Annotated in this window: 66 protein-coding genes, 4 tRNA genes and 1 pseudogene; 54 read left to right on the top strand and 17 right to left on the bottom strand. The window is 71.9% G+C overall.

Features of this window, described 5'->3' with window-relative positions; translation table 11 throughout:
- Positions 1 to 122: 122 nt before the first annotated feature.
- On the bottom strand, positions 123 to 1,151 hold the full coding sequence (locus tag ACFWUZ_RS16440; RefSeq protein WP_384372609.1) for an aspartate-semialdehyde dehydrogenase: 1,029 nt from the start codon (positions 1,149 to 1,151) through the stop codon (positions 123 to 125).
- A gap of 259 nt (positions 1,152 to 1,410) precedes the next feature.
- Here ACFWUZ_RS16440 and ACFWUZ_RS16435 point away from each other — a divergent pair, with 259 nt between their 5' ends.
- The gene (locus tag ACFWUZ_RS16435) at positions 1,411 to 2,901 is read left to right on the top strand and encodes a M28 family peptidase (protein ID WP_384372607.1); all 1,491 of its coding nucleotides are present in this window, start codon (positions 1,411 to 1,413) and stop codon (positions 2,899 to 2,901) included.
- Positions 2,902 to 3,007: 106 nt separating this feature from the next.
- On the opposite strand, the gene ACFWUZ_RS16430 is transcribed toward ACFWUZ_RS16435, so the two are convergent.
- Both ACFWUZ_RS16430 and ACFWUZ_RS16425 read right to left on the bottom strand, forming a co-directional pair.
- On the bottom strand, positions 3,008 to 6,331 hold the full coding sequence (locus ACFWUZ_RS16430) for a S8 family serine peptidase (protein ID WP_384372605.1): 3,324 nt from the start codon (positions 6,329 to 6,331) through the stop codon (positions 3,008 to 3,010).
- A gap of 273 nt (positions 6,332 to 6,604) precedes the next feature.
- On the bottom strand, positions 6,605 to 7,165 hold the full coding sequence (locus tag ACFWUZ_RS16425; protein WP_384372603.1) for a CGNR zinc finger domain-containing protein: 561 nt from the start codon (positions 7,163 to 7,165) through the stop codon (positions 6,605 to 6,607).
- 127 nt (positions 7,166 to 7,292) lie between these two features.
- Between ACFWUZ_RS16425 and ACFWUZ_RS16420 the strand changes: the two genes are divergently transcribed.
- Together ACFWUZ_RS16420 and ACFWUZ_RS16415 are read left to right on the top strand one after the other, a co-directional pair.
- Complete coding sequence (locus ACFWUZ_RS16420) at positions 7,293 to 7,751, top strand: VOC family protein (protein ID WP_384372601.1); 459 nt, start codon at positions 7,293 to 7,295, stop codon at positions 7,749 to 7,751.
- On the top strand, positions 7,751 to 8,653 hold the full coding sequence (locus ACFWUZ_RS16415; RefSeq protein ID WP_384372599.1) for a pyridoxamine 5'-phosphate oxidase family protein: 903 nt from the start codon (positions 7,751 to 7,753) through the stop codon (positions 8,651 to 8,653). The genes ACFWUZ_RS16420 and ACFWUZ_RS16415 overlap by 1 nt, the downstream gene beginning before the upstream one ends.
- Here ACFWUZ_RS16415 and ACFWUZ_RS16410 read toward each other — a convergent pair.
- On the bottom strand, positions 8,629 to 9,591 hold the full coding sequence (locus tag ACFWUZ_RS16410; RefSeq protein WP_384372597.1) for a hypothetical protein: 963 nt from the start codon (positions 9,589 to 9,591) through the stop codon (positions 8,629 to 8,631). The two genes, ACFWUZ_RS16415 and ACFWUZ_RS16410, sit on opposite strands and share 25 nt — an antisense overlap.
- 153 nt (positions 9,592 to 9,744) lie before the next feature.
- A complete protein-coding gene (gene pepN, locus ACFWUZ_RS16405; protein ID WP_384372595.1) occupies positions 9,745 to 12,303 on the bottom strand; it encodes an aminopeptidase N in 2,559 nt (852 codons plus the stop codon).
- A gap of 137 nt (positions 12,304 to 12,440) precedes the next feature.
- Here pepN and ACFWUZ_RS16400 point away from each other — a divergent pair, with 137 nt between their 5' ends.
- A complete protein-coding gene (locus ACFWUZ_RS16400) occupies positions 12,441 to 13,088 on the top strand; it encodes a DsbA family protein (RefSeq protein WP_384372593.1) in 648 nt (215 codons plus the stop codon).
- A gap of 131 nt (positions 13,089 to 13,219) precedes the next feature.
- Here ACFWUZ_RS16400 and ACFWUZ_RS16395 read toward each other — a convergent pair whose 3' ends face one another.
- The 3 genes from ACFWUZ_RS16395 to ACFWUZ_RS16385 all read right to left on the bottom strand — a co-directional run bounded on the left by ACFWUZ_RS16395 (position 13,220) and on the right by ACFWUZ_RS16385 (position 17,009).
- Positions 13,220 to 13,876 carry a superoxide dismutase gene (locus tag ACFWUZ_RS16395; protein WP_384372591.1) on the bottom strand — a complete coding sequence of 219 codons (657 nt, stop codon included), beginning with the start codon at positions 13,874 to 13,876 and terminating at the stop codon, positions 13,220 to 13,222.
- 185 nt (positions 13,877 to 14,061) lie between these two features.
- Positions 14,062 to 15,474 carry an amino acid permease gene (locus tag ACFWUZ_RS16390; protein ID WP_384372589.1) on the bottom strand — a complete coding sequence of 471 codons (1,413 nt, stop codon included), beginning with the start codon at positions 15,472 to 15,474 and terminating at the stop codon, positions 14,062 to 14,064.
- A gap of 119 nt (positions 15,475 to 15,593) precedes the next feature.
- Entirely contained in the window at positions 15,594 to 17,009 is a 1,416-nt protein-coding gene (locus tag ACFWUZ_RS16385) for an amino acid permease (protein ID WP_384372587.1), read from the bottom strand.
- Positions 17,010 to 17,292: 283 nt separating this feature from the next.
- Between ACFWUZ_RS16385 and ACFWUZ_RS16380 the strand changes: the two genes are divergently transcribed.
- The gene (locus ACFWUZ_RS16380) at positions 17,293 to 17,877 is read left to right on the top strand and encodes a biotin transporter BioY (RefSeq protein ID WP_384372585.1); all 585 of its coding nucleotides are present in this window, start codon (positions 17,293 to 17,295) and stop codon (positions 17,875 to 17,877) included.
- A gap of 75 nt (positions 17,878 to 17,952) precedes the next feature.
- Here ACFWUZ_RS16380 and ACFWUZ_RS16375 read toward each other — a convergent pair whose 3' ends face one another.
- Positions 17,953 to 19,386 carry an amino acid permease gene (locus tag ACFWUZ_RS16375; RefSeq protein ID WP_384372583.1) on the bottom strand — a complete coding sequence of 478 codons (1,434 nt, stop codon included), beginning with the start codon at positions 19,384 to 19,386 and terminating at the stop codon, positions 17,953 to 17,955.
- Positions 19,387 to 19,605: 219 nt separating this feature from the next.
- Here ACFWUZ_RS16375 and ACFWUZ_RS16370 point away from each other — a divergent pair, with 219 nt between their 5' ends.
- The gene (locus ACFWUZ_RS16370; RefSeq protein WP_384372581.1) at positions 19,606 to 20,091 is read left to right on the top strand and encodes a ribose-5-phosphate isomerase; all 486 of its coding nucleotides are present in this window, start codon (positions 19,606 to 19,608) and stop codon (positions 20,089 to 20,091) included.
- A gap of 77 nt (positions 20,092 to 20,168) precedes the next feature.
- Positions 20,169 to 20,975, top strand: coding sequence for an Fpg/Nei family DNA glycosylase (locus ACFWUZ_RS16365; RefSeq protein WP_384372579.1), 807 nt, complete (start codon positions 20,169 to 20,171; stop codon positions 20,973 to 20,975).
- Positions 20,976 to 20,981: 6 nt separating this feature from the next.
- Here the strand turns inward: ACFWUZ_RS16365 and ACFWUZ_RS16360 are convergent, their stop codons facing one another.
- Positions 20,982 to 22,235 (bottom strand): GNAT family N-acetyltransferase, encoded by a 1,254-nt coding sequence (locus ACFWUZ_RS16360; RefSeq protein ID WP_384372577.1) that lies wholly within the window; start codon positions 22,233 to 22,235, stop codon positions 20,982 to 20,984.
- Positions 22,236 to 22,352: 117 nt separating this feature from the next.
- Between ACFWUZ_RS16360 and ACFWUZ_RS16355 the strand changes: the two genes are divergently transcribed.
- The 3 genes from ACFWUZ_RS16355 to ACFWUZ_RS16345 all read left to right on the top strand — a co-directional run bounded on the left by ACFWUZ_RS16355 (position 22,353) and on the right by ACFWUZ_RS16345 (position 27,229).
- Positions 22,353 to 23,495 (top strand): PP2C family protein-serine/threonine phosphatase, encoded by a 1,143-nt coding sequence (locus ACFWUZ_RS16355; protein ID WP_384372575.1) that lies wholly within the window; start codon positions 22,353 to 22,355, stop codon positions 23,493 to 23,495.
- Between the two features lie 156 nt (positions 23,496 to 23,651).
- Complete coding sequence (locus tag ACFWUZ_RS16350) at positions 23,652 to 24,488, top strand: ABC transporter ATP-binding protein (RefSeq protein ID WP_384372573.1); 837 nt, start codon at positions 23,652 to 23,654, stop codon at positions 24,486 to 24,488.
- A complete protein-coding gene (locus tag ACFWUZ_RS16345; RefSeq protein ID WP_384372571.1) occupies positions 24,488 to 27,229 on the top strand; it encodes an FtsX-like permease family protein in 2,742 nt (913 codons plus the stop codon). The genes ACFWUZ_RS16350 and ACFWUZ_RS16345 overlap by 1 nt, the downstream gene beginning before the upstream one ends.
- 55 nt (positions 27,230 to 27,284) lie before the next feature.
- Here ACFWUZ_RS16345 and ACFWUZ_RS16340 read toward each other — a convergent pair whose 3' ends face one another.
- A complete protein-coding gene (locus ACFWUZ_RS16340) occupies positions 27,285 to 27,950 on the bottom strand; it encodes a DUF4232 domain-containing protein (protein ID WP_384372569.1) in 666 nt (221 codons plus the stop codon).
- A gap of 94 nt (positions 27,951 to 28,044) precedes the next feature.
- Between ACFWUZ_RS16340 and ACFWUZ_RS16335 the strand changes: the two genes are divergently transcribed.
- The 4 genes from ACFWUZ_RS16335 (at position 28,045) to ACFWUZ_RS16320 (ending at position 30,928) form a co-directional block, all read left to right on the top strand.
- A complete protein-coding gene (locus ACFWUZ_RS16335; protein WP_384372567.1) occupies positions 28,045 to 29,433 on the top strand; it encodes a pyridoxal phosphate-dependent decarboxylase family protein in 1,389 nt (462 codons plus the stop codon).
- Positions 29,430 to 29,885 (top strand): HD domain-containing protein, encoded by a 456-nt coding sequence (locus tag ACFWUZ_RS16330; RefSeq protein WP_384372565.1) that lies wholly within the window; start codon positions 29,430 to 29,432, stop codon positions 29,883 to 29,885. The genes ACFWUZ_RS16335 and ACFWUZ_RS16330 overlap by 4 nt, the downstream gene beginning before the upstream one ends.
- A gap of 176 nt (positions 29,886 to 30,061) precedes the next feature.
- Positions 30,062 to 30,256, top strand: coding sequence for a hypothetical protein (locus tag ACFWUZ_RS16325; RefSeq protein ID WP_384372563.1), 195 nt, complete (start codon positions 30,062 to 30,064; stop codon positions 30,254 to 30,256).
- Positions 30,257 to 30,319: 63 nt separating this feature from the next.
- Positions 30,320 to 30,928: a hypothetical protein gene (locus ACFWUZ_RS16320; RefSeq protein ID WP_384372560.1), complete on the top strand. Its 609-nt coding sequence runs from the start codon at positions 30,320 to 30,322 to the stop codon at positions 30,926 to 30,928.
- A 146-nt stretch (positions 30,929 to 31,074) separates the two neighbouring features.
- Here the strand turns inward: ACFWUZ_RS16320 and ACFWUZ_RS16315 are convergent.
- A tRNA-Gly gene (locus ACFWUZ_RS16315) sits at positions 31,075 to 31,145 on the bottom strand.
- Between the two features lie 190 nt (positions 31,146 to 31,335).
- Between ACFWUZ_RS16315 and ACFWUZ_RS16310 the strand changes: the two genes are divergently transcribed.
- The 5 genes from ACFWUZ_RS16310 (at position 31,336) to clpX (ending at position 36,047) form a co-directional block, all read left to right on the top strand.
- Positions 31,336 to 31,412: transfer RNA gene (locus ACFWUZ_RS16310), tRNA-Pro, on the top strand.
- A gap of 187 nt (positions 31,413 to 31,599) precedes the next feature.
- Positions 31,600 to 32,988: a trigger factor gene (gene tig / locus ACFWUZ_RS16305; protein ID WP_384372558.1), complete on the top strand. Its 1,389-nt coding sequence runs from the start codon at positions 31,600 to 31,602 to the stop codon at positions 32,986 to 32,988.
- Positions 32,989 to 33,263: 275 nt separating this feature from the next.
- A complete protein-coding gene (locus ACFWUZ_RS16300; RefSeq protein WP_030649990.1) occupies positions 33,264 to 33,881 on the top strand; it encodes an ATP-dependent Clp protease proteolytic subunit in 618 nt (205 codons plus the stop codon).
- Positions 33,882 to 33,935: 54 nt separating this feature from the next.
- The gene (locus tag ACFWUZ_RS16295; protein WP_384372555.1) at positions 33,936 to 34,607 is read left to right on the top strand and encodes an ATP-dependent Clp protease proteolytic subunit; all 672 of its coding nucleotides are present in this window, start codon (positions 33,936 to 33,938) and stop codon (positions 34,605 to 34,607) included.
- A gap of 153 nt (positions 34,608 to 34,760) precedes the next feature.
- Positions 34,761 to 36,047: an ATP-dependent Clp protease ATP-binding subunit ClpX gene (gene clpX / locus ACFWUZ_RS16290; protein ID WP_030026955.1), complete on the top strand. Its 1,287-nt coding sequence runs from the start codon at positions 34,761 to 34,763 to the stop codon at positions 36,045 to 36,047.
- Positions 36,048 to 36,115: 68 nt separating this feature from the next.
- On the opposite strand, the gene ACFWUZ_RS16285 is transcribed toward clpX, so the two are convergent.
- On the bottom strand, positions 36,116 to 37,048 hold the full coding sequence (locus tag ACFWUZ_RS16285) for a hypothetical protein (protein ID WP_384372553.1): 933 nt from the start codon (positions 37,046 to 37,048) through the stop codon (positions 36,116 to 36,118).
- 128 nt (positions 37,049 to 37,176) lie between these two features.
- On the opposite strand from ACFWUZ_RS16285, the gene ACFWUZ_RS16280 reads away from it, so the two are divergent.
- Together ACFWUZ_RS16280 and ACFWUZ_RS16275 are read left to right on the top strand one after the other, a co-directional pair.
- Positions 37,177 to 39,798 carry a valine--tRNA ligase gene (locus ACFWUZ_RS16280; RefSeq protein WP_384372551.1) on the top strand — a complete coding sequence of 874 codons (2,622 nt, stop codon included), beginning with the start codon at positions 37,177 to 37,179 and terminating at the stop codon, positions 39,796 to 39,798.
- A gap of 211 nt (positions 39,799 to 40,009) precedes the next feature.
- Positions 40,010 to 41,158: a sensor histidine kinase gene (locus tag ACFWUZ_RS16275; RefSeq protein ID WP_384372549.1), complete on the top strand. Its 1,149-nt coding sequence runs from the start codon at positions 40,010 to 40,012 to the stop codon at positions 41,156 to 41,158.
- A gap of 21 nt (positions 41,159 to 41,179) precedes the next feature.
- Here ACFWUZ_RS16275 and ACFWUZ_RS16270 read toward each other — a convergent pair.
- A pseudogene (locus ACFWUZ_RS16270) lies at positions 41,180 to 42,054 on the bottom strand (rod shape-determining protein).
- Positions 42,055 to 42,172: 118 nt separating this feature from the next.
- Between ACFWUZ_RS16270 and ACFWUZ_RS16265 the strand changes: the two are divergent.
- From ACFWUZ_RS16265 to galE, 18 genes are all read left to right on the top strand, one after another.
- Positions 42,173 to 43,714: a bifunctional folylpolyglutamate synthase/dihydrofolate synthase gene (locus ACFWUZ_RS16265; protein ID WP_384372547.1), complete on the top strand. Its 1,542-nt coding sequence runs from the start codon at positions 42,173 to 42,175 to the stop codon at positions 43,712 to 43,714.
- Between the two features lie 2 nt (positions 43,715 to 43,716).
- Positions 43,717 to 44,070, top strand: coding sequence for a DUF4233 domain-containing protein (locus ACFWUZ_RS16260; RefSeq protein WP_384372545.1), 354 nt, complete (start codon positions 43,717 to 43,719; stop codon positions 44,068 to 44,070).
- Positions 44,071 to 44,176: 106 nt separating this feature from the next.
- Positions 44,177 to 44,587, top strand: coding sequence for a nucleoside-diphosphate kinase (ndk, locus tag ACFWUZ_RS16255; protein ID WP_384372543.1), 411 nt, complete (start codon positions 44,177 to 44,179; stop codon positions 44,585 to 44,587).
- Between the two features lie 296 nt (positions 44,588 to 44,883).
- The gene (locus ACFWUZ_RS16250) at positions 44,884 to 45,903 is read left to right on the top strand and encodes a rod shape-determining protein (RefSeq protein WP_069923827.1); all 1,020 of its coding nucleotides are present in this window, start codon (positions 44,884 to 44,886) and stop codon (positions 45,901 to 45,903) included.
- Between the two features lie 182 nt (positions 45,904 to 46,085).
- Positions 46,086 to 47,033, top strand: coding sequence for a rod shape-determining protein MreC (gene mreC, locus ACFWUZ_RS16245; RefSeq protein ID WP_384372541.1), 948 nt, complete (start codon positions 46,086 to 46,088; stop codon positions 47,031 to 47,033).
- Between the two features lie 13 nt (positions 47,034 to 47,046).
- Positions 47,047 to 47,751 (top strand): rod shape-determining protein MreD, encoded by a 705-nt coding sequence (mreD, locus tag ACFWUZ_RS16240; RefSeq protein WP_384372539.1) that lies wholly within the window; start codon positions 47,047 to 47,049, stop codon positions 47,749 to 47,751.
- 13 nt (positions 47,752 to 47,764) lie between these two features.
- On the top strand, positions 47,765 to 49,936 hold the full coding sequence (gene mrdA, locus ACFWUZ_RS16235; RefSeq protein WP_384372537.1) for a penicillin-binding protein 2: 2,172 nt from the start codon (positions 47,765 to 47,767) through the stop codon (positions 49,934 to 49,936).
- Positions 49,937 to 49,941: 5 nt separating this feature from the next.
- Entirely contained in the window at positions 49,942 to 51,141 is a 1,200-nt protein-coding gene (gene rodA / locus ACFWUZ_RS16230) for a rod shape-determining protein RodA (protein ID WP_384372535.1), read from the top strand.
- A 48-nt stretch (positions 51,142 to 51,189) separates the two neighbouring features.
- A complete protein-coding gene (locus ACFWUZ_RS16225; protein ID WP_384372534.1) occupies positions 51,190 to 52,728 on the top strand; it encodes a CHAD domain-containing protein in 1,539 nt (512 codons plus the stop codon).
- 72 nt (positions 52,729 to 52,800) lie between these two features.
- Entirely contained in the window at positions 52,801 to 54,726 is a 1,926-nt protein-coding gene (locus ACFWUZ_RS16220; protein WP_384372532.1) for a TIGR03960 family B12-binding radical SAM protein, read from the top strand.
- A gap of 120 nt (positions 54,727 to 54,846) precedes the next feature.
- Positions 54,847 to 56,211 (top strand): hypothetical protein, encoded by a 1,365-nt coding sequence (locus ACFWUZ_RS16215; RefSeq protein ID WP_384372530.1) that lies wholly within the window; start codon positions 54,847 to 54,849, stop codon positions 56,209 to 56,211.
- 127 nt (positions 56,212 to 56,338) lie between these two features.
- Complete coding sequence (locus ACFWUZ_RS16210; RefSeq protein WP_384372628.1) at positions 56,339 to 57,118, top strand: TIGR03936 family radical SAM-associated protein; 780 nt, start codon at positions 56,339 to 56,341, stop codon at positions 57,116 to 57,118.
- 237 nt (positions 57,119 to 57,355) lie between these two features.
- Positions 57,356 to 61,432 (top strand): ribonuclease E/G, encoded by a 4,077-nt coding sequence (locus ACFWUZ_RS16205; RefSeq protein WP_384372528.1) that lies wholly within the window; start codon positions 57,356 to 57,358, stop codon positions 61,430 to 61,432.
- Positions 61,433 to 61,722: 290 nt separating this feature from the next.
- Positions 61,723 to 62,043, top strand: a complete 321-nt coding sequence (gene rplU, locus ACFWUZ_RS16200) for a 50S ribosomal protein L21 (protein ID WP_030013082.1) — start codon at positions 61,723 to 61,725, stop codon at positions 62,041 to 62,043.
- A 13-nt stretch (positions 62,044 to 62,056) separates the two neighbouring features.
- Positions 62,057 to 62,311 carry a 50S ribosomal protein L27 gene (rpmA, locus tag ACFWUZ_RS16195; protein WP_069920265.1) on the top strand — a complete coding sequence of 85 codons (255 nt, stop codon included), beginning with the start codon at positions 62,057 to 62,059 and terminating at the stop codon, positions 62,309 to 62,311.
- A 167-nt stretch (positions 62,312 to 62,478) separates the two neighbouring features.
- Complete coding sequence (gene obgE, locus ACFWUZ_RS16190) at positions 62,479 to 63,924, top strand: GTPase ObgE (RefSeq protein WP_384372525.1); 1,446 nt, start codon at positions 62,479 to 62,481, stop codon at positions 63,922 to 63,924.
- 51 nt (positions 63,925 to 63,975) lie between these two features.
- The gene (locus tag ACFWUZ_RS16185) at positions 63,976 to 65,589 is read left to right on the top strand and encodes a glycosyltransferase family 2 protein (protein ID WP_384372523.1); all 1,614 of its coding nucleotides are present in this window, start codon (positions 63,976 to 63,978) and stop codon (positions 65,587 to 65,589) included.
- Between the two features lie 42 nt (positions 65,590 to 65,631).
- A complete protein-coding gene (gene galE, locus ACFWUZ_RS16180; protein WP_384372521.1) occupies positions 65,632 to 66,645 on the top strand; it encodes a UDP-glucose 4-epimerase GalE in 1,014 nt (337 codons plus the stop codon).
- A 79-nt stretch (positions 66,646 to 66,724) separates the two neighbouring features.
- Here galE and ACFWUZ_RS16175 read toward each other — a convergent pair whose 3' ends face one another.
- Both ACFWUZ_RS16175 and ACFWUZ_RS16170 read right to left on the bottom strand, forming a co-directional pair.
- Complete coding sequence (locus ACFWUZ_RS16175; RefSeq protein WP_384372519.1) at positions 66,725 to 67,897, bottom strand: glycosyltransferase; 1,173 nt, start codon at positions 67,895 to 67,897, stop codon at positions 66,725 to 66,727.
- Entirely contained in the window at positions 67,894 to 70,779 is a 2,886-nt protein-coding gene (locus tag ACFWUZ_RS16170; protein ID WP_384372517.1) for a CDP-glycerol glycerophosphotransferase family protein, read from the bottom strand. Before ACFWUZ_RS16170 ends, ACFWUZ_RS16175 begins: the two co-directional genes overlap by 4 nt.
- 188 nt (positions 70,780 to 70,967) lie before the next feature.
- On the opposite strand from ACFWUZ_RS16170, the gene ACFWUZ_RS16165 reads away from it, so the two are divergent.
- From ACFWUZ_RS16165 to ACFWUZ_RS16135, 7 genes are all read left to right on the top strand, one after another.
- Entirely contained in the window at positions 70,968 to 71,993 is a 1,026-nt protein-coding gene (locus ACFWUZ_RS16165) for a glycosyltransferase family 2 protein (RefSeq protein WP_384372515.1), read from the top strand.
- Positions 71,990 to 72,421: a GtrA family protein gene (locus ACFWUZ_RS16160; protein WP_384372513.1), complete on the top strand. Its 432-nt coding sequence runs from the start codon at positions 71,990 to 71,992 to the stop codon at positions 72,419 to 72,421. The genes ACFWUZ_RS16165 and ACFWUZ_RS16160 overlap by 4 nt, the downstream gene beginning before the upstream one ends.
- Positions 72,422 to 72,497: 76 nt before the next feature.
- Positions 72,498 to 73,625: a glutamate 5-kinase gene (gene proB, locus ACFWUZ_RS16155; protein WP_384372511.1), complete on the top strand. Its 1,128-nt coding sequence runs from the start codon at positions 72,498 to 72,500 to the stop codon at positions 73,623 to 73,625.
- An 84-nt stretch (positions 73,626 to 73,709) separates the two neighbouring features.
- On the top strand, positions 73,710 to 74,138 hold the full coding sequence (locus ACFWUZ_RS16150; protein WP_384372509.1) for a hypothetical protein: 429 nt from the start codon (positions 73,710 to 73,712) through the stop codon (positions 74,136 to 74,138).
- 372 nt (positions 74,139 to 74,510) lie between these two features.
- Positions 74,511 to 75,800: a glutamate-5-semialdehyde dehydrogenase gene (locus tag ACFWUZ_RS16145; protein WP_384372507.1), complete on the top strand. Its 1,290-nt coding sequence runs from the start codon at positions 74,511 to 74,513 to the stop codon at positions 75,798 to 75,800.
- 76 nt (positions 75,801 to 75,876) lie between these two features.
- Positions 75,877 to 76,431 carry a hypothetical protein gene (locus tag ACFWUZ_RS16140; protein WP_384372505.1) on the top strand — a complete coding sequence of 185 codons (555 nt, stop codon included), beginning with the start codon at positions 75,877 to 75,879 and terminating at the stop codon, positions 76,429 to 76,431.
- Between the two features lie 68 nt (positions 76,432 to 76,499).
- A complete protein-coding gene (locus tag ACFWUZ_RS16135; RefSeq protein ID WP_384372503.1) occupies positions 76,500 to 77,666 on the top strand; it encodes a hypothetical protein in 1,167 nt (388 codons plus the stop codon).
- On the opposite strand, the gene ACFWUZ_RS16130 is transcribed toward ACFWUZ_RS16135, so the two are convergent.
- Positions 77,650 to 78,738: a M48 family metallopeptidase gene (locus ACFWUZ_RS16130; protein ID WP_384372501.1), complete on the bottom strand. Its 1,089-nt coding sequence runs from the start codon at positions 78,736 to 78,738 to the stop codon at positions 77,650 to 77,652. The genes ACFWUZ_RS16135 and ACFWUZ_RS16130 overlap by 17 nt on opposite strands.
- A 140-nt stretch (positions 78,739 to 78,878) precedes the next feature.
- On the opposite strand from ACFWUZ_RS16130, the gene ACFWUZ_RS16125 reads away from it, so the two are divergent.
- From ACFWUZ_RS16125 to ACFWUZ_RS16090, 8 genes are all read left to right on the top strand, one after another.
- A complete protein-coding gene (locus ACFWUZ_RS16125; protein ID WP_266936718.1) occupies positions 78,879 to 79,046 on the top strand; it encodes a hypothetical protein in 168 nt (55 codons plus the stop codon).
- Positions 79,047 to 79,111: 65 nt separating this feature from the next.
- Complete coding sequence (gene nadD, locus ACFWUZ_RS16120; protein ID WP_384372499.1) at positions 79,112 to 79,729, top strand: nicotinate-nucleotide adenylyltransferase; 618 nt, start codon at positions 79,112 to 79,114, stop codon at positions 79,727 to 79,729.
- Between the two features lie 24 nt (positions 79,730 to 79,753).
- Complete coding sequence (locus tag ACFWUZ_RS16115; RefSeq protein WP_384372497.1) at positions 79,754 to 81,484, top strand: LCP family protein; 1,731 nt, start codon at positions 79,754 to 79,756, stop codon at positions 81,482 to 81,484.
- 119 nt (positions 81,485 to 81,603) lie between these two features.
- A complete protein-coding gene (gene rsfS / locus ACFWUZ_RS16110; RefSeq protein WP_384372495.1) occupies positions 81,604 to 82,050 on the top strand; it encodes a ribosome silencing factor in 447 nt (148 codons plus the stop codon).
- 11 nt (positions 82,051 to 82,061) lie between these two features.
- Complete coding sequence (locus tag ACFWUZ_RS16105; protein WP_384372493.1) at positions 82,062 to 82,703, top strand: histidine phosphatase family protein; 642 nt, start codon at positions 82,062 to 82,064, stop codon at positions 82,701 to 82,703.
- Positions 82,704 to 82,827: 124 nt separating this feature from the next.
- Positions 82,828 to 82,900, top strand: a tRNA-Ala gene (locus ACFWUZ_RS16100).
- 144 nt (positions 82,901 to 83,044) lie between these two features.
- Entirely contained in the window at positions 83,045 to 83,278 is a 234-nt protein-coding gene (locus ACFWUZ_RS16095; protein ID WP_008738908.1) for a hypothetical protein, read from the top strand.
- Between the two features lie 131 nt (positions 83,279 to 83,409).
- Positions 83,410 to 83,482: transfer RNA gene (locus tag ACFWUZ_RS16090), tRNA-Ala, on the top strand.
- Positions 83,483 to 83,555: the final 73 nt, after the last annotated feature.

Below are 83,555 nucleotides of genomic sequence, written 5' to 3'. Positions count from 1 at the left end.
TTAAACCTGGGGCCACGGGGGCGTCGGGTTTCCACGGGTTGCCCCCGGGGGGGGCGGCCCCCCCCCGGGGGGGGGGGGGGGCCCCCCCGCCCCCCCCCCTCCCCGTCCGGGCCGCCGCGCGATCAGCCGCGCAGCTCCTCGGCCACCAGCTCCGCGATCTGGACCGCGTTCAGGGCCGCGCCCTTGCGGAGGTTGTCGTTCGACAGGAACAGCGCGAGACCGTTGTCCACCGTCTCGTCGGCGCGGATGCGGCCCACGTACGAGGCGTCCTTGCCCGCCGCCTGGAGGGGGGTCGGGATCTCCGAGAGCTCGACGCCGGGGGCGTCCTTCAGCAGCTCGTAGGCGCGCTCCACGCTGATGGGGCGGTCGAAGCGGGCGTTGATCTGGAGGGAGTGGCCGGAGAAGACCGGCACGCGCACGCAGGTGCCCGACACCTTGAGCCCCGGGATCTCCAGGATCTTGCGGGACTCGTTGCGGAGCTTCTGCTCCTCGTCGGTCTCGAAGGAGCCGTCGTCGACGACGGAGCCCGCGAGCGGGACCACGTTGAAGGCGATGGGGCGCTTGTAGACGGCCGGCTCCGGGAAGTCCACCGCGCCGCCGTCGAAGGTCAGCTGGTCGGCGGCCTCGGAGACCGCGCAGGCCTGCGTGCGCAGCTCGGCGACGCCCGCCAGGCCCGAGCCGGACACGGCCTGGTAGGTGGTGGCGATCAGCGCGGAAAGGCCTGCCTCCTCGTGCAGCGGACGCAGCACCGGCATCGCGGCCATGGTGGTGCAGTTCGGGTTCGCGATGATGCCCTTGGGGCGGTTCCTGATCGCGTGCGGGTTGACCTCGGAGACGACGAGGGGGACCTCGGGGTCCTTGCGCCAGGCGGAGGAGTTGTCGATCACGACGGCGCCCTGCGAGGCGACCTTCTCGGCGAGGGCCCTGGAGGTGGCGCCGCCCGCGGAGAAGAGCACGATGTCCAGGCCGGAGTAGTCGGCCGCGGAGGCGTCCTCGATGGTGATCTCCTGGCCCTCCCACTCGAGGGTGGAGCCCGCGGAACGGGCCGAGGCGAACAGCCGCAGCTCGTCCACCGGGAACTTCCGCTCGGCGAGGATGCCGCGCATGACTCCGCCGACCTGTCCGGTGGCTCCGACGATTCCGACCCTCACGGTGACTCCTTTGGTACGTACGACGCGGGCGCGCGTGAAGCCATCATGCGTTCGACCCCACGAGCCTTGTCCAATCCATTGTCCGAGGGTCGGACGGTGTCCTGGAGATGAACCCCTGTGACGACTCCGTGGCGGGAGTGTTGCAGGGCCGTCCGAGGTCCGTTTTGCCTGCTCGGAGCCGGTTGGCGTCCCGTCTGGGCGTCCGGGTTCCGGACACCGCGTCCCGCAGACCGACACATCCGCATCGGGGAGATCCACCGTGCGCGCCATCCGCCACCGCCGGTCCATACCGGCGCTCGCCGCCCTCGCGGCCGCCGCCGTCGCCGCACCCGTCCTGCTCACCGCCACTGCGGCCACGGCGCACCCGCGCGAGGGCAGGCCGGCCAAGGAGCTGGTGGAGGAGGTGACCGCGCGCGGGGCCTACCGCCACCTGGCGGAGTTCCAGAAGATCGCCGATGCCAACGGCGGCAACCGCGCCGCGGGCACCCCCGGCCACGCCGCGTCCGCCGCATACGTGCACGACACGCTGAAGAAGGCCGGGTACGACGTCTCGTACCAGGACTTCGACATCCACGAGGCGCGCACGAGGACCGAGCGGACCACCGTCCTCGGTGGCGCCGGGGGTGCGGACCGGGAGCTGGCCACCGCCGCGTTCACCTTCACCAGGTCCACCCCCGCGGGCGGCCTGACCGCGCCGCTCGCCCTCGCCCGGGCCGACGGGACCCCCGGCTGCACGGCCGACGACTACCCGGCCGGCGCCTTCGCCGGGAAGATCGCCCTGGTCAAGCGCAGCTCCTGCACCTTCGTGGAGAAGCAGAACGCCGCCGCCGCGGCGGGCGCGATCGGCGTCATCGTCTACAACCACAGCGGCACCACCCCGGTCCGCGGCGGATACTCCGCCCCCTCCGACGGGCTCGTCCCGAGCGCGGGGATCACCCTGGCCGACGGCGAGGCCCTGACCGCCGCGGCCGCGCAGGGCGAGGTCCGGGTGCGCCTGGACCTGGACCAGGAGCACGTGAGGAAGACCACCCGCAACGTGATCGCCGAGACCCGCGGCGGCCGCTCCGACCGGGTGGTGACGGTCGGCGCCCACCTGGACTCGGTCCCCGAGGGCCCGGGCATCAACGACAACGGCTCCGGTTCGGCCGGCCTGCTGGAGGTGGCGCTGAAGCTCGCGGACGAGGGCGCGAACAAGAAGGGCAAGGGGCCCGCCAACAAGGTCCGCTTCGGCTGGTGGTCGGCCGAGGAGCTGGGCCTGCTGGGCTCCGAGCACTACGTGGCCCAGCTGTCGGAGAAGCAGCGCAAGGACATCGCGCTGTATCTGAACTTCGACATGATCGCCTCGCCGAACCCGGTGCAGTTCGTCTACGACGGCGACGACTCGGACCGGACCGGGGCGGGCGCGGGCCCGGCCGGCTCGGCGCAGATCGAGGCGCTGATCAACGGCTTCCTCGACCGGCAGCACAAGCCGCACGAGGGCAGTGACTTCGACGGGCGCTCCGACTACGGCCCGTTCATCGCGAACGGCATCCGGGCCGGCGGCACCTTCACCGGGGCCGAGGGCGTCCAGACCGCCGAGCAGGCCGCGCGGTACGGGGGCACCGCCGGAGCCCCGTACGACCCCCACTACCACGGTGCGGGCGACGACCTGAAGAACCTGGACCTGAAGGCCTTCGACACCAACCTGGACGTGATCGCCCACACGGTCGGCACCTACGCCGAGTCGCTGCGCTCGCCCGGCAAGCAGTAAGGACCCGGGAACGGTACGGGGGGCCCGAAGGGGAACGGGCCGGGGGAAAGCCCGAGGGGGCGGTGCTCGTCTGAGCGCCGCCCCCTCGGTCTGCTGTCGCTGGGTGCTACGGCAGGACCTTCTCGATCTGCACGCTGCCGGTGCCCGCGGCGGTGCCGCGGGCGGTGAGCAGCTGGACCTGGCCGAAGAACTGACGGCCCTCGGGGGCCGCGCTGGTGACCAGGACGTTCGCCGAGACCTGCGCGGTGGCGCCGGTGGCGAGGTTCACCGCGGCGGCCTCGTCGACCTGGACGGAGCCCAGGGCGGCCGAGAAGAACACGTCGCGGTAGTCGTACGTGGTGGAGCCGGACGGGACGGCGTAGCCGATCACCTTGACGGTGTAGGTGCCCGCGGCCGGGTTCACCAGGCTCACGGCCTCCTCGGAGTCGCCGTCGGCGGCGGAGCCGACCTTGACGCCGTCCTTGTAGACCTCGAGGTCGAGGTCGGCGGCGGTGTCGGAGACCTTGCCGATCGAGACGTCGAGGCGCGAGGTGCCCGCGGCGACGGCGACCTCGGTGGTGTGGGTCTCACCGTTCGCGATGGTCGGCTTGGCGACCTTCGCGGAGCCGAGGGGACCGCCCTGGAGCTTGCCGCCGGTGATGGCCGCGGCCTCGTTCTTGACGCTCCACTGGACCGGGGCCGGGGTGCCCTGCTTCACCTCGGGCAGGACCTTGACCGCGGGGTCGAAGGCGGCGCCGAGCAGCGAGACGTCCAGCTTGTACGGGTTGTCGAGCAGCGGCGACGTACGGCGCGACTCGACCTCGATCTCCCACACGCCCGGCGTCGGCTCGGGGTACGAGCGCACGTCGGGGCGGCAGGTGTTGGCCGGGTTGTTGTAGTTCGGGTAGCAGTTGACCGTGGACGTCGGGTCGACGGGCACACCGTACGGGTGGATCGCGATGAAGCGGGTCTGGCTGTCCGCCCCGAGACCGCCGAGGGCGACCTCCAGGCTCTTCGCACCCGGCGGGACGGTCACGAAGTAGGACTTGTGGCTGTTGCGCTGCACGGAGGAGGTCTCCGACAGGGCGAACGCCGGCTTCGCCAGCGGGGCCGCGGCGACCACGGTCGTCAGGATCTGCTTGTCGATGCCCTCGGTGGTCTCGTCGTCCAGCTGCAGGATGCCGCTGTGGATGCCGGCCGTCTTGGCGTGGGCCTCGACCTTGATGGTGACGGGCTTGTTCAGCGGCAGGGTGACGTAGTCGTAGCCGCCGATGACCTTGAAGGTGCCGTCGTCGTTGCGCCAGCTCAGGTCGTGCCGGGTGCCGTGCTTGACGCCCGTGGTGCGGGTGACGACGACGTTGTAGACCTTCTTCTGGCCGACCTTGAGGCCGCCCTCGCGGTCGTACAGGCCGGTGCCGGAGCCGGGGGTCTTCAGGAACTGGTCGATCGCGGTGTCGACCGGCGCCTTGACGGTGAACTCGTTGGCCTTGGCGTCGCGCTGGATGGACTCCCACGCGCCGACGACGTCGATCAGACCCGCGCCCTGGGCGTGCGCCGGAACGTTGTCGATCTTCTTCGCGGTGCTGGTGAGCGCGATCCGCAGGGCGGCCGGGGTCAGCTTGATGCCCTGCTGCTTCGCGGCCGAGATCAGCAGCGCGCCGGCGCCCGCCGCCTGCGGCGAGGACATCGAGGTGCCCTGCAGCATGCCGTAACCGGCCGGCAGGCTGTAACCGGCCTCCTTCACGGGCGCGCCGGGCATCCAGGTCTGGATGGTGTTGATCGAGGCGCCGGGGGCGGTGATGGTCGGCGCGAAGCCGCCGTCCTCACGCGGACCGCGCGAGGAGAACGGGAACATGTTGTACTGCGTGGCCACGCCGGAGCCGTAGTTGGCGGCCCAGGTCTCCTTGGAGACCGCGGCGCCCACGGAGATGACCTTGTCCGCGAGGGCGGGGTCGCCGATGGTGTTGACGCCCGGGCCCGAGTTGCCGGCCGAGATGACCAGCTGGACGCCGTAGGTGTCGACGAGGTTCTTGTAGAGCTCGGCGCGGGCGTTGTTGCCGTCGTTCAGCGCCGGGAGGCCGCCGATGGACATGTTGACGATGTCCACGCCGCGGTTGACGACGAGGTCGATCATGCCCTCGGTCAGCGCGATGTTGGTGCAGCCGCCGCCCCAGGAGCAGGCGCGCGAGGAGACCAGCTTGGCGCCGGGCGCCTCGCCGTTCATCTTGCCGCCGAAGAGGCTGTTGGCGGCGGTGATGCCGGCGACGTGGGTGCCGTGCTCGGACTCGATGATGCCGACGTTGACGAAGTCGGCCTTCTTGCCCACCCAGTCACCGCCCAGCGGGTCCATCGGGACGTCCTTGCGGATCTCGATCACGAACGGGATGCGCTCGGCGACCTCGGTCGCCGGGTTGTCCGTGCCGAAGTAGCCGATCTGGTAACCGTCCTTGTACGGCTTCATCGGCTCGTTGTTCGTGAAGTCGCCGTCCTGGTCGGTGTCGACGCGGACGGTGCCGGCGGCGGCGTCGTAGAGCAGGCCGAACCGGTCGGTGGTGTCACCGTCGCGGTTGACGTCGCCCTGCATGTCGCCGGTGGCGGTGATCGACTCGCTGAAGCGGCTCCACTGGAAGCTGCCCTCGGGAGCCTTCCAGTTCTGCCCGCCCGCCGTGAAGGTGCCGCCCGAGGGGGTGACCGGGGTGATCTGGGCGCGCCAGGTCCCGTCGTTGTCCGTGATCGGGTCGGTCGCCGTGACCCAGTCGACGATCTTGCGCTCGCCGGTGGTGGTCGTCTGCAGGGCCGGGTGGCCGAGGTCGACGCCCGAGTCCATGATGCCGATGGTCACGCCGCGGCCGTCGGCCTGCGGGTTGTCCTGGACGAAGTCCACCGCGCCGGTCTCGAAGGACGGGTTGTACGGGTTCTTCGCCGGGGTGTTCTTGTCCGGCGCCGCGTACGCCTCGGCCGCGGTCTTCTTGACCGTGCCGGTCTCGCGGTCCGCGTCGGGGCGCGGGTCCGGCAGCTGGATCTCGTGCCGCAGGTCGATGCCGTGCACGGAGGACAGCTTGGCGGCCGCCTTGAGCGCGGCCTCGGCCTGGGCGGTCGGCAGGGTGGCGCGGACGTAACCGAGCTTGTCGTACGTCTGGCCCACCGAGGCGCCCTGGACGGCGTCGAGCTGGTCGGCCACCTGCTTGGTCTGCCCGGGCGCGGTCGCGACCATGACGGTCACGTGCGCGTCGCCCTTGGCCTTCGCCTCCTGGAGCAGCTCGGCGTCGGCCGAACCGAGCTTCTGCTCCGCGGACTTGACGGCCGGGTTGGTGCCCGGCTTGTCGGCTGCCGTCGCGGCGAAGGCGGGCACGGCGCCGGTGGCCGCGAGGGCGGCGACCAGACCTGCCGCTGCCGCGACGCGGGCGACGCGCCTGGCCCCGGGTATGGGGCTGGGGGATTCGAGGGTCATCAGCATCCCTGGTAAGTGAAAGAAACGGTCCGGATTTCGGTGCCGGATGACCGGTCAGCTTTGCGTAAGCGCCCGCTCTTTGGGGAGTGTTGTCATTGACCGAGACCTGTCATGGCGGACTCCCGCCAGCGCGGCACATCCGCCAGCACGGCCTTACCGGGGCAGACCGGTGTGAACCTCAGGGGCTGCGGAGTGGCTTTGTCGACTTAGCGGCTGCAAGAGAGCCCCGGGGCGCGATGGCGCCCCGGGGCAGGTGTGACGGATTTCGTGCGTTCAGCGCTCGCGCGTGCGCGCGTAGTGGCGTGCGGCTTTCGCCCGGTTTCCGCAGGCGGCCATCGAGCACCAGCGGCGGGTGCCGTTGCGCGAGACGTCGTGGAAGTACAGGGTGCAGTCCTCGGAGGCGCAGGCGCGGATGCGGCCGGGCGCGGAGTCCAGCAGGCCGAGGTAGTCCCGCGCCGCCGTCCAGGCGGGCCCCCATGCCGGATCGGCGAACTCGGTGCGTTCGCCGGGGCCTTCCGTGGTCAGGGTGGCGCGGATGCGCCCGTGCTCCAGGACGGCGTCGACCAGCGCGCGGGCCTTCTCGTCCGCCGGGTCCGCGACGGCCCGGGCGAGCGCCTCGCGGGCGGTCAGCAGGTGGACGAGGGTCGGGGCGTCGGCGCGGAAACGGCCGGCCAGGCCGGTGGTCTCCAGCCAGACCGCGAGCCCCTCGACCCGGGTCAGCCCGGCGGCGCCCGCGAAGAGGTCCTGCGGCTCGCCGTCCGCGTTCCAGCGGGTGTTGAGCAGGTCGAGGGCCACCGGTTCCCCGGTCAGGGGCCGTGGGTCCGCCGCCGTCATGTCCGCCTCCTCGCGCCGCCGACCCCTCAACAGTACGTGAGTGGTTGACGCGCCGATGTCTAACCTCTAATCTCGATTTAGAAGGTTAGATATCTCGGTACGGACGCTCAGGGGGAAGGAACCCGTCATGACGACTGCCATCAGCACGCTGCGCACCGGGCACGTGGGGCTCAACGTCACCGATCTCGACCGCTCGCTCGCCTTCTACCGGGACGCCCTCGGCTTCCAGGTCCTGGGCGAGGGCAAGGAGGAGGAACGCCGCTCCGCCTTCCTCGGCCAGGACGGCGAACTCGTCCTCACGCTCTGGCAGCAGGCGGCCGGCCGGTACGCGCCCGCCGCGGCCGGGCTGCACCACCTGGCGTTCTCCGCCGGTGCGATCGAGGAGGTGCGCGCGTACGAGGCACGGCTGCGCGGCCTGGGTGTCGCGTTCGCCTACGAGGGCGTCGTCGCCCACGGCGAGGGGACGGCGTCCGGCGGCATCTTCTTCCACGACCCCGACGGGACCCGCCTGGAGATCTCCGTACCCACCGGCGCCGAGGGCGCGCCTGCCCCGATCGCCTCCGCGCCGACCTGCGGCTTCTTCTGATGACGGGGCACGGGGTGCCCGAGGCGTACCACTGGGGTGCGCTGGCCGTGCAGGAGCGGGTCGGCGTACGCGAGCTCGCCGAGCACGTCGGCCGCTCGATCGGCACCGGCATCCGGGACGTCGCCGCGGCCTTCCTGGGGCTCCAGCCGCACCTGGTCGTGGGGGCGGCCGACGGCGCGGGGCGGATGTGGGCCTCGCTGCTCACCGGGCCGCCCGGTTTCGTACGGGCCACCGGCCCCGACCGGATCGCGGTCGCCGGCGCACTGCCCGCGGGCGACCCGCTGGCCGGGGCGCTGGCCGCGGCGGGGACCCGGGTCGGGACGATCGCGCTCGACCCGCGCACCCGGCGCCGGATGCGGCTGAACGGAACCCTCGCTCCGACGCCCCGGGGTTTCGCGGTCGAGGCCGAGCAGGTCTTCGCCAACTGCCCCAAGTACCTGCATCGGCGGCAGCCGCTGGAGGTGGTCGCGCAGGGGCCGGGCGTCGTCCGGCGCGGGGACGCGCTCACCCACGGCCAGCAGCGGGCCGTCCGCCGCGCCGACACCTTCTTCGTCGCCACCACGGCGGAGGCGGACGGGGCCGACGCCAGTCACCGGGGCGGGCTGCCGGGCTTCGTGGAGGTGCTCTCGCCGACCGAGCTGGCCTGGCCCGACTTCGCGGGCAACGGGATGTTCCTGACCCTGGGGAACCTGACGGCCGATCCGCGGGCCGGGCTGCTCTTCCCGGACTGGGAGAGCGGTGCGGTCCTCCAGCTCAGCGGCCGGGCCCGGACCGGGTTCGCGGCCGACGGGAGCCGCCGCACCCGCTTCCGGGTGGAGGCGGTGACGGAGAGCCTGCATCCGGGGCGGCTGATCTGGAGCACCCCGGAACTCTCGCCTCACCTGGGCAGCACCACCAGGTAGGCGGCGGGCTCCCGGCCGCCGGACGCGGTCAGTGCGGTCCGGACGACCGCGGCCTGCTGCTCGGGCCAGTCGCGGAGCTTGCGCGGGGTGATGTGGACGACGGTCACCCCGAGCCGCTCCAGGGTCTCCCGCTTCCGGACGCACTCCGACCACTCCTCGTCCTCCCCCTGGCGCGGGGCACGGGTGTCGATCTCCACGGCGACGGCGTGCTCGGGCCAGTACGCGTCCACCCCGCCGAGGTGCGGGCCGCCCGGCAGCCGCAGGTCCACGTTCCAGACGGGCTCGGGCAGCTCGTAGCCCCGCACGAGGTGGTACAGCCGGTCCTCGGCCATCGCCCGGCCCTCCGCGAGGAGGGACTCCACGGCATCGACCACGTGCGGCCGGTTCAGCAGCCGCGCCACCGTCAGCTCCCGTACGACGGCACCCGGTTCGCAGTGCCCGCCGCGCACGGACTCGCTGAGCAGGCGGCGCACCGTACCCGCGTCGGACAGCTGGGCGACGGCGTCGGCGACGGCCCGCGCGACCGGCGCCACCGGCACCCCGGTCACCTCCTGGGACCGGGGCGGGGTGTGGGCGCGCACGATCCGCACGTCCCCGGTGGACCGCAGGCGCCGGGTGCCGGGCACCAGCACGTCGATGTGCGGGAGGGCGAGCAGCGCGGGCGCGGAGGAGAAGCGGTACAGCGCCAGCGCAGCCAAACCGGTGATCATGGCCTCGCCCGCGCCGCGCCGCCCCGCGTACAGCAGCGCGGCGTGCAGCCGCTCCTCGCTGGTCGCGGGCCCGGAGTGGAGCAGGAACACCCCCGGCAGGATCTGCTGCCAGGGGCGTCCGGCGGCGTCCGAGGCGGTCACGCCGTGCTCGCGCAGCTGGGCCAGGGTCAGCACGCGGGGGCGGCTGCCGGTGAGGTGGGCGAGGGGGAGGGGTGCGTTGTGGTTCATGACGCGGTGATTCCCTCAGGCCATAGCCCTGCTAACCCCTGTTACACGCTCGTCGACAAATCCGGACAAGCCGGGGCTAAAGTACGGGCGTTCGAGTGCCGATAGGCTGCGCCGCGGGGTCCGGGGACGGACCCCGGGACCCCGCGGCGGGGCTCAGGCCGAGGCCGCCGCGTCGCAGCGCTGCGCGCGCAGCGCCCTGGCCAGGTCGTCACGGGACTCCAGCACCAGGCGGCGCAGGGCCGGCGGCGCGTCCTCGTGCGCGGCGAGCCACGCGTCGGTCGCCGCGACCGTGGCCGCGGAGTCCTGGAGCGACGGGTACAGCTCCTTCACCACGTCCATCGCGATCTGGATCGACCGCTCCTCCCAGACCCGCTCGATCACCTCGAAATAGCGCTCCGTGTACGGCGCCAGCAGGGCGCGCTGCGAGGACTGCTGCATGCCCGCGATCGTCGCCTCCACCAGCGCGTTCGACAGGCTGTCCGACTCGACCACGGCAGCCCAGGCCTGGTCCTTGACCGCGGCCGACGGACGTGCCGCGAGGCACCGCACCTGGTGCCGCTTGCCCGAAGCCGTGTCGTCGCGCGCGAGTTCGGCCTGGAGCACGGCCTCGTCCACCGCGCCGTGCGCGGCCAGCGGCAGCAGGAAGTCCCAGCGCAGCTCCTGGTCCACCTCCAGCCCGTCGACCCGGGCGGACCCCTCCAGCAGGCCCATCAGCAGCTGGAAGTCGCCCTCGGTGACCGCGCTCCCGGCGAAGAACCGGGCCCAGGTCAGCTGGTGCTCCGACCCCGGCTCCGCCAGCCGCAGCTCGTGCAGCGCGCCCGCCGCCAGCTCCCGGCCGCCCGGCTCGCGCCACTCCGCCGTGGCGTAACGGGTGACGGCCGTCAGCGCCTGGCCGTGCACCATCTGCAGGACGCCGACGTCCGTCTCGCGGCCCGCGTGCGCCAGGACCAGCGAGACGAAGTCGCGGGCCGGCATCAGCCCGTCCCGCGTCAGGTTCCACAGCGCCGACCAGCACAGCGCCCGGGCCAGCGGGTCCGTGACGTCGCCCAGGTGGGCCCGCAGCGTGGCGAGCGAGCCCTCGTCGAAGCGGATCTTGCAGTAGGTGAGGTCCTCGTCGTTGACCAGGATCAGGTCGGGCCGCTCCAGGCCCGCTAGCTCCGCGACCACGGTCCGCGCGCCCGCCACGTCCGCCCCGGCCCGCGCGTAGCGGACCAGGGTGCCGTCCGCCTCCAGCCGGTACAGGCCGACCGCGACCCGGTGCGGGCGCAGCTCGTCGCCCTCCTGGACCACCGCCAGCTCGGTCACGCGGCCGCCCGCGTCGTAGGTGACCACCGGGGTCAGCACGTTCACCCCGGCCGTCTGCAGCCACGCCCGCGACCACCCGGCCATGTCCCGCCCGGAGACCTCGCCGAGCACCGACAGCAGGTCCTCCAGGGTCGTGTTCCCGTACGCGTGGGCCTTGAAGTAGCGCCGGGCGCCTTCCAGGAAGGCCTCCCGGCCCACGTACGCGACCAGCTGCTTCAGCACGGACGCGCCCTTGGCGTAGGTGATCCCGTCGAAGTTCAGCTTCGCGTCCTCCAGGTCACGGATGTCGGCCGTGATCGGGTGCGTGGACGGCAGCTGGTCGGCCCGGTACGCCCAGGCCTTGCGGCTGTTGGCGAAGGTGACCCACGCCTGGTCGAAGCGGGTGGCCTCGACCAGCCCGAAGGAGCCCATGAAGTCGGCGAAGGACTCCTTCAGCCACAGGTCGTCCCACCACTTCATGGTGACGAGGTCGCCGAACCACATGTGCGCCATCTCGTGCAGGATGACGTTCGCGCGCCGCTCGTACGAGGCCTGCGTGACCTTCCCGCGGAAGATGTACTCCTCGCGGAAGGTCACCATCCCCGGGTTCTCCATCGCACCCAGGTTGTACTCCGGCACGAAGGCCTGGTCGTACTTCCCGAACGGGTACGGGTAGTCGAAGATCTCGTGGAAGAGGTCGAAGCCCTGCTTGGTGACGAGGAAGACGTCGTCCGCGTCGAAGTGCTTCGCGAGCCCCTTGCGGCACATCGCGCCCAGCGGGATCGTCAGGTCCCCGCGCGTGTAGGAGTCCGTCACGTAGTGGTAGGGGCCGGCCACGACACAGGTGATGTACGTCGAGATCGGCTGCGTCTCGGCGAACCGCCAGACGCCTCCCTCCCGGGACTCCTGCGCGCCGTTGCTCCAGACCTGCCAGCCCTCGGGCGCGCTCACCTCGAAGCGGTAGGGGGCCTTCAGGTCGGGCTGCTCGAAGTTGGCGTACACCCGCCGGGCGTCCGCCGGTTCGTACTGGGTGTAGAGGTAGACCTCGCCGTCCTCCGGGTCGACGAAGCGGTGCATGCCCTCGCCGGTCCGGCTGTACGCGCAGTTCGCGTCCACCACCAGGACGTTCTCGGCGGCCAGGCCGTCCAGCGCGATGCGGGCGCCGTCGAAGACCTCGGCCGGGTCCAGCGCGCGTCCGTTCAGCGTCACGGAGTTCACCGAAGGGGCGATCAGGTCCGCGAAGGTGGCGGAGCCCGGGGCGGCGGCCCGGAAGCGGACGGTCGTCACCGAGCGGAAGGTACGGGGGCCCTCGGCCGGTTCGGCCTCGTCCACCGCGGACCTCAGGTCGAGGACCACCTCGTATCCGTCGACGGACAGCAGCTCGGCCCGTTCGCGGGCCTCGTCGCGGGACAGATTCTCTCCGGGCACCTGCACTCCTTCGTGCGTGATCGCGGTCTACCTGACGAATCCTCGCACGGGGGGAATGCGTGCGCCGGGGGCCTGGTTGGGGGCGGAGGACGGGACGCAGGGACGTCCTGTCCCCGACATGAGGCATGAGGAGAGACATGACCGACACCCAGGTGCTCGAGAAGACCCCCGTCGACTTCTGGTTCGACCCGCTCTGCCCCTGGGCCTGGATGACGTCCCGCTGGATGCTGGAGGTCGAGAAGGTCCGTGACGTCGAGGTCCGCTGGCACGTGATGAGCCTGGCCGTGCTCAACGAGAACAAGCTCGACGAGCTGCCCGAGCGCTACCGCGAGCTGCTCGGCCCCAAGGGCTGGGCCCCCGTGCGCGTGGTCATAGCGGCCCAGCAGAAGCACGGCGAGGAGATCACCGGCAAGCTCTACACGGCCCTCGGCACCCGCATCCACAACGACGGCCACGGTGCGACCCGTGAGGTCATCGCCGCCGCGCTGGACGAGGTCGGCCTGCCGGCGGAGCTGCTCGCGTACGCCGACTCCGACGAGTACGACGAGGTGCTGCGCGCCTCCCACAACGACGGCATCGACCGTGTCGGCCAGGAGGTGGGCACCCCGGTGATCTCCGTACCCGGCGCGGGCGGCGACGAGGTGGCCTTCTTCGGTCCCGTGGTCACCCCGACCCCGCGCGGCGAGGCCGCCGCCCGCCTGTGGGACGGCACCCTGCTCGTCGCCTCCACCCCGGGCTTCTACGAGATCAAGCGCACCCGCACCGCGGGCCCCTCCTTCGAGTAACCCCGGACGGTCCCGCCGGACGTACGCAGTGGGCCCCCGCGAGTCACGTCCTCGCGGGGGCCCACTGGTGGACACGCCCGCCGGTGAAGGGTGAGAAGACGATCACGAGGCGGACGGGTTCGGGGTGCTGATCAGCCGTTGGCCGGGATCAGTAGCGGGGTGTTCGCCTTGGCGTCGGCGTAGCGCCTGGCCACGTCCTGCCAGTTGACGACGTTCCACATGGCCTCGATGAAGTCCACCTTCTGGTTCTTGTACTGCAGGTAGAAGGCGTGCTCCCAGGCGTCGAAGACCAGGATCGGCACGGAGGCCTGGCCCACGTTGCCCTGGTGGTCGTAGACCTGCTCGACGATCAGACGGCCGCTGATGGGCTCGTACGCGAGCACGCCCCATCCGGAGCCCTGCGTCGCGGAGGACGCGAAGGTCAGCTGCTTCTTGAAGGCGGCGAAGGAGCCGAAGGACTCGGTGATCGCGGCCGGGAGGTCGCCCAGGCCGTCCTTCTCGTCCGGGATGCCGCCGCCGTCGCCGGTCTTCGGGCTGGCCATGTTGTGCCAGTAGATGCTGTGGAGGATGTGGCCGGAGAGGTGGAACGCGAGGTTCTTCTCCAGGCCGTTGAGCGCGCCCCAGTTCTCCTTGTCGCGCGCCTCCTCCAGCTGCTCCAGCGTGGTGTTGGCGCCGGCGACGTAGGCCGCGTGGTGCTTGTCGTGGTGCAGTTCGATGATCTGCGGGTTGATCACCGGCTCCAGCGCCGCGTAGTCGTAAGGAAGCTCAGGAAGCGTGTAGATGGCCATGCGTGTATCCGGTCCCCTCGGCGTGCCAACTGCTTATTGCAACCAATGCGCAACTGCACGCTAGCAGTAGCTATTCCTGCTCGCATGTAAGGGTCGCCTCTCTTGTCGCGTCCTGCCGAACGCCGGAGGCCGGGCCCGTGCGATCGCACGGGCCCGGCCTCCGGGCAGCGGAAAACGGGGTGGGGTCAGGCGCTCGGGCCGGCCTGCGCCCGGCGCTGCATCACGTACCCGGTCACCGCGAGGGCGGCCGTCAGCCCGCCGGTGAAGAGCACCTGGACGCGGGTGTCCTCACCCAGGGCCATCAGCACGAGCACCCCGGCGACCCCGGCCAGCGCCACCCAGGTCAGGTAGGGGAAGCCCCACATCTTCACGACCAGCTTCTCGGGGGCCTGGCGCTCCAGCCGCCGGCGCAGCACGAACTGCGAGACGGCGATGAAGGCCCAGACGACGAGGATGACCCCGCCGACCATGTTCAGCAGCCAGGCGAACAGGGTGTCCGGGTACCAGTACGAGAGCAGCACGGTGACGAAGCCGAAGACGGACGAGGCCAGCACCGCGCGGCGCGGCACCCCGCCCGTGACCTTGCCCAGCGCCTTGGGACCCTGGCCGCGGGATACGAGGGAGTAGGCCATGCGCGAGGAGCCGTAGATGTTGGCGTTCATGGCCGACAGCAGGGCGATCAGGATGACCACGTTCATGATCTCCCCGGCCGCCGGGATGCCCAGGTGGTCCAGAGTCGCGGCGTAGGGGCCGTCCGCGGTGACCGCCGGGTCGTTCCACGGCAGCAGGGTGACGATGACCAGCATCGAGCCGACGTAGACGATCGCGATCCGCCACATGGTGGTCCGCACGGCCTTGGCCACGCCCTGGACGGGGTTCTCCGACTCGGCGGCCGCGATGGTCACCGTCTCCAGGCCGCCGTACGCGACGACCGAGGCCAGGAGCCCGACCAGCAGGCCGTCCACCCCGTGGGGCAGGAAGCCGCCGTCGTGCAGGAGGTTGGCCGAGCCGGGGGCGGAGGTCCCGGGCAGCAGCCCCGTCACGGCCAGCACGCCCAGGCCCAGGAAGAGCCCGATGGCACCGATCTTGAGGGCGGCGAACCAGAACTCGAACTCGCCGAAGCGCGAGACGGCGCCCAGGTTGGACCCGCAGAAGACGGCCATGAAGACCAGCACCCACATCCACGAGGGGGTGCCGGGGAACCAGCCGGTCATGATGTGCGCGGCGCCGATGGCCTCGATGGCCACGCCCACGCACAGCAGCGTCCAGAACATCCAGCCCGCCGTGAACCCGGCCCAGGGACCGACGGCCCGCTCGGCGTGCACCGAGAAGGAACCGGAGGCGGGGTTCGCGGCGGACATCTCGCCGAGCATCCGCATCACGAACATCACGAGCAGTCCGGACGCCGCGTAGGCGAGCACGATCGAGGGGCCGGCGGCGGCGATGCCGGCGCCCGAGCCGACGAAGAGCCCCGCACCGATGACCCCGCCGAGGGCGATCATCGAGAGGTGGCGCTGCTTGAGGCCGTTGCCGAGGGGGGAACCGGTGCCGCCCTGCGGCGCCGCCTGCTGGTGGGGTGCGATCGTGCGCTGACTCATGGGGTCAGTCTGGCCAGCGTCCGATAGCCGGACCCCATGCGTCCGTTATTCGGACGCCCCGTTCACGCATCGTGATCACACCCCTTCCCGACGTCAGCGGCCGCTGAGCCCGGTGCGCCCTACGACCCGGGCTGCGCCCCGCTCCGGCGGGCCCGCAGCTCCCGCAGGCCCGCCACCGCGAGGACCGCGGCGGCCGCGCCGGAGGACCACAGCAGCTGCGGCCGGGCGGAGTCGTCGAACAGCATCAGGACCAGCACCGCGCCCATCCCCAGCAGGGCCGCCCAGGTCAGGTACGGGAAGAACCACATCGGCAGGGTGAGCCGCTCCGGCATGTCCCGCTCGATGATCCGGCGCAGCTTCAGCTGCGAGACCGCGATCAGCGCCCATACGAAGAGCAGTACCGCGCCGACCGCGTTCAGCATGTAGAGGAAGATCGTCTCCGGCCACAGCAGGTTCAGCACCACCGACACGAAGCCGAAGGCCACCGAGGCGAACACGGCCCGGCGCGGCACGCCGCCGCCCGAGACCTGCAGCAGGGCCTTGGGCGCCTCGCCCCGCTCGGCCAGCGAGAACACCATGCGCGAGGACCCGTACAGGTTCGCGTTGAGCGCCGACAGCAGGGCCACGAACACCACGATGTTCATGATCTGCCCGGCCGCCGGGATCCCGATGGAGTCCAGTACGGCCACGTACGGGCTCTGGCCCGGCTCCAGCGAGTCCCACGGCAGCAGGGTCACGATGACCAGCATCGAGCCGACGTAGAAGAAGAGGATGCGCCACACCGCGCTGCGCACGGCGCGGGCCACGGAGCGCGCCGGGTCGTCCGACTCGGCGGCCGCGATGGTGACGACCTCCAGGCCGCCGAAGGCGAAGACGACGGCGAGCATGCCCGCGACGACCCCGCCGAGGCCCGCCGGGAAGAAGCCGCCCTGTCCGGTCAGGTTGGCCGTGCCCACGGGCTCGGTGTCGGGGAGCAGACCGAACACCGCGAGGGTGCCCAGGATCAGGAAGAGCACGATCGCGCCCACCTTCAGGGCGGCGAACCAGAACTCGAACTCGCCGAAGTTCCGCACGGCGGCCAGGTTGCTGAGGGTGAAGACCACCATGAACAGCAGCACCCAGACCCACTGGTCGACCGAGGGCACCCAGCCGTTGGCGATCTTCGCGGCTCCGGTGGCCTCCACGGCGAGCACCACGACCAGCAGGAACCAGTACAGCCAGCCCGCCGAGAAACCGGCCCAGCGCCCCAGCGCCTTCTCCGCGTACACGGAGAAGGAACCGGAGGCGGGCATCGCGGCGGACATCTCGCCGAGTGCCCGCATGACCAGCATCGCGAGGATGCCCGCGAGCAGGTACGAGCAGATGATCGCGGGACCGGCGATGCCGATGCCGGCGCCGGAGCCGACGAAGAGCCCCGCACCGATCACGCCGCCGAGGCCCAGCATGGTCAGGTGGCGCTGCTTGAGGCTGTGGCTCAGCGGCTCCTCGGGCAGGTCGGACGTCGGGGGAGAAGCTGCTGACTGGCGGTTGGGCATGAGGGGCGCTCGTACTCTCGTTCGGCCCAGCGGCGGTGGGGCTCCGCATCAGGATTGGCGGGACCCTACAGTCTCACTGGGTAGCGGCCTTCCGTGCAAAACGGACGTGCTGTCGGATCTTCCCCGTGACGCGGATCACGCCATCGGAGCCGGGGGTGGGAGTCTTTGTGCGGTCCCCACCAAACCGGGGAGTATGCCTTTGTGCCGGGTGGCGGTGGGGAGGCGGCGGGCCGCGGACTAACGTCGGTGATCGTCCCGTCACCACGACCTCCCGGAGCCCCAGTTGAGCACCGCTTCCGTCTCCTTCCGGCCCGGCGCCGTCCTCGCCGACCTGCTGCCCGCGAGCCGCGTCCGCGACATCGCGCTCGTCGCAGGCGGAGCCGCGCTGACCGGCCTGGCCGCGCAGATCGCCGTGCCCGTCCCCGGCTCCCCGGTCCCGGTCACCGGCCAGACCTTCGCGGCGCTGCTCGTCGGAACCGCCTTCGGCGCCCGCCTCGGTTTCCTCTCGCTGGGCCTGTACGCCGTGCTCGGCTCGGCCGGCCTGCCGTGGTTCGCCAACGGCACCTCCGGTGCGGGCGGCGCCTCCTTCGGCTACGTGCTCGGCATGCTGCTGGCCGCCACCCTCGTCGGCGCCCTGGCGCGGCGCGGCGCCGACCGCTCGGTCCTGCGCACGGCGGGCACGATGGTGCTGGGCTCCGCCGTCATCTACGCGGTGGGCGTGCCCTACCTGATGGCCGTCACCGGGATGTCCCTGGGCGCCGCCGTCGCGGCGGGCCTCGTCCCGTTCCTGGTCGGCGACGCCCTCAAGGCGGCCCTGGCCATGGGCGCGCTGCCGGCCGCCTGGAAGCTGGCCGGCCGCCGGGGCTGAATGGTCCCCGAAGACGCCGGAGCCCGGCCCGCCTGTGACGGCGGGCCGGGCTCCGGCGCAGGGGGAGGTCAGGACTCAGCCCTGCAGCGCCCGCTTGCGGCGGAAGTCGAGCACCACGCCGACGGCCACGACCAGGCCGGCGACCAGGGTGGACAGGGTGACCACCTCGCGGTTGGCGTCGTCCACGAACATGTAGCCGATCACGAACACGATCAGTGCGGCGGTGGCCCAGGTCAGCCACGGGAAGAGCCACATCTTCACGGTCAGCTTCTCCGGAGCCTCGCGGACCAGGATCCCGCGCATCCTCAGCTGGGTGAAGCAGATCACCAGCCAGACGAAGAGCGCGATGGCACCCGAGGAGTTCAGCAGGAAGTTGAAGACCGTGTCCTTGAACGCGTAGTTGAAGTAGACGGCGACGAATCCGAAGACCGTGGAGCCCAGGATCGCCGCCACCGGCACGCCCTTGGCGTTGACCTTGGCGAACGCCTTCGGGGCGTCACCGCGCTCACCGAGCGAGAAGGCCATGCGGGAGGCGGTGTAGAGGCCCGAGTTCAGGCAGGACAGCACGGCGGTCAGGACGATGACCTCCATGATCGTGCCGGCGTTCGCGATGCCGATCGAGTCCAGGGCGGCGACGTACGAGCCCTTCTCGGTGATCGACTTGTCGTTCCACGGGAGCAGCGTCAGCACGACGAAGATCGAGCCCAGGTAGAAGACGCCGATCCGCCAGATGACGGAGTTGGTGGCCTGGGTGACCGCCTTGCGGGGGTTCTCCGACTCGCCGGCGGCGAGGGTGACGATCTCGCTGCCCATGAAGGAGAAGACGACCATCAGCACACCGGTGAGGACCGCGCCGTAGCCGTTGGGGAAGAACCCGCCCGCGTCGGTCAGGTGGGCGAAGCCCGCACCCGGGTTGTCGGAGCCCGGCAGCACGCCGAAGACGGCCAGCATGCCGATGACGACGAAGGCGCCGATGGCGACGACCTTGATGCCCGCGAACCAGAACTCGAACTCGCCGTACGAGGCGACGGAGCCGAGGTTGGTGACGGTCAGCACCGCCATGACGATCAGTGCCCAGGCCCACTGCGGGACGGCCGGGATCCAGTTCTCCAGGATGGCGGCACCGGCGGTGGCCTCCACGGCCAGCACGACGACCCAGAAGAACCAGTACAGCCAGCCGATGGAGAAGCCGGCCCAGCGGCCGAGCGCCCGGTCCGCGTACGCGGAGAAGGAGCCCGAGTTCGGGCTGGCCGCGGCCATCTCGCCGAGCATCCGCATCACGAAGACGACCATGGCGCCGACGAGGGCGTACGAGATGAGGATGGCCGGACCGGCCTTGGCGATGCCGCCACCGGAGCCGACGAAGAGTCCGGCGCCGATGACACCACCGATGGCGATCATGGACAGGTGGCGGTTCTTGAGACCGGCCTTCAGACCGTCGGAGGACGGGGCACCGCCGGGGTCACCGGAAGAGCCGCCTGTCTTCTGAAGGGTCGTCGTGGAGCTCATGGACGGATCCTTAGGTTCTCGGGTTGCGAGCCCCGGCATTCAAACCTGAGATGGATGCAGGGCGGAAGACCTCAATCCGGATCGTTGCGCAGGGACGAAGGGCCCGGACCCAGGTCCCGCCGTGTCCCATCTGCGTTCTTTAGGTTTACTTGAGCTTTAGAAGTGATTTACGCGACACCCGCTGCGGGTCGGGCGGGCGCCTCGTGCCACACTCGACCCATGCGCGTGTACCTCGGATCCGACCATGCCGGCTTTGAGCTCAAGAACCACCTGGTGGACTGGCTCAAGAACAACGGCCACGAGCCCGTCGACTGTGGCCCCCACATCTACGACGCGGTGGACGACTACCCGCCGTTCTGCCTGCGCGCCGCGGAGAAGACCGCCGCGGACGCCGACAGCCTCGGCATCGTGATCGGCGGCTCCGGCAACGGGGAGCAGATCGCCGCGAACAAGGTCAAGGGTGTCCGTGCCGTCCTGGCGTGGAGCGTCGAGACCGCCAAGCTCGGCCGCGAGCACAACAACGCCAACGTGATCTCCGTCGGCGGCCGCATGCACACGCAGGACGAGGCCGTCAGCTTCATCGAGGCCTTCCTGGCGACCCCTTACTCGAACGAGGAGCGCCACACGCGCCGCATCGAGATGCTCTCCGCCTACGAGCAGACCCGCGAGCTGCCCCCGATCCCCGCCCACCACCCCCAGGGCTGATCCCGCCTTCCGGCCGTGCCGCCCTACGGGGCGGCACGGCCGTCGTCGTTCCCGTCACCCGTCCGAGGAGCCCTGCCGTGCCCGAGGGGCATACGATCCACCGCCTCGCCCTGGACCACACCGAGCGGTTCGCCGCCCGTCCGGTCCGGGTGAGCAGCCCGCAGGGACGCTTCGCCGAGAGCGCGGCGCTCCTCGACGGGCGCGAGCTGGAGAGCGCCGAGGCGCACGGCAAGCACCTGTTCCTGGAACTGGGCGACGCCTGGATCCACATCCACCTCGGCCTCTTCGGCAAGCTCGGCTTCGGCCCGGCGCCCGCCCCGCCCGCGACCGAGACCGTCCGGCTGCGCCTCCTGAACGAGGAGCACTACGCCGACCTGCGCGGACCGACCGCCTGCGCCCTGATCGGCGAGGGCGAGAAGAAGGCGGTGCACGACCGGCTCGGGCCCGACCCGCTGCGGCCCGCCGACGACCCGGACCGCGCCTGGGCCCGCATCTCCCGCTCGCGCACCACGATCGCCGCCCTGCTCATGGACCAGAAGGTCGTCGCGGGCGTCGGCAACGTCTACCGCGCCGAGGTCCTCTTCCGGCACGGCATCGACCCGTACCGCCTGGGCCGGGACCTGAGTCGCACCGAATGGGACGCCCTGTGGGCGGACCTCGCCGCACTGATGCGCGAGGGCGTCCGGAACAACCGGATCGACACCGTCCGCGACGAACACCTGCCCGAGGCGATGGGCCGCCCGCCGAGGGTGGACGACCACGGCGGCGAGGTGTACGTCTACCGGAGGGCGAACCTGCCCTGCCACATCTGCGGGGGCGAGATCCGCACCGCCGGTCTCGCCGCCCGCAACCTCTTCTGGTGCCCGGCCTGCCAGGCCCGCTGACCCGCCTCAGAATCCGTGCGGCAGCCAGGGCGCCACGTCCCCGGCGAAGGCCCGGGAGGTTTCCGTCAGGGCCCCCGGGCGCAGTTCGGACACCCGGCCGGCCGCCGCCAGCGAGGTCAGGCTGATCCCGCCCAGGTAGGCCGCGCCCAGCTCCCGTACCGACAGCCGCAGCTCCGCCGGCTCCTCGGTCCGCGTGCAGGAGACCTTCCCGGATCCCTCGACGGCGGCGCCCGCACCGGCCGTCAGTCGCCACCGGCCCGCGTTCCACGGGCAGAAGACGTCCTCCACCTCCAGGACCACGTCCACCGCGGACCCGTACGTCCGCGCCTCCAGCGCCGCCGGCAGGTCCACCAGCCGCACGTGCAGCGAGTCGCGCATGCTCGGCCGCGACCGGCGGACATCGCTGACCAGGTGCAGCAGCGGATCGTCCACCGGCCGCTTGCCCGCCCGCACCGTCCACGTCAGGTCCACGGAGAACAGGTAGCGCCACAGCGCGGCCGTCGCCGCCGGATCCAGCGCGTCGAGGTCCGCGACCTCGACCTTCCCCGCCGCACCCGCCGGATCCCAGTCCGGCTTGACCCGGTAGCGGGCGTACCCGGCCACCGAACCGTCCGGCCGCTCGGCGACCACGCACTTCAGCGCCGAGGCGCCCTCGCGGTCCTCGGGCGGATCCGTCACCGCCTGCCGCTCCCAGCCGGGCCGGCGGGCCGGCATCCCCGGCCGCCGCGTCACCAGCTCGGCGTACACCCGCTCGCAGTCGGCCAGCGCCTCCTGCGGATCGACCAGCCGCAGCCGCACCTCGTCCGTGCCCGGCGGCACCGAGAGCCGCACGCGCGCCGTGTCGACCTCCACGGACAGGGCGTACGTCGCCGTGCCGTAGCCGAAACGCCCGTAGATCGCGGGATCCGAAGCCGTCAGCACCGCCAGCGGCTCCCCGCCCGCCCGGACGTCGTCCAGCTGCCGCCGCATCATCGAGCTGAGCACCCCGCGCCGCCGGTGCGTCGGAGCCACACCCACCATCGTGACCCCGGCGGCGGGCACCAGGGCGCCGCCCGGCACCGAGAGGCGGAAACTGAACGCCGAGGCCGACCCCACGCAGTCCGCGCCGTCCCAGACACCCAGCGAGCGCTCCGGCTCCGTCAGCGTCCGGTACAGCTCCCGCCACGGAGGCGCCTCGGGCACACCACCGAAAGCCAGTTCCAGCTGATCGAACCAGACATCCCACTCGTCCGGCCTCAAAGTGCGCATCTCAAGAGCCATGTGGCCATCCTTACCCGGGCATTCCGCCGCGGTCGACGGGTTTTCGGGCGGCAATGTGCGCGAGGACCAGGGGTACCCCTGCGCATCCACAGGCAGGATGGATAAGGTCCCGATGCAATGGCCGGAGCACGCAGGGAAACCCTCACGGCCCGGATGCGCATGCTGTCGCACCGGGGGCGCACCGCCCTGCGCAAATCCGCCGTCGACTACTTCCGCGGCGACGGCTCGGACTGGCTCGCGTTCGGCGGGCTGCTCCTCACCATTCCCGCGATCGCCTGCGGCACGCTCATGCTGCCCGTCTGGTTCTCGCCCTCCGCACTCGTCCTGCCCATCGTCGCGGGCGGCCTGCTGCTGCGCCCCGCGAGCCTTCTCGGCCTGTACGCCGCCTCCGCCGCCGCACTGATCGTCGAGGCCCTCGTCCTCGGCCCGTACACCCAGGGCCCCGCCCGCGTCACCCCCGGCACCGTGCTCGTCGTCGCGGCCTGCGGATTCTTCGGTCTGGTCATCGCCCAGTTCCGCAGCCGCGTCGGCGTGCCCTGGCGGCGCGGCGGCACCATGCTCTTCGACCTGCGCGAACGCATCCGCGTCCAGAGCAAACTGCCCGCCCTGCCGCGCGGCTGGCACCGCGAGATGGCCCTGCGCCCGGCCGGCGGCCAGTCCTTCTCCGGCGACTTCGTGGTCGCCGCCCGCACCAACGGCGGACGGACCCTGGAGATCGTCCTCACCGACGTCTCCGGCAAGGGCATGGAAGCCGGCTCCCGCGCCCTGCTGCTGTCGGGGGCCTTCGGCGGACTGCTCGGCGCCCTGCCGCCGCACGGCTTCCTGCCCGCCGCCAACGGCTACCTGCTCCGCCAGGACTGGGACGAGGGTTTCGCCACCTCCATCCACCTCGTCCTGGACCTGGAGACCGGCGACTACGAACTCCTCTCCGCCGGCCACCTCCCCGCCCTCCAGCTCTCCGCCGGCACCGGCCGCTGGCAGGAGAAGAGCGGCGAGGGCCCGCTGCTCGGCGTCTACGACGGCGCCGAGTTCGTCGCCGCCGGCGGAAACCTCCGCCGCGGAGACGTCCTCATGCTCTTCACCGACGGCCTCGTCGAGACGGCCGACCGCGAGATCAGCGAAGGCATCGACCGCCTCACCGGCGAAGCCGACCGCTACGTGGCCTCCGGCTGGGACGGCGCCGCCTGGCACCTGATCGAGAAGGTCGCCAAGGACGTCAACGACGACCGCGCCCTGCTCCTCATCCGCCGCTCACCCTGATCCACGGGAAACACCCCCGCCCGGGTGGGGTTTACCCCACCCCGCACCGGCCTGCCTCCGCCATGTCCCCGGCCACCCGCCCGTCCGTAGCGTCGACGACACCACCGGAAGACACCACCGGACGACAACGGACCACGGCACGGAAGGCGGCACACCATGGGGCTCCTGCGGAGCAAACGGCGGAACGAGGAGGCACCGGCGGCCCCGGCGGCACCGGCGCACGACCTCACCGCGGCCGTCGAACTGCGCGGAGTCCGCCGCCGGTACGGACGCGGCACCGCGGCCGTCCACGCCCTGCGCGGCATCGACCTCAGCCTGCCGCGCGGCAGCTTCACCGCCGTGATGGGCCCCTCCGGCTCCGGCAAGTCCACCTTCCTGCAGTGCGCCGCCGGACTCGACCGGCCCACCGAGGGCTCCGTACGACTCGGCGGCACCGAGATCACCGGCATGAACGAGAACCAGCTCACCGAGCTCCGCCGCAGCCGTCTCGGCTTCGTCTTCCAGGCCTTCAACCTGCTGCCCTCCCTCACCGTCGAGCAGAACGTCCTGCTCCCGATGCGCCTCGCGGGCGGCCGCGCCGCCTCGCGCGGCGGGGAGCGCGCCGCGGACCTGCTCGCCCGGGTCGGCCTGGAGGGCAAGGGCCGCCGCCGCCCCGCCGAACTCTCCGGCGGCCAGCAGCAGCGCGTCGCCATCGCCCGCGCCCTCGTCACCCGCCCCGACGTGGTCTTCGCCGACGAACCCACCGGCGCCCTCGACACCACCACCGCCGCCGAGGTCCTCGCACTCCTGCGCGCCGCCGTCGACTCCCTGAACGCCACCGTCGTCATGGTCACCCACGACCCGGTCGCCGCCTCCCACGCCGACCAGGTGCTCTTCCTGGCCGACGGGCTCATCGCGGACCGGCTGCCGCGCAGCTCCGCCGCCACCGTCGCCGCCCGGATGACCGCCCTCACCGCGCGCCCCGCCCCCGCCTGCACGGGAGCGGCCGCCTGATGGCCCTGCGCCCCAACGGACTCGCCCGCGCGGCCGTCCGCTTCCGCCCGGCCGCGTTCGCCGGGACCTTCGTCGCCCTGCTCCTGACGGTCGCCGTCGTCTCCGCCTGCGGCATCCTGCTGGAGAGCGGGTTGCGGGCGCAGGTCCCGCCGACCCGGTACGCGGCCGTCCCCGTCCTCGTCGCAGCCGACCAGCAGGTCCGCCTGCGGTCGGGCACCGGCGAGGGGTCCTACGAGGTCTCCGCGCGGGTGCCCGAGCGTGCCCGGGTCGACGCCGCCCTGCTGGACCGGCTGGCGCCGCTGGGCCGTGCCGTCCCCGACGTGGTCTTCCCCGTCCGCGGCGAGGCGGGCACCACGACCGAGGCCTCCGGCTGGGGCTCCACCGCCTTCACCGGTACGAAGCTCAGCACGGGCCGTGCACCCGGGGCGGGCGAGGTGGTCCTGGGAGCGGGGACCGGCCGGGGCGAGGCCACGGGGGCCGACGGCTCCGGCTCCGGTTCCTCCGGTTCCTCCCGTTCCGGTTCCGGTTCCGGTGGCTCCGGGGGTGCTGCCGGTTCCGCCGGTTCCGGCGCAGGCCGCGTCAGCCTGGAGACCCCCGCCGGGACGCGGGAGTTCCGCGTCGTGGGGCACGCCGAAAGCCCCGGCGTCTGGTTCTCGGACGCCGATGCCCGCACCCTGTCCGGCCACCCCGACCAGCTGGACGCCATCGCCCTGCTGCCCCACCTACCGGCCGCGGACCCCGCCCCGCCCGCATCGCCTGCTTCAACTTTCGGTTCCGGTTCTGCTTCCGCGGCAGCGTCCGGCTCGGGTGGTGCCGTCTCCGTGGCTCCGCCGGTGCCGCCCGCTGTCGCGGCAGCGCCCGCCCCCGGGACCCCCGGCTCCGCGGCCTCCGCGGTCTCGGCGGGCCCCGCCGTCGCGGGTGCGGGCCCCGCCGCCTCCGCCGTCCCGGACAGCCGGCTCGTCCGGGCGGCCGAGGCCGCCGTCGCCGGGCGGGCCGAGGTCCTCACCGGTGCGGACCGGGCAGTGGACCCGGAGCTGGCCGGCGCCAAGGACCTGCTGACCGCCCTCGGCGGCTCCTTCGGCGGCACGGCCACCCTCGTCGCCGTCTTCACCGCCGCCGGGACGGTCGCCCTCTCCGTCGGCCAGCGCTCCCGCGAGTTCGCCCTGCTGCGCGCCGTCGGAGCCACCCCGCGCCAGCTCCGCCGCACCATCGCCACCGAAGCCCTCCTCGTCGCGCCCGCCGCCGGCGCGCTCGGCTGCCTCCCCGGCTTCGCCCTCGCCTCCTGGTGGTTCGGCGAACTCAAGGCTCGGGGAGCCGTCCCCGCCGCCGTCGAGCTCTCCGCCTCCTGGATCCCGCTGGTCTCCGCCGTCGCCATCGGCCTCGCCACCGCCCTGCTCTCCGGCTGGGCCGCCGCCCGCCGCCCCGCCCGGATCCGCCCCGGCCAGGCCCTCGCGGCCGCCGCGGTGGAACGCGTGCGCCCCGGCTGGATCCGTACGCCCCTCGGCATCGCCGCCCTGGCCGGCGGCGCCGCCTGCGCGGGCCTCGCCGCCTCCGGCAGCGGATCCGACGCCGCCGATGCCTCCCTCGGCGTCGTCATGCTCTTCATGCTGGCCGTGGCCCTGCTCGGCCCGCTGATCGCCCGTGCCTGCGCAGCCGTCCTCGGACTCCCGCTGCGCCTCGGCGGCGCCTCCGGCGTGCTGGCCGCCGCCAACTCCCGGGCCCACGCCCGCCGCCTCGCCTCCGCGATCACCCCGATCGTCCTCGCCATGGCCTTCTCCTCGACCCTGGTCTTCCTCCACACCAGCGAGGACCGCGCCGCCCGCCTGCAGCAGGAGGCCGGCCTGCTGGCCGACCACGTCGTCACGGCCCCGCCCGCGGACATCGCGAGCCGGCCCCTGCCGCCGGGAGTCACCGCCGCCGTCCCCGTCACCCGTACGTCCGTACTCGCCGTCCTCGGCTCCGGCTCCGACCGCTGGCTCCAGGGCGCCACCGCCCAGGCCGTCACCGGCTCCGGCGCGGACCTCGCCCAGGTCCAGGACCTCGGCGTCCGCGAAGGCAGCCTCGCCGCCCTGCGCCCCGGTACCGTCGCCGTCGACCGGACCCTCGCCGCCACGGCGAAGGCCGGCCTCGGCGACCGCCTCCACCTGCGCCTGCCCGACGGCACCGAGGCCGCGCCCGAGATCGTCGCCGTCTACACCCGCGGCCTCGGCCTCGGCGAGGTCACCCTCGCCGCCGCCGACCTCACCGGACGGATGACCTCCCCGGCGCCCACCGAACTCCTGGTCCGCGGCGGCTCACCCGCCCTCGCCGCCCTCGGCGCGGTGACCGGCCGGCAGGGCTGGACCGCTGCCCAGGACACCGGCCGCGACCTCAACGCCTGGGCCAACACCACCATGGCGGCCGTCCTCGGCGGCTTCGCGGCCGTCGCCGCCGCCAACACCCTGGTGATGACCGTCCTGGACCGGCGACGCGAACTGCGGATGCTGCGCCTGGTCGGCTCCACCCGCCGCCAGGTGCTCCGCATGATCCGCTGGGAGGCGCTCCTGATCACCGGCGCGGGCATCGCCCTCGGCTCCGCCATCGCCCTGGCCACCCTGTTCCCCCTGACCCGGGCCGTGACGGGCGCGGCCCCGCACATCCCCCCGCTGCTCTACGGGTCCTTCGCGGGCGCGGTGCTCCTCCTCGGCCTGGCCTCCACCACCCTCCCGGCCCGCAGCGCCCTGCGCCCGGCCCGCTCCTGAGCGCGGCCGTCCCCGCGCCCGGGCGTTCCCGGGGCCGGTGCGGGGCGGCCGGGGATCACTCCCCGGCCGTCCGGTGCCAGGGCCCGATCCCCAACCGCCCGGTGTCGCCCAGGTCGACGGGCCGGGTGAGGGGCAGCACCAGGCGCGGCGCGCCCGGCTTCGGCGTCACCTCCAGCACCCACCCCTCCACGACGGGAGCGGTCACGTCCGTGATCCGGTTGCGCCAGAGCAGCGCCATCGACGCGGACTGCCCCGGCGCCAGCTCCACCCGCTGCGCCGGTCCGTCCACGGCCGGCACCTCCGAGGTGATCGGCGCCGAACCGTGCCCGAGCGCCACCTCCACGGGCCGCCGCTGCCCGTCGAGCAGCCGGATCTCCGGGTACCCGTCGAGCACGTAGTCGCCCGCACCGCAGTTGACCAGGAGGTAGCTCTCCACCCGCAGCCCCATCACTCCGTCCCCGGGCCCCTCCAGCAGACGCACCCCGCCCTCGGGACACGGCTGCCCGGACGTCTCCACCGGTGCCGGCGGGGAGGTCCGTGCCGGCGGGGAGGTCCGTACCGGCGGGGTCCGTACCGGGGGCGCGGCCGGCCCGGGCGCGGCCCTCGGTGGCGGCGGCAGGTCGCAGCCCGCCACCACCCCGGCCAGCACCACCGCCGCGGCCGCGGCCCCGGCCGCGCTCCGCCCCCGTCCCCGCCCGCGCTCCCGCCCCGTCGACACCACGCCCCGACCCTACGCCGCCCTTGCCGGGCAACGACCGGCCACCCGGTGCCGATTGGCCCGCCTCCTGGCCCGCCCCGGCGCCTACCGTGCCCCCATGGACCGCACCCTCGCCGCCGACCTCGCCCGGCTCCCCGACCTCCTCGACGCCACCCGACGCGCCGCCGCCGACGCGCTCGCCACGCTGGACGCGCGTCCCGTCGTACCGCCCGCCGGAACGCTCCGGGACCCCGAGCCGCTGCCCGAGCACGGCACCGGCACGGAGCAGGCCCTCGCCGCCTTCCGTGACCGCTGGGCACCGCGCCTGTCGGCCTCCGCGGGCCCCCGCTACCTCGGCTTCGTCACCGGCGGGGCCACCCCCGCGGCCCTCGCCGGGGACTGGCTCACCGCCGCCCACGACCAGAACTCCAACTCCGCCCTCGACGGCGGCGGTCAGGAACTCGAACGCGAGACCGTCGGCTGGCTCCGCGACCTCTTCCGGCTCTCCGCCGCCCACACCGGCGCCTTCGTCAGCGGCGCCACCATGTCCAACACCACCGGCCTCGCCATCGCCCGCGAATGGCTCGGCGAACGCCTCGGCGTCTCCCCGGCCGAGGACGGGGCCGCCGCCCTCGGCCCCGTCCGCGTCCTGTCCGGCGCCCCGCACTCCTCCATCGGCAAGGCCCTCTCGGTCCTCGGCCTCGGCCGCCGCTCGCTCGTCCCCGTCCCCACCCTCCCCGGCCGGGAGGCGGTCGATCCCGCCGCCCTGGACCGCGCCCTCGCCGACACCCCCGGCCCGGCCGTCGTCGTCGCCAACGCCGGCACCGTCAACACCGTCGACTTCGACGACCTCCGGGCCGTCGCCGCCCTGAAGGAACGCCACGACTTCTGGCTGCACACCGACGCCGCCTTCGGCGCCTTCGCCGCCCTCTCCCCGGCCCACGCCCACCTCGCCGACGGCCTCGACGCCTCCGACTCCCTCTGCGTCGACCTGCACAAGTGGCTGAACGTCCCCTACGACAGCGCCGTCCAGTTCACCCGCCGACGCGACCTCCAGGCCCGCGTGTTCCAGAACTCGGCCGCCTACCTCGGCCCCCTCGGCGACCACCCCGACCTGGTCCACCTGACCCCCGAGAACTCCCACCGGCTGCGCGCCCTCGCGGCCTGGTTCACCCTCCGCGCGTACGGGCGCGAAGGCCACCGCGAGATCGTCGAACGGGACATCGCCTGCGCCCGCGTCCTCGGCGGACACGTGGAGGCGGACCCCGCCCTGACCCTGCTCGCCCCGGTCCGCCTCAACGTGGTCTGCTTCACCCTGGCCGCCGACCCCACCCCGGCCCGCCTCACCGCCCTGCGCGAGGCCGTGGCCGCCGAGGTGTTCGTCACCCCCACCGTCTACGGGGGAACCCCCGCCCTGCGCGCCGCGTTCTCCAACTGGCGCACCACTCGAGCCGATGCGGACCGGGCCGCGCAGGCCCTCGGGACCGCAGCAAGGGAGATCGCATGACGAGCAGCCCGCTGACCCTGCCGGAGGTGGAGGCCCTCGCCCGCGCCGCGCACGAGGGCCAGACCGACAAGGCCGGCCGGCCGTACGCGGAACACCTCGCGGCCGTGGCCGAGGGCGTCCGGCTGCGCGGCGGAACCGCGGAACAGCAGGCCGCCGCCTGGCTGCACGACGCGGTGGAGGACGAGGTGATCAGCCTCCGCCGGCTGGACGCGGCGGATCTCCCGCAGTCCGTCAAGGACATGGTCCTCGCGGTCACCAAGCGCCCCGGAGAACCGGTCGAGGCGTACGCGGCCCGCATCCTCGCCACCCCGGGCGCCCTCCTCGTCAAGGAGGCCGACCTCGCGCACAACGCCGATCCCGCACGGCTCTCCGTACTGGACGGCCCCACGCGGGAACGGCTGACCGCGAAGTACGCCTATGTCCGTTCCCTCCTCGGCCTCACCGCACCGTGACCCGGACTCCGCCGCCGAAACCTGCCCGGCGCAGCTGTGGTCGGCGGAAACAGAACGACCGCGATTCGTCACGGAGCGGATAGCCGGGGCCCGTTGGTGGGAGGATGGACCGTGTGGGGGTGTGCGTGGCCGTGCGCCCCGGGCCGACCAGGGGACGACCGAAGGTGTGATCAGTAGTGGCCATTTCGCTGTCAGTGGTGGTTCTGTTGGGGGTCATCCTGGTGGTGCTGATCCGCGGCAACCACATCAAGGCCGGACCCGCCGTCGTCGCCGCCCTCTTCGGCTTCTTCCTGGCGTCCAGTTCCATCGCGGACGACGTGAACCGCTTCCTGAACTCCCTGGCGACGATGATCGCCAACATCAAGCTGTAGCGGCGGGCGCCGGCCCGCCGGGACCGCGCACGGGGTGTCAGTGGCCGGGGTTAGGTTCGGATCATGAGTTCATCCCTGAGTGTGTTCCTGATCGACCCGAAGGCGGCGAAGGGCCTGGTGGGTTCGGGCGACGACCAGTTGCTCCAGGTCGTCCGCGACAGCTTCGGCGCCGACCTGGCGCACGACGACGACTGGTTCGCCTCCCAGATCGAGGACGGCGCCCCCACCTCCTTCGAGGCGCTGCACGCGGTGGTCCACGGCGGCCCCTTCAGCGAGAACGACGCGTACTCCTTCCAGTACGCCTACGCCTACAAGAGGCTGTGCTCGCTGACCGGTTCCTTCCTCGACAACTCCTGCTTCACCCCGCACCGCGGGGACTGGCTGTCGGTGGTCGACGAAGGCCTGCGGGCGCTGAACATCACCGCCGTGTCCGTGGCCGAGTTCGGCTACTCGGACCTGCCCGCCCCGCTGCCCTACGCCCACACCCCGGGCTGCGGCACCTGGACCCCCGAGCAGTGCGCCCGGGCCCTGGAACAGTTCGAGGAGACCAAGCGCACGGGCCACGCCCCGCCCCTGGACCCCGAGGTGGTCGATGCCGTCATGGACGTCATCGCCTGGCTCCGCCACACCGAGTCCCGCCCGGGCTTCGGCATCATCGGCTTCCGCTCGTAACGCCGCGGGGCAGTCCGGGTCGGCCGAGGGGCCGAATTCCGTGCTGCCCGGCCCCCGACGCCCCGTGGTGGGCTGATCGCGGGCCCCGGGAACGACCAAGGGCCAGGTCGAGGAAACATCCTCTGACCTGGCCCTGAGCCATCAAGAGCGGGCGACGGGAATCGAACCCGCGTAGCTAGTTTGGAAGACTAGGGCTCTACCATTGAGCTACGCCCGCACGGTGTGCGCCGCAGGTCCGGGACCTGGGCACGGACAGCATCCTAGCGGGTCGTGCCGGGGGATCGCACACCCCTTTCCCCGCCGTGGCGCGGACCCGCCGCGAACGCCCCGCGGGGGACGGGCCGGGGAACTCGTGAAACCCCGCGCATCAGAGGGTCTCCGGGCATGTACCCTACGTGTCGCACCGACGGGGTGTGGCGCAGCTTGGTAGCGCGTCCGCTTTGGGAGCGGAAGGTCGTCGGTTCGAATCCGGCCACCCCGACCACCAGCAGTGTCCCCTTCGGCATCCGGCGGGGGTTTCCACAAGATCGCGTTGTGGGCTGATTGCCGCTTGCGGTTACTATGCAAGCTGCGTGCCCGTGTGTCTGATGTACCGGGCCGAAGTCCGCTGAACCGCTGAATCGCAGCGTGACGGCAGAATCCCCAGCAGTCAGCCACAAGGAGACCGAACCGTGAAGAGCGCCGTGGAGACCCTGAACCCGACTCGGGTTCGGCTCACTGTTGAGGTGCCCTTCGAGGAGCTCAAGGACAGCCTCGACGCGGCGTACAAGAAGATCAACCAGCAGGTCACGGTGAAGGGCTTCCGCAAGGGCAAGATCCCGGCCCGCGTCATCGACCAGCGCTTCGGCCGCGGTGCGGTGCTGGAGGAGGCCGTCAACGACGCCCTCCCGAAGTTCTACACCGAGGCTGTCAACGAGGCGGACCTGAACCCGCTGGGCCAGCCCGAGGTCGACATCACGGAGCTGAAGGACGGCGAGCTGCTGGCCTTCACCGCCGAGGTGGACGTCCGTCCCGAGATCGAGATCCCGGACTACTCCGGCATCGAGGTCGAGGTCGACGCCATCGAGGTCTCCGACGAGGACGTCGAGAAGTCCGTCGAGCAGCTGCGCGGCCGTTTCGCGTCCACCAAGGACGTCGAGCGCGCCGCCCAGGACGGCGACGTCGTCACCCTCGACCTCGAGGCCAAGGTCGAGGGCGAGGTGCTGGAGGACGGCGTCGCTTCCGACGTGTCCTACACCATCGGCTCGGGTGAGCTGCTCGAGGGCATCGACGAGGCCGTCACGGGCCTGGAGGCCGGTGGCGAGGCCACCTTCACCTCCCAGCTGAAGGGCGGCTCCGCCGAGGGCAAGGACGCCGAGGTCACCGTCAAGGTCACCAAGGTCTCCGCCAAGGAGCTCCCGGAGCTGGACGACGAGTTCGCGCAGATGGCGAGCGAGTTCGACACCCTCGAGGACCTCAAGGCCGACAGCCGCAAGCGCCTCGAGGACATGAAGCAGTACGACCAGGCCACGCAGGCCCAGGAGCGCGTCCTGGAGAAGCTGCTGGAGCTCGTCGAGGTCCCGATCCCCGAGAAGCTCCTCGCGGACGAGGTCCAGACCCGCAAGCACAACCTCGAGCACCACCAGCTCGGCCAGATGGGCCTCACCATCGAGAAGTACCTGGAGTTCCAGGGCAAGACGGTCGAGGAGTTCGAGGCCGAGACCTCCGAGCAGGCGGTCAAGGGCATCAAGACCCAGTTCGTCCTCGACGCGCTGGTCAACAAGGAGAAGCTGGGCGTCAACCAGGAGGAGCTCACCGAGCACCTCATGCGCCGCGCCGCCTCCTCCGGCATGTCCCCCGACCAGTTCGCCCAGGCCGTCGTCGAGGGCGGCCAGGTCCCGATGCTGGTCGGCGAGGTCGCCCGCGGCAAGGCCCTCGCGGTCGTCGTCGAGGCCGCCAAGGTCGTCGACACCAACGGTGAGGTCATCGACCTCTCCGACGAGGACGAGGAGCAGGCCGCCGAGGCGGCCGAGGCCTCCGCCGAGGGTGACGCCGAGGACAAGGCCGACGAGGCCAAGTAACACCCCGGGCGAAGCCCGCTGAGCAGTGCCCCGAAGGGCCCGGACGCAGCCGCGTCCGGGCCCTTCGGCACGGGTCCCGCAGGCCTCCCGGAGCTTGCGCTCCGAGCGAACAGTTCGGGAAGCGGGATGGCGTTGTCCTACCTGCGCGTTAGGGTCCATGAATACGAGGGCACGGGAGTACCCGGCCGCCGGCGGACTTGTCCGCACGGTGGGGCCGCGCCCCAGAACGAGACGCTGAGACGGCACATGGCCGTCGGAGACGAGCAGGTGGATACGTGACGAATCTGAAGCCTTACGCCGCGGGTGAGCCGTCCATCGGTGGCGGCCTCGGCGACCATGTCTACAACCGGCTGCTCGGCGAGCGCATCATCTTCCTCGGCCAGCAGGTAGACGACGACATCGCGAACAAGATCACGGCTCAGCTCCTCCTCCTGGCCGCCGAGCCGGAGAAGGACATCTACCTGTACATCAACAGCCCCGGTGGCTCGGTGACGGCCGGTATGGCCGTCTACGACACCATGCAGTACATCCCGAACGACGTCGTCACCATCGGCATGGGCATGGCGGCCTCCATGGGTCAGTTCCTGCTCACCGGTGGCGCCAAGGGCAAGCGCTTCGCCCTGCCGAACACCGACATCCTGATGCACCAGGGCTCCGCCGGCATCGGCGGCACCGCGTCGGACATCAAGATCCAGGCCCAGTACCTGCTGCGCACCAAGCAGCGGATGGCCGAGATCACCGCGTTCCACTCGGGCCAGACCGTCGAGGCGATCATCCGCGACGGTGACCGTGACCGCTGGTTCACCTCCGAGGAGGCGAAGGAGTACGGCCTGATCGACGAGATCATCTCGGCCGCGTCCAACGTTCCGGGCGGCGGCGGCACCGGGGCCTGATCCCGGCACCACCGTCAGTACCCAGCAGCCGACAGCCCGCAGAACGCCACCAGGATGGTGAACACCCAGATGCACATGAACAACCTCTCTCCCGCGAGCGGCCTCTACTCGGGCCCGCAGGTGGACAACCGCTACGTCATCCCGCGCTTCGTCGAGCGCACCTCGCAGGGCGTGCGCGAGTACGACCCGTACGCGAAGCTCTTCGAGGAGCGCGTGATCTTCCTCGGCGTGCAGATCGACGACGCCTCCGCCAACGACGTCATGGCGCAGCTGCTGTGCCTGGAGTCGATGGACCCGGACCGCGACATCTCGATCTACATCAACAGCCCCGGCGGCTCCTTCACCGCGCTGACGGCGATCTACGACACCATGCAGTTCGTGAAGCCGGACATCCAGACGGTCTGCATGGGCCAGGCGGCCTCCGCCGCCGCGGTCCTGCTCGCCGCCGGCACCCCCGGCAAGCGCATGGCCCTGCCGAACGCCCGCGTGCTGATCCACCAGCCGTCCGGCGGCACCGGCCGTGAGCAGCTCTCCGACCTGGAGATCGCGGCCAACGAGATCCTGCGCATGCGCGACCAGCTGGAGTCCATGCTGGCCAAGCACTCGACCACCCCGCTGGAGAAGATCCGCGAGGACATCGAGCGTGACAAGATCCTCACGGCCGAGGACGCGCTCGCGTACGGCCTGATCGACCAGATCATCTCCACCCGCAAGAGCTCGGCCTGATCCTTGCCGCCAATTGCCGTGGGCACGCCGCCGCATTCGGCGATGTGAACCACGTCAAGGGGGCCCCGCCCGGGGCCCCCGGCAAGGTACCGTCGGATATGAGGCACCAGGAGCGCTGAACCAGGCGTCTCCCAGGCGAAGGGGAAGCACCTCGTGGCACGCATCGGTGACGGCGGCGACCTGCTCAAGTGCTCGTTCTGCGGAAAGAGCCAGAAGCAGGTGAAGAAGCTCATCGCAGGACCCGGTGTGTACATCTGCGACGAGTGCATCGACCTCTGCAACGAGATCATCGAAGAGGAACTCGCGGAGACCTCCGAGGTCCGGTGGGAGGAACTCCCCAAGCCCCGTGAGATCTACGAGTTCCTGGAGAGCTACGTCGTCGGCCAGGAGCCGGCGAAGAAGGCGCTCTCCGTCGCGGTGTACAACCACTACAAGCGGGTCCAGGCCGGTGAGAACGGCGGCGCGCAGGGCCGTGACGACGCGATCGAACTCGCGAAGTCCAACATCCTGCTGCTCGGCCCGACCGGCTCCGGAAAGACCCTGCTCGCGCAGACGCTCGCCCGGATGCTGAACGTCCCGTTCGCCATCGCGGACGCGACGGCGCTGACGGAGGCCGGGTACGTCGGCGAGGACGTCGAGAACATCCTGCTGAAGCTGATCCAGGCCGCCGACTACGACGTCAAGAAGGCCGAGACCGGGATCATCTACATCGACGAGATCGACAAGGTCGCCCGCAAGAGCGAGAACCCGTCGATCACCCGCGATGTGAGCGGCGAGGGCGTCCAGCAGGCCCTGCTGAAGATCCTGGAGGGCACGACGGCCTCCGTACCGCCGCAGGGCGGGCGCAAGCACCCGCACCAGGAGTTCATCCAGATCGACACGACGAACGTGCTCTTCATCGTGGGCGGCGCCTTCGCCGGCCTGGAGAAGATCATCGAGTCGCGTGCGGGCGCCAAGGGCATCGGCTTCGGGGCGACGATCCGCTCGAAGCGCGAGATCGAGGCCAGCGACCAGTTCCAGGAGGTCATGCCGGAGGACCTGGTGAAGTTCGGGATGATCCCCGAGTTCATCGGCCGTCTCCCCGTGCTCACTTCGGTGCACAACCTGGACCGCGAGGCGCTGCTCCAGATCCTGATCGAGCCGCGCAACGCGCTGGTGAAGCAGTACCAGCGGCTGTTCGAACTCGACGGTGTCGAGCTGGACTTCGAGCGGGAGGCGCTGGAGGCGATCGCCGACCAGGCGATCCTCCGCCAGACGGGTGCGCGAGGGCTGCGCGCCATCATGGAGGAGGTCCTCATGTCGGTGATGTACGAGGTTCCGTCCCGCAAGGACGTGGCCCGCGTGGTCATCACGGCGGACGTGGTCCGCTCCAACGTCAACCCGACGCTGGTCCCGCGCATCGTCCCCAAGGACCAGGGCCCGCACGAGAAGTCGGCCTAGCCGCCAGGCAGTACACGCGAAAGGGGCGCCCCCTCGGGGGCGCCCCTTTCGCGTGTGGCGGCGCGGAGTTACTTCTTCACGCGCGCCGTCTTGTAGAGCTTCGCCGCGTAGTCGGAGTTCTGCTCCAGGGTGTAGCCCGTCTTCCCGGCGAGGAGGGAGGCGAGGTCCGTGGCGGTGACCACGCCCAGGGTGCTGTAGTCGCCCCAGATGCAGATCGGGAGCGTCGCCTCCTTGGGGCCCTTGGTGGTCGTGTCCTTCGAAGTGAACTTGACCTCCTGGCACTTCATGACGGCGCCCTCGAATCCGGCCGGGGTCACCGCCTTGGGGCTGCCGATGAGTTCGGCCTCCGACTTGCCGTCCTTGCCCATGTTCAGCTTCGCCATGGCGAAGTACCCGTCGACCGTCTTCTCGGGGTCGGCGATCTCGCCGTAGAGACCGGAGAAGTTGAGGGCCTTGGCCGACAGGGGGTTCGTCGGGTCACCCGACTGGTAGTTCATGCCCACCGAGGTGGGGTTCTTGATGCCGGCGGCCTCGGCCTCCGTGCGGTCCTTGTCGGTGATGTCCTTCGGCTTGTACTTCGGGTCCTGCTTGAAGTCGTCCACCGTCGCCGGGGCGACCAGCTTGTAGCCCTTGGTGTCGGCCGCCACGCCGCCGCTGCCGCCGCCCTTCAGGAAGTACCAGCCGCCGCCCGCGATCAGGGCGACCGCGACGACCGAGGACAGGACGATCAGGCCGGTCTTCGACTTCTTCGGGGGCTGCTGCGGGGGCATGCCGCCGTACGGGGGCTGCTGCGGATAGCCGTACTGCGGCTGCTGCTGGGGGTAGCCCTGCGGGGGGACGCCCGGCTGCTGGGGGTAGCCGTAGCCCGGCTGCTGCGGCGCGGCGGGCTGGCCGTACGGGCCCGGCTGGCCGTACGGCCCGGGCTGCTGCGGCGGCTGTTGCCCGTACGGTCCCGGCTGCTGGGGCTGCTGTCCGTACGGCCCAGGTTGGTTGTAGCTCATCCCGCGTCCCCCAATGAGGTTGCTTATACGTTCCTCACATCCTGACGGAAGCAGGCGGCGGACAGAGCGCCGGGCCCCCCTGGACACCGGTTTCATGACTGGACTGTTACCGCCCTAAACTGTGGCCCGTGACCCAGAACGCGCAGACACCCAGCAGCCCCGACTCCGAACTGCCGACCCAGTACGCGCCGGCCGAGGTAGAGGGGGAGCTGTACGAGCGCTGGGTAGAGCGCGGGTACTTCACGGCCGACGCGACCAGCGACAAGCAGCCGTACACCATCGTCATCCCGCCGCCGAACGTCACCGGCGCCCTGCACCTGGGCCACGCCTTCCAGGTCACGCTCATGGACGCCCTCACCCGGCGCAAGCGGATGCAGGGCTTCGAGACCCTCTGGCTGCCCGGCATGGACCACGCCGGCATCGCCACCCAGAACAAGGTCGAGCAGCAGCTCGCCGAGGAGGGCAAGTCCCGTCACGACCTGGGCCGCGAGGCGTTCACCGACCGGGTGTGGCAGTGGAAGGAAGAGTACGGCGGCCGGATCCTCGGCCAGCTGCGCCGGCTGGGCGCCGGTCTCGACTGGAGCCGTGAGCGGTTCACCATGGACGAGGGCTTGTCCCGGGCCGTCCAGACGATCTTCAAGAACCTGTACGAAGACGAACTGATCTACCGCGCCGAGCGCATCATCAACTGGTGCCCCCGCTGTCTGACCGCCATCTCCGACATCGAGGTGGAGTACCAGGAGGACGCGGGCGAGCTCGTCTCGATCGAGTACGGCGAGGGCGAGGACCGCCTGGTCGTCGCGACCACCCGTGCCGAGACGATGCTCGGTGACACGGCCGTCGCCGTCCACCCGGACGACGAGCGCTACGCGCACATGATCGGCAAGCAGATCAAGCTGCCGCTGACCGACCGCACCATCCCGGTCGTCGCCGACACGCACGTGGACCCGGAGTTCGGCACCGGCGCCGTCAAGGTGACCCCGGCCCACGACCCGAACGACTTCGCCATCGGCCAGCGTCACGACCTGCCGTCGGTGACCGTCATGGACGAGCGCGGCGTCATCACCGTCCACGGCCCGTTCCTGGGCCTGGACCGCTTCGAGGCCCGCTCGGCCATCGTCGGCGCGCTGCGCGAGCAGGGCCGGATCGTCGCCGAGAAGCGCCCGTACATGCACTCGGTGGGCCACTGCTCGCGCTGCAAGACCACCGTCGAGCCGCGCCTGTCGATGCAGTGGTGGGTCAAGGTCGGCCCGCTGGCCGAGGCGGCCGGCGAGGCCATGCGCGACGGCCGCACCAGGATCCACCCCGAGGACATGTCGAAGCGCTACTTCGACTGGGTCGACAACATGCACGACTGGTGCATCTCGCGCCAGCTGTGGTGGGGCCACCGGATCCCGATCTGGTACGGCCCCGAGGGCCAGGTGGTCTGCCTCGGACCCGACGACGAGGTCCCGACCGGCGAGGGCTGGCACCAGGACCCCGACGTCCTCGACACCTGGTTCTCCTCCGGTCTGTGGCCCTTCTCCACGCTCGGCTGGCCGGAGAAGACCCCGGACCTGGCGAAGTTCTACGCCACCGACGTCCTCGTCACCGGCCACGACATCATCTTCTTCTGGGTCGCCCGGATGATGATGTTCGGCCTGTACGCGATGGACGGGCAGTCCCCGTTCCACACGGTCGCGCTGACCGGCCTGGTCCGTGACGAGTTCGGCAAGAAGATGTCGAAGTCGAACCCGAACGCCGTGGACCCGCTGGACTGGATGGACAAGTACGGCTCGGACGCCGTCCGCTTCACCCTGGCCAAGGGCGCCAACCCGGGCGCGGACGTGCCGATCGGCGAGGACTGGGTCCAGGCGTCCCGGAACTTCGCCAACAAGATCTGGAACGCCACCCGCTTCGCGATGATGAACGGCGCCACCATCGAAGGCGACCTGCCGCCGGTCGAGCAGCTGTCGGCCACCGACCGCTGGATCCTCTCCCGCCTCAACGAGACGGTCGCGCAGGTCGACGCGTACTACGAGGACTACCAGTTCGCGAAGCTCAGCGAGTCGCTCTACCACTTCGCGTGGGACGAGGTCTTCAGCTGGTACGTCGAGCTGTCGAAGACCACGTTCTTCGCGGGCGGCGAGCAGGCGAAGGTCTCGGGCCGGGTCCTCGGCGAGGTCCTGGACGTGCTGATGCGGCTCCTGCACCCGATCGTCCCCTTCGTCACGGACACCCTGTGGACCACCCTCACCGGCCGTGAGTCCCTCGTCATCGCCGAGTGGCCCAAGGACAGCGGCTTCCGCGACCCGGCCGCCGAGGCCGAGATCGAGAAGCTCCAGTCCGTGGTGACCGAGGTCCGCCGCTTCCGCAAGGAGCAGGGCCTCCAGGACGGTCAGAAGGTTCCGGCCCGCCTGGACCTGGCCGGTGCGGAGCTGGCCGCGCACGAGGCCGCCATCCGGCAGCTGCTGCGCCTCCAGCCGGAGGGCGAGGCCTTCAGCGCCACCGCGACCCTGCCGGTCGCCGGTGCCACGGTCGCGCTGGACCTGTCGGGCACCATCGACGTGGCCGCCGAGCGCAAGCGCCTGACGAAGGACCTGGGCGCGGCCGAGAAGGAGAAGCAGCAGGCCGAGGCGAAGCTCGGGAACGAGGCGTTCATCGCCAAGGCCCCCGACAACGTCGTGGACAAGATCAAGGGGCGTCTCGCCAAGGCCGAGGCGGACATCGCGCGGCTCCGGTCGCAGCTGGACGCGCTGCCCGCCGGCTAGGGCCCCGTACGCATCGGGAGAAGGCCCCCGCACCGTCCGCCGGTGCGGGGGCCTTCTCCCTTCGCCTGCCCCGCACGCCCTCCCCGGGGCCGAGCAGCATGCTGCCGGAGGCCGGCGCCGGGACACCGGCCTGTCCGAAGTGCCCTAAATCACTCCGGTTTCCGTCGTCGCTGATCCGATCCGCCGCACCCGGCCGCGGATGATGGAGGGCATGCGCGTCAAGCCCCTCGTCCCGGCGTTCCACCGCGCCGTGGCCTGCGGCCGCAGGCTCACCGAGAGCTGGGCCGGCTCCCCCCGGGCGCTGGACGTGCTCACCGCCCTGGGCTGCCTCGGACTGATGGCACTGGACCTGCCCGGCCTGGCCGCCGCCGACAACTCGCTCAACGGCCCGCTGGCCGCCGTCGTCCTCGCCCTCGGCTGCACCACCCTGCTGGTGCGGCGCCGGATGCCGTGGATCTCGTACCTCGCCGCGCTGCTCTTCCTCGGCTGGCTGCACGAGCTCACGCTGGTCCAGTTCGCGCTGTACTCCGTCGGCCGCTACCGGGGGCGCCGGTCCGGGATCCTCGCCGCCGTCGGGTACGTCGCCTTCGCGCTGGTCCTGTTCTGCGTGCCGGGCCGGCCCGAGTGGCGGGCCGAGACGCTCAGCGGGTTCCTCAGCCTGGTCGTGCCCATGGGGGTGCTCGCCGCGGCCGTCGGCATCGCCGCCTACCGGCACGACCTGGTGGGCGAGCTGACCGCGGGCAGGGCCGAGGCCGCCGTGCTGCAAGCCGTCCAGCAGGAGCGCACCTCGGTCGCCCGCGACGTCCACGACTTCGTGGGGAGGGAGCTGACCCTGCTGACGGTGCGGTCCGAGGTGCTGTCGATGCGGGCGCGCGAGACGGCGTACGCGAAGGACTTCGAGGAGCTGGCCGACACCGCGCGGCGGGCGCACCTGGTGCTGAACGAGATCATCGTGCAGCGTGGGGAGCGGGACTCCACGCCGGGGATGGACGGGCTGGCGGCGCTCGCGCAGGAGAGCGGGCGGGCCGGTTCGCCGGTGCGGCTCGCCGTGGACGCGGACGCGCACGGGCTGTCCCCGCTGCGGCAGGCGGCCGTCTACCGGGTGGTCCAGGAGTGTCTGACCAACGCGGCCAAGCACGCGTCGGGGGAGACCGTCGAGGTGTCGATAGCGGCGGACGGCCCGCAGCTGCGGATCGCCGTCAGCAACGCCCTGCCCGCCCGGAGCCCGGGGCGCGCCCCCGTCTCGGCGGGCAGCGGCACGGCCAGCATGTCCGAGCGGGTCCGCAGCCTCGGCGGAACCCTCACGGCGAGCCGTACGGAGGACTCGTACGAGGTCGTGGCGACGCTGCCGCTCCTGTGAGGGCAGGGGCCTGAGGGCCGGTCAGGCCTGGGCCGGGGTCAGCCGGCCGTCCGGGCTGTCGAGTTCCTCGACGCACCTGCCGGAGCCCAGGGCCATGCGGTCCGGCGGGTGGTCGGCCACGAACACCGGGAGGCCGGTGGCGCAGGCCATCCGCAGGTCCAGGCCGGGGAGCGGTGCGCCGCCGCCGGTCAGCACGATGCCGTGCTCCATGACGTCGCCGGACAGCTCCGGCGGGCACTTTTCCAGGGTGGCGCGCACGGCGGCGATGACCGCCTCGACCGGCTCGTCCGGCGCCGCGCGCACGTCCCGCGCGCTCAGCGCCAGCGTCTTCGGCATCCCCCGGCCTTCTCGCGGCCGCGCACGGTGCGGGTGGCGTCCTCCAGCTCCGGCCGGTCCGGCACCGGCCAGGCGGAGCCGATGGCGACCTTCACGTCCTCGGCGGTGCGCTCGTCGATGAGCAGGGCGTGCTCCTTGCGCACGTGTTCCATGACCGCCGCGTCCAGCCGGTCGCCGCCGGCCCGGGCGTGGACGAGGGCCCGCCGCTCGACCGGGGTCACGCCCGACGGCACGCAGATCACCATCCGGGTACGGGGCCGCCGGCCCGGGACCGCCTTGCGCCCGAAGTGCCGGATCATCTCCCCGGCGACCTCGTAGTCGCAGATCACGCCGTCCCTCAGGGGGCGCACGGCGCTGATGGAGCCGGGGGTGCGGCCGATGGTCGCCTCGGCCTCCGTCCCGACGGCGAGCGCGGTGGTCGTGCCGGCCTTGACGGCGACCACGGACGGCTCATTGAGGACGATCCCCTGGCCCCGTGCGCAGACGAGGGTGTCGGCGGTCCCCAGATCGATCCCCATGTCGCGGCCGGAAGCGGTCCTGTCGGTGCCGGCCTGCGGCATTCGATCCCCTTGTCTCCTGCCGGCAAGGCTTGCCCGACGATCCCGTCGCGCTCGCGGCCGAAGGTGCCGAAAGGGCCGGGCCGAAGGTCCTGCGGGTCCCCGTCCGTAGACTGGTGCCGTGAGTGAGCAGCAGCCCGAGAGCCACGACCGAGACCCCGACGCATCCGGCGGCTTCGCCGGACCCGACGAGTTCGACCAGATCGTGGCCGAAGAGTCCGACCGCGACCCCGACCTGGCGGTGATCGAGGCCGGCAGCCGCACCCTGCGCGCCCAGGCCGGTCCGCCCCAGGGCGACCCGGTGCCCGCCCGGCCCGTCGACCCGGAGGTGGCGAAGGCGCTGCTGGAGGTGGAGCAGGAACTCGCCACCCGCTGGGGCGAGACCAAGCTGGAGCCCTCGGTGTCGCGCATCGCGGCGCTGATGGACGTCCTGGGCGAGCCGCAGCGCTCGTACCCCTCGATCCACATCACGGGAACCAACGGCAAGACCAGCACGGCCCGCATGATCGAGGCCCTGCTGAACGCCTTCGAGCTGCGCACCGGCCGCTACACCAGCCCGCACGTGCAGTCGGTCACCGAGCGGATCAGCCTGGACGGGGCGCCGATCAGCGCCGAGCGGTTCGTGGAGACGTACCACGACGTCAAGCCGTACGTGGAGATGGTGGACGCCGCCGAGGAGTACCGGCTGTCGTTCTTCGAGGTCCTCACCGGGATGGCGTACGCGGCCTTCGCGGACGCCCCGGTCGACGCGGCCGTGGTCGAGGTCGGCATGGGCGGCACCTGGGACGCGACCAACGTCATCGACGGCGCGGTCGCGGTGGTCACCCCGATCAGCCTGGACCACACCGACCGGCTCGGGACCACGCCCGGCGAGATCGCCCAGGAGAAGGGCGGCATCATCAAGCAGGGCGCCACCGTGATCCTGGCGCAGCAGCCGGTGGACGCGGCGCAGGTCCTGCTGAAGAAGGCCGTCGAGGCCGATGCGACGGTGGCCCGCGAAGGCATGGAGTTCGGCGTCGTCGCGCGCGAGGTCGCGGTCGGCGGGCAGCAGCTGACCCTGCGCGGCCTGGGCGGCGAGTACGACGGCATCTTCCTGCCGCTGTACGGCGCGCACATGGCGAACAACGCGGCAGTGGCGCTGGCCGCGGTCGAGGCCTTCTTCGGCATCGGCCAGGAGGGCGCGCGGGTCCTGGACGCGGACACCGTACGGAAGGCCTTCGCCTCGGTCGCCTCGCCGGGCCGCATGGAGGTCGTGCGGCGCAGCCCGACCGTGGTCCTGGACGCGGCGCACAACCCCGCGGGCGCGGCGGCCGCCGCCGCGGCGGTCACCGAGTCCTTCGGCTTCAGCCGCCTGATCGGTGTCGTGGGCGCGAGCGACGGCAAGGACGTCCGCGGCGTGTTCGAGGCGTTCGAGCCGATCTTCGCGGAGGTCGTGGTGACGGAGAACTCCAGCCACCGGGCGATGACCGCGGACGAGCTGGCAGCCATCGCGGTCGAGGTCTTCGGCCCGGACCGGGTGCAGGTGGAGCCGCGGCTGGACGACGCACTGGAGGCGGCGATCACGCTGGCGGAGGAGGAAGCCGAATACGGGGGGGCCGGGGTGCTGGTGACCGGCTCCGTGATCACGGTGGGCGAGGCCCGCCTGCTGCTGAAGAGGGGTTGAGGATGCGCACGTTGTGTGCGAGCACGCTGATCGGCGAGTTCTTCGTGATCGGCTTCGCCGGCCTGGTGGCCATGAAGGACCCGGACCTGTCCCAGGCGGAGGTCTGGACGGTGTGCGGCATCGCGATGGCACTGTCGCTGCTGCTGTGCGGGATGCTGACCCGGCGCGGGGCGGTCCAGCTGGGCTGGGCGCTGCAGATCGCCCTGATCGCGAGCGGCTTCGTCGTCCCGACGATGTTCTTCCTCGGCGTGGTCTTCGCGGCCCTGTGGTGGTGCGCGGTGCACTACGGACGCAAGGCGGACAGGATCCGCGCGGAGTGGACGGCGGCCCAGGAGGACGCGGCGCCGGCCGCGTAGCCGCCCCGAGGGCTCCGGCAGGGGCCCGGGGGAGGCCCGGCGCGGCGGTCCCGCCGCGGCGGGTAGATTCGTCCTACCGCACCCGTTTGCCGCAAGGAGCCGCAACATGACCCAGCGCACGCTCGTCCTGCTCAAGCCCGACGCCGTCCGTCGCGGCCTGATCGGCGAGATCATCGGCCGTATCGAGCGGAAGGCCGGCTGGACCGTTGCCGCGCTGGAGCTGCGCACGCTGGACCAGGAGACCCTGGAGGCGCACTACGGCGAGCACAAGGGGAAGCCGTTCTACGAGCCCCTGATGGGCTTCATGTCCAGCGGTCCCGTCGTCGCCCTGGTCGTCGAAGGGGAACGCGTGATCGAGGGCGTCCGCCAGCTGGCCGGACCCACCGACCCGATCGCCGCGGCGCCCGGCTCCATCCGGGGTGACTTCGGCACCATCACCCGGGAGAACCTGATCCACGCCTCGGACTCCGAGGAGTCCGCCGAGCGCGAGCTGAAGCTGTTCTTCCCCGCTCTCTGAGTACTCCTCATCGGCGCGACGTCAGCCGAATAGCGCTCATGACCTGGGGCGACCGAAGTAATTTCGGTCGCCCTTCGGTATTACCGGGCACCACCGGGAACGCATGGGCAGGACACGACGTCACCACTATGGGGGCGGGTATCCATTCCGGCGGGATTGCCGGAGTCCCGTCGCGCGGTGTCCGTACCCACGGCACTACGATGGGGCCTCCACCCACACACCCACCTCGCCGACCTGACAGCAGCCGCTATCAACTGGAAGGCCAGACGCTCCTCATGGGGAACAAGGGGAACAACATGTCGTTCATCGGCCGTGACATGGCGATCGACCTCGGGACCGCCAACACGCTGGTGTACGTGAGGGGCCGGGGGATCGTCCTGAACGAGCCGTCCGTGGTCGCCATCAACACGAACACCGGTGGCATCCTGGCGGTCGGCTCCGAGGCGAAGAAGATGATCGGGCGCACGCCCGGCAACATCGTCGCCGTACGGCCCCTCAAGGACGGCGTGATCGCCGACTTCGAGATCACCGAGCGTATGCTCCGGTACTTCATCCTCAAGATCCACAAGCGCCGTTACCTGGCCCGTCCGCGCGTGGTGGTCTGTGTTCCCTCCGGCATCACGGGAGTGGAGCGCCGCGCCGTCATCGAGGCGTCCACGCAGGCCGGCGCGCGTCAGGTGCACATCATCGAGGAGCCCATGGCCGCCGCCATCGGTGCCGGCCTGCCCGTCCACGAGGCCACCGGCAACATGGTCGTGGACATCGGCGGCGGCACCACCGAGGTGGCCGTCATCTCCCTGGGAGGAATCGTCACGGCGCAGTCCATCCGGGTGGCCGGCGACGAGCTGGACAACGCGATCATCCAGCACATCAAGAAGGAGTACTCGCTCCTCCTCGGTGAGCGCACCGCCGAACAGATCAAGATCACCATCGGGTCGGCGTACGACCTCGACAAGGACGAGCACACCGAGATCCGTGGCCGCGACCTGGTCTCCGGTCTCCCCAAGACCGTGGTCATCTCGGCCGCCGAGGTGCGCAAGGCCATCGAGGAGCCGGTCAACGCCATCGTCGACGCCGTCAAGACCACCCTCGACAAGTGCCCGCCGGAGCTGTCCGGCGACATCATGGACCGCGGCATCGTCCTGACCGGCGGCGGCGCGCTGCTGCGCGGCCTCGACGAGCGGCTGCGCCGGGAGACGGGCATGCCGATCCACATCGCCGAGGATCCGCTCGACTCCGTCGCACTGGGTTCCGGCAAGTGCGTCGAGGAGTTCGAGGCACTGCAGCAGGTCCTGGACGCGCAGCCCCGTCGCTGACAGACCCCCCTCCTGCCGGACGGGGGACATGCGGAACACAAGGATCCGCCGTACGGGTGCTACCGGGCCCGTGCGGCGGATCGTTGATATACAGGCAAGAGGCCGGTGGGACCGCAGCGTCACATCCCACCCGGAGCGGCTCCGCCGCACGAGTCACTACGAGGAAGGCACGGCCGCCGCACGTGAGGGACACACGAGAAAGCCGGCTGCTCCTGGTGCTTCTGATCGCCATCGCGTTCGCATTGATCACGGTGGACATCAGGGCGGGCGAGGAGTCTCCGGTCGACGGTGCCCGGCAGGCCGCCGCAGCGGTCTTCGGCCCCGTCGAGAAGGGCGTGTCGACCGCCGTCGACCCCGTCGCCAACGCCATAGGGGCGGTGCGCGACTCCGGCGAGCGCCACAACCGGATCGCCACGCTGGAGCGGGAGAACGCCGCGCTGAAGGCCAGGCTCGGCAGCGACGACCAGACCCGCAGCCGGATCCGCGAGCTCGACGAGATGCTCAAGCGGGCCGGAGCGGGCCAGTACGGGATCAAGGGCGCCGAGGTCATCGCGATAGGAGCGGCCCAGGGCTTCTCCTGGACCGTCACCATCGACGCCGGCAGCAAGGACGGCATCGAGCGCGACATGACCGTCCTCAACGGGGACGGACTCGTCGGACGGGTCAGCACCGTCGGCCCCGACACGGCCACGGTCGTCCTCGCCAACGACCCCGACTTCACCGTCGGCACCCGCCTGGAGAAGACCGGCGAGCTCGGTTTCGCCACCGGACAGGGCGACCGCGCGCTGTCCGTCCAGATGCTCAACGGCAAGGCCAAGGTCAGCCCCGGGGACCGGCTCGTCACCTTCGGGTCGCGCGGCAACAAGCCCTTCGTACCCGGTGTGCCGATCGGCGAGGTGGTCAAGGTCGACCCCTCCCGCGGCGACCTGACCCGCACCGTCTGGGTGCGCCCGTTCGTCGGGTTCTCGCGGCTGGACATCGTCGGCGTCGTGGTGATGCCGCCGCGCGAGGACCCGCGCGACGCGGTCCTGCCCCCCAAGCCCGAGGCCCCCAAGCCCACCCCGACGGTCACCGTCACGGTCACCCCGTCCGGGTCCGCCAGCGTGCCCGGCAAGCCGGCCGACGAGTAGGAGCTGACCGCCCATGCGCTTCAACCGGATCCTGCTCGCGTCCACGCTCGTCGTGGTCGCCCTCGTCGTCCAGGTCACCATCCTGGGCCGGCTCCAGCTGCCCGGAGCCGTACCCGACCTGGTGCTGCTCACCGTCGTCGCCCTCGCCCTCGTGTACGGGCACGTCAGCGGCGCCCTCATCGGCTTCTCCGCCGGCCTCCTCACCGACCTGGCCCCGCCCGCCGACCACGCCGCCGGGCGGTACGCGCTCGTGCTCTGCCTCATCGGCTACCTCGTCGGCCTGGTCCGCCCCGACAACGGCCGCTTCCGCTCCGCCTGGGGGCCGATGCTGGCCGTCGTCGGCGCCGCGATCGGCTCCACCCTCCTGTACGCGGGCGTGGGCGCCCTCGTCGGGGACACCGCCGCCCGCCATGTGGGGCTGACCGGGCTGCTGTTCACCGCCACCCTCTACGACCTGCTCCTCGCCCCCTTCACCGTGCCGTTCATCATGGCCCTGGCCCGGCGCGCCGAGAACGACCCGATGGCCGTCGAGGCCGGCGGCGGGCCCGCCCAGGGCACCGACGTCTCCTCGGGCTGGCTGGCCGGCGGCACGGGCCTGCGCATCGGCAGCCAGCGCGGCGGACTGCGGCTGAAGACCGCACGCAGCCGCGCCAACCGGGCCGGCCGCATAAAGGGCGTCAAGAGCGTGAAGAGCGTGAAGAGCGTCAAGAAACTGTGACCGGGGAGCAAGGGTGACCAACATTCCGGAAACCGGCCGTACCTCGCGGGTGCAGATCCGGCTCGTCATCATCCAGGTGCTCGTGGTCTCGATGTTCGTCACCCTCGGCGGACGCCTCTGGTACCTCCAGATCCGCAACGGTCAGGAGTACTACGACGAGGCGAAGAGCAACCACGTCCAGCAGGTCGTCCAGCCCGCCGTCCGCGGCTCGATCCTCGACGCCCGCGGGGTCGCCCTCGCCGACAACGAGACCCGCCTCGTCGTCTCCGCCAGCCGTACCGCGCTGATGAAGATGAAGGACAAGGGCAAGGGCGTCATGACCCGCCTCGCCGGCGTCCTGGACATGAGCCCCAAGGAGGTCATGGACAAGGTCCGCCTCTGCGACTCCCAGACCCCCAAGCCCTGCTGGAACGGCTCCCCGTACCAGCCGATCCCGGTCACCCTCGAAGCCACCACGCAGCAGGCGCTGCAGCTGCGCGAACGCCCCGAGGAGTTCCCCGGCATCACCGCGGAGCCCACCGCCGTCCGCCGCTACCCGGCCCCCGGCGGGGCCCGCACCTCGCAGGTGCTCGGCTACCTCTCGCCGGTCACCGACGACGAGATCCAGAAGGCCAAGAACACCGACTCGCCGCACCTGCGTTCCGACCAGGTCGGCCGCTCCGGGATCGAACGCACCTACGACAAGGAGCTGCGCGGCAAGGCGGAGGTCACCTCGTACGAGGTCGACAACCTCGGCCGGGTCATGGGCCAGACCAAGTCCGACCCGGGTGTGGCCGGGTCCACCCTCGTCACCAGCATCGACGCCCGGGTCCAGGCCGTCGCCGAGTACGAGCTCCAGCAGGCGATGAAGACCGTCCGGAACGAGACCGACAAGATCACGGGCCGCAAGTACGAGGCCGACTCGGGCGCCGTCGTCGTCATGGAGACCAAGACCGGCCGCGTCGTCGCGATGGCCTCCCAGCCCGACTACGACCCCAACGCCTGGGTCGGCGGCATCTCGGCCAAGGACTACGCCCGGCTCACCAGCAAGAAGTCCAACTACCCGCTGCTCAACCGGGCCATCCAGGGCCAGGCCCCCGCGGGCTCCATCTTCAAGGTGGTCTCGGCGAGCGCGGCCGTGCGGGCCGGCTACGCCTTCGGCAACAAGTACAACTGCAGCAGTTCCTACAGCCTCGGCGGGCGGAGCTTCGCGAACTTCGAGTCCAAGGGGCACGGCCCCATCACCCTCGGAGACGCCCTCAAGTTCTCCTGCAACACCGTCTTCTACGCCCTCGGCCACAAGGAATGGCAGCGCGACGGCGGCCTGGAACCCAAGAAGGACGCCCACGACTGGTTCTACCGCACCGCCCGTGAGTTCGGGCTCGGGTCCGAGACCGGGATCGACCTGCCGAACGAGGTCACCGGCCGCATCCCCGACCGCCGGTGGAAGAAGAGCTTCTGGGCGGCCAACAAGGCCTCCTGGTGCAAGCAGGGCAAGAAGGGCGGCACCTACGTCGAGCAGATCGCCTACGAGAGCTGCCTCGAAGGCAACCAGCTCAAGGCGTTCGACAGCATCAACTTCGCCATCGGCCAGGGCGACGTCCTCGTCACCCCCATCCAGATGGCCACCGCCTACTCGGCCATCAGCAACGGGGGCACCCTCTACAACCCCACCGTCGGCAAGGCCGTGATCAGCCCCGACGGCAAGCACATCGAGATGATCAAGCCGCAGGCCCACGGCAGGCTGCCCATCGACGCCAAGACCGTCAGCGACCTCGACAAGGGCCTGCGCTCCGTCGTCGAGCCCGGCGGCACCGCCGCCTGGCGCTTCGGCGGCTGGCCCCTCGACAAGATCCCGATGCGGGCCAAGACCGGCACCGCCCAGGTCTACGGCAAGCAGACCACCTCGTGGCTGGCGACCTACACCGACGACTTCGCGATCGTCATGACCATCTCCCAGGGCGGCACCGGCTCCGGAGCCTCCGGCCCCGCCGTCCGCAACCTCTACAACGCCATCTACGGTCTCGACATGGAAGGCAACCAGGACCCGAAGAAGGCCCTGCTGCTCAAGCCGGAGACGAAACTGCCCCGGATCCTGCCCGACGGCTCCATCGAGACCCCCGACATCAAGCCGTACGTGCCGCCGTCCCCGGAGGAGCTCGTGCCGCCCGCACTCGCCGGACCGCCCCCCGCACGGCAGGACTGAAGGACATGCAGACCGCGAACAAGTTCTCCGTATCCCGCTACACGCCCGAGCGCGGCGCGATGGCCAAGCTCACCGCACGCGACTCGGTGGTGCGCCGGCTCGACTGGCCCATACTCCTCTCGGCGCTCGCCCTGTCCTTCATCGGCGCCCTCCTGGTCTGGTCGGCGACCCGCAACCGGACCTCCCTGAACCAGGGCGACCCGTACTACTTCCTGCTCCGCCACGCCCTCAACACCGGCATCGGCCTCGTGCTGATGATCGGCACGATCTGGCTCGGCCACCGCACCCTGCGCGGCGCGGTGCCGATCCTCTACGGGCTCTCGCTGCTGCTCATCATCGCGGTGCTCACCCCGCTCGGTGCCACCATCAACGGGGCCCACGCGTGGATCGTGATCGGCGGCGGCTTCTCCCTCCAGCCCTCCGAGTTCGTGAAGATCACGATCATCCTGGGCATGGCGATGCTGCTGGCCACCCGGGTGGACGCGGGAGACCTCGCCCACCCCGACCACCGCACGGTGGTCAAGGCGCTCTGCCTGGCGGCCGCCCCGATGGGCATCGTCATGCTGATGCCCGACCTCGGCTCCGTCATGGTCATGGTCGTCATCGTGCTCGGCGTCCTGCTGGGCTCCGGCGCCTCCAACCGCTGGGTCCTCGGCCTGCTGGCCTCGGGCGCCGGCGGAGCGATCCTGATATGGCAGCTCGGCGTCCTCGACGAGTACCAGATCAACCGGTTCGCGGCCTTCGCCAACCCCTCCCTCGACCCGGCGGGCGTCGGCTACAACACCAACCAGGCGCGCATCGCGATCGGCTCCGGCGGGCTCACCGGCTCCGGGCTCTTCAAGGGCTCCCAGACCACCGGCCAGTTCGTGCCGGAGCAGCAGACCGACTTCGTCTTCACGGTGGCGGGGGAGGAGCTGGGCTTCGTCGGCGCCGGGCTGATCCTGCTGCTGCTGGGCGTCGTCCTGTGGCGGGCCTGCATGATCGCCCGCGACACCACCGAGCTGTACGGGACGATCGTGTGCGCCGGGATCATCGCCTGGTTCGCGTTCCAGTCCTTCGAGAACATCGGGATGACCCTCGGCATCATGCCGGTCGCCGGGCTCCCTCTCCCCTTCGTCTCGTACGGAGGGTCCTCGATGTTCGCGGTGTGGGTGGCCATCGGACTGCTCCAGTCGATCAAGGTGCAGCGGCCGTTGTCAGCCTGATTCCCGTTCACCCTGCCGTCGTGATCCGTTCAGGACTAAGTTCGGTCTATGGCGGACACGAAACGCGAGACAGAGCGGAAGTTCGAGTTCACACCAGGCGACAAGAAGCGGGCGAAGCGGACCCGCCACGAGGTGCCGGACCTGACGGGCACGGCCGCGATCGCGGCCGTCTCCGACGAGGGGACCGTCGGCCTCGACGCCGTCTACTACGACACACCCGACCTGCGGCTCGCCGCCGACGGCCTCACCCTGCGGCGCAGAACCGGCGGCAAGGACGAGGGCTGGCACCTGAAACTGCCCGTCTCGCCCGACGTCCGGGACGAGGTCACCGCCCCGCTCGGTGACACCCTCCCGCGCCCCCTCGCCGCCCTGATCCGCTCCCGCGTCCGGGACGCCGGACTGGAGCCGCAGGTCAGGCTCGTCTCCTCGCGCCGCGTCAGCCACCTCCTCGACGCCGAGGGCGCCCTGCTCGCCGAACTCAGCATCGACGCCGTACGGGCCGAGCGCGGCGAGGCCGCCGCCTCCTGGACCGAGGTCGAGGTGGAGCTCGCCGACGGGGTGGACCCCGCACTGCTCGACGCCGTCGAGAAGACCTTCCGCAAAGCCGGCCTGCGCGTCAGCGACGCCCCCTCGAAACTGGCCCGGGCCCTCGCCGAGACCGGAGCCGCGCCCCCGGCCCGGCCCACCGGCGACGCCGCCGCCGACGGCACCGCGGGCGCCCACGTCCTCGCGTACCTGCGGGAACAGCGCGACACCCTGATCGCCCAGGACCCGGCCGTACGACGGTCCCTGCCGGACTCCGTCCACCAGATGCGGGTCGCCACCCGCCGGCTGCGCAGCGCCTTCAAGACCTACCGCAAGGTCCTGGACCGCGACGTCACCGACCCCGTAGGCGAGGAACTGCGCTGGCTGGCCGCCGAACTCGGCGTCGACCGCGACCAGGAGGTCCTGCTGGAGCGCATCCAGACCCGGCTCGGCGAACTGCCCCGCACCCAGCTCCTCGGACCGGTCCGCGGCCGCCTGCGCGTGTGGAACAACGGCCGCCGCTCCGATTCGAGGCGACGCGCCCTCGCCGTGCTCGACAGCAAGCGCTACCTCGCCCTCCTGGACTCCCTCGACGCCGTCCTGGACGAGCCGCCGCTCCTCAAGGGCGCCGCGGACCCGGCGCCGGCCGTCCTGCCCCAGGCCGTACTGCGCGACTACGACCGCCTCGCGGGCCGGGTCGAAGATGCCCTCGCGCTGACCGCGGGCGAGGAGCGGGACCTCGCCCTGCACGAGGCCCGCAAGGCCGCCAAGCGCGCCCGGTACGCGGCGGAAGCCGCCGCACCCGCCCTCGGGAAGCCGGCGAAACGCCTGGCCAAGGCCATGAAGCAGGTCCAGACCCTGCTCGGCGACCACCAGGACAGCGTGGTCGCCCGCGAAGCCCTGCACGGCCTCGCCGTCCAGGCGGCCGGCGCGGGGGAGTCCGCCTTCACCTGGGGCGTCCTCTACGCCCGCGAGGAGGTACAGGCCGCCCGGAGCGAACAGGAACTCCCGGACCTCTGGGCGGACGCCTCGGATCCGGCGCTGCGTGCGGCCCTGGCGTGATCATGCGGGAGGGGGCGGCCGAGCCTCGCGGTACGCTAGAGAGCTGCCCCCTGCCCGCTTCACGAAAGTCGCGTGATGACCGAGTCGGTCTTCCCTCAGCTTGAGGCCCTGCTTCCGCATGTGCAGAAGCCCATCCAGTACGTCGGTGGTGAACTCAATTCCACGGTCAAGAAGTGGGACGAGTGCGACGTCCGCTGGGCGCTGATGTACCCGGACGCGTACGAAGTCGGGCTGCCCAACCAGGGCGTCATGATCCTCTACGAGGTGCTGAACGAGCGCGAGGGCGTCCTCGCCGAGCGCACCTACAGCGTGTGGCCGGACCTCGAAGAGCTGATGCGCGAGCACAAGGTGCCCCAGTTCACCGTGGACAGCCACCGCCCGGTGTCCGCCTTCGACGTGTTCGGCCTGTCCTTCTCCACGGAGCTGGGCTACACGAACATGCTCACCGCCCTGGAGCTCGCGGGCATCCCGCTGGAGGCCAGGAACCGCACCGTCGACCACCCGATCGTCCTCGCGGGCGGCCACGCGGCCTTCAACCCCGAGCCGATCGCGGAGTTCATCGACTGCGCGGTCATCGGCGACGGCGAGCAGGCCGTCCTCGACATGACCGAGATCATCCGCGCCTGGAAGGCCGAGGGCCGCCCCGGCGGGCGCGAGGAGGTCCTGCTGCGCCTCGCGAAGACCGGCGGGGTCTACGTCCCGGGCTTCTACGACGTCGAGTACCTGCCGGACGGCCGCATCGGCCGTGTCGTGCCGAACCGCTCCGGCGTGCCGTGGCGGGTGTCCAAGCACACCGTCATGGACCTCGACGAGTGGCCGTACCCCAAGCAGCCCCTGGTCCCGCTCGCCGAGACCGTCCACGAGCGCATGTCCGTGGAGATCTTCCGCGGCTGCACCCGCGGCTGCCGTTTCTGCCAGGCCGGCATGATCACGCGCCCCGTGCGGGAGCGAAGCATCACCGGCATCGGCGAGATGGTGGAGAAGGGCCTGAAGGCGACCGGCTTCGAGGAGGTCGGCCTTCTGTCGCTGTCCTCCGCGGACCACACCGAGATCGCCGACATCGCCAAGGGCCTCGCGGACCGCTACTCGGACGACAAGGTCGGCCTGTCCCTGCCGTCGACCCGCGTGGACGCCTTCAACGTGGACCTGGCCAACGAGTTGACCCGCAACGGCCGCCGCTCCGGCCTGACCTTCGCCCCCGAGGGCGGCTCCGAGCGCATGCGCAAGGTCATCAACAAGATGGTCTCGGAAGAGGACCTGATCCGCACCGTCGCCACCGCGTACGGCAACGGCTGGCGCCAGGTGAAGCTGTACTTCATGTGCGGCCTGCCGACCGAGACCGACGAGGACGTCCTCCAGATCGGCGACATGGCGGTCAACGTCATTGCCAAGGGCCGCGAGGTGTCCGGGCAGAACGACATCCGCTGCACCGTGTCGATCGGCGGGTTCGTACCGAAGCCGCACACCCCGTTCCAGTGGGCGCCGCAGCTGTCGGCCGAGGAGACGGACGCCCGTCTGGGCAAGCTCCGCGACAAGATCCGCGGCGACAAGAAGTACGGCCGCTCCATCGGGTTCCGCTACCACGACGGCAAGCCCGGCATCGTCGAGGGCCTCCTCTCGCGCGGCGACCGCCGCATCGGCGACGTCATCCGTGCCGTCTACGAGTCCGGCGGCCGCTTCGACGGCTGGCGCGAGCACTTCAGCTACGACCGCTGGATGGAGGCGGCGGAGAAGACGCTGCCCGCCTACGGCGTGGACGTGGCCTGGTACACGACCCGTGAGCGCACCTACGAGGAGGTCCTGCCCTGGGACCACCTCGACTCCGGCCTCGACAAGGACTGGCTCTGGGAGGACTGGCAGGACGCCCTCGACGAGACCGAGGTCGAGGACTGCCGCTGGACGCCGTGCTTCGACTGCGGCGTGTGCCCGCAGCTCGACCTCGACATCCAGATCGGCCCCACGGGCAAGAAGCTGCTCCCGCTGACCGTCGTGAAGTGACCCCGGGCTGACAGCCGCACGGACGTGCCCCCCGCCGGAAACCGGTGGGGGGCACGTCCGTGTGCGGGGACGATCGCGCCCGCCTGCAACGGCAGGGGCCGGGCCTGCGTCATCAAGGGCATGGACCTGGAGAAGAACGGCCGGCACGCGCCCCCACCCGGTGGCGAGGGGTGCGTGTTCGCGATGGTCCGGATCCCCGTGCGGATCCTGGCCGTCGTGATCGTGCTGCCGGTGCGGGTGGTCTGGGACCTGCTCGTCCTCGCGGCCCGCACCGTGCACCGCCGGGCCCTGCGCCCGGCCGGCGACGCGGTGGCCCGGGTCTGGGGCCTGCTGTACCGGTACGTCCTCACCCCGGTCGGGCGCGCACTGGCCCGGACGGCGCGGGGGACCGGTCTGCTCCTGAAGTGGGCGGTGCTCGCCGTCTTCCACTGGCCCTGGGTCGCCCTGTGGCGGTACGTGCTGGCGCCGGGCGGGTCCCTGCTGTGGCACCGGGTCCTCGTCCCGCTCGGCCAGGGCCTCGCCCTGCTGTGCCGGGGAGGCGCCCTGGCGCTGGAGTGGCTGGCGAAGGCGCTGTTCGTGTGGCCCTGGGCGGCGCTGTGGCGGTACGCGGCCGTCCCCGGCGCGTCCGCCCTGTACCGGTACCTCCTCAGGCCTGCCGGCAAGGGGCTCCAAGGGGTGGTCCTCGCCGCGTACCGGTACCTGCTCAAGCCCTCGGGCGCCGCCACCGTCCGGACGGTGCGCGCCCTGTACCGGTACGTGCTCGTCCCGCCGGTCCGGGGCCTCGCCCGGCTCGCCCGCGGCCTGTACCGGTACGTGCTCACCCCCGCCGGGCACGCCCTGGTGTGGCTCCTGCCCCGCGCCTTCACCGCCGTGTTCGTCCGGCCCTGGGTCATGCTCCACCGGTATGTCCTCACCCCCGCCGGGCACGGCATCGCCTGGCTGGCCCGCGGGACCGGGGCCGTACTCGGATGGCTGGGCAAGGCGCTGTTCGTGTGGCCGTGGGCGGCGCTGTGGCGCCACCTGCTCGTCCCCGCCGCGACCGGGGCCCACCGCTACCTGCTGACCCCGCTCGGGCACGGCATCGCCTGGCTGGCCCGCGGCCTGTACCGGTACGTCCTCACGCCCCTCGGGCACTTCGCCGCCGCGACCTGGCGCCTCGCCGGGCGCATCAGCCGCGCCCTCGGCCGCGGGCTGCTCCGGCTCTGGCGCGGCTGCGTCGCCCGCCCCGCCGCATGGGTCCACCGCCAGGTCGCCACGCCCGCCGGCCATCTCGCCAGGGAGGTGTGGCGCACCTCCCGCAACACGGCCCGCGAGGTGTGGCTCACCGCCCGCGCCGCCGTGCGGGACGCGCGGGCCGGGGTGCGGCTGGCACTGTTCGGGGCTCCTCCCCGGGAACCGGCGAGGTCACGGGCGCGTACTCTGGGTAGTACGACAGCCGTGGGCCACCCGCCCGCCCCCGAGATCTCCCTGCGCAAGCAGGTGTGAGCCGGAGGCAGGGCGTGGCCGTACGGCCCCACAGACGCTCAGGGCGACGCGCGAGCCGCGGAGCCCCGTACAAGGAGAAGAACCACTGGGCAAGCGACAGCCCGAAGGCCCGCCTCCCGCACCGGTGGTGCAGCGCATCCGACTGCGCTACACCAAGCGCGGCCGCCTCCGGTTCACCAGCCACCGCGACTTCCAGCGCGCCTTCGAACGGGCCCTGCGACGCGCCGAGGTGCCCATGGCGTACTCGGCCGGTTTCACCCCGCACCCCCGGGTCTCGTACGCGAACGCCGCGCCGACCGGCACGGGCAGCGAGGCCGAATACCTGGAGATCGCCCTCGCCGGCTCCCGCGACCCCGAGAAGCTCCGCGAGCTGCTCGACGAGTCCATGCCGGCCGGCCTCGACATCATCGAGGCCGTCGAGGCCCGTACCCCGGGCCTCGCCGACCGGCTGACGGCCTCCGTCTGGGAGCTGCGCCTGGAGGGCGTGGAGCCCGCGGACGCCGGGCGCGCCGTCACCGCGTTCCTCGCCGCCGAGACCGTGGAGGTGCAGCGGCGCACCAAGAACGGCATGCGGACCTTCGACACCCGCGGCGCCGTGGTCAGCCTCGAGGCGTTTCCCGCCCCTGCTGATAGGCCGCTGGACAATGCCTGTGCGATACTGCGGCTGGTTGTTCGGCATCTGACACCTGCCGTGCGACCCGACGACGTCCTGTCCGGTCTCCGAGCTGTGGCCGACCTGGCGCCGCCGGTCCCCGCAGCGGTGACCAGGCTGGCGCAGGGGCTCTTCGACGAGGAGTCCGGCACGGTGACCGACCCGCTCGCGCCCGACCGCGAGGCTGACACGGCCGCCCCACCCACGGCCGCCGTAGCCGCCGACGCGAAGGCGCCGGAAGGTCCCGCCGCGTAGGGATCGTCGTCGTCGCGCAGCCCTGGCACTCGGGAGCCACCTGGGTCGGGCCCGCGCATTGACCTGAAGACTTCCGCCAGGCCGTACGGACAACACGTACGGAACCGGCGGCCATGGACTACGAGCTCCCGTGTGGCGAACGCGCCCCGGAGGCCGGTTCCGCGCTCATCGCGCGGCGCCGAGCCGGACCGGATGTCAGCCGCGGCGCCCGGGAGCGTGACGGGAGAACCGCCCGCAATGCTCAACAACGAAAACGACACCACCCCCGCCGGTAACGCCGACAGCGGCAGCCCGAGCGACAACCTCCCCCCGCGCAGGCGCCGCCGCGCCGCTTCCCGGCCCGCAGGCCCCCCCGGCGCCACCGCCGCCGAGGCCACCGCGGTGACCGAAGCCGCCCCGGCCGCCTCCCCGGCTGATGAGGCGGAGGCCGCTCCGGCCGCCGCTCCCGCCCGTGCCCGCCGCCGAGCGACCCGCGCCGTGGCCGCCCCCGCGGCCGAGGCGGCCGTGGCCGAGGCCCCCGCCGCGCCCGTGGCCGAGGAGCCTGCCGCGCCCGTGGCCGAGGAGCCCGCCGCTCCCGCTCCGCGTGCCCGCCGCCGTGCCACCCGGGCCGTCGCCGCCCCCGAGGCGCCTGCCGCCGAGGCTCCCGTCGCCGAGGCTCCCGCCGCGGCCGAGGAGGAGGCTGCCCCGGCCGCCGCTCCCGCCCGTGCCCGCCGCCGCGCGACCCGCGCCGTGGCCGCCCCCGCGGCCGAGGCCCCCGCCGCCCCGGCCGCCGCCGTCGAGGCTCCTGCCGCGCCCGTGGCCGAGGAGGAGGCTCCGGCCGTCTCCGCCCCGCGTGCCCGCCGCCGTGCCACCCGCGCCGTGACCGCTCCCGCAGCTCCGGCCGCCGAGGCCCCCGCCGCCGAGGCCGCCCCGGCCGCCGCCGTCGAGGCCCCCGCCGCGCCCGTTGCCGAGGAGGAGGCTCCGGCCGCCTCCGCCCCGCGTGCCCGCCGCCGTGCCACCCGCGCCGTGACCGCTCCCGCAGCCGAGGCCGCCGAAGCCGTCGAGGCCGAGGCTCCGGCCGCCGCGGAGGAGGCCCCCAGGGCCGCCCGCGCCGTGACCGTCGCCGACGCCGTGGACTCCCCGAAGCGCGGCGGCCGCCGCCGCGCCACCCGCTCCGGTGCCCCGGCCGCCCCCGCGGCGCAGCCCGCGGCCGAGGCCGAGGCGCCCGCCGCCCCGGCCCGCGGCCGCCGCGCCGCGCGCCCCGCCGTGGCCGTCTTCCAGGCCCCGGTCTTCGCCGAGCCGATGTTCCAGACCCCCGAGACGGCCGCCATGGCCGCCGCGGCCGCCCGCGCCGCCACCCCGGACGACGAGGTCGAGGAGGAGGAGACGGAGGTCGAGGCCGAGGTCGTGCAGGCGCCCGCTCCGCAGCCGGCCGGCCGTCGCCGCCGCCGCGGCCGTGGTGCGGCCGAGCCCGCGCCGGCCTCCGAGACCGCCCCGGTCTCGCTGCCCGAGGTGCTCGCCGAGGAGGAGCCGGAGGCCGAGGCCGCCGAGCTCGAGGACGAGACCGCCGACTTCGAGGACGGCGACGAGTCGGGCGAGCGCCCGTCCCGCCGCCGCCGCCGTGGCGGCCGTCGCCGTCGCCGCGGCGAGTCCGCCGACCTCGACGAGTCCGCCGATGAGGAGTCCGAGGCCCCGGCCGCCGAGCCGGAGTCCGAGGAGTCCGAGGACGAGGACGACGAGGAGTCCGGTGCCCTCGGCTCCAGCTCCAGCCGTCGCCGCCGCCGTCGCCGCCGTCGCAGCGGTGACTCCGCAGCCGAGGCCGCCGAAGCGGGCGACGAGGACGGCGTACGCACCGTCGTCAAGGTCCGCGAGCCGCGTCCGGCCCGCGAGCGCAGCGAGTCCACCTCCTCCGACGAGGTCCAGTCCATCAAGGGCTCGACCCGCCTGGAGGCGAAGAAGCAGCGTCGCCGTGAGGGCCGCGAGCAGGGCCGCCGCCGCGTGCCGATCATCACCGAGGCCGAGTTCCTGGCCCGCCGTGAGGCCGTCGAGCGCGTGATGGTCGTCCGCCAGGCCGGCGAGCGCACCCAGATCGGCGTCCTCGAGGACAACGTGCTCGTCGAGCACTACGTCAACAAGGAAGAGGCCACCTCGTACGTCGGCAACGTCTACCTGGGCAAGGTCCAGAACGTGCTGCCGTCCATGGAGGCCGCCTTCATCGACATCGGCAAGGGCCGCAACGCCGTCCTGTACGCCGGTGAGGTCAACTTCGAGGCGCTCGGCATGGCCAACGGGCCGCGCCGCATCGAGTCCGCCCTCAAGTCCGGCCAGTCGGTCCTCGTGCAGGTCACCAAGGACCCGATCGGCCACAAGGGTGCCCGCCTGACCAGCCAGGTCTCGCTGCCCGGCCGCTACCTGGTGTACGTGCCCGAGGGCTCGATGACCGGCATCAGCCGCAAGCTGCCCGACACCGAGCGTGCGCGCCTGAAGACCATCCTCAAGAAGATCGTCCCCGAGGACGCGGGCGTCATCGTGCGCACCGCCGCCGAGGGTGCGAGCGAGGACGAGCTGCGCCGCGACGTCGAGCGCCTGCAGGGTCAGTGGGAGGACATCCAGAAGAAGTCGAAGCAGATCTCGACCTCTTCGCCGAGCCTGCTGTACGGCGAGCCGGACATGACCGTCCGCGTCGTCCGCGACATCTTCAACGAGGACTTCTCGAAGGTCATCGTCAGCGGTGACAGCGCGTGGGAGACCATCCACGGCTACGTGAACCACGTGGCCCCGGACCTGGCCGACCGGCTCCAGCGCTGGACCTCCGAGGTCGACGTCTTCGCGACGTACCGGATCGACGAGCAGCTCGCCAAGGCGCTCGACCGCAAGGTGTGGCTGCCCTCGGGCGGCTCGCTTGTGATCGACAAGACCGAGGCGATGATCGTCATCGACGTCAACACCGGCAAGTTCACCGGTCAGGGCGGCAACCTCGAGGAGACCGTCACCAGGAACAACCTGGAGGCGGCCGAGGAGATCGTGCGCCAGCTGCGGCTGCGCGACCTCGGCGGCATCGTCGTGATCGACTTCATCGACATGGTCCTGGAGTCCAACCGCGACCTGGTCCTGCGGCGGATGCTGGAGTGCCTGGGCCGTGACCGTACGAAGCACCAGGTCGCCGAGGTGACCTCGCTGGGCCTGGTCCAGATGACCCGCAAGCGGGTGGGCCAGGGCCTGCTGGAGTCCTTCTCCGAGACCTGTGTCCACTGCAACGGCCGCGGTGTCATCGTGCACATGGAGACGCCGACCGCGATCGGCGGCGGCGGCAACGGCAAGCGCTCGAAGCGCCGTGGCGGCAAGGCCGAGTTCGACCAGCACGACCACGAGGTCGAGACGGTCGAGGCGGAGTTCGAGGTCGAGACCGAGGCCGAGGTGGCCGCCGAGGCCGCCGCGCCGCGGCCGCTGCCCGAGCCCGAGTTCGTCGCGGACGAGGAGCTCTACAGCAGCCCGGCCGAGGCGGAGGCCGCGGCGGGCCTGAGCGGTCGCCGCAACCGCCGCCGCGCCACCCGCAAGGCCACCGCTCCGGCGGGCGCCCCTCGGGGCTCGGCCGCCCCGGCCCAGGCCGCGGCGCCGGCTCCGGCCCCCGTGGCCGAGATCGAGGCCGAGCCGGTGACCGAGGCCGCCGACACGGTCCTGGAGCCGGTGTCCGAAGTCGTCACCGAGGCGGAGACCGCGGTCGAGGTCGTCGCCGAGGCGGTGGCGGAGGAGGCCCCCAAGGGCCGCACCCGTCGCCGGGCGACCCGTAAGGCCACCGCACCGGCGGGCGCTCCGGCCCCCGCGGCCGAGGTGGCCCCGGAGCCGGTCGCCGAGCCGGAGCCCGTCGTGGTGGCGGAGCCCGAGCGCGTCGCCGAGGCGGAGCCCGTCGTCGCGGCCGAGCCCGCGCCGGTCCAGGAGGCTCCGGTCGCGGACGCCGCCCCGGCCCGCCCGCGTCGCCGTGCCACCCGCAAGGCCACCGCACCCGCCGGCTCCCCGGCCGGCGCGGCGGAGGCCGCCGTGGTGGTCGTGGAGACGGCCGTGAGCGAGCCCGAGCCGCAGCCGGAAGCCCCCGCCGAGGAGGCCGCACCGGCCAAGAAGGCGAGCAAGGCCAAGAAGGCGGCCCCGGCCAAGAAGGCGGCCCCGGCGAAGAAGGCCACCACCGCCAAGAAGGCGACGGCGGCCAAGAAGGCCACCACCAGCACGGCCAAGAAGGCGGCCACGACCAAGAAGACCGCTGCGAAGCGGACGACCAAGAAGACCGCGGCGGCGGAGCAGCAGACCCCGCCCTCGGTCTCGGCGCCGGCCGAAGCCTGATCCGCGTGACGCCGTGGGCCCCGCCTCCCGGCGGGGCCCACGGCCGTGCGGGAACGGGGCCCGGTTTGACCCCCTGGAACCGGGACCGTAACCTAGACCGTCGGCATGCCTGGGCAAATGTGTTCAGCGCGTGCCGCGCTCCTGAGCACCTTCCTCCCCGCCGTGCGCGCAAGCGCCGTACGGGAGAGGCCGCTCGTCCAATCCGGATCAGTGCGGTCCCGTCGTCAGACGGGGTCCCGACTGAGCGGCTGGCTTCAGGAGCATCCGTCCCGAGTGAGAGAGAGATCCGCGTGTACGCCATCGTGCGCAGCGGTGGTCGCCAGCACAAGGTTGCTGTCGGCGACATCGTTGAGGTTGACAAGATTTCCACTGCCAAGGTTGGCGACACGGTCGAGCTCTCGACCCTGCTCGTTGTCGACGGCGAAGCCGTGACCAGCGACCCGTGGGTCCTGGCCGGCATCAAGGTCACGGCCGAGGTCGTGGACCACCACAAGGGCGCCAAGATCGACATCCTGCGCTACAAGAACAAGACCGGCTACCGCCGTCGCCAGGGTCACCGCCAGCAGTACACGGCGATCAAGGTCACCGGTATCCCCGCGGCTGCGAAGTAAGAGGGACTGAGACATGGCACACAAGAAGGGCGCATCGTCCACCCGGAACGGGCGCGACTCCAATGCCCAGCGGCTCGGCGTGAAGCGCTTCGGCGGTCAGGTCGTCTCCGCTGGTGAGATCCTCGTCCGCCAGCGCGGCACCCACTTCCACCCGGGCGCGGGCGTCGGCCGTGGCGGCGACGACACGCTGTTCGCGCTGCAGGCGGGTGCCGTGGAGTTCGGCACCCACCGTGGCCGCAAGGTCGTCAACATCGTTCCGGCCGCCTGATCCAGCTTCGGCTGATCACGCGTACGTAACTTCCCGAGGGCGGATCTCAGCTCTTCCCGGCGCGAGCCGGGAAGAGAGGTCCGCCCTCGGTGCGTTGTCACATAGACACGTTTAATGGGCAGCAAGGCCTGCCCGGGACATTCCCGTATGTATCTGGAGGAACACCCATGACCACCTTCGTGGACCGCGTCGAGCTGCACGTCGCCGCGGGTAACGGGGGCCACGGCTGCGCCTCCGTTCACCGGGAGAAGTTCAAGCCGCTCGGCGGCCCCGACGGCGGCAACGGCGGACGTGGCGGAGATGTGATCTTGGTCGTCGAGCAGGCGATCACCACCCTGCTGGACTACCACCACAGCCCGCACCGCAAGGCCACCAACGGCAAGCCCGGCGAGGGCGGCAACCGCTCCGGCAAGGACGGCCAGGACCTGGTCCTGCCCGTGCCGGACGGCACCGTCGTCCTCGACAAGGAGGGCAACGTCCTCGCCGACCTCGTCGGCCAGGGCACCACCTACGTCGCCGCCGAGGGCGGCCGCGGCGGTCTCGGGAACGCGGCCCTGGCCTCGGCCCGCCGCAAGGCGCCCGGCTTCGCGCTGCTCGGCGTCCCCGGCACCACCGGCGACATCGTCCTGGAGCTCAAGACCGTCGCCGACGTGGCGCTGGTCGGCTTCCCGAGCGCCGGCAAGTCCTCGCTGATCTCGGTGCTCTCCGCAGCCAAGCCGAAGATCGCCGACTACCCCTTCACCACCCTGGTCCCGAACCTGGGCGTCGTCACCGCCGGCTCGACCGTCTACACGATCGCCGACGTCCCCGGTCTCATCCCCGGCGCCAGCCAGGGCAAGGGCCTCGGCCTGGAGTTCCTGCGTCACGTCGAGCGCTGCTCGGTGCTGGTGCACGTCCTGGACACCGCGACCCTGGAGTCCGACCGCGACCCGGTGGCCGACCTCGACGTCATCGAGGAAGAGCTCAAGATCTACGGCGGCGGTCTGGAGAAGCGCCCGCGCCTGGTCGTCCTGAACAAGGTCGACATCCCCGACGGCCAGGACCTCGCCGACATGGTCCGCCCCGACCTGGAGGCCCGCGGCTACAAGGTCTTCGAGGTCTCCGCGGTCGCCCGTACGGGCCTCAAGGAGCTCTCGTACTTCCTCGCCGAGGTCGTCGCCAAGGCGCGCGCCCGCAAGCCGAAGGAGGAGGCGACCCGCGTCGTCATCCGTCCCAAGGCCGTGGACGACGCCGGCTTCACCGTCACCTACGACGAGGTCGAGGACGTCTACACGGTGCGCGGCGAGAAGCCGGAGCGCTGGGTCCGCCAGACCGACTTCAACAACGACGAGGCCGTGGGCTACCTCGCCGACCGCCTGAACCGCCTCGGTGTCGAGGAAGCGCTGAGGAAGGCCGGCGCCCGCGCCGGCGACGGCGTGGCCATCGGTTCCGACGAGAACGCGGTCGTCTTCGACTGGGAGCCGACCATGATGGCCGGTGCCGAGATGCTGGGCCGCCGCGGTGAGGACCACCGCATGGAGGCTCCGCGCCCGGCCACCCAGCGCCGCAAGGAGAAGGACGCCAAGCGCGGGGACGCGGCGCAGCAGGAGTACGACGAGTTCCGTCCCTTCTAGCACCGGACGACCTTGAAGTCGCCTTTACGCAGGTCGCTTAGGATCCTCCGGGTGAGCAGCAAATCCCCCACCGTCTCCGTCGTGGTGATCGCGTACAACGACGCCGGGCTCGTGGGCGAGGCCGTTACCTCGGCTCTCGCCCAGGGCCCGGTCGTCGCCGAGGTCATCGCGGTGAACGACGCCTCGTCGGACGGCACCGCGCGGGTGCTGGACGAGCTGGCCGCCGCGCACCCCCGGCTGAAGGTCGTGCACCGCACGGAGAACAGCGGAGGGTGCGGTACGCCGCGCAACGACGGCATCGCCGCCGCGACCTCCCGCTACGTCCTCTTCCTGGACAGCGACGACGTGCTCGCGCCGGGCGCGGCGGACGCCCTGGTGCGGGCCGCCGAGGAGCACGACGCGCCGGTCACCGTCGGCGCGTGCGTACGGCGCGAGCTGCCGCAGCGCCACGACGTGCCCTGGGTGCCCGGTCTCTGGACGCCCGGCGACGTGATCGAGCGGCCCGCGGAACGGCCGGAGCTGGTCCGCGACACCCTGTGCGTCAACAAGCTGTACGAGCGCGCCTTCCTGGACGCACATTCCCTCCGTTTCCCCGACGGCCGGTTCGTCTACGAGGACTTCGTCTTCACCGCGCGCGTCCTGGCCGCGGCTCCGCGCATCGCGGTCATCGGCGACCTCGTCTACGTCTGGAACGTGCGCCGCAGCGCCGCCCAGGTGTCGATCTCCCTGGACCGCAAGGACGTCGGGAACTGGCGCTCGCGCATCGAGGCCCACCGCACGGCCTCCCGCACCCTCGCCGCCGCCTCCCCGGAGCTGGGCCGCGCCTGCCAGGTGAAGTTCCTGGACTACGACCTGCGCATGTACCTGCGGGAGATCGGCACCGACCCCGGGTACCAGGCCGCCTGGTGGACCCTGACCCGGGAGTACCTCGCCACCTTCGCCGAAGCCGACGTCGAGGCCGCGAGCGCCCCCGTCCGCTGGATCGTGCGGCTGCTGCGCGCCACCGACGCGCCGCCCGCCGACCTCACCCGCCTCACCCGCCTCGCCGCCGAGCCGCCGCGGCTGCTGCCCCCGTACGCGGTGGACGCGGCCGGGGCGCCGGTGTGGAGCGAGGCCCTGCCCGTCGCCCTGGAGGGCCTGGCCGGGCTGGAGACGGCCGGGCTGCCCGTCGTCGCCGACGCGGAACCGGCCGGCGCCGGCGTGGTGCGGATCCGCCTGCACGACCTGTACGGGCGCCTCGCGGCTGCCGGACCGCGCACCGCCCAGCTGCGGTTCCTGCCCCGGGCGGGCGGCGAGCCCGTCCTGGCCCAGCCGGTGGAGCTGCACTCCGCCGAGGACGGCGGCTGGACCGCCGAGCTTCCCTTCCGCCTCGCCGACCTGGCCGCGAACGGGCGTCGCCGGGGGCTGCGCCGGATGCAGGCGTGGGACGTCCGGCTGGCGGTGGAGTGCACCGACGGAAGCTCCGTGGTCACCTCGCTGAGCCCCCGGGGCGGGCTGCTGCGCCGCCGTGCCCTGCCGAGCAGCCGGTACGGTGTCCTGCTGTCACAGCCCTACCGCACGGCCGCCGGCTCGCTGGCCCTGCGCCTGGCGCCCGGCGCCGAGGGCGCGCTGTACCTCGTACGCAACCGCCTGCACCGGGCCAGGGCGGGCCGCAGGTCGGGCTGAGACCGCCAGACAGAAGAATCGGACAGGACTCGGGAGACAGGCATGACCTTTCTGATCACCGGTGGAGCCGGATACATCGGCGCGCACGTCGTCCGCGCGATGGTGCTCGCGGGGGAGGAGGTCGTCGTCCTCGACGACCTGTCGACGGGCAACGCCGACCGCGTTCCGGAGGGCGTCCCGCTGGTGGTCGGCTCGGTCCTGGACCGGCTGACCCTGGACGAGACCCTCGCCCACCACAAGATCACCGGCGTGGTGCACCTCGCCGGCAAGAAGCAGGTCGGCGAGTCCGTCGAGAAGCCGCTGTACTACTACCACGAGAACGTGCAGGGCCTGACGGTCCTGCTCCAGGCCGTGGCCGCCGCGGGCGTACGCAACGTCCTCTTCTCCTCCTCGGCCTCCGTCTACGGCATGCCCGACGTGGACCTGGTCACCGAGGACACCCCGTGCGCGCCGCTGAGCCCGTACGGCGAGACGAAGCTGGCCGGCGAGTGGCTGATGCGCTCGGCGGGCAGGGCGCACGGGATCGCCACGGGCTGTCTGCGGTACTTCAACGTGGCGGGCGCGGCGACCCCGGAGCTCGCCGACACCGGCGTCTTCAACCTGGTGCCGATGGTCTTCGAGCGGTACGACGCCGGCCAGGGCGCCAAGATCTTCGGTGACGACTACCCGACGCCGGACGGCACCTGCATCCGCGACTACATCCACGTCGAGGACCTCGCGGAGGCCCACGTGGCGGCGGCGCGCAAGCTCGCCGAGTGGGCCGCGGCGGGCGACTACCGGGACCTCACCGTCAACATCGGGCGCGGCGAGGGCGTCTCCGTCCGGGAGATGGTCGACCTGCTGAACGAGCACACCGGCCACTCCTACCCGCCGGTCATCGCCCCGCGGCGCCCCGGCGACCCGGCGAAGGTGGTGGCGTCGGCCGACAGGATCGCGAGCGAGCTGGGCTGGAAGGCCCGCCACGACGTCCGGGAGATGGTCACCTCCGCCTGGGCGGGCTGGGAGGCCAACCGGGACAGCGCGGTCGGCGCCGTCCACGACGAGGTCAACCGCTGACCCCCTGCCCCCGCGCGGACGAAGCCGCCCGCCCCGGACCTGTCCGGGGCGGGCGGCTTCGTCCGCGGGCGCTGGCGGGTCAGCGCTCCAGGAAGGCGAAGAGCGATTCCCAGCGGTCGGTGATCTCGGTGCTGGAGTAGCGCTGCACCGAGCGGAAGGCGGAGTCCCCGAGCCGGTCGCGCAGCTCAGGGTCGGACATCAGCACGCTGAGGTGTCCGGCCAGCTCCATCGTGTTGCCCAGCCGGGCCAGCAGCCCGTCCTCGCCGTGCTCGACGATCTCCCGTACGCCCGGCGCGCAGTCGAAGGCGGCCACGGGGACGCCCGCCGCCATCGCTTCCAGCAGGGTGATCGGGAATCCCTCGGCCCGGGAGGCCTGGGCGAAGACCGAGGCCTCGCGCAGGGCACCCAGTACGTCGTCGGTGCTGCCCACCCACTCCACGGAGTCGTCCAGGCCCAGCGAGGTGCAGTGCGCCCGCAGGGCCTGCTCCTCCACGCCCGCCCCGTAGATCCGCAGGACCCAGTCCGGGTGCTGCGGGGCAGCGTCCGCCCATGCGTCGAGCAGCAGGTCGACGCCCTTCTCGAAGGCGAGCCGGCCGACGCTCGCCACGACCTTGGCGGTACGCGGAGCGGGCGCCGGCGGCATGAAGGGCAGCGGGTTGGGCATGCTGCCGACGTTCTCCATGCCCGCCCGGATCCACAGGTCCGCGTCCTCGGCGGTCAGCACCAGCAACCGGTCCACCTCCGGGTAGTAGCGGCGGACCCGCTCGCCGCGGGTGGACTTCTGGCTGGCCTCGAAGGACTCGTGGCTCATGCCGATGACGCTGAGCCCCTTGGTGTCGGCGAGCGCCACCCACTCCATCGCCCAGACCTGGGTCACGATCACGACGCCGCCCGGGCGGGCCGCGCGGAAGAGCTCGCTCAGCTGCTCCGCCTTGGCCCGCATCTTCGCCCGGCGGGCAGCCTGGCGGCGCCGCTCGGGCGCGTTCAGCCGGCCCTTGATCCCGTGCAGCCGGCGCGCGCCCGGGGGATGCGCGTCGTACAGGGTGGTCATGGCGTACGGCAGGTCCTGCGGCAGCTTCTGCCGGATCTCCTCGGCCACCGGGGCGATGCCGACGATGTGCACCCGGTGGCCGCGGTCGGTGAAGAGCCGGGCCATCTGGTGGGACCAGGTGGTCACGCCGCCGAGCTCGTCGACGCTGTTGGAGACGAGGAAGATGTCGCGGCCGCCGGGGGCGGCGGTCTGCTGGCTCACTTGCCGCTCCTGGTGAAGAACTTCTCGACGATCTGGCGGGCGGCGTCGCCGCGGTCGTACTCGCCGAACTCGGTGAGGAATCGCTGCCGCGCCTCGGCGTACTTGCCGTCCGCCTCCTCGAAGGCCGCCAGGGCCTGGAGGAGTTCGTCCGCCGTGGCCACGACCGGGCCCGGGGCCTTCTCCTTCAGGTCGAAGTACGTGCCGCGGATGTCGGTGGCGTACTTGTCGTAGTCGTAGGCGAAGAACCACATCGGCCGGTCCAGGACCGCGTAGTCGAACATCACCGAGGAGTAGTCGGTGATCAGCCCGTCGGCGAGGGCCAGCAGCGGGGTGATGTCGTGGTGCCGGGACACGTCGAGGACCCGGCCGGCCACCGACGGCGGCAGCGACACGCTGTTGAGGTAGTGGGTCCGCACCAGCAGCGTGAAGCGGTCGCCGAGCCGGTCGGCGAACTCCTCGACGTCGAAGGGGAACTCGAAGCCCTCCACCGTGCCGTCCGCCGCCGCCCGGAACGTCGGCGCGTACAGCAGCACCTTCTTGTCCGGGTCGATGCCGAGCTCGGCCGCGAGCGGGCCGCGCACCCGCTCACCGCTCTGCGCCTCCGCCCGCTCTGCCTCGACCAGGGCGTCGTTGCGCGGGTAGCCCGTGCGCAGGAGCACCTCGTCGCGCAGCCGGAAGGCCTTGGCGAGGGTGCGGGTGTCGTGCTCGGACCGGATCAGGAAGTGGTCGAAGCGGTCGACGGCCGCCTGGAAGCGGTCCTGGCCCGCGCGGCCCTGCGCCTTGGTGCGGGGCTCGTGGAAGCCCATCCGTTTGAGGGCGGAGCCGTGCCAGGTCTGGATGTACGTGGTCCCCGGGCGCTTGGCGAGCGCCAGCGGGAAGCCCTGGTTGTCGACCCAGTACTCGGCCTGGGCCAGCGCCCGCAGGTAGGGCCAGCTCCAGCGCCGCACGAGGGTGGCCTCCTTGGGGAAGCCGGTGGGCTTGCCCGCGTACGACCAGATCGCCTCGAACGGCACGCCCTGGCGCACCATCTCCTCGTAGATCGCCTTCGGGCTGTCGCTGTACTGCTTGCCCATGTGGCTCTCGAAGACGACCGTGCCCTTCTTGACCGGCAGCTTCGAGAAGACCTCGTGGTAGAGCTTCACCTTCTGCTCGCCGGAGCCCATGCTCCGGCGGACCCGCAGGGCCTTGCGCAGGCCCCGCTTGACCACGTTCGCCGCCTTGCCGTGTATGGCGTTGTCGATCAGGCTCCGGGTGCGGACGGTGGCAGCGCCCTCGGCGGCCAGGACGTAGGAGAGGTTCCCCTTCTTGGTGACCTCCGGCGCGAAGCGGTCGGAGACCAGCCGGGTCAGCCGCGGCCGCACGCGCAGGCGGGCGGCCGACTCCAGGTCGACCCCGCCGACGGAGACGCGGGTGGTGATCCTGTACTTGCCGGCGGTCAGCTTCAGGCGGACGTCCCAGACGGCGTCGATGATGCCGAGGGGACGGACGGTGCTGCCGATGTCGGCGGTGCCGCTCCACTCGATCGTGTCACCGGCGTGGCGCACGGTTGCCACCGGGAAGCTGAAGGAACGCACGCCGATCTGCCGGCGGGCCCGGAATTCGAGCGAGGCCGTCAGCGGCGCGTCGGCCGCGATCCGGCCCAGCGGGTTCACCACGGCCCCGGAGAGGGTGACCGTGCCGCGGCCGTCGTCGGCGTACGCGGTGAGGCGGTTGCCGAGCTGGAGGGAGGTGAGCGGGGTGGTGTGGAAGCCCTGCTCGGTGACGTCCAGTATCCGGCGGGCCTCGGTGTCGGGCGCTCCGTCGGCGTCGTCGATGTGGCGGGCGCACCAGTAGATCCGGCCGTCGCGTTCGGCGAGGGGGGAGGAGAGCCGGCCCTTGTTGGTCATGGCGTCGGCGGCGGGGATCAGGTTCTCCCAGTCCTCCTTGCCGAGCAGGTAGGCGCAGATGGCCTGGAGGTAGGTGACGTTCTCGTAGGCGGCCGGGTCGATTCCGGCGAGGTAGCCGTTGGCGAGGCGGGCGAACTCCTGGCGGTAGGCGTCACCGAGCAGCGGCAGGTCGCGCAGGTGGAGCACCAGGTCGTGCTTGAGGAACTTGGCGTCCTTCGCGGACTTGATGTCCGTGTGGCCCTTGGCCGCCAGCAGCTCGTCGACGCGCCGGTGGATCTCCATCCGGTGGACGAAGTTCGCGATCTCGTGGCGGCGGTTGCTGATGGACTTCGCCGCGGCCTTCTCGACCACGTTCCAGAAGTAGACGCGGTTCGGGATCAGGGTGATGCGGCGCGCGGCCACGTACGCCTGTGCGGAGAACAGCAGGTCCTCGTAGTGGATGCCGACCGGGAACTCCAGGCCCTGCTCCAGCAGGAACGCGCGCCGGTAGCACTTGTTCGTGGAGAGGGTGTCGTAGACCAGCAGGTCGGGGTACTCGGTGATCGACTCCAGGGTGCGCGTGCGCGAGTAGATCCACGGGTACCACTCGGTGGTCTTGTCCCAGCGGTTGTCGAGGTGCACGCGGACGCACATGCCCGAGACCAGGTCGGAACCGGTCCGCTCGGCCGCGGCCAGCATGTTCCGGCAGGCATTGCGCTCCAGCACGTCGTCGCTGTCCAGGAACATGACGTACGTGCCGGTGGCCTGCTGGATGCCGTGGTTGCGCGGCGCGCCGCAGCCGCCGCTGTTCTCCGGGAGCCGGAAGGCGCGCACTCTCCCCGGATGCGCAGATTCCAGTTCCTGGGCGACCACGTACGAGTGATCCTTGCTGCAGTCGTCGACGATCACGACCTCGACCCCGTGCAGGGTCTGGTCCAAAACCGACTGGACTGCTGTCGACAGACGCTCTGCGTCGTTGTAGACGATGACGACCACGGAGACGTCGGGCACGTGCACCTCGATCCCTTCGATTCGTTGCGTTTCGTTCAGCTCGTTCCGTTTATCTCGTCAAAGCTACCGTGTGCCGCCCGCAGCTCAGGCAGACCGACCGACGCCCGACCCTCCTTTTGCATACTTCCAAGGAAGAGGTGAGGGACCGGTCCGGTGGCTGACAATCACCCGATCGGACCTAGCAGGAAGTGTTCATGACGAAGCTGTCTGTAGTTGTCCCTTGCTACAACGAAGAGGCCGTCGTCGACAGCTTCGACGTGGAGATCCGCAGGGTCCTGGACTCCCTCCCCGTCGAGTACGAGGTCTGCTACGTCGACGACGGAAGCCGTGACGGAACCCTCGGCAAGCTGCGCAGGATCGCTGCCGAGCACGGGGACCAGACCCGGTACGTCTCCTTCACCCGCAACTTCGGCAAGGAGGCCGGCATGCTCGCCGGGCTGCGCGAGTGCACCGGCGACGCCGTGGTGATCATGGACGCGGACCTCCAGCACCCGCCGGAGCTCATCGCGACCATGCTCGACTACTACGGGCAGGGCCATGACCAGATCATCGCCCGCCGCACCCGGGAGGGGGACAAGAAGCTGCGCTCCGCCCTCAGCCGCCTCTACTACCGCGGAGTGAACCGCTGGGTCGACGTGGAACTCACCGACGGGGTGGGCGACTTCCGCCTGCTGTCGCGCCCGGCCGTCGACGCCCTGCTCGCCCTCCCCGAGTACAACCGCTTCTCCAAGGGCCTCTTCTCCTGGATCGGCTTCGACACCGTCCACTTCGACTACCGCAACGCGCAGCGCGAGGCCGGCGAGACGAAGTGGAAGTTCGGCTCCCTGCTGAACTACGCCATGGACGGGCTGATCTCCTTCAACAACCGGCCGCTGCGCGTCGGGATCTGGTTCGGCGCCTCGCTGGTCGCCCTGACCGGCCTGTACGCCCTGTGGATCACCGTCATGGCCATGACGAACGGCGTGGACTCGCCCGGGTACGTCACGCTGGTCGCGATGATCGTCGGCCTCGGCGGCGTCCAGATGATCATGCTGGGGCTGATCGGCGAGTACATCGGACGCATCTACTACGAGACCAAGCGCCGCCCGCACTTCCTGGTGAAGGAGGCCCACGGCGCCGGCCCGCTCCCGGCGGACCTCCCCGGGGGCATCGGGGAGCGGGGCCAGGAGCGGGGCCAGGGGCGGGGCCCCGACCGGGTCTCGGACCGGACCGCCGGATGAGCCGCAGGGACCAGCTCGGCCAGATCTTCCGCTTCGCCCTGGTGGGCGGGGTGAACACCGCCACCTTCTTCGGCATCTACCTGCTCCTGCACCCGTGGATGCCCTACTTCGCCGCCTACTCCCTCGCCTTCGTGCTGGCCATGGTCGGCTCCTTCTTCATGAACACCTACTTCACCTACCGGACCCGGCCGACCTGGAAGAAGTTCCTCCTCTTCCCGCTGACGAACGTCACGAACTACGTCATCCAGTCGGCCGGCCTCTACGCCCTGGTCGCCTGGGCCGGGATGGACACCCGGATCGCCCCGCTGGTCGCGGCGGTCGTGGCCGTCCCGTTCACCTTCCTGCTCTCGCGCAAGATCCTCGTCCCCGGCGCAGCCCGGGCCGAAGAGGCGCAGCACGCGGAGGCGGGGTCCTCGTCCAGGCCTTGAAACCCCCGAGCGGCCCCTCGCACCCACCCCGTAGATTGAGACGGCAGGCATTTCGGCAAGGGGCAAGGGGACAGACGTGTCAGCGGCTAGGCAAGGTGTCGTGGACGCCCGCAGGATCGTGGTCAAGGTCGGCTCCTCCTCCCTGACCACCGCGGCCGGCGGACTCGACGCCGACCGGGTGGACGCTCTGGTCGACGTCCTGGCCAAGGCCCGCAGCGGCGGCGAGAAGGAGATCGTCCTCGTCTCCAGCGGAGCCATCGCCGCCGGACTCTCCCCGCTCGGGCTGCGGCGCCGCCCCAAGGACCTCGCCCGGCAGCAGGCCGCCGCCAGCGTCGGCCAGGGACTGCTCGTCGCCCGCTACACCGCCTCCTTCGCCCGCTACGGCGTCCGCGTCGGCCAGGTCCTGCTCACCACCGACGACACCAGCCGGCGCGCCCACTACCGCAACGCCTACCGGACCCTGGACCAGCTGCTGGCCATGGGTGCCCTGCCCGTCGTCAACGAGAACGACACCGTCGCCACCGACGAGATCCGCTTCGGCGACAACGACCGGCTGGCGGCCCTGGTCGCCCACCTCGTCCGCGCCGACCTCCTCGTGCTCCTGTCGGACGTGGACGGCCTCTACGACGGCGACCCCGCCCTGCCCGGCACCACCCGCATCGACGAGGTCCGCGGGCCCGAGGACATCGCGCACGTCTCCATCGGCAGCGCGGGCAAGGCGGGCGTGGGCACCGGCGGCATGGTCACCAAGGTCGAGGCGGCGCGGATCGCGGCCGCCGCGGGCATCCCCGTGGTGCTGACCTCGGCCAGCCAGGCCGCGGACGCCCTGGCCGGGCGCCCCACCGGCACCCACTTCCACGCCACCGGCCGCCGCTCCGCGGACCGGCTGCTCTGGCTCCAGCACGCCTCCACCCCGCAGGGCCACCTCGTCCTCGACGACGGCGCCGTGCGCGCCGTCACGGAGCGCGGCAGCTCCCTGCTCCCGGCGGGCATCGCCGCGGTCGAGGGCGAGTTCACCGCGGGGGACCCGGTGGAGCTGCGCGACACCTCCGGCCGGGCGGTCGCCAGGGGCCTGGTCAACTTCGACGCCAAGGAGCTCCCGCAGCTCCTCGGCCGCTCCACCCGCGAGCTCGCGCGGGAACTCGGACCCGCGTACGAGCGCGAGGTCGTCCACCGCGACGATCTGGTCCTGCTGCAGGGCTGAGGTTCGGCAAAACCACCGCGCGGTCGGTCGGGGACTGGTCAACTGTGAAGGTCGGACACGCGGGGCGGAGACAGGAGGCGGCTGGTGAGACGAGCGCTGACCAGCGTCGGGCCGGGGGACGGTGACGGCGGCGACCACGGGAACGGGCCCGGGGAGGGCCTCGGCCCGGACGCCTCCCGCCTCTGGCACGTGACCCTGAGCGTGTCCGGCAAGCCGGCGCCGCTGTCCGAGGTCCGCCGCGGTCTCGAACAACTGGCCCACGACCACCCCTTCCTGCTGACGAGCCGGTACGCCGGCGACCACGCGGAGATCCGGTACTGGGAGGAGGCCCGGGACCTCCACGACGCGGCGGCCGTCGCCCTGCGCCTGTGGGGCGAGCACCGCTCCTCGGCGCAGCTCCCGCCCTGGGAGATCGTCGGCCTGGAGGTCATCGACCGCGCCACCTACCACCAGCGCGTGGCCGAAGGCTACGGCCCACCCCCGGCCCACCCGGTGGGCGTCCACCCGTACTGACCGGGACCGGGCCGCGCCCGGGAGCCTCGCGATACCGGACCGCGCCGGGTGCCCCGCGCCGCGGCCCCGGCCCGGCCACGGGTGCCCCGCGCCGCGGCCCCGGCCCTGCCCGCCCACGGGCGCCTCGGGCTGTGGCTCCGGCCCGGCCACGGGTGCCCTGCGCTGTGGCTCCGGCCCGGCTCACCCACGTGCCCCGCGCCGCGGCTCCGGTCCGGCCCGCCCACGTGCCCCGCGCTGCGGCCCCAGCCCGGCCCGCCCACGTGCCCCGCGCCGCGGCTCCGGTCCGGCCCGGTCACGGGGGCAGCCCGCCGCAGGCGTCTCGCGGGGTGAAACCCCCGGGGGCGCGCTCCGGCCGGGGACTACCCTGGCGGCATGACCTCGCTCGCCGACGCAGCCGCCACCGCCACCTCGCCCGTCCTCGCCACCGCGCGAGCCGCCCGTACCGCCGCCGCGGTCATCGCCCCACTCCCGCGGTCCGCCAAGGACACTGCCCTGCTGGCGATCGCGGACGCGCTGGAGGCCCGTACGGCCGAGATCATCGCGGCCAACGCCGTCGACACCGACAAGGCCCGCGCCGCCGGCACCAGCGAGACCGTCATCGACCGCCTCACCCTCACCCCGGAGCGCATCGCCGCCATCGCCTCCGACGTGCGGGACGTCGCCGCCCTGCCCGACCCCGTCGGAGAGGTCGTCCGCGGCAGCACCCTCCCCAACGGCATCGACCTCCGCCAGATCCGCGTCCCCCTCGGCGTCGTCGGCATCATCTACGAGGCCCGCCCCAACGTCACCGTCGACGCAGCGGCCCTCTGCCTCAAGTCCGGCAACGCCGTCCTCCTGCGCGGCAGCTCCTCCGCCTACGCCTCCAACACCGCCCTCGTCGGCATCCTGCGCGACGCCGTCGAGTCCACCGGCCTGCCCGCCGACGCCGTCCAGCTCGTCCCCGGCGAGTCCCGCGACTCCGTCCGCGAGCTGATGCGCGCCCGCGGCCTCGTCGACGTCCTCATCCCGCGCGGCGGTGCCTCGCTCATCAAGACCGTGGTCGAGGAGTCCACCGTCCCGGTCATCGAGACCGGCACCGGCAACTGCCACGTCTACGTCGACGCGCAGGCCGACCTGGACATGGCCGTGGACATCCTCGTCAACTCCAAGGCCCAGCGGCCCTCCGTCTGCAACGCCGCCGAGACCCTCCTCGTCCACCGCGACATCGCCGCCGCCTTCCTCCCCCGCGCCCTGGACGCCCTCGCCGCCGCCGGCGTCACCGTGCACGGTGACCCCGCGGTCCTCGCCGCCGCCGGGGACTCCAAGGTCACCGCGGTCCCCGCCACCGACGAGGACTGGGCGGCCGAGTACCTCTCGTACGACATCGCCGCCGGCGTCGTCGACTCCCTCGACGAGGCCGTCGCCCACATCCGCCGATGGACCTCCGGTCACACCGAGGCCATCGTCACCACCTCGCAGGCCGCCGCGCGCCGCTTCACCCAGCTGGTCGACTCGACCACCGTGGCCGTGAACGCCTCCACCCGGTTCACGGACGGTGGCCAGTTCGGCTTCGGCGCCGAGATCGGGATCTCCACGCAGAAACTGCACGCCCGCGGCCCCATGGGCCTTCCCGAGCTGACCTCCACCAAATACATCGTCACCGGCGACGGTCACATCCGGTAACCGCTTGCTGAACACGGCGTGGCCGGATCCGGCTCACACCCTGCCCAAAGCCGCCCCCCAGGTCTACGCTGGTCCTGTGCCGGACGACGTGGGGGGCAAGCCGTTCCCGGACGACGGGGAGCCCGACGACGACCGCGGAGGCGCGGAGCACGACTTCGCCTCCGTGGTGTTCGACGAGGCCTTCGTCCGGAACGCCCAGATCCATGAACTGAGCGCCGCCGAACGCCAGCGGGCCGCGGACCGGGCGCGCGCGGAGGCCGAAGCCGCCCGCGCCGTCGCGGGCGGCTGGACGGGCGACGAGGACTACGACGGCTACGGCTACGGCCACCCCGACGGGTACGACGGCCCCGACGGCTGGGAGTACGACTCCGGTCACGGCCGGTCCCACGCCGACGGCCCGTACGGGGCCTACGGCGGCAGCCTGCGCCCCTACCGCGGCCGGTCGCCCTGGCTGCGCCCCGTCGCCTGGGTGCTCGCCTTCGTCATGGGCCTCGGCATGATCGCGCTCGCCTTCAGCGCCGTCTACCGCAGCGCCGCCGGTGAGACGGACCCGGCCCCGGCGCCCGCCAGCACCCCCCTGAGGGAAGTCGGCGTCGGCGCGTTTACGTACCCCGTCGGCCGCCAACCCTGAAAGTACGACCCCACTCGCCCACACTGGAGCTGGGGGCTTCTCTGAAGCGGGGACAGCGGGGAGAAGCGATGGCAGCACCCGGAGATCCACCCAACGGCACCCCCGAGGGCATCGGCGGGGGCGACGACGAGTACCGGTCGGTCGTGTTCGACGAGGACTTCGTCCGGGCCGCCCGGCTCCAGGAATTCTCCGCCCAGGAACGCATGGGCGAACCGGACCGGGCCGTCCGCAGCCGCTCCCTCTGGGCGGGCAGCGGCCCCGGACAAGGCACCGGCACGCCCGGCCGCGGCGCCCGTCAGGGCATGCTGCTCGTGCTGCTCATCGCCACAGCCTTCGCCGCCGCCGTCTACATGGGGCTGCGCAACCCGTACGTCCCCCCGGCCGACGGCCACGCCGAACCGCTCGTCAGCACCGTCGTCCCGCTGGCGCCCACCGGCACCGTCCCCGGCGGCCGCCCCACCGAGCTGTACGAGGACAGTCCCGCCGCCGAGTACCGCGTCGGGGCGGCCGGGATCACCCTGCCCGCGGTGCGCCGCACCCAGCACTTCACCGACGGCGAGGTCGGCGCCGCGCTCTCCATCACCAAGGACTACCTCGTGCAGTCCTCGCTGGACCCCGACGTCCTCGCCGGCACCGCCTCCCGGCCGGTGCGGGTGCTGCTCGACCCCGACCAGCTGACCCAGTTCGACCGCAGCATCGCCTCGCCCTCCGGGGACGGCCGGCACGCGGCCACGGGCTGGCTGGTCCGCTTCGACCCGCGCACCGCCGTCGTGGCCGACTCCGGGGTCCGGGTGCACGGCACCCTCGCCTTCGAGGAGGTGGCCCCGGACGTCCTGGAAGTGCTCACCGACCACACCTTCGTGTACGTCGTCCGTCCGGCCACCGGAGCCCCCGCCGCGGCCGACGGCGCCTCGCTCTTCACCGTCCGGCGCGAGCTGCGGCTGCGCTTCGACCGGGACGACCTGGCCGCCCGGCGCGCGGAGCTGGCCTCGGCCTACGTGATGGCCGGGCCGCAGGACTGCTCCGCCGACCCCGCCGGGGGCTTCCGCCCCCTCCCGGCCGGGGCCGGCCCGACCACGGTCGGACCGCCCGCCAGCGACCCGTACGCCGGCGGCCACCCGCGGCGCGCTGCCGGACTGTGCGGTGTCATGGCACAGCCCGGGAGCCCGTCCCCCGCCCCTGCTCCCGCCCCGGAGCCGGGGCAGGAGGCCTCGGGCGTCAGCCCTGCTCCGTAGCACCGCCCTTGCCCTCGGCGGCCGGGCCGGCGCCCGTACCCGTACCGCTTCCCGCGCCGGTGAACTTGTCGCGGAGCCTGCCGCCCAGGTCGCCCGCACCGCCGGCGATGTCGCCCACCAGCTTCATCAGCGGGTCCTTGCTGGTGCGGACCGAGTCGGCGTAGTGCGCCGCGGACTGGCGGAAGGAGTCGGTCACCGAGGTGTCCTTGTCCTCGTCCCGCCGCGGGTAGTGGCCGTCCATGATCCGCTGGTGGTCGCGGCTCTCCGACCACTTCTTCAGCTCGGCCGCCCGCACCGTGGTGAAGGGGTGCGTCCGCGGCAGCATGTTCATGATCTTCAGGACGGAGTCGCGCAGGTCGCCGCTCGACTCGTACTCCTCGGCCTGGGCCAGGAAGGCGTCCACGTTCATCTCGTGGAGGTGGTTGCCGCCCGCGATCTTCATCAGACCCCGCATCGAGGCCTGGAGGTCCTGGCCCACCAGCAGCCCGGCCCGGTCGGCGGACAGCTCCGACTTGCGGAACCACTCCCGCAGCGCCGTCACGATCGCCATGATCGCCACGTTCCCCAGCGGGATCCACGCCACCTTCAGCGCCAGATTCGTCAGGAACAGCAGGATCGTGCGGTACACGGAGTGCCCCGACAGGGCGTGGCCCACCTCGTGGCCCACCACCGCCCGCATCTCCTCCTCGTCGAGCAGCTCCACCAGGCCCGTCGTCACCACGATGATCGGCTCGTCCAGCCCGATGCACATGGCGTTCGGCTTGGGGTCCTGCTGCACGTACATCTGCGGGACCTTCTCCAGGTCCAGGATGTAACAGGCGTCGCGGAGCATCGCGTACAGGTGCGGGAACTGCGCCTCACCCACGCGCACCGAGTCCGACAGGAACAGCAGCCGCAGGCTGCGCTCCGGAAGCAGCCCGCTCAGGGCCCTGAACACGGTGTCGAACCCGCTCAGCTTGCGCAGCGCCACCAGCGCCGAGCGATCGGCGGGATGTTCGTACGCCCGCGAGGAAACACCGGGGAACCTCCTGCGGTCCCGCGCCGGTGCCTTCTCGAAACCCGTCTCCGTCATAGAGCCTCCCCCTCGATGGAACTGCTGGGCCTTGCGTCTATCCTCTCCAACGCCTGAGTCGGCGTGAGCGTGCCCCAGGCCCCCGCATACGATGTGAGCGAAGTCTCCGCCCGCTCCCCGACTCGATAGGTACCTGCCTGATGAGCCTCTCCTCCACCGCCCACAACCTGGTCGTCCTCGCCTCGGAGGGGGCCGAGCAGCACGGCGGCAACCACGACAGCCTGAACCCGTACCTGACCGGTGGCGCCGCGCTCTTCATCCTCCTGCTGATGCTCTGGGTGACCACGCGCCTGAACCGCGACCGCTAGAGCCCGTCGCTCCCGCGCCCGACCGCGAGCCGGACCGCTCCGCCGGGCCAGTAGGCTCTGCGCTCATGGGAGAGCAGGAGATGCCTACCGGCCCGGTCAAGCGCCGGCTCGGCGTGATGGGCGGGACATTCGACCCGATCCACCACGGACACCTGGTGGCCGCCAGTGAAGTGGCCGCCCTTTTCCACCTCGACGAGGTGGTGTTCGTACCGACCGGCGAGCCGTGGCAGAAGTCGCAGCGGGCCGTGTCGCCCGCCGAGGACCGCTACCTGATGACGGTCATCGCCACGGCCTCGAACCCCCAGTTCTCGGTGAGCCGCATCGACATCGACCGCGGCGGCCCGACGTACACGATCGACACCCTGCGGGACCTGAAGGCGCTGAACGACGACGCCGACCTGTTCTTCATCACCGGTGCCGACGCCCTCGCACAGATCCTGACCTGGCGGAACGCCGAGGAACTGTTCTCGCTCGCCCACTTCATCGGAGTCACCCGGCCGGGCCACGTGCTCACCGACGACGGACTGCCCGAGGGCGGCGTCTCGCTGGTCGAGGTGCCCGCGCTGGCGATCTCGTCCACGGACTGCCGTGCACGGGTCGGCGCGGGGGATCCTGTCTGGTACCTGGTGCCGGACGGTGTCGTGCGCTACATCGACAAGCGTGAGCTGTACCGGGGAGCCTGAGCTTCCGGAGAGAGGGGCCCCGCGGTGAACGACCGACAGGAGCCGTACGAGCCGTACGACCCGTACGCCGCCCACGAGCAGCAGCTCATCGGCTACGACGCGTACGGGCGGCCGCTGTACGGCCAGGTGCCCGCCCAGCCCGCCCACCCCGCCCCGCCCGCGCCGCAGCAGTACGAGCAGCGGCCCGGTGCCGCGTACGAGCAGCAGTACGGCTACGGGCCCGACCAGCAGGCCTACGGCCGGCAGCAGCCGCAGCAGTACTACCCGCCGCAGCCGGCCGCCCAGGAGTACGGGCAGCAGCAGTACCCGGACCCCGGTGCCGCGGCCTCCTACGGCTACGACACGCAGCAGGCGCAGGCCCAGCAGTGGATCCCGCAGCAGAGCGCCCCGGAGCCGGCGGCGCCCGCGGCGGAGCCCCGGCCGGAGCCCGGGCGGGAGCGGTCCCCCCTGGTCCCCGAGCCGCGCAGGCCCGCCGCCGAGGAGCCCGGGGCGGACCGGGACTACCGCACCGAGATGTTCGCCTTCATCGACCAGCCGGACGAGGAGTCCGACGACGTCATCGACTGGCTGAAGTTCACCGAGAGCCGCACCGAACGCCGCGAGGAGGCCCGCCGCCGCGGCCGCAACCGGGTGGTGGCGCTGATCGTCGTCCTCGCCGTGTTCGCAGTCGGCGGCATCGGCTACCTCTGGTACGCGGACAAGCTGCCGTTCACGCAGGGCCCGGGGCAGGAGACGCCCGCCGCGGCCGGTGCGGCGCAGAAACGGGACATGATCGTCGTCCACCTGCACAACACCAAGAAGGGCGGCACCTCCACGGCGCTGCTCGTCGACAACGTGACCGCGAAGCAGGGCGCCACCGTCCTGCTGCCCAACACGCTCGCCGTCCCCAGGCCGGACGGTACGTCCACCGGGCTCGGCAAGGCGGTCGAAGAGGGCGGCCTCGGCACCCGCGAGTCCCTCGACTCGGTACTCGGCACCAGCATCGGCGGCACGTGGAGGCTGGACACGCCCTTCCTGGAGAACCTGGTCGACCTGGTCGGCGGCATCGAGGTCGACACCGACACCGCCGTCCCCGCCGACGACGCGGCCAGGGCCCCGGCCGTCGCCCAGGGGCAGAAGCAGAGCCTCAGCGGCCCGATGGCCGTCGCGTACGCCACCCACCGGGGCCAGGGCGAAGCGGAGGCCGAGCAGCTGGAACGGACCGGCAAGGTGCTGCACGCCGTCCTGCGCAAGGTCCCGGGCGACCCGGAGGCGGCGACCAGGACCGTCGAGGGCATGGGCCAGATCCTCGACCCCGCCCTGGACGCGAAGGCGCTCGGCGCCCTGCTGTCGCGGCTGGGCGGGCACGCCAAGGGGGGCGCCTACCGCACCGACGTCCTCACGGTGAAGCCGGACGGCACCCTCACCGACGAGGCCAACAAGAAGGTCGTCAAGGAGGTCCTCGGCGGCTCCGCCCAGGCGGCCCAGCCCGGCGCCGCGCCGCGGGTCGGCCTCAGGGACGCCACCGGTGACGAGAAGACCCAGCTCGCGGCCAAGGCGGCGCTGCTGAACGGCGGCTACACCTTCGTGGACGGGGGCAGGGCCGACAGGACGGCGCCCGCTTCGCAGATCACCTACCAGGACGACGCGCAGCGGGACAGGGCGATCGAGGTCGCCAAGACGCTGGGGCTGGCGGAGACGGTCGTCAAGAAGGCCGAGAACGCGGTGAACGCGGACGTCGTGGTGGTCCTCGGCAAGGACTACAAGGCCTCCTGAGCGCCCCCTCCGGGGGGCCTGGCATGCGGTTCCGCCCGTGCGGAACGTTCCGCGCGGGCGGTGTCGGCGGTACATGAGACCCTTGTAAGGATCTGCCCGCCAACCCGAAAGCATGGCCAGTGACCGCCACGGACCGCTCCATCGAGCTCATCACCGCCGCCGCCCAGGCCGCGGCCGACCGGCTCGCGCACGACATCATCGCGTACGACGTCAGCGACGTGCTGTCGATCACCGACGCCTTCCTGCTCGCCTCGGCGCCCAACGACCGCCAGGTCAAGTCGATCGTCGACGAGATCGAGGAGCGCCTGCTCAAGGAGCTCGGCGCCAAGCCGGTGCGCCGCGAGGGCGACCGCGACGCCCGCTGGATCCTGCTCGACTACGTCGACATCGTCGTCCACGTCCAGCACAGCGAGGAGCGGGTCTTCTACGCGCTGGAGCGCCTGTGGAAGGACTGCCCCGAGATCGAGCTCCCCGAGGACGCCAAGCTCACCAAGGGCAAGGCGGAGGAGCACGCCAAGCTGCGCGAGGCGGCCGGTGACGACGAGCTGGACGGTGATCTGTTCTGAGCACGACCGACATGGGCAGGACCACGCGGAAGATCGTCCTCTGGCGCCACGGCCAGACCGCCTGGAACCTGGAGCGCCGCTTCCAGGGGTCCACGGACATCGAGCTGACCGGGACGGGAGTGGCGCAGGCGCGCCGCGCCGCCCGGCTGCTCGCCTCGCTGAAGCCGGACGCCATCATCGCGTCCGACCTTCGGCGGGCCTCCGACACGGCCGCCGAGCTGGCCGCCGTGACGGGCCTGTCCGTGGAACACGACCCGGCGCTGCGCGAGACGTACGCCGGTGAGTGGCAGGGCCTCACGCACGACGAGATCCTCGAGAAGTACGGCGAGCAGTACGGGGCGTGGAAGCGCGGCGAACCGGTCCGCCGCGGTGGCGGCGAGCTGGAGACCGAAGTCGCCGACCGGGCCGCTCCGGTGGTGCTGCGGCACGCCGACCGGCTGCCGGCGGCGGGCACGCTCGTCGTGGTCAGCCACGGCGGCACCATCCGCACGACGATCGGCCGCCTGCTGGGCCTGGACGCGTACTACTGGGAGGGGCTGGGCGGACTCTCCAACTGCTGCTGGTCCGTGCTCGGCGAGGGCGCGCGCGGCTGGCGCCTGATGGAGCACAACGCCGGCACGCTGCCGGAACCGGTGCTCGGCGACGACGACTGAGCAGCTCCTGCGAGGCCGCCCACCGGGGCTGCCACCCGGATTTCACTTTCCGGCTGGTCACAGGCTAGAGTTCTTCTTGTTCGCAGCGCAGAACACCGGAAACGGGGGGAGCGCGGCGGAGAGCGGGGCTATAGCTCAGTTGGTAGAGCGCCTGCATGGCATGCAGGAGGTCAGGAGTTCAATTCTCCTTAGCTCCACAATCAGGATCCCGTCCCCAACAGGGGGCGGGATCCTTGCTTTTAGACCCTTTGCGCTTGCTGACCCGCCCCGTACCGTCGTGGCAGAATCGGGACCGCCGGAGGGGGAGTCGACGGCCCGACGTGGGAGGGAGTCGCTGACGGATGGGTGCACACCGGCGCCGGTGCGACTGGTGCAACAACGGCACGCCGATCGTGCGGGACATGGACCCGGTCAACCCCGACTACCAGTACTGGTGCGAGGAATGCGCGCGGGCGCTGATCATAAAGGGCGACCCGATCGAGACGTACCGTGAGCTGGAGGGGGAGCCGATCTACGGCCGGCTGCTCGACGAGCACTGCACGCTGAAGCGGTTCTATCAGTTCGCACGAGCGTGACTAAATAGGTCAAAACGGGCATGGCTCGTGGTCGGTGGAAACCGATTTTTGGACCAGGGCCATGACCGTGTAATGTTTGGGACGTCGCCAAGGGGAACCAGCAAGGGGAACCGGAGCGGCAGGCAGGGCAAGGGGCTATAGCTCAGTTGGTAGAGCGCCTGCATGGCATGCAGGAGGTCAGGAGTTCAATTCTCCTTAGCTCCACAGTGAAGAAGCGGGGCCCCCCGGTCGGGGGGGCCCCGGGTGGTGGTGGGGTCCCGCCGAGCCCCCCCATGGG

The organism is Streptomyces sp. NPDC058646, from assembly GCF_042716875.1.
Classification (GTDB): Bacteria; Actinomycetota; Actinomycetes; order Streptomycetales; family Streptomycetaceae; genus Streptomyces.
Note: the sequence above shows the minus strand (reverse complement) of the source record. Positions and strands in the feature narration are given on the sequence as shown.

Bases quoted from the DNA above. Each gene is read 5' to 3' on its own strand.
- ACFWUZ_RS16345 (WP_384372571.1), top strand. From the start codon at position 24,488: ATGGCCCTGCGCCCCAACGGACTCGCCCGCGCGGCCGTCCGCTTCCGC.
- ACFWUZ_RS16105 (WP_384372493.1), top strand. From the start codon at position 82,062: ATGGGCAGGACCACGCGGAAGATCGTCCTCTGGCGCCACGGCCAGACC.
- ACFWUZ_RS16205 (WP_384372528.1), top strand. From the start codon at position 57,356: ATGCTCAACAACGAAAACGACACCACCCCCGCCGGTAACGCCGACAGC.
- rodA (WP_384372535.1), top strand. From the start codon at position 49,942: ATGCAGACCGCGAACAAGTTCTCCGTATCCCGCTACACGCCCGAGCGC.
- ACFWUZ_RS16275 (WP_384372549.1), top strand. From the start codon at position 40,010: ATGCGCGTCAAGCCCCTCGTCCCGGCGTTCCACCGCGCCGTGGCCTGC.
- ACFWUZ_RS16370 (WP_384372581.1), top strand. From the start codon at position 19,606: ATGCGCGTGTACCTCGGATCCGACCATGCCGGCTTTGAGCTCAAGAAC.
- ACFWUZ_RS16330 (WP_384372565.1), top strand. From the start codon at position 29,430: ATGACGAGCAGCCCGCTGACCCTGCCGGAGGTGGAGGCCCTCGCCCGC.
- ACFWUZ_RS16215 (WP_384372530.1), top strand. From the start codon at position 54,847: ATGGACCTGGAGAAGAACGGCCGGCACGCGCCCCCACCCGGTGGCGAG.
- ACFWUZ_RS16165 (WP_384372515.1), top strand. From the start codon at position 70,968: ATGACGAAGCTGTCTGTAGTTGTCCCTTGCTACAACGAAGAGGCCGTC.
- obgE (WP_384372525.1), top strand. From the start codon at position 62,479: ATGACCACCTTCGTGGACCGCGTCGAGCTGCACGTCGCCGCGGGTAAC.
- ACFWUZ_RS16390 (WP_384372589.1), bottom strand. From the start codon at position 15,474: ATGAGTCAGCGCACGATCGCACCCCACCAGCAGGCGGCGCCGCAGGGC.
- ACFWUZ_RS16430 (WP_384372605.1), bottom strand. From the start codon at position 6,331: ATGACCCTCGAATCCCCCAGCCCCATACCCGGGGCCAGGCGCGTCGCC.
- ACFWUZ_RS16250 (WP_069923827.1), top strand. From the start codon at position 44,884: ATGTCGTTCATCGGCCGTGACATGGCGATCGACCTCGGGACCGCCAAC.
- rpmA (WP_069920265.1), top strand. From the start codon at position 62,057: ATGGCACACAAGAAGGGCGCATCGTCCACCCGGAACGGGCGCGACTCC.
- ACFWUZ_RS16335 (WP_384372567.1), top strand. From the start codon at position 28,045: ATGGACCGCACCCTCGCCGCCGACCTCGCCCGGCTCCCCGACCTCCTC.
- nadD (WP_384372499.1), top strand. From the start codon at position 79,112: ATGGGAGAGCAGGAGATGCCTACCGGCCCGGTCAAGCGCCGGCTCGGC.
- ACFWUZ_RS16260 (WP_384372545.1), top strand. From the start codon at position 43,717: ATGCGCACGTTGTGTGCGAGCACGCTGATCGGCGAGTTCTTCGTGATC.
- ACFWUZ_RS16425 (WP_384372603.1), bottom strand. From the start codon at position 7,165: ATGACGGCGGCGGACCCACGGCCCCTGACCGGGGAACCGGTGGCCCTC.
- ndk (WP_384372543.1), top strand. From the start codon at position 44,177: ATGACCCAGCGCACGCTCGTCCTGCTCAAGCCCGACGCCGTCCGTCGC.
- ACFWUZ_RS16360 (WP_384372577.1), bottom strand. From the start codon at position 22,235: ATGGCTCTTGAGATGCGCACTTTGAGGCCGGACGAGTGGGATGTCTGG.
- ACFWUZ_RS16130 (WP_384372501.1), bottom strand. From the start codon at position 78,738: ATGACGGAGACGGGTTTCGAGAAGGCACCGGCGCGGGACCGCAGGAGG.
- ACFWUZ_RS16160 (WP_384372513.1), top strand. From the start codon at position 71,990: ATGAGCCGCAGGGACCAGCTCGGCCAGATCTTCCGCTTCGCCCTGGTG.
- galE (WP_384372521.1), top strand. From the start codon at position 65,632: ATGACCTTTCTGATCACCGGTGGAGCCGGATACATCGGCGCGCACGTC.
- ACFWUZ_RS16355 (WP_384372575.1), top strand. From the start codon at position 22,353: ATGGCCGGAGCACGCAGGGAAACCCTCACGGCCCGGATGCGCATGCTG.
- ACFWUZ_RS16420 (WP_384372601.1), top strand. From the start codon at position 7,293: ATGACGACTGCCATCAGCACGCTGCGCACCGGGCACGTGGGGCTCAAC.
- ACFWUZ_RS16125 (WP_266936718.1), top strand. From the start codon at position 78,879: ATGAGCCTCTCCTCCACCGCCCACAACCTGGTCGTCCTCGCCTCGGAG.
- ACFWUZ_RS16350 (WP_384372573.1), top strand. From the start codon at position 23,652: ATGGGGCTCCTGCGGAGCAAACGGCGGAACGAGGAGGCACCGGCGGCC.
- ACFWUZ_RS16415 (WP_384372599.1), top strand. From the start codon at position 7,751: ATGACGGGGCACGGGGTGCCCGAGGCGTACCACTGGGGTGCGCTGGCC.
- mreD (WP_384372539.1), top strand. From the start codon at position 47,047: ATGCGCTTCAACCGGATCCTGCTCGCGTCCACGCTCGTCGTGGTCGCC.
- ACFWUZ_RS16135 (WP_384372503.1), top strand. From the start codon at position 76,500: ATGGCAGCACCCGGAGATCCACCCAACGGCACCCCCGAGGGCATCGGC.
- ACFWUZ_RS16095 (WP_008738908.1), top strand. From the start codon at position 83,045: ATGGGTGCACACCGGCGCCGGTGCGACTGGTGCAACAACGGCACGCCG.
- ACFWUZ_RS16225 (WP_384372534.1), top strand. From the start codon at position 51,190: ATGGCGGACACGAAACGCGAGACAGAGCGGAAGTTCGAGTTCACACCA.
- ACFWUZ_RS16400 (WP_384372593.1), top strand. From the start codon at position 12,441: ATGACCGACACCCAGGTGCTCGAGAAGACCCCCGTCGACTTCTGGTTC.
- ACFWUZ_RS16375 (WP_384372583.1), bottom strand. From the start codon at position 19,386: ATGAGCTCCACGACGACCCTTCAGAAGACAGGCGGCTCTTCCGGTGAC.
- ACFWUZ_RS16410 (WP_384372597.1), bottom strand. From the start codon at position 9,591: ATGAACCACAACGCACCCCTCCCCCTCGCCCACCTCACCGGCAGCCGC.
- ACFWUZ_RS16285 (WP_384372553.1), bottom strand. From the start codon at position 37,048: ATGAGCTACAACCAACCTGGGCCGTACGGACAGCAGCCCCAGCAGCCG.
- ACFWUZ_RS16145 (WP_384372507.1), top strand. From the start codon at position 74,511: ATGACCTCGCTCGCCGACGCAGCCGCCACCGCCACCTCGCCCGTCCTC.
- ACFWUZ_RS16295 (WP_384372555.1), top strand. From the start codon at position 33,936: ATGGTGAACACCCAGATGCACATGAACAACCTCTCTCCCGCGAGCGGC.
- ACFWUZ_RS16320 (WP_384372560.1), top strand. From the start codon at position 30,320: ATGAGTTCATCCCTGAGTGTGTTCCTGATCGACCCGAAGGCGGCGAAG.
- ACFWUZ_RS16395 (WP_384372591.1), bottom strand. From the start codon at position 13,876: ATGGCCATCTACACGCTTCCTGAGCTTCCTTACGACTACGCGGCGCTG.
- ACFWUZ_RS16385 (WP_384372587.1), bottom strand. From the start codon at position 17,009: ATGCCCAACCGCCAGTCAGCAGCTTCTCCCCCGACGTCCGACCTGCCC.